Annotated in this window: 91 protein-coding genes (2 of these 91 cut by a window edge); 54 read left to right on the plus strand and 37 right to left on the minus strand. The window is 39.0% G+C overall.

The window, feature by feature from the left end; all coding sequences use genetic code 11:
• The 12 genes from EJL04_RS03505 to galE all read left to right on the plus strand — a co-directional run.
• Positions 1-1,314: the 3' portion of a glycoside hydrolase family 10-like protein gene (locus tag EJL04_RS03505; protein WP_125104071.1), read on the plus strand. 210 nt of this gene lie to the left of the window's left edge; the window shows 1,314 of its 1,524 coding nt (coding positions 211-1,524); the start codon falls outside the window, past its left edge; it ends in the stop codon at positions 1,312-1,314.
• Positions 1,315-1,319: 5 nt separating this feature from the next.
• Entirely contained in the window at positions 1,320-1,760 is a 441-nt protein-coding gene (locus EJL04_RS03510; RefSeq protein ID WP_125104072.1) for a hypothetical protein, read from the plus strand.
• 122 nt (positions 1,761-1,882) lie between these two features.
• Positions 1,883-2,335 (plus strand): SoxR reducing system RseC family protein, encoded by a 453-nt coding sequence (locus EJL04_RS03515; protein ID WP_125104073.1) that lies wholly within the window; start codon positions 1,883-1,885, stop codon positions 2,333-2,335.
• Positions 2,336-2,362: 27 nt separating this feature from the next.
• Positions 2,363-3,292, plus strand: a complete 930-nt coding sequence (locus EJL04_RS03520; protein WP_125104074.1) for a Fe-S cluster domain-containing protein — start codon at positions 2,363-2,365, stop codon at positions 3,290-3,292.
• Positions 3,289-4,641, plus strand: coding sequence for an electron transport complex subunit RsxC (gene rsxC / locus EJL04_RS03525; RefSeq protein WP_021855616.1), 1,353 nt, complete (start codon positions 3,289-3,291; stop codon positions 4,639-4,641). The genes EJL04_RS03520 and rsxC overlap by 4 nt, the downstream gene beginning before the upstream one ends.
• Positions 4,642-4,703: 62 nt before the next feature.
• Positions 4,704-5,711: an RnfABCDGE type electron transport complex subunit D gene (locus tag EJL04_RS03530; RefSeq protein WP_125104075.1), complete on the plus strand. Its 1,008-nt coding sequence runs from the start codon at positions 4,704-4,706 to the stop codon at positions 5,709-5,711.
• Entirely contained in the window at positions 5,708-6,331 is a 624-nt protein-coding gene (locus tag EJL04_RS03535; protein WP_021855618.1) for an RnfABCDGE type electron transport complex subunit G, read from the plus strand. Before EJL04_RS03530 ends, EJL04_RS03535 begins: the two co-directional genes overlap by 4 nt.
• Positions 6,332-6,353: 22 nt before the next feature.
• Positions 6,354-6,938 (plus strand): electron transport complex subunit RsxE, encoded by a 585-nt coding sequence (gene rsxE / locus EJL04_RS03540; RefSeq protein WP_021855619.1) that lies wholly within the window; start codon positions 6,354-6,356, stop codon positions 6,936-6,938.
• A 3-nt stretch (positions 6,939-6,941) separates the two neighbouring features.
• Entirely contained in the window at positions 6,942-7,544 is a 603-nt protein-coding gene (rsxA, locus tag EJL04_RS03545; RefSeq protein ID WP_021855620.1) for an electron transport complex subunit RsxA, read from the plus strand.
• A 245-nt stretch (positions 7,545-7,789) separates the two neighbouring features.
• Positions 7,790-9,583, plus strand: coding sequence for a helix-turn-helix domain-containing protein (locus EJL04_RS03550; protein ID WP_125104076.1), 1,794 nt, complete (start codon positions 7,790-7,792; stop codon positions 9,581-9,583).
• A gap of 464 nt (positions 9,584-10,047) precedes the next feature.
• Positions 10,048-12,459: a T9SS type A sorting domain-containing protein gene (locus EJL04_RS03555; RefSeq protein WP_164511720.1), complete on the plus strand. Its 2,412-nt coding sequence runs from the start codon at positions 10,048-10,050 to the stop codon at positions 12,457-12,459.
• 1,059 nt (positions 12,460-13,518) lie between these two features.
• On the plus strand, positions 13,519-14,559 hold the full coding sequence (gene galE / locus EJL04_RS03560) for a UDP-glucose 4-epimerase GalE (RefSeq protein ID WP_021855621.1): 1,041 nt from the start codon (positions 13,519-13,521) through the stop codon (positions 14,557-14,559).
• A gap of 282 nt (positions 14,560-14,841) precedes the next feature.
• On the opposite strand, the gene galK is transcribed toward galE, so the two are convergent.
• From galK to hisC, 14 genes are all read right to left on the minus strand, one after another.
• Positions 14,842-16,002: a galactokinase gene (gene galK, locus EJL04_RS03565; protein WP_125104078.1), complete on the minus strand. Its 1,161-nt coding sequence runs from the start codon at positions 16,000-16,002 to the stop codon at positions 14,842-14,844.
• Positions 16,003-16,030: 28 nt separating this feature from the next.
• Positions 16,031-17,122: an aldose epimerase family protein gene (locus tag EJL04_RS03570; RefSeq protein WP_125104079.1), complete on the minus strand. Its 1,092-nt coding sequence runs from the start codon at positions 17,120-17,122 to the stop codon at positions 16,031-16,033.
• Positions 17,123-17,221: 99 nt separating this feature from the next.
• Positions 17,222-18,508, minus strand: a complete 1,287-nt coding sequence (locus EJL04_RS03575) for a bifunctional folylpolyglutamate synthase/dihydrofolate synthase (RefSeq protein WP_125104080.1) — start codon at positions 18,506-18,508, stop codon at positions 17,222-17,224.
• A gap of 20 nt (positions 18,509-18,528) precedes the next feature.
• Positions 18,529-19,701: a molecular chaperone DnaJ gene (dnaJ, locus tag EJL04_RS03580; RefSeq protein WP_021855625.1), complete on the minus strand. Its 1,173-nt coding sequence runs from the start codon at positions 19,699-19,701 to the stop codon at positions 18,529-18,531.
• A gap of 57 nt (positions 19,702-19,758) precedes the next feature.
• Entirely contained in the window at positions 19,759-20,412 is a 654-nt protein-coding gene (locus EJL04_RS03585) for a nucleotide exchange factor GrpE (protein ID WP_125104081.1), read from the minus strand.
• Between the two features lie 60 nt (positions 20,413-20,472).
• Positions 20,473-22,086, minus strand: a complete 1,614-nt coding sequence (locus EJL04_RS03590; protein ID WP_021855627.1) for an ABC-F family ATP-binding cassette domain-containing protein — start codon at positions 22,084-22,086, stop codon at positions 20,473-20,475.
• Between the two features lie 627 nt (positions 22,087-22,713).
• Positions 22,714-22,905: a hypothetical protein gene (locus EJL04_RS03595; protein WP_125104082.1), complete on the minus strand. Its 192-nt coding sequence runs from the start codon at positions 22,903-22,905 to the stop codon at positions 22,714-22,716.
• Positions 22,906-23,009: 104 nt separating this feature from the next.
• A complete protein-coding gene (locus tag EJL04_RS03600) occupies positions 23,010-25,205 on the minus strand; it encodes a peptidase domain-containing ABC transporter (RefSeq protein ID WP_125104083.1) in 2,196 nt (731 codons plus the stop codon).
• A 24-nt stretch (positions 25,206-25,229) separates the two neighbouring features.
• A complete protein-coding gene (locus EJL04_RS03605; RefSeq protein WP_125104084.1) occupies positions 25,230-27,530 on the minus strand; it encodes an outer membrane beta-barrel protein in 2,301 nt (766 codons plus the stop codon).
• 50 nt (positions 27,531-27,580) lie between these two features.
• Positions 27,581-28,867 carry a radical SAM/SPASM domain-containing protein gene (locus tag EJL04_RS03610; protein ID WP_125104085.1) on the minus strand — a complete coding sequence of 429 codons (1,287 nt, stop codon included), beginning with the start codon at positions 28,865-28,867 and terminating at the stop codon, positions 27,581-27,583.
• Between the two features lie 91 nt (positions 28,868-28,958).
• Positions 28,959-29,141, minus strand: a complete 183-nt coding sequence (locus EJL04_RS03615; RefSeq protein ID WP_125104086.1) for a hypothetical protein — start codon at positions 29,139-29,141, stop codon at positions 28,959-28,961.
• Between the two features lie 360 nt (positions 29,142-29,501).
• Positions 29,502-29,888: a hypothetical protein gene (locus EJL04_RS03620; protein ID WP_125104087.1), complete on the minus strand. Its 387-nt coding sequence runs from the start codon at positions 29,886-29,888 to the stop codon at positions 29,502-29,504.
• A gap of 167 nt (positions 29,889-30,055) precedes the next feature.
• Positions 30,056-31,804 (minus strand): tetratricopeptide repeat protein, encoded by a 1,749-nt coding sequence (locus EJL04_RS03625; RefSeq protein ID WP_125104088.1) that lies wholly within the window; start codon positions 31,802-31,804, stop codon positions 30,056-30,058.
• 2,009 nt (positions 31,805-33,813) lie between these two features.
• Positions 33,814-34,848 (minus strand): histidinol-phosphate transaminase, encoded by a 1,035-nt coding sequence (gene hisC / locus EJL04_RS03630; RefSeq protein WP_021854980.1) that lies wholly within the window; start codon positions 34,846-34,848, stop codon positions 33,814-33,816.
• A gap of 271 nt (positions 34,849-35,119) precedes the next feature.
• On the opposite strand from hisC, the gene EJL04_RS03635 reads away from it, so the two are divergent.
• Positions 35,120-36,340 (plus strand): MltF family protein, encoded by a 1,221-nt coding sequence (locus tag EJL04_RS03635; protein WP_418874797.1) that lies wholly within the window; start codon positions 35,120-35,122, stop codon positions 36,338-36,340.
• A gap of 327 nt (positions 36,341-36,667) precedes the next feature.
• Here EJL04_RS03635 and EJL04_RS03640 read toward each other — a convergent pair whose 3' ends face one another.
• Genes EJL04_RS03640 through ileS form a run of 5 tightly spaced genes read right to left on the minus strand, consistent with a single transcriptional unit; the run spans position 36,668 to position 42,382 of the window.
• Positions 36,668-36,889, minus strand: coding sequence for a hypothetical protein (locus tag EJL04_RS03640; protein ID WP_125104089.1), 222 nt, complete (start codon positions 36,887-36,889; stop codon positions 36,668-36,670).
• 33 nt (positions 36,890-36,922) lie between these two features.
• Positions 36,923-37,909 carry a DUF4296 domain-containing protein gene (locus EJL04_RS03645; RefSeq protein WP_125104090.1) on the minus strand — a complete coding sequence of 329 codons (987 nt, stop codon included), beginning with the start codon at positions 37,907-37,909 and terminating at the stop codon, positions 36,923-36,925.
• Positions 37,906-38,538, minus strand: a complete 633-nt coding sequence (locus EJL04_RS03650) for a lipoprotein signal peptidase (RefSeq protein WP_021854976.1) — start codon at positions 38,536-38,538, stop codon at positions 37,906-37,908. Before EJL04_RS03650 ends, EJL04_RS03645 begins: the two co-directional genes overlap by 4 nt.
• The gene (locus EJL04_RS03655; protein ID WP_021854975.1) at positions 38,539-38,919 is read right to left on the minus strand and encodes a TraR/DksA family transcriptional regulator; all 381 of its coding nucleotides are present in this window, start codon (positions 38,917-38,919) and stop codon (positions 38,539-38,541) included.
• A gap of 31 nt (positions 38,920-38,950) precedes the next feature.
• Positions 38,951-42,382 carry an isoleucine--tRNA ligase gene (gene ileS, locus EJL04_RS03660; protein WP_125104091.1) on the minus strand — a complete coding sequence of 1,144 codons (3,432 nt, stop codon included), beginning with the start codon at positions 42,380-42,382 and terminating at the stop codon, positions 38,951-38,953.
• Between the two features lie 235 nt (positions 42,383-42,617).
• Between ileS and EJL04_RS03665 the strand changes: the two genes are divergently transcribed.
• Complete coding sequence (locus EJL04_RS03665) at positions 42,618-43,640, plus strand: esterase-like activity of phytase family protein (RefSeq protein WP_125104092.1); 1,023 nt, start codon at positions 42,618-42,620, stop codon at positions 43,638-43,640.
• A 689-nt stretch (positions 43,641-44,329) separates the two neighbouring features.
• Here the strand turns inward: EJL04_RS03665 and EJL04_RS03670 are convergent.
• Complete coding sequence (locus tag EJL04_RS03670; RefSeq protein WP_053398063.1) at positions 44,330-45,196, minus strand: glycoside hydrolase family 25 protein; 867 nt, start codon at positions 45,194-45,196, stop codon at positions 44,330-44,332.
• 94 nt (positions 45,197-45,290) lie between these two features.
• On the minus strand, positions 45,291-46,931 hold the full coding sequence (locus EJL04_RS03675; protein WP_125104093.1) for a diphosphate--fructose-6-phosphate 1-phosphotransferase: 1,641 nt from the start codon (positions 46,929-46,931) through the stop codon (positions 45,291-45,293).
• Positions 46,932-47,134: 203 nt separating this feature from the next.
• Here EJL04_RS03675 and EJL04_RS03680 point away from each other — a divergent pair, with 203 nt between their 5' ends.
• The 6 genes from EJL04_RS03680 to EJL04_RS03705 all read left to right on the plus strand — a co-directional run bounded on the left by EJL04_RS03680 (position 47,135) and on the right by EJL04_RS03705 (position 53,607).
• Positions 47,135-47,404 (plus strand): hypothetical protein, encoded by a 270-nt coding sequence (locus tag EJL04_RS03680; RefSeq protein ID WP_021854967.1) that lies wholly within the window; start codon positions 47,135-47,137, stop codon positions 47,402-47,404.
• Positions 47,405-47,420: 16 nt separating this feature from the next.
• Complete coding sequence (locus EJL04_RS03685) at positions 47,421-47,972, plus strand: 1-acyl-sn-glycerol-3-phosphate acyltransferase (RefSeq protein WP_021854966.1); 552 nt, start codon at positions 47,421-47,423, stop codon at positions 47,970-47,972.
• A 348-nt stretch (positions 47,973-48,320) separates the two neighbouring features.
• On the plus strand, positions 48,321-50,600 hold the full coding sequence (locus tag EJL04_RS03690; RefSeq protein WP_125104094.1) for a golvesin C-terminal-like domain-containing protein: 2,280 nt from the start codon (positions 48,321-48,323) through the stop codon (positions 50,598-50,600).
• Positions 50,601-50,608: 8 nt separating this feature from the next.
• The gene (locus EJL04_RS03695; protein WP_021854964.1) at positions 50,609-50,947 is read left to right on the plus strand and encodes a hypothetical protein; all 339 of its coding nucleotides are present in this window, start codon (positions 50,609-50,611) and stop codon (positions 50,945-50,947) included.
• Complete coding sequence (locus EJL04_RS03700; RefSeq protein ID WP_125104095.1) at positions 50,940-52,865, plus strand: YgiQ family radical SAM protein; 1,926 nt, start codon at positions 50,940-50,942, stop codon at positions 52,863-52,865. The genes EJL04_RS03695 and EJL04_RS03700 overlap by 8 nt, the downstream gene beginning before the upstream one ends.
• Complete coding sequence (locus EJL04_RS03705) at positions 52,795-53,607, plus strand: hypothetical protein (RefSeq protein WP_125104096.1); 813 nt, start codon at positions 52,795-52,797, stop codon at positions 53,605-53,607. The genes EJL04_RS03700 and EJL04_RS03705 overlap by 71 nt, the downstream gene beginning before the upstream one ends.
• Before the next feature lie 140 nt (positions 53,608-53,747).
• Here EJL04_RS03705 and prmA read toward each other — a convergent pair whose 3' ends face one another.
• Positions 53,748-54,638, minus strand: a complete 891-nt coding sequence (gene prmA, locus EJL04_RS03710; protein ID WP_125104097.1) for a 50S ribosomal protein L11 methyltransferase — start codon at positions 54,636-54,638, stop codon at positions 53,748-53,750.
• 192 nt (positions 54,639-54,830) lie between these two features.
• Here prmA and EJL04_RS03715 point away from each other — a divergent pair, with 192 nt between their 5' ends.
• On the plus strand, positions 54,831-55,703 hold the full coding sequence (locus EJL04_RS03715) for a hypothetical protein (protein WP_125104098.1): 873 nt from the start codon (positions 54,831-54,833) through the stop codon (positions 55,701-55,703).
• Between the two features lie 44 nt (positions 55,704-55,747).
• Positions 55,748-57,322: an OmpP1/FadL family transporter gene (locus EJL04_RS03720; protein ID WP_021854959.1), complete on the plus strand. Its 1,575-nt coding sequence runs from the start codon at positions 55,748-55,750 to the stop codon at positions 57,320-57,322.
• Positions 57,323-57,767: 445 nt separating this feature from the next.
• Here EJL04_RS03720 and EJL04_RS03725 read toward each other — a convergent pair whose 3' ends face one another.
• Positions 57,768-59,018, minus strand: coding sequence for a type IX secretion system plug protein (locus tag EJL04_RS03725; RefSeq protein WP_125104099.1), 1,251 nt, complete (start codon positions 59,016-59,018; stop codon positions 57,768-57,770).
• An 817-nt stretch (positions 59,019-59,835) separates the two neighbouring features.
• Here EJL04_RS03725 and EJL04_RS03730 point away from each other — a divergent pair.
• From EJL04_RS03730 to EJL04_RS03845, 24 genes are all read left to right on the plus strand, one after another.
• The gene (locus EJL04_RS03730) at positions 59,836-60,342 is read left to right on the plus strand and encodes a DMP19 family protein (RefSeq protein WP_021854956.1); all 507 of its coding nucleotides are present in this window, start codon (positions 59,836-59,838) and stop codon (positions 60,340-60,342) included.
• A gap of 13 nt (positions 60,343-60,355) precedes the next feature.
• Positions 60,356-60,835, plus strand: a complete 480-nt coding sequence (gene smpB / locus EJL04_RS03735; RefSeq protein WP_021854955.1) for an SsrA-binding protein SmpB — start codon at positions 60,356-60,358, stop codon at positions 60,833-60,835.
• A gap of 20 nt (positions 60,836-60,855) precedes the next feature.
• Positions 60,856-61,488 carry an HAD family hydrolase gene (locus tag EJL04_RS03740; RefSeq protein ID WP_125104100.1) on the plus strand — a complete coding sequence of 211 codons (633 nt, stop codon included), beginning with the start codon at positions 60,856-60,858 and terminating at the stop codon, positions 61,486-61,488.
• Between the two features lie 93 nt (positions 61,489-61,581).
• Entirely contained in the window at positions 61,582-62,445 is an 864-nt protein-coding gene (gene map, locus EJL04_RS03745) for a type I methionyl aminopeptidase (RefSeq protein WP_021854953.1), read from the plus strand.
• Positions 62,446-62,454: 9 nt separating this feature from the next.
• The gene (gene tsaD / locus EJL04_RS03750) at positions 62,455-63,480 is read left to right on the plus strand and encodes a tRNA (adenosine(37)-N6)-threonylcarbamoyltransferase complex transferase subunit TsaD (RefSeq protein ID WP_053398018.1); all 1,026 of its coding nucleotides are present in this window, start codon (positions 62,455-62,457) and stop codon (positions 63,478-63,480) included.
• 11 nt (positions 63,481-63,491) lie between these two features.
• Positions 63,492-64,016 (plus strand): CinA family protein, encoded by a 525-nt coding sequence (locus tag EJL04_RS03755; RefSeq protein WP_125104101.1) that lies wholly within the window; start codon positions 63,492-63,494, stop codon positions 64,014-64,016.
• A gap of 199 nt (positions 64,017-64,215) precedes the next feature.
• On the plus strand, positions 64,216-64,479 hold the full coding sequence (rpmB, locus tag EJL04_RS03760; protein WP_021854950.1) for a 50S ribosomal protein L28: 264 nt from the start codon (positions 64,216-64,218) through the stop codon (positions 64,477-64,479).
• 5 nt (positions 64,480-64,484) lie between these two features.
• Positions 64,485-64,673: a 50S ribosomal protein L33 gene (gene rpmG, locus EJL04_RS03765; RefSeq protein ID WP_021851691.1), complete on the plus strand. Its 189-nt coding sequence runs from the start codon at positions 64,485-64,487 to the stop codon at positions 64,671-64,673.
• Positions 64,674-64,697: 24 nt separating this feature from the next.
• The gene (locus EJL04_RS03770; RefSeq protein WP_006950479.1) at positions 64,698-64,856 is read left to right on the plus strand and encodes a DUF4295 domain-containing protein; all 159 of its coding nucleotides are present in this window, start codon (positions 64,698-64,700) and stop codon (positions 64,854-64,856) included.
• 102 nt (positions 64,857-64,958) lie between these two features.
• Positions 64,959-65,918, plus strand: coding sequence for a signal recognition particle-docking protein FtsY (gene ftsY, locus EJL04_RS03775; protein ID WP_021854949.1), 960 nt, complete (start codon positions 64,959-64,961; stop codon positions 65,916-65,918).
• Entirely contained in the window at positions 65,915-67,216 is a 1,302-nt protein-coding gene (rimO, locus tag EJL04_RS03780) for a 30S ribosomal protein S12 methylthiotransferase RimO (protein ID WP_053398020.1), read from the plus strand. Before ftsY ends, rimO begins: the two co-directional genes overlap by 4 nt.
• A 93-nt stretch (positions 67,217-67,309) precedes the next feature.
• Positions 67,310-67,597: an HU family DNA-binding protein gene (locus EJL04_RS03785; protein ID WP_021854947.1), complete on the plus strand. Its 288-nt coding sequence runs from the start codon at positions 67,310-67,312 to the stop codon at positions 67,595-67,597.
• On the plus strand, positions 67,597-69,060 hold the full coding sequence (locus EJL04_RS03790; protein WP_125104102.1) for an HU family DNA-binding protein: 1,464 nt from the start codon (positions 67,597-67,599) through the stop codon (positions 69,058-69,060). Before EJL04_RS03785 ends, EJL04_RS03790 begins: the two co-directional genes overlap by 1 nt.
• A gap of 413 nt (positions 69,061-69,473) precedes the next feature.
• Positions 69,474-70,469, plus strand: coding sequence for an AAA family ATPase (locus tag EJL04_RS03795; RefSeq protein ID WP_125104103.1), 996 nt, complete (start codon positions 69,474-69,476; stop codon positions 70,467-70,469).
• Positions 70,469-71,338, plus strand: coding sequence for a DUF58 domain-containing protein (locus EJL04_RS03800; protein ID WP_125104104.1), 870 nt, complete (start codon positions 70,469-70,471; stop codon positions 71,336-71,338). Before EJL04_RS03795 ends, EJL04_RS03800 begins: the two co-directional genes overlap by 1 nt.
• A 40-nt stretch (positions 71,339-71,378) precedes the next feature.
• Positions 71,379-72,446, plus strand: coding sequence for a BatD family protein (locus tag EJL04_RS03805; RefSeq protein ID WP_021854943.1), 1,068 nt, complete (start codon positions 71,379-71,381; stop codon positions 72,444-72,446).
• Between the two features lie 13 nt (positions 72,447-72,459).
• Positions 72,460-73,458, plus strand: coding sequence for a vWA domain-containing protein (locus EJL04_RS03810; RefSeq protein WP_053398023.1), 999 nt, complete (start codon positions 72,460-72,462; stop codon positions 73,456-73,458).
• Positions 73,459-73,476: 18 nt separating this feature from the next.
• Complete coding sequence (locus tag EJL04_RS03815) at positions 73,477-74,493, plus strand: vWA domain-containing protein (RefSeq protein ID WP_125104105.1); 1,017 nt, start codon at positions 73,477-73,479, stop codon at positions 74,491-74,493.
• A 29-nt stretch (positions 74,494-74,522) separates the two neighbouring features.
• Positions 74,523-75,209 (plus strand): tetratricopeptide repeat protein, encoded by a 687-nt coding sequence (locus EJL04_RS03820; RefSeq protein WP_021854940.1) that lies wholly within the window; start codon positions 74,523-74,525, stop codon positions 75,207-75,209.
• 26 nt (positions 75,210-75,235) lie between these two features.
• Positions 75,236-77,803 carry a BatD family protein gene (locus EJL04_RS03825; protein ID WP_125104106.1) on the plus strand — a complete coding sequence of 856 codons (2,568 nt, stop codon included), beginning with the start codon at positions 75,236-75,238 and terminating at the stop codon, positions 77,801-77,803.
• A gap of 26 nt (positions 77,804-77,829) precedes the next feature.
• Positions 77,830-78,516, plus strand: a complete 687-nt coding sequence (locus tag EJL04_RS03830) for a phosphatase PAP2 family protein (protein WP_021854938.1) — start codon at positions 77,830-77,832, stop codon at positions 78,514-78,516.
• Positions 78,517-78,530: 14 nt separating this feature from the next.
• Positions 78,531-79,745, plus strand: coding sequence for an S-adenosylmethionine:tRNA ribosyltransferase-isomerase (locus EJL04_RS03835; protein ID WP_125104107.1), 1,215 nt, complete (start codon positions 78,531-78,533; stop codon positions 79,743-79,745).
• Between the two features lie 20 nt (positions 79,746-79,765).
• The gene (locus EJL04_RS03840) at positions 79,766-80,830 is read left to right on the plus strand and encodes a DUF2027 domain-containing protein (protein ID WP_021854936.1); all 1,065 of its coding nucleotides are present in this window, start codon (positions 79,766-79,768) and stop codon (positions 80,828-80,830) included.
• Between the two features lie 20 nt (positions 80,831-80,850).
• Positions 80,851-82,791 carry an NAD(+) synthase gene (locus tag EJL04_RS03845; protein ID WP_125104108.1) on the plus strand — a complete coding sequence of 647 codons (1,941 nt, stop codon included), beginning with the start codon at positions 80,851-80,853 and terminating at the stop codon, positions 82,789-82,791.
• Positions 82,792-83,639: 848 nt separating this feature from the next.
• Here the strand turns inward: EJL04_RS03845 and thrC are convergent.
• The 3 genes from thrC to thrA are packed head-to-tail and all read right to left on the minus strand — an operon-like array spanning position 83,640 to position 88,672.
• Complete coding sequence (gene thrC, locus EJL04_RS03850) at positions 83,640-84,944, minus strand: threonine synthase (protein WP_125104109.1); 1,305 nt, start codon at positions 84,942-84,944, stop codon at positions 83,640-83,642.
• 24 nt (positions 84,945-84,968) lie between these two features.
• Positions 84,969-86,213, minus strand: a complete 1,245-nt coding sequence (locus tag EJL04_RS03855; RefSeq protein ID WP_125104110.1) for a cofactor-independent phosphoglycerate mutase — start codon at positions 86,211-86,213, stop codon at positions 84,969-84,971.
• Positions 86,214-86,233: 20 nt separating this feature from the next.
• Entirely contained in the window at positions 86,234-88,672 is a 2,439-nt protein-coding gene (thrA, locus tag EJL04_RS03860; RefSeq protein WP_125104111.1) for a bifunctional aspartate kinase/homoserine dehydrogenase I, read from the minus strand.
• A 141-nt stretch (positions 88,673-88,813) separates the two neighbouring features.
• Here thrA and EJL04_RS03865 point away from each other — a divergent pair, with 141 nt between their 5' ends.
• Positions 88,814-89,977, plus strand: a complete 1,164-nt coding sequence (locus EJL04_RS03865) for a dienelactone hydrolase family protein (protein WP_125104112.1) — start codon at positions 88,814-88,816, stop codon at positions 89,975-89,977.
• Positions 89,978-89,987: 10 nt separating this feature from the next.
• Positions 89,988-91,562: an NAD(P)/FAD-dependent oxidoreductase gene (locus tag EJL04_RS03870; protein ID WP_125104113.1), complete on the plus strand. Its 1,575-nt coding sequence runs from the start codon at positions 89,988-89,990 to the stop codon at positions 91,560-91,562.
• A 227-nt stretch (positions 91,563-91,789) separates the two neighbouring features.
• Here the strand turns inward: EJL04_RS03870 and secA are convergent, their stop codons facing one another.
• From secA to EJL04_RS03885, 3 genes are all read right to left on the minus strand, one after another.
• Positions 91,790-95,167 carry a preprotein translocase subunit SecA gene (secA, locus tag EJL04_RS03875; protein ID WP_125104114.1) on the minus strand — a complete coding sequence of 1,126 codons (3,378 nt, stop codon included), beginning with the start codon at positions 95,165-95,167 and terminating at the stop codon, positions 91,790-91,792.
• A 94-nt stretch (positions 95,168-95,261) separates the two neighbouring features.
• Positions 95,262-96,695: an alkaline phosphatase family protein gene (locus tag EJL04_RS03880; protein WP_206429365.1), complete on the minus strand. Its 1,434-nt coding sequence runs from the start codon at positions 96,693-96,695 to the stop codon at positions 95,262-95,264.
• Positions 96,685-97,914 (minus strand): Lnb N-terminal periplasmic domain-containing protein, encoded by a 1,230-nt coding sequence (locus EJL04_RS03885; RefSeq protein WP_241209933.1) that lies wholly within the window; start codon positions 97,912-97,914, stop codon positions 96,685-96,687. Before EJL04_RS03885 ends, EJL04_RS03880 begins: the two co-directional genes overlap by 11 nt.
• Before the next feature lie 61 nt (positions 97,915-97,975).
• Between EJL04_RS03885 and EJL04_RS03890 the strand changes: the two genes are divergently transcribed.
• The 4 genes from EJL04_RS03890 to EJL04_RS03905 all read left to right on the plus strand — a co-directional run bounded on the left by EJL04_RS03890 (position 97,976) and on the right by EJL04_RS03905 (position 103,028).
• Positions 97,976-98,713 carry a type III pantothenate kinase gene (locus tag EJL04_RS03890; RefSeq protein WP_125104115.1) on the plus strand — a complete coding sequence of 246 codons (738 nt, stop codon included), beginning with the start codon at positions 97,976-97,978 and terminating at the stop codon, positions 98,711-98,713.
• On the plus strand, positions 98,700-100,001 hold the full coding sequence (bamG, locus tag EJL04_RS03895) for a BamG family beta-barrel-assembly machinery protein (protein WP_420899290.1): 1,302 nt from the start codon (positions 98,700-98,702) through the stop codon (positions 99,999-100,001). The genes EJL04_RS03890 and bamG overlap by 14 nt, the downstream gene beginning before the upstream one ends.
• Positions 100,001-100,666, plus strand: coding sequence for an LPS export ABC transporter periplasmic protein LptC (gene lptC / locus EJL04_RS03900; protein ID WP_125104116.1), 666 nt, complete (start codon positions 100,001-100,003; stop codon positions 100,664-100,666). Before bamG ends, lptC begins: the two co-directional genes overlap by 1 nt.
• A gap of 220 nt (positions 100,667-100,886) precedes the next feature.
• The gene (locus tag EJL04_RS03905) at positions 100,887-103,028 is read left to right on the plus strand and encodes a peptidylprolyl isomerase (RefSeq protein ID WP_125104117.1); all 2,142 of its coding nucleotides are present in this window, start codon (positions 100,887-100,889) and stop codon (positions 103,026-103,028) included.
• A gap of 805 nt (positions 103,029-103,833) precedes the next feature.
• On the opposite strand, the gene EJL04_RS03910 is transcribed toward EJL04_RS03905, so the two are convergent.
• Positions 103,834-104,379: a beta-class carbonic anhydrase gene (locus EJL04_RS03910; protein WP_125104118.1), complete on the minus strand. Its 546-nt coding sequence runs from the start codon at positions 104,377-104,379 to the stop codon at positions 103,834-103,836.
• Between the two features lie 250 nt (positions 104,380-104,629).
• Here EJL04_RS03910 and EJL04_RS03915 point away from each other — a divergent pair, with 250 nt between their 5' ends.
• A complete protein-coding gene (locus EJL04_RS03915) occupies positions 104,630-106,624 on the plus strand; it encodes a helix-hairpin-helix domain-containing protein (RefSeq protein ID WP_125104119.1) in 1,995 nt (664 codons plus the stop codon).
• Positions 106,625-106,906: 282 nt separating this feature from the next.
• On the opposite strand, the gene nudC is transcribed toward EJL04_RS03915, so the two are convergent.
• The 7 genes from nudC to EJL04_RS03950 all read right to left on the minus strand — a co-directional run bounded on the left by nudC (position 106,907) and on the right by EJL04_RS03950 (position 114,988).
• The gene (gene nudC / locus EJL04_RS03920) at positions 106,907-107,683 is read right to left on the minus strand and encodes an NAD(+) diphosphatase (protein ID WP_021854917.1); all 777 of its coding nucleotides are present in this window, start codon (positions 107,681-107,683) and stop codon (positions 106,907-106,909) included.
• 32 nt (positions 107,684-107,715) lie between these two features.
• Positions 107,716-109,452: a bifunctional metallophosphatase/5'-nucleotidase gene (locus EJL04_RS03925; RefSeq protein ID WP_420899292.1), complete on the minus strand. Its 1,737-nt coding sequence runs from the start codon at positions 109,450-109,452 to the stop codon at positions 107,716-107,718.
• Between the two features lie 4 nt (positions 109,453-109,456).
• A complete protein-coding gene (locus EJL04_RS03930) occupies positions 109,457-110,680 on the minus strand; it encodes a zinc ribbon domain-containing protein (RefSeq protein WP_125104121.1) in 1,224 nt (407 codons plus the stop codon).
• 30 nt (positions 110,681-110,710) lie between these two features.
• Positions 110,711-111,415, minus strand: coding sequence for a glycoside hydrolase family 25 protein (locus EJL04_RS03935; RefSeq protein WP_021854913.1), 705 nt, complete (start codon positions 111,413-111,415; stop codon positions 110,711-110,713).
• Positions 111,416-111,486: 71 nt separating this feature from the next.
• Entirely contained in the window at positions 111,487-112,314 is an 828-nt protein-coding gene (locus tag EJL04_RS03940) for a hypothetical protein (RefSeq protein ID WP_125104122.1), read from the minus strand.
• A gap of 78 nt (positions 112,315-112,392) precedes the next feature.
• Positions 112,393-113,889, minus strand: coding sequence for a UxaA family hydrolase (locus tag EJL04_RS03945; protein WP_021854911.1), 1,497 nt, complete (start codon positions 113,887-113,889; stop codon positions 112,393-112,395).
• A gap of 34 nt (positions 113,890-113,923) precedes the next feature.
• Positions 113,924-114,988 carry a LacI family DNA-binding transcriptional regulator gene (locus tag EJL04_RS03950; RefSeq protein ID WP_021854910.1) on the minus strand — a complete coding sequence of 355 codons (1,065 nt, stop codon included), beginning with the start codon at positions 114,986-114,988 and terminating at the stop codon, positions 113,924-113,926.
• Between the two features lie 200 nt (positions 114,989-115,188).
• On the opposite strand from EJL04_RS03950, the gene EJL04_RS03955 reads away from it, so the two are divergent.
• Positions 115,189-115,343 carry the start of a sugar kinase gene (locus EJL04_RS03955; RefSeq protein ID WP_021854908.1) on the plus strand. Its footprint extends 871 nt past the window's final position, so only the first 155 of its 1,026 coding nucleotides appear in the window; the start codon lies at positions 115,189-115,191; the stop codon falls past the right edge of the window.

Raw genomic sequence — 115,343 nt, forward strand, 5'->3', positions numbered from 1 at the left:
GTTAATGCTATTATATTTCAGGTTAGGCCAGAATGCGATGCTTTGTATGTAAGTAAGTATGAGCCTTGGAGCCGTTTTCTTACTGGTGTGCAAGGTAAAGCACCGTATCCGTTTTGGGATCCTTTGAACTGGATGATAGATCAGTGCCATAAGCGTGGCATGGAACTTCATGCCTGGATTAATCCCTTTAGAGCAAAGACAAAAACAACGAATCAACTTGCCTCAACTCATATAGCCATAAAACATCCAGAACTTGCTTTTGCCTATGATGGCCAGATGATACTTAATCCGGGTATTCCTGAAGCAAGAGATTATATAGTGGATGTCGTTAAAGATATTGTAAGCAGATATGATGTTGACGGATTGCATATAGATGATTACTTTTACCCTTATCCTGCTCCTGGGCAAACTATACGGGATGATGCTGAGTTTGCAAAATACAATAACGGCATTAAAAATAAAAATGATTGGAGACGTGATAATGTTAATGTCTTTATTAAACAGCTTTATGAAGCTATTCATGAAACCAAACCTTGGGTAAAGTTTGGTATATCTCCGTTTGGTATATATAGAAATAAAAAGAGTGACCCGTTGATAGGAAGTAAAACATCCGGACTTCAGAATTATGATGATCTGTATGCTGATATATTAATGTGGGTTAATAACGGATGGGTAGATTATTGTGTGCCGCAGCTCTATTGGGAAATAGGACATAAAGCAGCTGATTATGAGACTTTAATCAAGTGGTGGAATAAATATGCAGGGAAAAGACATCTATATATTGGAGAGGATGTAATACGTACCGTAAAAAGTCCGGATTTGGTAAATAGAAGTATAAATCAAATGCCTGCCAAGCAAAAACTTCATAGGGAAATGAATAATGTGCAAGGTACGGTTCTGTGGTATGCCAAGGCGGTAACGGATAATGTAGGCAATTATGGCTCAATGTTGAAAAATGTATATTGGAAGTATCCTGCGCTCGTTCCGCAGATGAAATATATAGACGGAAAGGCACCTAAAAAAGTTAGAAAGATGAAGTTTCTGGCATTTGAGGACGGAATTGTACTGTTCTGGAAGGCTCCTAAAGGCAAAGATTGGTCAAACAAGGCTGTAAAGTATGTCGTATACAAATTTGTTAAAGGTGAAAAAATAAATATTGATGATCCTTCAAAAATAGTTGCAATAACTTCTGACGAGTTCTATAAAATACCGGCTAGTGCGATTAAGCCTGGTGAAAAGCACTATTATGTTGTGACTGCTTTAGATAGATTGAGTAATGAAAGTAAACCGCGTAAGAAATCAATAAGATATTAAATAAGATGAAAACAACAGAATCAACAATAGTTCAGTTAAAGAGGTTCTTTAATAAAGTTTCTCAAAAATTCCCAAGTACAGAAGAACCGGTTATAATGACGGATATTCATTTGAGTGTTTCGCAGGATACAGGTGAGCTTCTTGCTTTTGATGATAATGACAATGAAATCACCCGTTGTGTTGTCGATCAATGGATTAATTGTAAAGAACAAGATTTTTATATAAATATTGCAGGTGTATTGCGTGATGTTCTTAAAGAGATGAGTGATGTTGTTGATTGCTTGTCGATACTGAAGCCATATAGTTTTATTTTGGAAAATGATGACAGAGAACATTTTGCAGAGCTGTATCTTGTCGACAGTGATATAAGAATAATTGGAGGTGATTTGATGAATGGTCTTGATGACGATTTGAATAAATTTCTTGATAACCTGTTAAAAGAATAGGTTAGTCGACTTCTTTTACACTTTTCCCTTTTTGCAGAAAATCTTCATTTTTGTTTGCTGTTTGAAAATATAGTATTATTTTTGCATTTGCAAACTCGAGTTTGCAAATTATAGGTAAAAACATGAAAAATGAAATAAGGCATTTAGGGGTTGTCGATACTGTTGATGTCGGATTGATAAAAGTACGTATAACCCAGACATCAGCATGCTCGTCGTGTAAGATGTCCGGTAATTGCAACGCTTCTGAAAGCAAAGAGAAGGTGGTTGATGTATATTGTGATAATCACTATGGTTTGAAAACTGGTGACAATGTTATAGTTATTGCATCTCAGCGTACGGGCTTTTTAGCAGTTTTGTTGAGTTCTGTGATTCCTTTGATTATACTTGTTGTTGTTCTGGCCATTGCTTTTGTTATTACACAAAGTGAGGTTTCTGCGGCGTTGTTCAGTTTATGTTCGCTCATACCTTATTATCTTATACTATACTATATGAGAGAGAAAATACGAGTTAAATTGTCGTTTCATATTGATCCGTTGAGTGTAAATACATTCGGCGATAATGGGTTGAAATTATAATTACTAACTAAAACAAATACAAAACTTATGAATTTTATTTTAATTGCAGTAAATGTACTTGGCGGTATTGCGTTAATATCAGCTGTGATATTGTACGTGTGCTCTAAGAAGTTTGCTGTTCATGAAGATCCCCGCATAGGGCAGGTGTCTGCCATTTTGCCAGGAGCTAATTGCGGAGGATGTGGTTATCCGGGATGTTCCGGTATGGCTAGTGCATTAGTTAAGGGAGCAGATGCAGGCTCTATTGACGGACTATTCTGTCCTGTTGGCGGTTCCGATGTTATGGGGCAAGTTGCTGATTTATTAGGTCTGGCTGTTGCAAACACAGAGCCTAAGGTTGCAGTTGTCCGTTGTAACGGAACGTGCGAGTTGCGTCCTCGTATTGCAGTTTATGATGGCTTAAAAACATGTACGGCTGTAAATTCTTGCGGTGCAGGAGAGACTGGCTGCGGATATGGTTGCCTGGGCTGTGGCGATTGCGTCAATGCTTGCGCTTTTGGTGCAATTACAATGAACCAGGAAACAGGACTTCCTGAAGTTGATGAGGAAAAATGTACTTCATGTGGAGCCTGCGTAAAAGCTTGTCCTCGTAATATTATTGAGCTTCGTAAAAAGGGAATAAAGAATCGCCGCGTATATGTCCGTTGTGTAAACAAGGATAAGGGTGCCATTGCCATGAAGACATGTAAGGCTGCGTGTATCGGTTGTGGCAAATGCGAAAAGGAATGTAAGTTTGATGCAATAAAAATAGAAAATAATCTTTCTTATATTGACCCTGAAAAATGCCGCTTGTGCCGCAAGTGTGTTGAAGCATGTCCTACACATGCCATTGTTGCAGTGAATTTCCCTGCTCCTAAAGTACGTACAGAAGCATCTGGACAGAATGTGGAAAGTGTAGCTTCTTCAGAAAAAGTTAACCCTAGTGTAGAATCAAAACAGAAGGAGATAAAGGAATGAAATTGAGAACATTTAGAATAGGCGGTATACATCCGGAGGAAAATAAATTGTCATCAGAGGTCGTTACCACTGTAGCAAAATTGCCTCAGCAGGCCATATTCCCTTTGTCACAGCATATTGGTGCACCGGCAAAACCTGTCGTAAAGAAAGGTGATAAGGTTAAGGTGGGAACTTTAATTGCTGAAGCCGGAGGCTTCGTTTCAGCTCCGATTTTTTCTTCTGTATCAGGAACAGTGCTGAAGGTTGAAAGTGCCATAGATGCAACGGGTTACCGTAAACCTTCAATTATTATTAAGGTTGAAGGTGATGAATGGGAAGAAAGTATTGACCGTTCTGATAAGTTGGAACTTCTTTCAGCTCATCCGGAGCTTACGCCTGAAGAGATTGTTGAGCGTATTAAGAAAGCCGGAGTTACTGGTATGGGTGGAGCCGGTTTCCCTACATTTATAAAATTATGTCCTCCTCCTACAGCTAAAGCTGAATGTGTTATCCTGAACGGAGTGGAGTGTGAGCCTTATATAACATCTGACTACAGGCTTATGATGGAGCATGCAGATGAGATTCTTGTGGGGCTTGATTTGCTTATGAAAGCTGCAAAGGTTGATAAAGGCTATATCGGTATTGAGGAAAACAAGCCAAAAGCTATTGAATTGTTTGAACAAAAGACGGCTTCAAATCCGAACATAGAAATTGTTCCGTTGGCAAAGAAATATCCTCAAGGCGGAGAAAAGCAGCTTGTTGATGCAGTTATTCGTCGCCAGGTTCCTGCACCTCCTGCAATTCCTGTTAATGTAGGAGCAATTGTGCAGAATGTAGGTACGGCTTATGCTGTATATCAGGCAGTAATGAAAAACAAGCCATTATTTGAGAGATATACAACCGTTACGGGTAAGAAACTGGCTCATCCGGCTAACTTCCTTGTGCGTATGGGTACTCCAATGATTGATCTAATTAATGAGTGTGGAGGAATGCCTGAAGGCGACAATAAACTGTTGGCTGGAGGACCAATGATGGGAAAAGCCCTTACTTCAGTTGAAGTGCCTATCTGTAAAGGAACTAATAGTGTTACGATACTTAGTGGAAATGACGCTAAGCGCAAAGCTCCTCAGCCTTGTATCAGATGTGCAAAGTGTGTAAGTGCATGTCCCATGGGGCTTGAGCCGTATCTTCTTGCTACTGCTAGTGCTAAGCATGATTGGGAGAAAGTAGAGGCTGCCGGTGTAACGTCTTGTATTGAGTGCGGTTCATGTCAGTTTACATGTCCTGCTCACCGTCCTATGCTTGATAATATACGTTTGGGCAAGACTACAGTTATGGGCATAATCAGAGCCCGCAGCGCAAAAAAATAAATCCATTTTATCTGATTGTATTTTTCATTTAGATGAATAATGGCAAAAATTAATTTAAAACGATGAGCAAATTAATAGTATCATTATCGCCACATGCGCATGGAACAGATAGCGTTGAGCGCAATATGTATGGCGTGATAATAGCATTGTTACCCGCATTGCTGGTATCATTTTTGTATTTCGGAATAGGTTCGGTTGTTGTATGTGCATCTAGTGTGGCAGCCTGTATGTTCTTTGAGTGGGCCATCACTAAATATATAATGAAAAAAGAGCCTACGCTAATTGACGGATCGGCAATTCTAACAGGTCTGTTGTTGGGATTCAACCTTCCGTCTAACCTTCCGGTTTGGATAATTATTATTGGTGCCTTAGTGGCTATTGGTATAGGCAAGATGACATTTGGCGGATTAGGATGTAATCCTTTCAATCCGGCTTTGGTTGGCCGTTGTTTTTTGTTGGTGTCTTTCCCGGCACAGATGACATCGTGGCCTGTTGCCGGTCAGCTTACAAGTTATGTTGACGCTCAAACAGGAGCAACTCCTTTGAGTATAATGAAAGAAGCAATAAAATCAGGCGATCCGACAGTACTTGACAGACTTCCTGATTCAGTATCACTGCTTTTGGGTAATCCCGGTATAAATCATGGAGCCGGAACCATAGGCGAGATCTGTGCTTTGGCCCTAATCATAGGTCTGATTTATATGCTTTGGAAGAAAATCATAACATGGCATATACCTGTAAGCATCTTGGCTACGGTTTTTGTTTTCTGTGGCTTGTTGCATGTTGCCAATCCTATTTATGCTAACCCCATTGCAGAATTACTAACTGGAGGACTTATGCTTGGAGCAATATTTATGGCTACTGATTATGTGACGTCTCCAATGACTCATAAAGGACAGATTATCTATGGTATAGCCATCGGCGCTTTGACTGTTATAATCAGAAATTGGGGCTCATATCCGGAAGGAATGTCTTTCGCAATTCTGATTATGAATGCGTTCACTCCGCTAATAAATGCATATGTTAAACCAAAGCGTTTTGGAGAAATTGTAAAGGAGGATAAAAAATGAAAAAGTTAGAATCGTCAATAACAAATATGGTGCTTGTCCTTGTTGGTGTGGCACTTATTACAGGCGGAATTCTTGCGTATGTAAACCATATAACAGAGGCACCGATAAAACTTCAGGCAGAGAAAACTCTTGCTGATGGTATTAAAGCCGTTATGGGGGGCGTTCAGCTTTCAGTAGCAGAAAACGACACTATAAAGCAGACTATAAAAGGCAAGGAAGCTGTATTTGTAATTCATAAGACAGTTGATTCAAATAAACAAGATTTAGGAGTGGCAGTTGAAAGTACCACCGGTGGATTTGGCGGCGACCTGAAAGTATTGGTTGGCTTTGATAAAGACGGTAATATCTTAGGATATACTATACTTCAACATGCAGAAACCCCAGGACTGGGAGCTAAAGCAGACAAGTGGTTCCAAAAGGATGGTAAGGGAAGCATCATAGGCAAGAATCCAAATAAAGACAACCTTACTGTGAAAAAAGACGGAGGTGATATAGATGCTATTACCGCTTCAACCATTACCAGCCGTGCTTTCCTGCTTGCTGTTACCCAGGCTTACAACGCCTATAAGTCAGGCCATGTAGATGCTAATACATCGGCTACAGGGCATTATGAAAAATAATTGTATTTAAATGTAGATAATTATGAATTACTTAAAAATATTAACAAATGGTATAGTCAAGGAGAATCCTACTTTCGTACTTCTTCTTGGTATGTGTCCTACATTGGCAACCACAACATCTGCTATAAATGGTCTGTCAATGGGATTAGCCACAATGTTTGTGCTTATATGCTCAAACCTGGTAATATCTTTGATAAAGAATCTGACTCCAGATATGGTTCGCATTCCGGTGTTTATTGTTGTGATTGCATCGTTTGTAACTATACTTCAGATGATAATGCAAGCTTTTGTTCCGACGATTTACGCTACTCTGGGTCTTTATATACCTTTGATTGTTGTTAACTGTATCATACTTGGACGTGCTGAAGCTTTTGCTTGCAGCCATGGACCTGTAGAAAGTTTGTTCGATGGTTTAGGTATGGGTCTTGGATTCAGTATTGCGCTTACATTGCTTGGCGCTGTACGCGAAATTCTTGGAGCCGGTTCTATCTTTGGAATCGTGCTGCTGCCGGAGACAAGCAACATGCTTCTTTTCATTCTGCCTCCTGGAGCATTTATAACTTTGGGATATCTTATTGCAATTGTAAACAGATTTAAGAAAGCGTAAATTATGGAATATTTATTGATTTTTATATCAGCAATATTTGTGAACAACATCGTGTTGTCACAGTTCTTGGGAATATGTCCGTTCCTTGGCGTGTCTCAAAAGGTATCCACGTCACTTGGAATGGGAGCAGCTGTTGCTTTTGTGCTTACGCTTGCAACGATTGTAACTTATCTGGTGCAGATATATTTGCTTGACCCATTTGGCTTGCAATATCTACAGACAATAACCTTTATATTGGTTATCGCAGCCTTAGTACAGATGGTTGAGATTATCCTTAAGAAAGTTTCTCCTGCTCTTTATCAGGCGTTGGGTATCTTCTTGCCTCTTATCACCACTAACTGTGCTGTGTTGGGTGTGGCTATTCTTGTTATCCAGAAAGACTTTTCGTTGATACAGAGCGTTGTTTATGCATTTTCTACGGCGTTGGGATTTGCTTTGGCATTGGTCGTATTTGCTGGAATACGAGAGCAACTGTCAATGGTGAATATCCCTAAAGGTATGCGAGGCATGGCCATTGTACTTGTTACGGCAGGCCTTTTAAGCTTGGCTTTCTTGGGATTTTCAGGAGTAGATACAGGCTTAAGGACGTTATTTGGACTTGATTGAAGATAAAACTATGTATGTTTAGGAGGAGTAAAGATAAAATTGTTTTTATAAATAATTTATCTCTATTCCTCCTTGTTTTTTATAAAGTGATTGAATTAAAAACTTAGAAATAATGCATCTAGATAATAAAGTAGTTTGACGTGTATATTATTTATTGTTGTAGTATGTAAACAATTTGAACTATGGTCGTAATTGTCGGAATACTTTAAAAGTTTAATTAATTTCATTCCTAACTCACGTAAACAATGAAGAATTTTATGTGCATCAACTCGCGTCATGTATTATGTTTGCAGCTAGGCATCATTATATCTCTTTTCCTTTTTTTTGTGCCAATACAAATTAAGGCAATGACTTTTGGAAAAGATTATTTTAATTTGGTGAAGAATACATTGAAAGTCCCTACAGATGATGTAATGAAAAAGGCTGATGAATATTTTGAGAAAAATAGTCTAGACACAGCTTTTATTTATTATTTGGTGTTATGTAAGCGTGCAGATATAGATTTACCAAATGAAGAAAGACAGCAGTGTGCTATAGCTTTTCTGAAAAAAGGTAATATTTTATATATGAAGGGATCATATGCAGATGCACTTAATGCGTATTTTACAGGATTGAGGATATATAAGGAAGGTAATGGAAAACGCGAAATATCAAGATTCTATAATAATATTGGAACCATTTTTTGCTTGTATGGAGATTTTGGCAATGGACTTGGATATTACAAAAAGGCATACAACTTAAGCCGTAAGTATAAAGATGCCATAAATGAATATAAAGTACTTGCCAACATTACGATGATGACAGCAAGGTTAGGAAAAACCAAAGAAGCCCGTAAATACCACAAGCTATTGATTAAATTTAAGAAATCTAAAGATAAAGAGTGTGTATTTATGTGGAAGTTTTGTATGGGAATGATACTTTATTCGGAAAAAAATAGTATTCAGGCAATACAGGTATTAAAAGAAGCCGTTGACTATGCACAAAAAAACAATCTTACTCCACAATATATTTGTTCAAGCTATCAAATGTTGTATAAAAGTTATTCTGCTCTTAAAGATGACAGAATGATGTTAAAATACATACGTTTGTATAAAGAGGCAGCTGAAAAATATGGGATAATGCATTCTTGTCTTAGCGTGTATATGGATTATGCTGATTATTATGACTCCGTCAAAGATTATAAATTGGCTAATCATTATATGAAATTATACCTTGACACAAAAGATTCTATACTTAATTTTCAGGAGTTTGAAACCATAAAAAAACAACAGTTTGTTTATGAGATGGCAAAATATGATGAATATATTTCAAATTTACATGAACGTGAGAAAGAGCGCATGGCGACAATTTCAACACAAAGGAATTTTATCTTTGTCATAACAGTTGTGGTTTTGGTAGTTAGTGTATTGCTTATAATAGTTTACAGGCAAAAAAAGAGTATAGATAAAAGCTATAATAATTTGTTTGTTGTAAATCGTGATTTTATTAAAAATCAGAATGTGCTCAGAGTTCGAATGCATGAGTCTATGGCCAGGCAAAAAGAGTTAGAGGCGGAAGTTGAGCGTATGAGAAAAACAATTGACAATGGAGTATGCAGCAGAAATGAAGAAATAATTAAATGTGATTCAGATACATGTGATGACAATGTAGAAAAAGTAAGAAATGCTAGCATGAGGATGAGTGGAGATATGCGTAATAAACTTCTTGATGCAATTATAGATATAATGGAAAATACTACAGAATTTTGTAATTATGATTTTTCGCTTTTACGTTTGTCTACACTTGTTGGATCTAACAGTAAGTATGTCTCAATGGTAATTAATGATAATTTCCAAAAAAGTTTTAAAACATACGTCAATGAATATCGCATACATTTGGCTTGCCTAAGAATGTCTGATACTGAGAATTATGGTTCTTTTACGCTCAATGCCATTGCTGAAAGTGTTGGATTTAAGTCATACAGCGCATTTGTTGATGTCTTTAAGAAGACTGTTGGTATAACTCCCTCTTTGTATAAGGAAAAACTTAGAAAAGAATAGTATGTTGTTGGGTTTAAGTCATCTGTTTCATGAAAAAGAATTCTTGTTTTTATTGAAACGGATGACTTAATTCTTTTTCTTATTCTATTTCGCGAATCCGAATAAACTTGATTTGTTTTATTAAAAATTACGACATATTTTTGCTCAGGATTTTTAATAAGATCTGTTCTGAACAGAAACCATTATTGAAAGCAGAAAAGGGAAGCAGCCACCCTCACTGTTTAAATAATTATATTTTTAACATAAAGTTAATAGCGGCTGGAAAAGAAATATACAAATTAAATGCGTATGAATAACGTTTTGATATTATTATTTACATTTCAATCATAATTGTAATATAGTCTAGCCCATATCATATTATTTTTTGAGAATAATATATGGCTATTGGTGATTGAAAAAGTAGTTCTTATAAATTGATTTATTATTATGAATATGTTAAATCCTTTTTAACTTAAATGAGACGTATGAAACACAATTTTTTTTACGCTTTTATTGTGGCAATGATGCTTTCAATAGTATCGCCAGCACAGAACACCCCTACATATAGAAAACTTAACGGATATGCATTTTCTATTTTATCGGGAAATGGAAAATATGCAATACAGAATGAAGAATCTGGTAAGAAAACCATTATTTATAACACCACCGATGAAATAATGCAGGAATTTGACGGTGTTATTTGTAATAGCGCTACTCCTGAAGGTATATTTGTTGGGCAGTCAGAATTCACGTTTCCTGCAGTTGCTATAGATGGACATTGGGAAAAACTTCCTTATCCAGATGACCCTGATGTCATTTCTGGAACAGCATGGGATATTACTGATGACGGAACGATGATTTGCGGTGCTATTACATACAAGAATATTGACGATAATCCTTATGCAATAGGAACAATACGTAAGCCGTGTATCTGGGAAAGGCAAGAAGACGGAACATATAAAGTTTCTTTGCTGAAATTTCCTTTGCTTGATCCTACCCATTTACAAGTTCAGGCAGTAGATGCTATAGTATGCAGCAATAGCTATATAGGTGGACGTGTAATAGACTGGTCTGGATACAGAAACTATTGTATAGCTTGGAAAAAAGATAAAGATGGAATATGGCAGTATAATGAACTTGGACTGGACATAATTTATAAAGAAGGTGTGAAGATTCCAACGTCAAGGCCAGTTCAGCCAATTACAGTTGATGCGGCTAAATATTTTACGGCTGAAGATTCTGTTAAATATTTGGAGGATATAGAGAAATATGAGAATGGAGAAATAAGTAAAAATCCTATATACTATAAACAGTATTATATTACAGATATCGACTCGATGGCCGCTTATTCTGAGGCTGTACATGAATATCAGGAAATATTGGCTGATTATAATAAGAGATTGAAATTATATAGCGATTCTCTTGATTCGGCTTTAACAGGAGATGGATTTGATGTGTTCACGATAACCAAGGCACAAAATGGCATCCGTATGATGCTTACTTATCAGTGGAAGAAGGATGAACGTGATCGTGACTCATCTCCTGCGTATTTCAATCTTGAAAATGGTAGATTTACCTCGTACAAAGAGCTTTACGGATTGCCAACAGGGCTAACCATGAATGATGCCATGTTCTATGCTGCACCGGTAGAATCTCCTATGAGAACAACTAATGTTTATGATATAAGGAGTAATAAAGAAGAAACTTTCCATGAATGGATAAAAGAGCAAACTAATGGCATTATAGATATAGAACCAGAATATGATTCATGTGAGAAAGACACTACTTTAATGGGAAGCATAAGGTCCTCAGATAATGGAAACATTCTTCTTGGTTTTTATATAAATGCAGACCGTAAAAGATATAGTTATATTATTAATCTTGGAAAGGATAATGTAAAGACTGATGCTCCGAAAGACCTGACTTTGGAACATGGCTATTCTACTCTGAATTTGTTTTGGAAAGACCCGGCTGGTGTTCGCGAACTAGGATATAGTACAAAAGAAATTAAAGATGGCGAAGGTATTGGTGATGAAGGCAAACCTTTTATAGGAGCAATACAATTTACACCTAAAGACCTTTCGGAATGTGTTGGTGAATATCTCAACTCCTTGACTTTCTATTCGAACAGAAAGTATAATGGTGAAGACCGTGTAGAAACAAAATTGAGTCTTGTCGTTTTTGAAAATAATAAAATGGTTGTAAACCAACCCATAGAACATTTTACTGAAAATGCATGGAATACAGTTGCTCTTGACGAACCTTTGATTATTAAAGAAAATACATCGTTGCAGGTTGGCATTAAGGTTGTTCAGCATGATATCAATGAGCATCCTCTAGGAGTTTGCCTGTATAGTGAAGACAGCGGTAAGAGTGATTTGTTCACAGAAGACGATGGTAAGACGTGGGATAGACTTTTTACTAACGGATTTATGAGAAGATGGCATATTTTTGCAAACATTGCTGCTGATAAAACAGCTGAAAAAGATCTCGGTATAGAAGGATATAAATTGTATTTCAATGGTGAACTCTATGTAGATGATATGATAAAGACACAGAATGTGTCAATAGACATTCCTGAAGATGAATACGGCTCATTTGTTGTTACTGCAATGTATAAGAATGGCATTGAGTCTGAAAATTCTAATGATGCATATTGGGAATTATCAGGAATTGGTACTGTTGAATCAGAAACTGGAAGTTGGGGACGAGTAGATAATGGTATTTTGTATCTTAACAAACCTTTTAAAACAGTTGCGATCTATAGTGTATCAGGAACATTGGTAAGTAGTTGTTCTGGCAGAACGGAGGTAAATCTTTCAAACGTTCCAGAAGGCGTTTATGTAGTTGTACTTACTGGTGAAAATGGTAAAGAAGTATATAAAATAAAGATTTAAATTTGCTCGAATAATTGAATTGTTAAAAGCGATTGACGAAATATATTCTGTGGATTTGTGTTTCGTCAATCGTTTTTTTTGAATATTTTATGTACCCCAATCAGACATTAAAGTATAATGTTTAATTATAAGTAGATTGATGTTTCTATGGTCGTCTCGTGTCTGCTTATTTATTAGATAGCCAACTATATTTGCAAATATTCGAACGGCAGTCCGCTTAATATAAAACAGAAATTCTGTTGCATCCAAGTGTTCCTAAATTAAACAGATGTTTACGTCGATAATAATTGTGGAAATAGTAATTTCTTAATATAAGGATCATAATGTTGAAGTATTACATACGCAGATTGTTTATATTATAATATAAGCGAGTTTATTATGTGACAATTCTTATAAGGTGAACATCAACCTTTCAACTACTAAAAGACTATGTAAATATTGAAAGACAAAAAGTGAAAGTAAAAGGAGTGGATTATGTTTGTATTTTCTTTTTTGTATAATGGGTTTTGATGAAAATGTAATTGAAAAGGCATATGTATGTTTCGAATCATTAACCTATTGTTTTTGTATCGTAAATGGGTTGTTTTTAATACAAAAGTAACCCGATTATGATATGAAAATCAATGGTTTTTTATGGCTAATCTTGCAAATAAGATAGGCTGCAATTAGTATGCGTTCTTAAAGCATTGTTTATCTTTTACTATTTTCAGACAATCTTTTATGTTTTTATTCTGTTGCTGAAAATGAATATTTAAAGTTGAGCATTATTGTCTCATGGAGATATATGCCGTTTTCATATGTCTTTATATAGGCGTAAGCGGTGTTGTCTGAAAATGTGTGTGAATAGTCAAATTTCCAATATAAATTTTGAGTTGTCAAATAATGGATGTATGATATGGTGACGGATAAATTTATTTGAGTTAAAAATAATCAAATGTTATCAATACAGCGAAAAATAATATAACTTTGTCTTCAGTTATTTGTTTATATAAATCTAAAAAACATAAGCCCATACATAGGGTTTAATATAGGTAATTTGTTAATTCTTATTTTAAAAAGATGAAACATACAATTTTAGTAACAGGAGGTACTGGATTTATCGGTTCTCATACCACAGTAGAGTTGCAGCAGGCCGGATATAATGTGGTAATAGTTGATAATTTGTCTAATTCTAAGCCGGAGGTGGTTGACGGAATAGAAAAAATAACAGGTATTCGTCCGGCTTTTGAGCAAGTTGACTGTTGTGACTTAGCTGCAATGGATAAGGTCTTTTCTAAATATGGAGATATTAGCGGAATAATACATTTTGCTGCAAGTAAAGCCGTTGGTGAAAGTGTGCAGAAACCGCTGCTGTATTATAGAAATAATATAACAAGTTTGCTTAATTTGCTTGAATTAATGCCTGCACACAATGTAAAGGGACTTATCTTTTCTTCAAGTTGCACGGTATATGGTCAGCCTTCGCCGGAGAATCTGCCTGTAACAGAAGAAGCTCCTATACAGAAGGCCTTGAGTCCTTATGGCAACACAAAGCAGATTAATGAGGAAATAATTCAGGATTTCATTCATAGCGGAGCACCTGTTAAGTCTGTTATTTTGAGATACTTTAATCCTATAGGAGCACATCCGTCAGCTCTTATTGGCGAATTGCCAAATGGCGTTCCAATGAATCTTATTCCTTTTGTGACACAGACGGCTATTGGTATCAGAGGACAGTTAAAGATTTTTGGCAACGACTATAATACTCCTGACGGAACATGTATTCGTGATTACATATATGTAGTAGATCTTGCAAAGGCACATGTTAAGGCAATGGAGAGAGTGCTTGATAATCCTTCTACGGATGCCGTTGAGATATTTAATATAGGTACAGGTAAAGGTGTAAGTACTCTTGAAGTTGTTGAAGGATTTGAAAAGGCTACAGGTGTTAAGGTTAATTGGGAATATGCGCCTCGTCGTGAGGGTGATATAGAGAAAGTTTGGGCTGATCCGGCTAAAGCTAACAATGTTTTGGGATGGAAAGCTGAGACCGGCTTAGAGGAGACTTTGCGTTCTGCCTGGAAATGGCAGTTGAAGCTTAGGGAAGACGGAGTTCAATAATTGACATTAGCAATAAACGTTTTATTATATTTATATCTGCCTGTAAAAATCTATTTTATGGGCAGATAATTTTTTATTCTAAATTAGTTGTTTTTATTCTGTGGTATTTTTGAAAATTAAAATACAATAAAATTAGGAGCTTTTATTGTTGTTGTTCGCTGTATTCAAGTTTAGTTATAACATTTTATTTAATAATAAAAATGAACTTTCAGCCGTCTCTTTGCAATTTATGGCAAGGACTGAAAGTTCATTTTGAGTATAAAATTATCTGAAAAGATTATTTTAGCATACTTTGTGTGATCCGTCTTTAATTACAACGTCATAAACTTTTGGCTCTCTGCCATATTTCTCGTTGTATTTTTCTTTGGCATCATTTACGAAAGAATCATAAAGTTCTTCGTTTACCAGATTTATTGTGCATCCGCCAAAACCGCCGCCCATTATTCGGCAACCGGTAACACCATGTGCTTTTGCAATTTCAACCAAGAAGTCTATTTCTTCACAAGAAACTTCATAATCTTTGCTTAAGCCCTCGTGGGTCTCATACATTTTTTTGCCAACTGTTTCATAGTCGCCTTTTGTCAAGGCATCACAAACAGCGAGCACTCTGTCTTTCTCGCCAAGAACAAATGTTGCTCTTTTTATATCTTCGTCGCTGACTTCAGATTTAACAGAGTCGAGCATGTCCCAGTCTGCGTCGCGTAGTGTTTCAATCTTTCTATCAGGATATTTGTTCTTCAAAGCCGCAACAACGTTTTCGCAACTCTTGCGTCTGTCGTTGTAAGCTGAAGATGCCAGCTCATGCTTTACAACAGAGTCGAGCAGAACAAGCTTGTATCCTTTCGGATCAAATGGGAAGTATTCGAATTCGCGGCTTCTGCAGTCAAGACGCATGAGTTTGCCCTCTTTGCCGAATACGCTTGCAAACTGATCCATTATTCCGCAGTTTACACCACAGTAATTATGTTCTGTTGCCTGGCCGGCAAGAACCAGATCCCATTTTTCTACTTTATTGTCACCAAACAAATCATTGAGGGCAAATGCAAAGCAGCTTTCCATTGCTGCAGACGATGACATGCCTGCACCGAGAGGAACGTCACCGGCAAATGCTGTGTTGAAGCCTTTTACGTCAACCCCTCTTTTTTTCATTTCTTGTACAATGCCGTAAATATAGCGTGCCCAACTTGTTTTGGGGCCTTCAGGATCGTTTACATTAAATTCAACGCGGTCTTTCAAGTCAATGGCGTAAGCCATTACTGTATCTGTTCCGTTGGGGCGGATTTCGCACATTATGCCCTTGTCTATAGCTCCTGGGAAAACAAATCCGCCGTTATAGTCTGTATGTTCTCCTATAAGGTTGATTCTTCCGGGTGATGCATATACATTGCCAGTTTTTCCATCAAAATGCTTGATGAACCGGCTTCTTACAAATTCTATGTCCATGTCGTGTTCTTTTTATTATAGGTTAATATTATTTTTCTACACCAAATTTATATATTGTTTTTTGTTTATATTGATTTTCTGGTTTTAATATTACAGAAGGGAAATAAGGATGGTTTGGTGTGTCTGGGAAATGTTGAGCTTCAAAACATATTGCGCTTCTTCTTGGGAATGTGGCCCCGTGCTGTCCTTTGTATCCGTCAGCCCAATTGTCGGTATATACTTGCATTCCCGGTTCTGTGGTATACACTTCCATTGTTCTGCCGCTTATAGGTTCTTTGATGCGTGCTGCAAAACTGAGTTCGCCTTCTTCTTTTTTGTTCAGTACAAAGCAATGGTCATATCCTGCGCCATTCTTTATCTGTTCGTTGTCGGCATCAATGTCCTGTCCTACAGCTTTAGGTTTACGGAAATCGAAAGGAGTGTCTTTTACAAATCTTATTTCACCTGTAGGAATACACGTCTCGTCTATTGGCAAGTAGTAGTCTGCATTAATTTCGCAAATAAGATTGTCGATAGTCGGGGTAGGGTTTGCTATTCCTGCAAGACTGAAGAATCCGTGACTTGTCAGGTTTATTATTGTCTTTTTGTTTGTTGTAGCCATGTATTCAATGATAAGTTCATTGTCGTCATTGAATATGTATGCTACAGTTATTTTCATTTCTCCGGTGTAGCCCTCTTCACCGTATGATGAAACGTAGTTAATAATAAGAGTTTCATCGTTCATTCTAAGTGCATCCCACACTTTGGCATTGAATCCTTTCAGTCCTCCATGCAAAGAGTTTGGACCATTGTTTATAGCTAATTGATATTCTTTGCCGTTTAACTGAAACTTACCTTTGCATATTCTGTTGCCATATCTTCCGATTAATGTAGAAAGATAAGGTTCCGGACTGTTGATTACGTCTTGTATATTATCATGCCCTTGTATTACGTTTGCGTAATTACCATTTTTGTCGGGCATCATAATTGCAACTATAGCACCTCCGTAGTTAGTTATTGCAACTTCGTTTCCTGATTTGTTCTTTAGAATAAATAGATCTGTATTTTTTCCGTCAATTGTGGTTTGAAAATCTTCTCTTTTCAAACCACAGAGGTTTGGTGTTTCATTTGTGTCCATAATATTACTTTTTAGTTAATAAATTCTATGCAAAGTAAACTAAAAAAGTTGAGAAACACAAATGAAACACCTAAAAATATCTCATATTGTTATTAAAAACCGTTAAAGGCAATCATTAAGAAAGTCGGCTACAATATAGCTGCTTCCGCCAACGAAGATAAAGTCATCTTTATCTGCTTCTGCAAATGCTTTATTGTATGCAGTGGCCACGTCGGGATAGCATGTAGCCTCAAGATTAAGGCTTTCGCTTATTTCTTTAATTTTGTTTTCGTCAATTGCCCTTTTGGTATTTGCATGAGTAAAATAATATATTGCCTTTTGTGGAAGAAGACTCATCACAGTTTGAATGTCCTTGTCATCAACCATTCCGAAGACAATTCTCATTTTACGGCATTGCTGCATATTGAGCTGCTTGCTGATATATTTCCATCCTCCGACATTGTGCCCTGTGTCGCATACAACTTTTGGGGCGTCCATAATCTTTTGCCAGCGTCCTTGCAGGCCTGTCAGTTCAGAAACGTGTCCGATACCCTCCTTTATATTTGCCCCGCTTATATTAATGCCACTTTTGGCCAATACTTTAACAGCACAGAGTATGGTATTGGTGTTTTTCTCTTGATATATTCCTCCAAGTTCACCTTTTATATTGCCAAGGCTGATTGTTTCGTATTCTATGCCTCCGTCTGCCAATGCTTTAGAACTGATAATTTCTTTGTCCTTTTCAGCGAGGTATATTTTGCTGTGTTTTTGTTTGGCAGTGTCACAGAATACGGGTAGAGTTTCTTCTGTCGTTTCACCAACCACCACCGGTATACCTTCTTTTATTATTCCGGCTTTTTCTCTGGCAATGGCTTCGAGCGTATTGCCCAAGAATTGTGTATGGTCAAAGCTGATATTGGTTATTATAGAGAGTATTGGCGTTATAATGTTTGTGCAGTCAAGCCTTCCTCCCAGTCCCACTTCGATAACGGCTATGTCAACGCCTTGCTCTGCAAAGTATTTAAATGCCATAGCTGTTGTCAGTTCAAAGAAACTCGGGTGTAGAGGCTCAAAGAAATGTCTTTCGTTCTCTACAAAATCTATGACATATTCTTTGCTGACACATTCTCCGTTTACCCTTATACGCTCTCGAAAATCCTTGAGATGCGGCGATGTATACAAGCCGACCTTATATCCGGCAGACTGCAATATTGAGGCTATCGTGTGAGAGCATGAGCCTTTTCCGTTCGTTCCGGCTATATGGATTGTCTTGAAGTTTTGGTGGGGATGACCAAAATGTCTGTCAAGTTCGAGCGTATTATGCAACCCCTCTTTATAAGCAACAGCGCCCACTTTTTGAAACATAGGGACGCTGTTGTATAGATATTCAATTGTTTCTTCGTATGTCATTTTTCTGAAACTGTCAGTTGTTAACTGAAGTAATTTCTGAATTTCTGGAATATGGTGCGTTTTGTAGCTGAGTCACCTTTAAAGTTATCGCTCTCGCGCATCTCTTCCAGAGCCTTCTTTTCTTTCTGGCTAAGTGTCTTCGGTACGTAAACGCTGATGTTTACAACCATGTCGCCATTGCCTCTGCCATATCCTTGAACTGCCGGCAGACCTTTGTTTCTGAGTCGCAGAGCCTTTCCGGGTTGAGTTCCCGGCTCGATCTTTACTCTTACGCGGCTTCCGTCAATTGTCGGAATTTCAACGCTTCCACCAAGAGCTGCGGTAGGGAAGTCAAGAAGAAGGTTATATATAATGTCGTTGTCGTCACGGATAAACGTGTCGTTCGGCTCTTCTTCTATATATACCTGTATGTTTCCGGGTGTTCCGTTGTGTCTTCCTGCATTGCCTTTTCCAGGTACATTTACTATCATGCCTTCAGAGACACCGGCAGGAATGTTGATTTCAACAACTTCTTCACCCTTTACAACACCAGTTCCGCCGCAAGCGTGGCACTTGTTCTTTATAACTGTACCTTCACCGCCGCATGTAGGACATACGCTTTGAGTCTGCATCATGCCGAACAGGCTTTGAGTGGTGCGTGTCACCACACCGCTGCCATGACATGTCGGACAGGTCTCTCTTGCGCTTCCGTCTTCAGCACCTGTTCCGTGGCAGTGGTTACATGTAACGTCACGCTTTACTTTGAATTTCTTGGTAACGCCTGTTGATATTTCCTGCAATGTGAGTTTTACTTTTAGACGTAAATCCGAACCGCGTTGCTGAGCAGGACGATGCTGGCCTCCGCCGAATCCGCCCCCGCCAAAACCGCCGAATCCTCCACGTCCGCCGAACACATCGCCAAACATGCTGAAGATATCATCCATACTGAAACCGCCCGCACTGCTGAAACCGCCAAAGCCTCCGCCGCCGGCAGGACCGTTAAATCCAAACTGATCATATTGCTGTCTCTTCTGCGGGTCATGCAATACGTCATATGCCTCGGCTGCTTCTTTGAATTTTTCCTCAGCTTCCTTGTTTCCAGGATTACGGTCGGGATGATATTTTATGGCAATTTTTCTATATGCCTTTTTTATTTCGTCTTCAGAGGCGTCTTTGCTCACGCCAAGCACCTCATAATAATCTCTTTTTGCCATTGTTAAATGTTAGATGTTTATTGTCCAAAAACTTTTGTTACAAACATGCCCGTAAAGTTATTGCCCTACAGCAACTTTTGCATGTCTTATAACTTTGTCGTTGAGAGTATATCCCTTTTGGACACAGTCTAAGACTTTTCCTTTTTTATCATCGCCCATTCCGGGGACCATTGCCACAGCCTCATGATAGTCTGTGTCAAAGTCCGCATCTTCTGTCTTGATTTCTTTCACGCCAAGACTTTCCATCGTTTTGTTGGTCTTTTGGTGAATCAGTTTCATGCCTTCTCTTATGACTTCAATGTCATCAGTCTTCTCGGCATTTTCGATGGCGCGTTCCATATCGTCAATTATAGGCAGAAAAGCCTGAACAGCCTTTTCTGATCCGTTCAGTATCAGTTCGGTCTTTTCTTTCAGAGTCCTTTTCCTATAGTTGTCGAATTCAGCTACAGAGCGAAGATATTTATCCTTGAGAATCTCTATCTCTTTGAGAGCTTCTGCCAGAGGATCTTTTTCTTCCTCTTTTTCTTCATTTTCTTTATCTGTGTCGGCAGCGTTTTCTTCAGCCTCAGTGTCTTGTTTTTCTTCAGCCTCTTCAGTAGCAGTATTATCCTGGTTTTCTGCCTTTTCAGATTCTTTTTCTTTTTCTGCAGCGCTTTCTGATGATGTCTTTACTTGTTCATCATCTATATTAATTTTTTCTTTCTTGTCCATGATGTTAAAACTTTTTGTAGTACGTGCAGCAAAAATCTTGCCAAACCAAGTTGCTGACATTTATTCGTACATTTTGGCACGCTGTTCTTTCAGCTGTTCATCGTAAATATAGTCGTCATACTGCATGAGCTTGTCGATTGTTCCTTTAGGAGTAAGCTCTATTATGCGGTCTGCCACTGTCTGGATGAACTCATGGTCGTGGCTGCTGAACAGGATGTTGCCTTTGAATCCTACCAGGTTGTTGTTGAAAGCCTGGATGCTTTCAAGGTCAAGGTGGTTGGTTGGCGTGTCAAGGATAAGGCAGTTGGCGTTCTTGAGCTGCATGCGTGCTATCATACAGCGCATCTTCTCACCACCGCTCAACACGTTTACTTTCTTCATCACTTCCTCTCCGCTGAACAGCATTCGGCCAAGATATCCTTTCATCATCACTTCGTTGCCGGTGCCAAACTGTCCAAGCCATTCAACGAGGTTCATGTCGCTGTTGAAAAACTCGGTGTTGTCGAGTGGGAGATAGGCTGTTGTTATTGTTACACCCCATTTATATGTTCCGGCGTCAGCCTGTCTGTTGCCGTTTATTATTTCAAACAAGGCTGTCATGGCTTTCGGGTTGTGACTCAGGAACACAACCTTCTGACCCTTTTCTATGTTGAAGTTTACATTGTCGAAAAGCACAGTTCCGTCTGCGTCAACAGCCTTCAGACCTTCTACTTCAAGAATCTGGTTGCCCGGCTCACGCTCCATCTGGAATATAATTCCCGGATACTTACGTGATGAAGGACGGATTTCTGCGATGTTAAGTTTTGCAAGCATCTTCTTGCGGCTTGTTGTCTGCTTACTCTTTGCCACGTTGGCAGAGAAACGGCGGATGAACTCTTCAAGTTCTTTCTTCTTCTCTTCTGCTTTCTGGCGCTGGTTCTGAGCCTGACGCAGTGCCAGCTGTGAGCTTTCGTACCAGAACGAGTAGTTACCTGCGAACACTGTTACTTTGCCGAAGTCGATGTCTACGGTCTGTGTACTTACAGCATCAAGGAAGTGACGGTCGTGGCTTACCACCAATACAGTCTGTTCAACGTTGCTGAGATATTCCTCCAGCCACTGAACTGTGTCGAGGTCAAGGTCGTTGGTAGGCTCGTCGAGCAGCAGGTTGTCCGGATTACCGAACAGGGCCTTGGCCAACATTACGCGTACCTTCTCGTTGTTAGACAACTCGCTCATCTGCTTGCTGTGCAGATTCTCTTTGATTCCGAGGTTCGACAGCATTTGCGCTGCATCGCTTTCGGCATTCCATCCGCCCATCTCGGCAAACTTTTCTTCAAGCTCTGCCACCTTGTTGCCGTCTTCGTCGTTGAAGTCTTCTTTCATGTAGAGGGCTTCACGCTCTTTCATGTTCTGCCATAACGGCTGATGTCCCATAAGCACAGTGTCCATCACGCTGTACTCATCATATTTAAAGTGATCCTGATCCAATACGGAGAGACGCTCTCCAGGGCCAAGCTCAACGCTTCCTTTGTTTGGCTCAAGTTCTCCGCTTATGGCTTTAAGCAGAGTTGATTTGCCTGCACCGTTGGCGCCGATCACGCCATAGATGTTGCCGTTTGTGAACTTGATGTTTACATCCTTGTAAAGTACTCTCTTTCCAAACTGAATTGCAAGATTTGTGACTGTTATCATTCCTATTTTACCTTGTATTATATTTTGGCTGCAAAATTACAACTTTTTATCTGATATTCCAAATTTAAGATAAAAGGCTTTGTAAACATTTCGTGTAAACGGCAGAAAACTTGCTGTTTGGGCTTTAAATGGCTGACTATTAATAGCTTTAGTCATTTGTCGGTATCTGCTTGTCGTGCTGTTGTATGTTATGTTCTTTCACTTTTGTATGATAGTGTCTGCATGCTGAATTACAATGTTGTGGCAGATGCCACATTAAGTTTGTCGATGTCCATGTTACATCTTAAACCCCAATCTGTCATTAGACTGCACATAGTTTGTGCATTCCTGCTTTCAGCCCGTCTTTTTGTTTCTGTTGTCGTCTTTTTTCCGGCTTTTTCTTGATACTGTCCGTTATGTCTGTAAAAATCTAACGAAAATATGCTCAATATAAAGCAAAAATCCCGACCGGATAATAACACCAGATTGGAGTTAAACTCATGTAGCGCCTGCGGGAAACATTATCAAAGGCTTGTAACAAAAGTTTTGTTTATTTATATACTGCAGGAATCGTCTTCTTGCATATTCTTCTTGCATTTTTCTGATGCCCGTTTGTGCTGTCTGTACGGCTGTTCTTGTGTCCGTAGTTCACATCCTGCTGAAGAAAATCATGCGCCACACGGGCGTTCCGTCAATATTTATCAGCAATGCGGCAAGGGCGAGAGCCACGCATATTGTTATGATAACAACCGTTCCGGCTCTCACCAGTCGCGGCGGCACGCCGCCTATTATGTTGCGCACCTTCTCGCTTCTCAGTTCTATGTTGTCTTTTTCGTCCATGCTCCGTTTCCTTTCTTTCTTTTTTTAATATGTTGCCGTCTGTTGTGCCGGCATCGTGTGTCCGTGGTTATGTCTGCGCCTTGCCGGTTGCCGGCGGCTGAGGCTCAGTTGCCGAGTTCAAGCTGGTTCTTTACCAGTTGGTAGTACATCCCGCGCTTCTCGGTGAGTTGCTCGTGAGTGCCTGTCTCTGCCACGTGCCCGCCGTCTATCACCACTATGTTGTCGGCATGTCTTACCGTGCTCAGCCTGTGTGCCACTATCACCACCGTGCGCCCTTTGTAGAAGCGGCTCAGGTTTTCAACTATGGCACGTTCGTTGTTGGCGTCGAGCGAGTTGGTCGCCTCGTCCAGAAATATGTAGTGAGGATTCTTATACACCGCCCTTGCTATCAGTATGCGCTGCTTCTGTCCCTGGCTCAGTCCCATGCCGTCGCGTCCTATCTTTGTGTCAAACTTCAGCGGAACGCTCATCACGTAGTCTTTTATGCAGGCTATCTCTGCCGCCTTGACCATCCGTTCCTTGTCAATGTCGCCGTCGTCTACGGCTATGTTGCGCGCTATTGATTCTGAGAATATCACTCCGTCCTGCATCACCACTCCGCACTGCCGTCTCCACCAGTCGAGGTCTGTCTTTGTCAGGTCTGTGCCTCCTGCGGTTATCTGTCCCGCCTCCACGGGATAGTAGCCCAGCATCAGTTTCACGAGCGTTGTCTTTCCGCTGCCCGACGCACCTACTATTGCCGTAACCTTGCCTTCGGGTATGTACAGGCTCACCCCATCTATGGTCTTTGATGGCGAGTGAGGGTCGTATCTGAAGCTTATGCCGTCGAGCCTTATGTCGTGTGTCATGTCTGCGGGCCGCATTACGTGGCCTTTGGCGTTTTCGTCGTCAGCGCGGTGAATCTCGTTTATGCGCTCAAGGCTTATCTTCACGTCCTGCAGCGAGTAGAGAAATCCCATCAGCTGGTCTACGGGACTGTTAAGCTGACCTATTATATACTGCACCGCGAGCATCATACCGAGCGTAAGCTCCCCGTTGATCACCGCCGTTGCCGACACCACCGTTATTATTATGTTCTTCAGCTCGTTTATGAATATGCTTCCCGCCTCCTGTGTCTGCTGCAGCTTCAGGCTCTTCATCTGCACGCCGAAGAGGTCGGCCTGTGTGTCCTCCCATTCCCAGCGGCGCCGCTGCCGGCAGTCCTGCAGCTTTATTTCCTGCATTGACGTTATAAACTCGTAAGTCTTGTTGCTGTTTATTGCCTGCTGCTCAAACAGCTCATAGTCGAGCACCTTGCGCCTTTTCAGAAACATGGCTATCCATAGGGCATACAGTGCGCTGCCGGCGGCGAATATTATAAATATTACCACGTTGTATGTAAGCAGCACTATGCCGAACACCACGAGGCTCAGCATTGAGAACATTACGCTAAGCGTCTGTCCCGTCAGAAAGCTGTTTACGCGCGCGTGGTCGTTCATGCGCTGCAGCAGGTCGCCTGTAAGCTTTGTGTCAAAAAACGACATGGGCAGCCGCAGCAGCTTGATGAAGAAGTCGCTCACGAGCGATATGTTCACGCGCATGCTTATGTGCAGCAGCAGCCAGCGGCGTATAAAGTCGAGTGCCGTGCGGCTCAGCGTCAGCATGAGCTGTCCCAGGAGCACGAGCCACACGAATCCGATGTCGCGGCTCTTTATTCCCACGTCGACAATGGCCTGTGTGAGGAACGGAAGCACGAGCTGCAGCACGCAGCCTAAGAGCAGTCCGGCTATAATCTGTCCGAAATATTTTCTGTACTTCTTTATGTATCCGAACAGAAAGCGGAACGAGCGGCTTTCGCCGTGGCTATTGCCCCGCTTGTTGTCATAAAAGGCAGGAGTGGTTTCTATAAACATTGCCACGCCCTTGTCTTCTCCGCCCGAACGTGTGCTCACCCAGTGCTTATCCATGTCTTTCTTCCTGCATATTGCAAAGCCTTTGCCGGGGTCGGCAATATAAAACTTCTGTTTCTTTACGTCGACCTTATACAGCACCACAAAGTGGTTCTGGTTCCAGTGCAGTATGCACGGCAGCGGAGCTTCTGCCAGATTGTCGAGGCTTACCCGTCCGCATACCGTATGCAGTCCCAGCTTTTCGGCCGCCTCGCTTATGCCCAGCAGCGATACGCCTTCTGACGTGGCGAAGCACAGCTTCGACAGACTGTCGAAGCTGTAGTCTGCCCCGTAGTGGCTGCATATCATGCGCAGGCATGCTATGCCGCACTGCATCGCGTCGTGCTGAAGGTATATCTTAAAGTTTTTCATTTAATGATGTTGAAATCATACATTTTAGAACGTAGGAGTATCCATCTGCGTATTGCTGATTGTAGGCAGTTTCTGATTCTTTATCTTCTTTCCTGCCGTGAAGTTCCATGTAACAAACAGCACTACATGCGAATCCGGTGTAAGCAAAGTGCGTCTCTTCTCCCAGCCGTCACCGAACATAGTGAGTTTCTTTGTGTTGTAGAGTATGTTTTCGTACAGAAGGCTCACGTTCATCTTTCCTTTCATCAGCGACACATATCCGCTGACGTCCATTTTGAACCTCGCGTTATTCTCGTAGCTTTCGGTCCTGTTTTTGCTCGATGCTGTCATGTTAAGCGTAAGTCCTAAATACTTGTTTATCTTGAAGTCGTTGTTGCTTCTGAACGTAAAAGTTCCGTGGTTAATCTTGTTCTCGCCGCTGCGTGAATGTCTGTATAGATATGCAATGCTTGTATTGGTGTGCCAGAAGCTGAATATACGCCCTGTATAGTTCATCGTGAACGACTGCTGCATGCAGTAGGCTGAGTTTTCAGGCCTGGTGTAATACACGCCCGGGCGGTTTTCGTCCTTATGCATGATTACACTCACAATGTCGCTTCCGTAGCTCATGCTATATGAGAAAGATAAACGTCTGTTTAAAGAGAAATACAGCTCTACATCGTCATACACCTCCTTTTTAAGATCTGTGTTGCCTATGCTGTAGAGGTCGTCTCCCTGCCATGTCACGTTAGGAATACGGTAGCCGTAGTTGGGCAGATAGAACATGCGGCGGTAGCTGATGCTCAAATATCTCATCTTGTTTTCGTCGATGGTCCACTGTCCTGACAGCGAGGGGCATATTCCGTCCTGCCATCTCTCGAAGTTGTTTGAGCTGTCAAGATAATCCTTGTATTTCTCGTTCGTTCCGCTGTATCTCATCCCGAACTTCAAGAACAGCGACTTGCTTGGTATCAGGCTGTATTCAGCCCATGCAGAATAGTAATCCTGATTCAGGCGATACTTGGCGTCGTCTATATATGACATCGTCTTTGTGCCGCGGTTGTTGTTCGTGTTGGACATATAGTAATACTCAAGACCGGCTGTCAGGTTCATTTTATCGTTAAACTTGAAATAGGTGTATGGTGATACAGACACTACGTCAAAGTCATAATCCTGCCTGGCATTGTCAAGCATTCCGTTTTTGTTGTATTCCTGACCGTTGTCATATTTGCTTTTTGAATAGTCTATACGCATGTTCAAGAAGTTTTCACCTCCGTTGCCCAGTCCCTTGCGGTATTGTGTGCCTATGCTGTATGCATGACTGATGGGCTTAGTCTCTATATTGAGAGTGTCGTTTCCGCTTATGCTGTTCTTTGACGTTCTGTTCCAGCTTGCCGACACTCCGCCGTACAGGTCTATCCTGTCTGTCTTGTTGAAGGCGTATCTCAGCGACAGGTTGTCGCCAAAAATCCTGTATCTGGTTGTGTTGTGCTTATATGTGTAAGAGTCGTCGCTGCTGTTATATTCTTTTGTGAGAATGTCAGGATATTTTCCACATTCAAAGGCCGTCAGATAGTTGTTAATCGTAAATTTTCCCTTGGTGTAAAGCAGGTTCAGTCTCGGCGATTCGCCGTACAGATCCTCGGTGTTCATACCTCCGTATACGGTTGCCGAGCCTATGAGGCCTCCTTCTTGCCTAAGATGTATTTTCACCACTCCGCCCGTAGCCTTCTCGCCATACGATCCGTCGGCGAACGGAATTATCTCAATGTCTTCAATCATTGAAGGCGGTATCGACTTGAGCTGGTCGAAACTTATCTTTCTGTCTTCCAGATAGATAAGGGTATTCTGCTTTCCGTTCAGGCTCAGACTGCTTTCCGTAACATCTATGCCGCGCACATATTTAAGAAAATCTTGTGTGCTCTTTCCCTTTGTCAGCGGGTTTCCTTTCACTTTCACAATGGTTTCGCCCGTACGTTTCTGCCTGGTGTAGTTGGCCATCACGGTTATGCCTTCGAGCATCTCGGCCGAGTCGTCCATGCGTATATTCCCCAAGTCTGTATTGCCTTTCACAGTTATGTCGCTTATGTAGTCGGCAAGTCCGATATATGTTATCTTCAGCTCGTAATTGCCGTTGTCAAGGGCGCTGAACGAGAACACTCCATTGTCGTCAGCCACAGCCTGCCGTCTGAACGCACTGTCGCCGGCCATGGTTAAAGTTACACTTGCACGCATCACAGCCATGCCTTCTTTGTCTACAACACGGCCCGTCATGCCATACTTGTTTTCCTGAGCGCCCGAACCTACAGATATCAAGGCGAAAATTATGAAAAGCAGAAATCTCATACCTATATTTTTTGTATTAATACATATAGTTGTTAAACATAAAATATTTTTCAGATTGTATGCTGTTGCTGATGTATTTTATTCCTGATGGTATTTAGCATAAATGCCTTTGCCAAATCTTTATGACATTTGGGCGTATATCCTTCGATCTTTTTTTGTATACATGCGATTGAGAAAAAACAACTTGGCAATAGTTCACATTCCATACACTCTTTTCTTAAAAATGGCGATTGGGTAGTATAATACTTATAATACATATTATTAGGTAAAAATTTTCCGTCAGCGTTAATCTTACCAATACAGTATTTTCCGTTATAATCGCGTGCTGTACATTTGTAAACATCCAAATTATAATTTATAACAAATTGTTCCATATTTTCAACGTAACAAACAGAGCAGCGATACAGAAATGATTTCTTATCAATATTATTATTGTAGCCTTTTTCATGTGCCTTGTTCTTAAGCTCAAGCACTTTATTTGAAAGTGAATCAAGTTTTTTACTTTCTTGCCATACAATTTGTGGGGATACATGTATAAAGTTTCTTACATCTTCGTCAAAAGAGTCAAGTATTGATTTTGCGTTATCAATGTTGGCTTCAGTATAGTTTATCCGTAATTCGATATTTGGATTTTTGATTATTTTACAAAGCGTATGTATGTTTCTAACAATTATATCATAAGAATCTTTCATTGATGGCGAGAATCTTACTTTGTTATGGTGCTCTTTGTCACCATCCAGGGTTATCTGAAATTGACGTAAATTTATTTCATCCATTTTCATTGCCATGTCATCATTTATCAGACTTCCGTTTGTCGTGATAATATTTGAAAATATTATATTATTACGTTCACACCATTTTTTAAATATTTTAGACAACGGATAAATTATTTGCGAAAATCTCAAAAGAGGTTCTCCTCCAAACCAGTCAAGAACTACATTTTTTATATTGTTGTTTTGTATTTCTGATTTTATAAAACGAAGAATAGATTTAGCACTTTCCTTTGTCATCAATGATGCTTTATGGTCTTCGTAACAATACCAACATCTAAAATTGCAGCTAAGAGTTGGAATAATTGTTATTCGCAATAATTTGCTGTTGTAACGGCTTATCAGATTTCCATAACGTATACCACATGTTTCATCAATGTCGTCGTTAATGATAAAACCGTTATTTTCTAATGTCTTGCATATCTCTGCCGGCAATATTTGTAAGTTCTTATTCTCTAAAGCAGAGTATAATTCATTGTCAATCTTCAACAAAGCATTGGATATTTGATTAAAAATATAATGCTTTTCTTGATCTTTATAAAAAATGGTATATTTGCTCAACTTCATAGTATTACTTTTTAGATTAAATTTATTTGTTTAGATACGTCTGTTATTTTTTATAACAGACGTATCTTAATTTTGTTATTAAGAGTTCAATTTACTTACCATCACCTGACCCTGGATTGACGATAGGTTTGTCTGGTTTAGGCTCATTTTTATCGTCAATTTCACCTTCACAAGTGCATAAGAAACCATTTGAATTTCCGTCACCGGTGCATTTACATACTCCTCCATTGGTATTGTTTCCTTGTACACCCGTTCCACCTGCAATTTCTGCCAATTGTTCAACGTTTAACAATTCGCCTTCAGTTATAATTCGTTCGATTTTTATAATTTTAAGAATTAAAATGTTATGTTTTCCTTAACACTAATATAAACATTTTGTCGACTTAAACATTTATATGTGCTTTTTGTACAGAGGTTTCAGGTTTTTGCCTCTATATATTAACGGACTTTATGATCGGCCATTCCATTTAATCCAGTCGCTATATTATTATGTACCTTTTCTTTATCATCATTATTAATCAAATCTTTAGTTAATCAACTTATAGCATGTTAAACTTAATCTCAACTAAGATTCGTAATGTTATTTAAAAGTTGATTTAAATTTGATATTATGTCGTTTATATTTTTCTAAATTTTATTCTATCTCAATTTCACAATAATATATGTATTTGCCGTCATCTAACTGCAGTTCATAAATGCCTTGCATATCAGCTGGCAATTCCACTTCGTTGGCTCCTGCCGGTATATCCATTGAATAGATGGCGATGTCATTGTCAACCAACCTTAAAACGATATTATTAAACTGTCCAAATAAATATAATGTATTGCTACATAAGCCTATTGACGGACCTTTTATCGGAGTGTATAAAGGCGGATTTCCAATTGGGGCAGTTTCAAAATCATTATCAGCCTTTACCTGCAATTGTAAATAATCCCCATAAAAAGGAATATCGACGGATTGTGCCGATGTGTGTGCTGTAAATGCCATAACGGCAAACATTATTAATAATAACTTTTTCATAATATTTTGGTTTTAAATTCAATCGCAAAGTAACAGAATTTAGAAAAAGGATGCAAATATTTTAAGAATTGATTTTTCACAAGTTTTTCACAAACCTGTGAAAAACGCTGTCCGTTGTTGTGAAAAATTTTTCACAACAACGGACTATAGTGCGACTAAGTGCTTAATTATAAAGACTTTATATATTTGTCAAAATCTTTTGGCGAGCCTTCACGGCCGGTCATTTTTTCGAGAAGTCTTTTACGTATGTTGGATATGTTAGATGAAGACAAATCTGTAAGTATGCATATCTCTGCCGGCACAAAGTCGAGTCTTACAAGCAGACAAATCAGATATTCGTTATTGTTAAGTGTGTTTTCCCAGTTGCTCAAAGGTCTATAGTCCTTGAACAATTCTTTAAGCCTGCTTATCTCATCTTTGTCCATAGGCTTAGTGGTCTTCCTAGCCTTCCATCTTATCTGAATTACAATAGGCTCACATTCAAAGAGGTCTTTATCCTTTACATTATTAAAGTTTTTCTCATATTCGGTCTTCAGTATGTCAATTTTTTTTGTCTTTTCTTCAATCATCCTGTTTACTTCGACATTCAGACCGTTGTTAATACTTTCGAGCTCTGCTTTGCTCATTTCAAGCTCATTTATTTTGCGTTTATATTCTTTTATCTCGTTAACTCTTGCCCTGCGTTTCCTCATTATATATGTTCTCACGGCCAGTGCCCCGCCAATGGCTGCTGCCATGATAGCCATAATTATGATTATGCTGATATATTTTGTCCGCAATGCGTCTTTCTCAGCCTCTTCAGCAGTCTGCCTGTATCTGTTATAGTTATACATTGCCTGCATCTGCTGAAGATGTTCGGTTGACATACGGGCATAAATCGTATCTGACATCTGGCGTGTTAATTCAGAATATTTTGCTACAGAGTCAGGCCGATGAAGTTTTTTGTATAATTCAGTAAGCCCCTCGTAGCTGTATCCAAAATCATTAGGATAATTGGATGTTGTTTTCAGGCACTTGTCAAAGCACAGCCTTGCAGAGTCATAGTCGTTAATGCTAAGATAATAATATCCTTTAATTGCATAAAAAATTTCCAAGCCTTTTTTAATTTTGCCATATTTATCAAATCTTTCGCTCATTTTTTCGTATAGATCCAAGGCATGCTTGGCTTTTGATATGTTTCCTCTTTTTGCGTAAATGTCAATAAGTGGCCCTAAAGAGTAGGCTGTTTCTCTTTTATATCCGTATTTGGAGTAAAGTCCATACAGCTTTTCGCGTATGCTTATGACAGAGTCTATGTTGCCTTTAAGTTTATATATATTTGCTTTCTGCTCGTATGTAATAATAGCATTTAAAGTGTCTTTTGCCTTCATTGCGTATTTAAACGCCAGGCTATTTTCGTGGAATGCATCGCTGAAGGCAAACTGGCTTCTGAGAATCTCTGCCGACCATACGTGTATTCTGTGCAGTGTAAGGAAGTCGCAGCTGCTGTCAGTGGTGTCTGCCTTTGCTGCCGCTTCATGAAAATACTGCAATGCCATGGGGGCATCCTGGCTTCTTTGATATACGCACCCAATGATATAGTATGCGAGCATGCGTTCGTTAGAATCTCCGTGCTTGTCAAAATAATCGGCAATGTATTTCAACGAATCGGTGCTCATGGGCATTGCGAGCTTGTTTCTTACCTTAGCCTTTAGCAGCAACAGCTTCATGTGCCGGCTTTTGTTCATGGCGCTTTCTCCCTCCAGACTGTCAATAAGCATCATCGCCCTTTGCGGTGCCGCCTCGCTCAGACTGTCTGCCGTAGCAATATCTCTGTCTGCCGCCTGCTGTCCGCAAGACACAACAGATAATAGTGTTGGCACTATAGATACGGCCAATAACAGGCCGCCCGTTATGTTGGTTATAATTCTTTTCATCGTTTTAAATGGTATTCGAGATGCAAAGATAATATTTTTTTTGAGTAGTTAAAGGAGTTAGAGTAGTTAAAGGAGCTTGTTTAAGTGAAGAACGAAGAGTTAAGAGTGAAAAATTCGATACTCTTGTGGATTATTGTTATTTCACTTTTCATTTAACCGCTTGTGCAACCGATATGAATCAACAAAGCTAATGTGCCGGCTGATTTGTAATCTGCCGGAATTAAGTATAAGGATTTTAATCCGCTTGCTTCCTATTTTTATTAATAGGTATGAGTTGCGGATCAAAAATTAGCTTCGCTGACCGTTGGTTCTTATATTTTATGCTGTCGAATTTTTCGCTGCGCTCAACAACACGTGCATATCCGACAGAACAATAGTCCTGTTGCTTCTTTTCGTTCCAAGCCGCAAATTCTTTGGATTGCCTTATAGTTACAAGACTAATGCGCCACTTGTACAATAGATTTGAGCCAACAAAGCTAATGTGCCGGCTGATTTGTAATCTGCCGGAATTGAGTATAAGGATTTTAATCCGCTCACTTCCTATTTTTGATTAATAGGTATGAATTTCGGATCACAGATCCTAATACTTAATGCTGTCGGATAACATATCCGACAGAACAATAGCCTTGTTGTTTCTTGACGTTCCAAGCCGTAAATTCTTTGGATTTCCTTATAATTATAAGACTAATGCGCCACTTGTACAATCGATTAGAACCAACAAAGCTAATGTGCCGGCTGATTTGTAATCTGCCGGAATTGAGTATAAGGATTTTAATCCGCTTACTTCCTATTTTTATTTTAGATATGAATTTCTAATCAAAAAAATAGCTATTAAGGTATGAGTTTTGGATCACAGATCCTAATATTTAATGCTGTCGGATAACATATCCGACAGAACAATAGTCTTGTTGCTTCTTGACGTTCCAAGCCGCAATTCCTTTGGATTTGCTTTTATCAGCAGTTCTTGCTTTAAGTAAAAACTTAGGACAAAATATTTTTTCAATCTGGAAAACAAAAAGATAACGGATGTTAATTGCATGGTGCGAAAATGCTAAATGGTTAACATTCGTTTGCTTATCAGGATGGATAATGAGGCAACAAACATGGATTTTGAGCTGTAAAAGCATGGTTTTAGAGTGATTAAAGGGCGCTTTTGAGAGTATAAGTCGGCCACTTTTGGAGCGTAAACGGCAGAGTAATATTTTTTAACTATTGAAGTTTTGAGCTTGAAACGGCATAAGGTATTGAATGACAGAGACTTAACGGAAATGCCTGGTTTTTGCCGTTTTTCACGCCAAATCACAGACTTGCGATGAGCATCGCTATTCTGAGAGCGTCAAACGGACGGAAAATGTCAGAAATATTTACAAATAAAGAAACGTTATTAAGTGAAAAACGAAAAGGGGAAAAGTGAAAAATCCGATACTCTTGAGGATTTTTGTTTGGGATTAAAGTGGTTAAAGCCAAATCTGTCATTAGACAGCACATTGCTTTAGCAATTTAGTGCTTTTATGCTTTGAGCCGTATTTTTGTTTTCTATTGGCGCAAGGAGCTAAGAGAAATTAAAAATTAAAAGTTAAAAATTAAAGATGAAAAACGCCTGACGGAAGTGAAGAGAAGGCGCAAAAGCGCAACTAAAAATGAAAACTTAAAAATTAAAAGTTAAAAATTAAAAATGAAAGACGCCTGTCGGAAGTGAAGAGAAGGCGCAAAAGTGCAACTAAAAATGAAAACTTAAAAATTAAAAGTTCCGTAAGCATCCGTATTAAATTGGTAAATTGTTATTCGTCTTTAAGAATAAAAATAGCAGGATGATATAAGAGTTGGAAGCTGTAGGGCGTCTGAGGCCATGTATCTATTTGTGAAATAAAAGCGGACAGGCATCGGCTAAATGCAGCCTGACGCCTGTCCGTATTATCTGTAGTTGTTATACCTATTTAATAAAAATCATTGTTCATTTAAGCGATGTTGCATATTGATTGACGCGTACATCAGGCCTGAGTATCCGGTCAGTATTGTCTCAGGGCCGACAGCAGTTCGTTGTTTTCGCTCTTGCTGCCTATGGTTATGCGCAGGCAGTTGTTGCAAAGATGCACGTTGGCTCTGTTTCTTACAATCACGCCATTGCTTTTGAGATAGTCGTAAATGGCCTGCGCATCGTTCATCTTGGCAAGGAAGAAGTTGGCATCAGTAGGGTATATCCGTTCGCAGAAGGGCAGCAGTCTGAACGCCTCAATCATTCTGCCCCTTTCAAGCAGTATGGTCTTCACCCATTTGTCTACCTCGTAAGGCTCTTTGAGTGCTTCGATGGCCTGCCTCTGCGTCAGTGTGCTTATGTTGTAAGGATGTTTCACCTTGTTGAAGATGTCTATTATATCCTTTTGCGCAAAAGCCATGCCGAGCCTTATTGCCGCACATCCCCATGCGTTGCTGAAGGTGTTGAGCACAACAAGGTTAGGATACTTGGCAATATCGAGCCGCAGCGGCCGCTCTGAAGAGAAATCAGAGTAAGCCTCGTCGACCACTACAATGCCCTGAAACTCATTTATCACTTTGACAACCTCATCGCGCATGATGTTGTTGCCGGTAGGATTGTTGGGCGAGCATATCCATATAAGCTTAGTGGTGTCGCTGCATGCATGGAGCAGCCTGTCGGCTGTAGTCTGATAATTTTGGTCAAGTTCAACCGTGCGGTATTCAACATCGTTGATGTCAGCGCAGACTTTATACATGCCGTATGTAGGTTCTATGGCCACAACGTTGTCTCTGCCAGGGCATGTAAAGCAGCGATAGAGCAAGTCGATGGCCTCGTCGGAGCCGTTGCCGAGAAAAATTTGCTCGGGCCTTACGCCTTTTATTTTAGACAGTCGGGCTTTGACTTCGGACTGCTGCGGATCGGGATATCTGTTGTAAGGCGAGTTATATGGATTCTCGTTGGCATCGAGAAACACCTTTGCTGCTGTTGCGCCGCATTCGTTGTGTGCGCTGCTGTAAGGTTTCAGGTTCCATATATTTGGCCGAGTTAATTCTTTTAATGGCTTCATGGCTAATTTTGTCTTATGTTCTTTATTATTATTGTGATGGCATCATGTGTGCGTTTGTTTGAGCTTATCCTGATGTCTGATAGGCCAGGCAGATTTATAGTATCGTCAAACAGGCGGCTTTAGACAATGCTGCAACTCACAATATAATTTATAAATTAATTAAAAATACATGGCAAAATTACTTCTTTTTAAGCATATCTGCAAAAATCGTTGTACTTTTGTATCCGATTTGCTGCAGATTGAATTTTATCTGCGTTTTTATTATGAAAATATGTACCAACCGTTAAGATTATTACTGACAGCCTTGCTTGTGGCGGTGATGCTATCGTGCGCAGAAAAGAAGAAAGAACCCCTTGTTACGCCATGGGGTGAGGTGCAGACAGACACAATATTGCCTAATGACAACTTTACTGTAAGCGACATTGTCGGCAACGGTGAACTTATAGCACTGACGCTGACCGGTCCGGAGACATACTATGATTATCGTGGCAGAGGTATGGGCGCGCAATATCTTTTGTGTGAGAAGTTTGCACAAAAGCTTGGAGTGTCGCTGAGAGTTGAGGTGTGTAAGGATACGGCAGAGATGGTTAAGCGTCTGCTTGCTGGCGACGCAGACCTTATAGCTTTTCCGTTGCCTAAGAAGCTGGCACAGAAAAACAGGCTTATTGCTTGTGGCGCCGGTGTTGACTCTCTCGGTGTTCAGTGGGCGGTAGACACGGGAAACAAGGAACTGGCAGACAGTCTGAACAGCTGGTACAAGCCAAACATGCTTGCCGACATTAAGAAGGAAGAAAGCTATCTGCTGTCGTCAAAAAGCGTAAAGCGACATGTATATGCCCCCTTCCTTAACAGGGCCGGCGGCGTGATATCTCATTATGACCCGTTGTTCAAGAAATATGCTCCTGTTGCAAGATGGGACTGGCGTCTGATGGCAGCACAGTGTTATCAGGAGTCGTGCTTCGATCCTCAGGCCAGGTCGTGGGCCGGTGCCCGCGGACTGATGCAGATAATGCCCGGTACGGCTTCGCATCTCGGACTGGCAATGTCGGATATTCATGATCCGGAGAAAAACATAAGTGCGGCAGCGCGCTATATAAGCGAGCTAAACGGATATTTCAGAAATATCCCGAGCGCAGCAGAGCGGCAGCTGTTTGTACTGGCTTCATATAATGGCGGATATTTCCATGTTCAGGATGCTATGGCTCTTGCACGCAAGAACGGGAAGAGTCCTCACAGATGGCGCGACGTGGCGTATTATATTCTGGCCCTCGAGCAGCCACAGTATTATAACGACCCTGTGGTGAAGCATGGGTATATGCGAGGCTCGGAGACAGTTGATTATGTCGACCGCATCCGCCAGCGTTATGCACAATATAGAGGAGTGCCTTATGGAGGAGCTTCTGTCAAGGGGTGGAGTGGCGGATCTTCGGCTCCGTCATTCAGTCCGATGACTCCACGTAAGGCAAAGAAACGTCATCGGTTTCATATCTGATGCAGTAGAAGTGAAGCAATGCTAATCTGTAATTATACGGCAAGGGCTTGCCTTTGCCTGTTTTTTTGCCGAAAACAGTTATCTGGCAGTATGCGGACCAATGACTGATTGGGGTTAAATACAATGTGAGGATATCTATGGCTGAAAGTATGATTTACTGATATCTGCTGTTATCAGAATGGTTTCATGATATCTGTAAATCCTTGGGAATGAGAGATAATGGCTCTATAAGAATTTGTGTGGCAAATGACGCCAATGATTATTTGTCTGCAAGTGATAAAGCAAGTCAAATAATATAGCCTGCAATAAATATATTTCATCTACGCTTCAGTAGCTGTCTTGTGTCAGCAGTTTTCCGTCCTTGTACGCCCTTATACATCCTTCAGCGTCGTTAGACAATGTTATTGTGCCTCCGAGCCATTCGGTAAACGGCTGCTCTTCTGTGAGCGGGTAATAGTCTTTTACAATGCAGCCTTCAATCTCGATGGCATATTGTATAAATTCCTTGCTGCCGAATATAATTCTGTTTGCTGCTATTCGCCTTGGCATATATGTAAGGATGTAAATTGTTCTGTACAACAATTATTGTGCTTTAAGCTTTTGCGGTGTAGGTGCAATGCGTTTCATCTGCACTGGCTCGTTTGAAATTGAGCGTACAGGGATTGCCGGTTGGTTGGCCGGCTGTTTCGGCTTGCTTACAGAGTCAGCGCGTTTTACCGTATTAGTTCCATTTACTCTTTTTAGAGTGTCTCTGTCTGTTACGCTATTGTTGCTTGTGCTTTGCGGTTTAGTGCGTCCGTTGTTGCGCATGCGTATGAGTCTTATTCTGTCTATAGCCAATAGGTTAAGGGCATTTTTGTTCTGATCAGATAAAGATTTGTTCAGATACACAAATCCCCTTATGGCTTTAATTCCGTTATTCTCAGTATCAGCAATGCTGATGCTGTAATTGTTGTTTGATGACAGATGAATAACGCTGCTTGCTATGCTGTCGTTTTTGAACTGTACGGCAAGCATGGCAACTCCGTCTCTGACACCTTCTTTGAAGATAAAGTTGCTGTTGAAGCTGAAAATGAGCTTGTCTCCTTCATGATACGTGCTGTCTGCCGTAATCTCGAACGACATAGTGTTGTACGGAGCGTTAGGCATCAGAACGCACGACGACACACCTCTCCACATGTTAGATGTGTCTTTTACAGATGTCAGGTCTCCATATTTGCTGATGTCGTTAGCTGACGCTCCTAGTGCCAGGGCTTCATCGCTTAGGCGCTTTGACAGATTTTCGTATATTTTGTGCAGTCTGTCAGCATGCCGTACATAATAGACAAGCGAAGAATCGAACTCGGCCTGAGTTATTCCGTATTTCTTTAATACAGCCTGACGGTATAATGTCATTTCATACTTTTTCTCGTCTGAACCGTCATTGTTGACCATTGCATCCGCTAAATGGTAATCATACAATATATCCTCGAACTCGTCTGGCTGAAGGTATTTCCCAGGTACTTGAGGCTTGCATGAAAAAATTATCAGCAAGAGAGATATCAGCAGGAAACTTGTATTGATTTTCATTTTCGGCTAAATGATATTTGTGAGAGTTCTGTACGGCAAAACAGCAGAAGCAGAATTACGCCAACGCTGATGCAGGCGTCTGCAAAGTTAAAGACAGGACTGAAAAAGATAAATTCGTCTCCACCCCAAAATGGAACCCATTCGGGCCATGTCGTTACTATCAGGGGGAAATAGAACATATCAACCACCTTACCCATAAGGAATGGAGCATAGCCATGGCCAAACGGAACCATGTATGATACATAATAGGGTGACGAGGCGTTGAATATCAGCCCATAAAACATGCAGTCGATAAGATTGCCTATGGCACCGGCAAGCACCAATACCAAGCAGGCAAGATAAAATGTCCTGACATTCTTTTTTATCTGCCTGTAGATGTAGACGCCCAATACGCTAATTGCTACAATACGAAAAAGGCTGAGAACCAATTTGTTTATTATAGTCATCCCATAAGCCATACCGTTGTTTTCGATAAAGCTTATATAAAACCAATCAGTAATCCTGATGCTTTCATGCAGGCACATACTGGTTTTGACCTCAATTTTGATTATTTGGTCAATAACGAGAAGTATAATAACTGCAAATATGGCTATCAGCCCTTTTCTCTTATGTGTACTAATACTTTTCATTTAGTGATTTCTGGCATTCTTTGATGCAACGCTTAACGTCGCATGAGGAACGGCACGCAGGCGTTCTTTCGGTATAAGTTCGCCTGTTATACGGTCTATGCCATACGTTTTATTTTCTATTCTTATCAGTGCTGCTTCAAGTCCCTGGATGAACTTCTGCAGGCGACTGGCTTGCTGAATAAGCTCTTCCTTGGTCTGTGTGGCACTTCCTTCTTCCAATATCTTGTAAGTAGGAGATGTGTCCTCAACGTCATTACCGTCGGCATTCATCAGCGTTTTCATCATTTTGCTGTAGTCGCGGCGTGCCAATTTGAGCTTATCGTTAATTATGCTTCTGAACTCTTCGAGCTCTTCATCGCTATAACGTGTCTTTTCTGCCATAATATATAAATTTTAAAGTTAATATTTGAGGTTAAACTTTCTCAACCTTGATGTTTGCGTCAAAGTCATCGAAGTTAGTGTTCACACCGTCATTATCAGCCAATGTTATTGAATCGGCCAGTACTTGTCCCTTGATGTAGTCGGCAAAAGCCTTGACTGCTGTCTCGATTTGGGCGTTTGGAGCAATAGTGACGTTAATTCTGTCGGTTATCTCCAAACCGCAGTCTTTACGCAAGTTCTGAATGCGGTTGATCAGTTCGCGGGCCATACCCTCGTTCTTAAGCTCTTCGTTAAGTTCTATTTCAAGAGCTACAGTGAGGTTGCCTTCGTTTGCGACAAGCCATCCCGGAATGTCCTCACTTATAATCTCAACGTCAGTAGCTTCAACAACAACCTCCTGCTCGTCGACATTTAATGTGATTTTTCCTTCTTTCTCAAGAGATAAAATTTCTTCCTGGCTCAGATTTCCCATTTGGGCTGCAATGCCTTTCATGAGCTTACCGAACTTCTTTCCCATTGTACGGAAGTTGCACTTAACTTTCTTGACCAGAACATCTGAGCTTTCTACAAACTTGAGCTCTTTTACGTTTACCTCATTGATTACAAGGTCTTTAATTGCCTCGATGTGTCTTCTCTGACTTTCATCTGTTGCAGGTATCATTACAGACTGTAGCGGCTGGCGAACCTTTATGTTGACCTTACGACGGAGAGCCAAAACCATAGAGGTTATCTTTTGTGCCATCTCCATTCTAGCCTCGAGGTCTTTGTCAATAAGACTTTCGTCAGCAACAGGGAAGTCTGTAAGATGTACTGACTCGGCTTTATCGCGTCCAGTAGCATTCTCAAGATCTTTAAACAGCTGGTCTGAGTAGAAAGGTGAGAATGGTGCCAGAAGCTTGGCTATTGTTTCCAGACAGGTATATAATGTCTGGTAAGCAGACAGCTTGTCACTGTCCATCTCCTTGCCCCAGAAACGTTTGCGGTTAAGACGAACATACCAGTTGCTCAAATCATCATTTACGAACTCGTCAATCATACGGCCTGCCTTTGTAGGCTCGTAGTCTGCCAATGAGGCGTCAACGCCTTTTATGAGAGAGTTGAGTTCAGACAATATCCAACGGTCTATCTCCGGACGTTCTGCAACCGGAATTTCTGCCTGTGAATAGTCGAAGCCGTCAACGTTGGCATACAGGCTGAAGAATGAATATGTGTTATATAATGTTCCGAAGAACTTTCTGCGCACTTCGTCAACGCCATTAGGATCGAACTTAAGGTTGTCCCATGGAGCTGAATTAGTCAACATATAGAAACGTACTGCATCAGTGCCATATTTCTCGAGTGTTTCAAATGGGTCAACAGCATTACCGAGACGCTTACTCATCTTGTTGCCCTTAGCGTCGAGCACAAGACCGCTTGAAATGACGTTCTTAAATGCAACGTTGTCAAACACCATAGTAGCTATTGCATGCAGAGTGAAGAACCATCCACGTGTCTGGTCTACACCTTCATTGATAAAGTCGGCAGGGAATGCCTGATTCTTGTCTATCATGTCTGCGTTTTCAAACGGATAGTGAATCTGTGCATAAGGCATACTTCCTGAGTCAAACCAAACGTCTATAAGGTCGGTTTCGCGCTTCATAGGCTTGTTGGTCTTACTGCAAAGTATAATGTTGTCGACATAAGGCCTGTGCATGTCTATCTTGTCATAGTTGTCCTGTGAATAATCACCGGGCACAAAACCTTTGTCCTTTAACGGGTTGCTTGCCATGAATCCTGCTGCAACGCTCTTTTCTATTTCGTCATAAAGCTCCTGCAATGAGCCTATGCATATCTCGTTTCCGTCCTCATCGCGCCATATTGGGAGCGGAGTACCCCAGAAACGGCTGCGGCTCAGGTTCCAGTCGTTAAGGTTCTCAAGCCAGTTGCCGAAACGTCCTGTACCGGTGCTTTCAGGTTTCCAGTTGATAGTCTTGTTCTTTTCAACCATGCTCTCCTTGCATGCAGTTGAACGTATGAACCAGCTGTCAAGAGGATAATACAGCACGGGTTTGTCTGTACGCCAGCAATGCGGATAGCTGTGTACGTGCTTTTCTATCTTGAACGCCTTGTTTGCAGCCTTTAAGTCCATACAGATAGATATGTCGAGAGTCTCGTCTTTATCTGTAAGATTCTCGTCATAAGCATTCTTTACGTATCTTCCGGCGTATTTGCTCCATGCATCCTTGTTGACAAATTTCTCAACGAAGTCAGTGTCTAAGTCGTCAATAACGTAGTATTTGCCTTCGAGGTCTACGATAGGGCGATGTTCGCCTTTCTTTGTTATTAGCACTATTGGCGGCACACCGGCTTTTTTTGCCACATTAGCATCGTCGGCACCAAAGTTAGGAGCGATATGAACGATACCTGTACCGTCCTCAGTTGTTACGTAGTCACCAGGGATTACACGGAATGCACCATCAGTCATAGGCTTGATCATGGGCAGAAGCTGTTCGTATTTCATGCCGACGAGATCAGAACCTTTGTAATGGGCAACTATTTTATAAGGTATAACTTTGTCACCTTTTTTGTAGCTTGCCAAATCGTTGTTCTCGTTCTTTGTATTGAAGTATGAAGGAACAAGAACCTCTGCCAATACAACTGTTTCCGGTTCACCTGTGTATCCGTTGTATGTCTGTACGGCAACGTAGTCGATATTCGGGCCTACGCACAATGCAGAGTTTGCGGCAAGTGTCCATGGAGTAGTAGTCCATGCCAAGAAGTACGGCTTACCCCATTCTGTCATTTCAGGCTTCGGGTCAATGATAGCAAACTGAGCTGTTACTGTGGTGTCTTTAACATCGCGGTAGCATCCTGGCTGATTGAGCTCGTGACTTGACAGACCGGTGCCCGCAGCCGGTGAGTAAGGCTGGATGGTGTATCCCTTATATAGAAGGTCTTTGTCATAAAGCTGTTTCAGAAGCCACCAAAGAGTTTCTATATATTTGTTGTCGTATGTGATATAAGGATTGTCAAGGTCAACCCAATAACCCATCTTCTCTGTAAGTTCTCTCCATTCTGCCGTGAACTTCATGACGTTCTCACGGCATTTCTTGTTGTAATCTTCAACAGAGATGTATTTCTCAGATTCCTTGTTGTCGATGTCTGCTTTGGTTATGCCAAGTTCTTTTTCAACTCCAAGCTCTACTGGAAGTCCGTGGGTGTCCCATCCGGCCTTGCGGTGAACCTGAAATCCTTTCATGGTCTTATAGCGGTTGAAAGTGTCCTTTATCGTACGTGCAAGGACATGATGTATACCCGGATGTCCGTTTGCCGAAGGGGGACCTTCAAAGAATACAAATTGTGGACATCCCTCACGCTCTGTTATAGATTTTTGAAATACGTTATTCTTGTTCCAACTATCAAGCACAACCTTGTTTGTTTCTGTCAGATTCAGACCGTTGTGCTCGGCAAATTTTTTGGCCATATTGATTCTGTTATATAGTTTACTATTTGAGGCGCAAAGTTATATAAAAAAATTGTCATAACAAAGAATTATTTTAAAGTTTCATTTTATTTATAGTGCTTTTATACAAGATTTTAATATAGCATTTTGTCAACTTAAAGAATTTTTCTTGTTACATTTGCACTTGATTATAGTCTTCTTGAATTGATTGACTAATTGGCATTGTGCCGTGTGGTAAATATAATTAAGATTAAAGATGATTAGTAGAAGATTGATTTCAGTAATACTGATGACTTTGTGTCCGGCATTGTTTTGGGCTCAGACAGAGTTTGTTAAAGACTGTGGGCAGAAAGCTTTTCCGATGAAGGTTCCTGCCGGAAATTACAGCGGAATAACACCTGTGGGCGGCAATGAATATGCTGTCGTTTCGGATAAGTCTGCAACAGACGGATTCTTTGTATTTCGAATAGATGTTGATTCTGTGTCGGGAGAAATTAAGGATGTTACGAATTTGGGCTTCAAAGGCGACTCTTTACGTAATGCTGACTGTGAGGCTATTGCGTATGTTCCTTCAACGGGAACGTTTTTCATTAGCAGAGAGTCCGATAATGTTATTGGTGAATATACGGCTGACGGCAAGGCTACAGGCCGCAGTCTGAATATTCCGGATGATTATAAAAAATGCGTAGGCAACTATGGCTTTGAGTCATTGGCGTATGATGAGGAGGCACACTTGTTTTGGACCATAAATGAGAGCACAATGAATGGTGACGGGGAGTGTGCCACTTCGCTGAATAAGGTACGTAACGTGTTGAGACTTCAGGCGTTTGATGAAAAACTTCAGCCGGTGAAGCAGTACGCTTATCGCATGGATGAACCTATGGCAAATAAAAAATCGAGCAATTATGCAATGGGAGTAAGTGAATTGACAGCACTTGGTGACGGACGCCTGTTGGTCCTTGAGCGTGAATTTTTTGTTCCAATGCTAAAGATTGGGGCTTTTGCTCAATGTAAATTATATGAGATTGTTCCTGAAGATGCAGAACCATTGTCCTCGGGCGAAGCGATTGGGGCTGATACAAAGTTTCTGAACAAACGGTTGGTATATTCCTTCGTTACCCGCCTTTCTCTCTTAGACTGGTCAGTTGCTAATTATGAAGGAATGTGCTTAGGTCCTAAGTTGGCTGATGGCAGCAGGACGTTTATTCTCGTCAGTGATTCGCAGGACAATTATGGAGGTGTCCTGAAAGACTGGTTTAAGACAATAGTAATACGTTGACGGGTAGGGCGCTTTTATGAACGTTATTTAGAAAACTTTTTGATTTTGACGCATTCAGACTTGCCATGTTCCGAATTTTTTGTGTATTGCCTTCTGAAAAAGAATAAAATGACACGTAAAATGCAATGCATTGTCTGTCAGTGTCTTATGCTGTTATGTTGCAGTAAATGTATTCTCAGATAGACAGAATGTTATGATTTTTTTGAGCAAAACCTATGGTTTTAAACGTGAAAAGCATAGGTTTTGCTTATTAATTGCATAGATTTTGTCGCGTTAAAGTGCCTGTTTCGATGATATTTTCAGGCTTATTTGTCAATAAATGCATGGATTTAGGCAGGTTTGTGCTAAAATTTCTCTCATTTTTATAATGATTAAATTCTATTTTGGAGAAAACTTTGAACATAAATTAGTAATATTTATTGACATTATTTCTTTGTCGTCCTTTATTTAGACAGCTACGTTTTTTATCCAATATTATGGTTTGCAGGTGCGCATGATGACTTGTATATTTAAGTAAAATCATTTTCATTATAACGCATATTGTTCTAATTATACAAGTTTATTTATTCTTTTCAGGCCGTCTCGGTATAAACTTTTCTGACATAACCTGCTGAGCATATGAAAAATCAAATGCCAATATGTTCAAAATTAAACAGCAATTCAGCTAAATCTTAATATAAGATTTCTGTTTAATCTTGTTCGTATCCAATGGTCAGTTTGCGCAAGTCGTAGTAACTTCCGTTATAAATATTGAAATCAACATATCCTTTTATGCCCGGCAGACGTCCGGCGTCAGTATGCTGCCAAAATTTCCATTCGCCCGTATATTCAATTTTGTCGACATAATAATGCGCAATCCAGTAAGGGTAGTCGTTGAATACCGGTTCATTGAGATATGTCGTCTTAAATTTATAATATGTGTAAATAATCGGCTTGACATGGTATTTGTCTTCAACAATGTGAAGCCATGTAAGTACATCGCGCTGAAAATCCTCAAGGCTTACATCCTTTGGCTTGTGCTCAATGTCTAATACGGGAGGAAGGTCTCCGTCTTGCAGATATACATTGTTTAGAAAGAAATATGCCTGTGAGCGTGCTGAAGACTTGTTGCTCCAAAAATGATATGCTCCGCGTATGAAACCATATTCTTTGGCCTGCCTGAAGTTTTCTTTGAATTTCGGGTCGATGCGGTCTGTGCCTTCTGTTGCTTTTATCAATATAAATCGTATCGGGCACTTCTCAATCATTGCATTCTGCAAAAGTTCCCAGTCAATGTCTCCCTGATAATGGCTGATGTCAATACCTCTGATTTCGTACCCCTCGGGATATTTCGCATCACCGTATATGGCTCTCCATCTGAACCCGAATGGCCCGACGAAAAAGTAATAGAAAAAACATACGTATAATGCTACGACGCCAAGTCCGCCCAGCCACCATGCCCATCTGGGATATCTGTGAAAAAATGATGCCCTGGTATGAGAACGCCTTTTTTTGCCACATCTGTTAGTTGATGTAGTGTGCCGATTGTAGGTGTTTTTGTTTCTTGTACCAGTCATCATCTAAAAATAAAAAGAATGTGTAAAGGCCATGCCTTGTCAGCATTTATAGGCAAAACCGACCTTTACACATCTTTTTCGTATTATTGTAATATTATTCTTGTTCTAACTCAAGAGTCTTTGTTGTGCAGTCGCAAACTTCAGAAGGACCCCAATACTGGATAGGACCAGGGTATATGAAGCTTGTCTCGCGTGCCCATTTGTCACGTATCTTCTCGAATGCCTTGAACGGTTTGCCGTCAAGTTCAACGAGAGCTTTGCGGATTACAGGCTTCATCTCGCCATTTCTGCGCTCCATGTTCATCATCATGGTGATTGGCACACCTCCGGCTCTCCACTCGTTTGTGGGCTTTGTTGTGTTCTTGATTATAGCCATGTATCCTGTCTTTCCGTTTGCAATCAGCTGAGCAGCGCTTGTTCCGAGTGCATAGCAGTAATTTGTGTCATAGTTAGAAGGAGCTGCGCAACGTCCCTCGTATCCGAAGAAGTGGTGCAGACATGCGAATTTGCCCTTGTATTTACCTTCTTCTTTCCACTGCTCAAGTTTTGCGTCGCACATGTCAGAAAGAAGTCTTTCTGTTTCTATGAGAGAAACTTGAACGTTTCCGTGAGGATCACGGTCGAGTGAAAGCTGGCGGGCAACGTTAGCAGGCAGTGTGGCAAATGTCTGCTTGTTCTCTTCGCTCAGGTGAGCGAGTATGTATTCGCGCTGTGCTTCTTCGTCGAGTCCTTTGTAGTCATTGCCGTGAGCAGCCAAGAGGTCGTTCTGCTCTTCGATAAGTTTTCCGATTGAAGGAATAAATTCGATAAGACCTTCAGGTATGAGGATAACTCCGAAGTTGAGGCCTTGCTCTGCACGGTAGGCTATTACATTACAGATGTTCTCAACAATTTGGTTAAGAGTCATGTTCTTAGCCTTAACCTCTTCAGAGATGATACAGATGTTAGGCTGGCACTGCAGGGCGCATTCCAGTGCAATGTGGCTGGCAGAACGTCCCATCAGTTTAATGAAGTGCCAATATTTCTTAGACGAATTACAGTCGCGCTCGATATTTCCGATAAGTTCAGAGTAAGTCTTTGTTGCGGTGTCAAAACCGAATGATGTTTCAATCTGGTCATTCTTCAAGTCACCGTCAATGGTCTTGGGGCATCCTATAACCTGTACGCCATATTTCTTTGCTGCATAATATTCGGCAAGGACACATGCATTTGTGTTAGAGTCGTCACCGCCAATTATAACAAGAGCTTTAATGTTGAGTTCGCGTACAATTTCAAGACCTTTTTCAAATTGCTCAATCTTTTCAAGCTTGGTGCGGCCTGAACCAATCATATCGAAACCGCCAGTGTTGCGATAATCGTTGATATAGTCTTCTGTGATTTCAATATACTTGTGGTCAACCAATCCGCCAGGGCCGAGGATGAATCCGTACAGCTTGTTGTTGGGGTTGAGACGCTTGATAGTGTCAAACAGACCTGTTATGACGTTGTGTCCGCCGGGAGCCTGACCTCCACTAAGAATAACGCCCACATTCATTTCGCAAGTCTGTGTCTCGTTGCTGGGTTCAAATTCCACAACCGGCATACCATAAGTGTTGGGGAATAATTTTTTGATGTCTTCCTGATCGTCCACACTTTGTGTTGGAGCACCCTCTTTTACTTTTACAGAACCTTGAAGTGATGTCGGCAATTTTGGTGCGTAGTCAATTCTGGCTTTCTGTAATGCACTTTTTTCCATAATACCAAAATTAAATTAATATAGTTAGTTATAAATATAGCTTTTAGACCTGTGCAAATTTACGAATTTTTGTCAATATAGAAAAATAAATAAAATATTTTGAATAAAATAATGTTTTTTTTCATTAAACGGCTTGTGATTATTAATTTATTTATTACATTTGTTGTGTAAAGTTTTAGATAAACATAAAAAATAAGAATAATATGGCAAGCAAAAGAAATTTAAAAAAAATGATTAATTATATCTGTAGTGATGTTTTTTCTGAGTGTATGGCAGCATCATTATATAGTGGTAAGAAGGATACGGAAGACGTTAAGGCGATATTGTCGTCAATCTTAATAGTACACGACAATTCTATTAGAAGAGTTTCGCATCCGGAACCAGGAATGTCAAAAAAATCATATTATAAAGATCTAAAGGACAAATTTAATGCTCAGATTTGCGAAATTGTTGATCATATAGTTAACATCTAAATAATTTATTCACGTCATGCTGCAAACACTTTGCAAGTGGCTTTTGTATAAAAAAGGTGGTTGGAAGAAAGATGTTACCGTGTCTCATCCGGATAAGTATATTATCTGTCTGGCGCCTCATACTAGTAATTGGGACTTTGTAATAGGACAGCTATACATGAGAGCCGAAGGCCTGAGAATTAATTTCATGATGAAAAAGGAATGGTTCGTATGGCCTCTCGGGTTTTTCTTTAAGAAAATAGGAGGTATACCGGTCAGTAGGTCTAAGCATACAAAGATGACCGACCAGTTGGCTGACGCCGCAAAGTCTAGAGACACATTCTATCTTTGTATAACGCCGGAAGGAACGAGATCTCGCAATCCTAATTGGAAAAAAGGTTTTTATTATATTGCTTTGAAGGCAGGTATACCAATACTTTTATATGGATTGGACTACAAAAGACATCTCATTCAATGTAATAAAAGTCTTGTTCCGTCAGGGGATATTGATGTGGATATGAAAATAATAAAAGACTATTTCAAGGAATATTCAGGATTACATCCGGATTTGTTTACTACTGGAGACTGATTTATGCAAAAGAAATTTTTTTTGTTCTTATTTAGTATACTCCTTGTCTCATGCGGGACACATCGTAAAATAGTGTCTTTACAAGGCAAGAAGGACAAAAAGGAGACTTCAGAAAAGAAAAGAGAAATAAAGGAGGATATCGAGTACAAGGGAATACCATGGGTTTATAATGGTTCGAGACCGATAAGTATAACGAAGGGACTGCAAAATCGACATCTCTCTGTTTATGCCAGCCATGGCAGATATTATAATAAGAATAAAAATAGGTGGCAATGGCAGAGGCCAAACCTATTCTGCACGAATGAGGATCTGTACACACAAACAATAGTCGTGCCGTATTTAATTCCCATGCTTGAGAAGGCAGGGGCTGTGGTCTTTACACCACGCGAACGTGACTGGCAAAAGAACGAGATAATTATTGATAATGATAATAAGACGCTTTTGCCTTATTATACAGAGATAAATGTCGGCACAGAATGGAAAGATGCGGGAATAAAGGGCTTTGCCAATACAGAAAAGTATTATGATGATGGCGAAAATCCTTTTGAAAAAGGAACAACCAGGGCGGCTAAGGCTTCTGCCGTGAGGAATTGTGAGATATCATACCAGCCGAATTTCCCGGAAAGAGGTCAATATGCTGTTTATGTCAGTTATCCCACACATAAGAAAAGCATCCCGGATGCTCAGTATATAGTGTATCATCAAGGACGTAAGACTGTCTTTTATGTTAATCAGCAGATGGGAGGAGGCACATGGGTTTATCTTGGCACATTCGATTTTGATTCAGGATGTAATTCCGGTAATCGTGTTGTTCTGACGAATGAGAGTGCGTATAATGGATTTGTAACAGCCGACGCGGTTAGGTTTGGCGGAGGTATGGGTAATGTTAAGCGAAATAACATTATAAGCGGTTTGCCCAGATGCCTTGAAGGGGCTCGTTACTATGCTCAGTGGGCTGGTGCTCCAGACAGTGTATACCGGTCGAAAAATGGTGAAGACGACTATAAGGAAGATATATACACCAGGCCGTTCATGGCAAATTGGCTTGCGGGAGGTTCTTGTTTCGCTCCAACAATGAATGGATTGAATGTCCCTATAGAATTGTCTTTGGCAATACATAGTGATGCAGGAGTTGCTAATGATTATTCGTCTATAATAGGTACGTTGGCTATTAGTACGACATTCCCTAATGACGGTATTTTTTATTCAGGACTTTCACGCTCAAATTCTAAAAAGTTTGCAGGAATGTTGCTTGATGGTGTGAATAAAGATATTAAGTCTCAATATAAAAAATGGACGAAACGTGAAGTATATGATAAAAATTATGCTGAGACTCGGTGTCCGCAGGTCACATCAGCTATATTGGAAACACTGTCGCATCAGAATTTCCCAGATATGATTTATGGCCAGGACCCCAATTTTAGATTTACGTTAGCCCGTAGTATATATAAGTCTATATTACGCTTTTCTTCTGAAATGCATAAAAAGCCTTATGTTGTTACGCCTTTGACTCCTGTTGACTTTAGGGCTGAATTTTATGCAAACGATACGATCCTGTTGAAATGGGATGCTCAGATTGATAAGACAGAACCAACGGCTGTGCCAAGTTCATATATACTTTATACGTCCGCAGGCAACGCCGGGTTTGATAATGGCATTAAGATAACAGGTACAGCATGTAAAATAAAGTTGCAGCCTGGTTTGTTGTATAATTTCAAAGTTTCTGCAGCGAATGATGGCGGTGAAAGTTTTACTTCTGAAGTTATATCTGCTGTATATCATTCTAATGCCGCGAAAGACGTTCTTATTGTTAATGGATTTCAGCGTCTTTCTGCACCGGCTGTAATTGATGATGAATCTCAGCAGGGTTTTGACTTGAATAAAGATTTAGGGGTAACTGAAGGTAAAACTTTAGGCCTTTGCGGTAGCCAGATATGTTTTGACAAGACAAAGCTGGGAATAGAGGGGCCGGGTGGACTCGGTTACAGCGGAAGTGAACTTGAAGGATTTATAATAAAAGGTAATGAGTTTAACTACATACCAGAACATGCTAAGGCTATTATGGCATCAAATAAGTATAATATTGTAAGTTGCTCAAAATCTTCAATTGAAAATGGTAAGGTTGTGCTTGGCAATTATGACTGTGTTGATGTCATTTTAGGATTGGAAAAGGATGATGGCTATTCTTTAAATTATTATAAGACGTTTTCTTCTTCTTTCCAAAAGAAACTTACGGAATACAATGGAAATCTTATAGTCAGTGGAGCTTATATAGGAAGCGACATGAAAAGTAATAAAGAACAGAAATTTTTAAATGATGTTTTGCACGTTACACATAACGGAATAATTGATATGCGGACGAATAATAAGGTAGAAGGAATGAATACCTCATTTGAAATTTTTAGTATGTACAATGATGTACATTATGCTTCTCCTTATATTGATGTGTTGAGCCCTGTTAGTCCGGCTTTTTGTGCATTAACAGATGGAACAGGAAATTCTATATGTGTAGCTTATGACGGTAAGGAGCGTCGTTCTTTTACAATGGGTTTCCCCTTCGAATGTATAACGTCAGAAAAGAAACGTGCGGTAGTAATGACAGGAATTCTTAATTTTATTTTTAAATAGATTATAATATGGAAACTTACAAAATTCAAGCAAACGCATCTGGAACAAGAAATATAGCAGTGACGGAAGAGCATCTGAATACAATAAAGAAGTATTCTCTTTTGAAGAATCTTATTGACAGTAACGGCATTATTGATGAACCGGTGCTTGATAAACTTAAACTTAATGTCAGGTCTATGTTGGAGTCTTCTGCCGAGGTTGATAAGGAACTTCTTGATTTGTGCCTTGATGTGATTTATAATAATAACATGAAGGCTTTTGGCTTGTATCAGCTCGTGTTGTTGTTTATCAAATGGGAAAATGAAAACAAGTCATCTGACGATAACGAAAATAAAGTAAATGACTGATTATAGGCTTTCAGACTGGATACCTACAACTAAAAAGGAGGTTGAACTTAGAGGCTGGGATGAACTTGATGTTATCTTGTTCTCTGGAGACGCTTATGTAGATCATCCTTCTTTTGGCTGTGCTGTTATTGCGAGAACTTTGGAGGCACAGGGCTTACGTGTCGCAATTGTTCCGCAACCTGACTGGCATGGTGATTTCCGTGACTTTAAAAAACTGGGACGTCCGAGGCTGTTCTTTGGTATAGCGCCAGGATGTATGGACTCTATGGTTAATAAATATACGGCCAATCGCCGTCTTCGTTCTGAAGATGCATATAGTCCGGATGGCAGGCATGATTGCAGACCTGAGTACCCGACAGTTGTTTACAGTCATATCCTACGTAAATTATATCCTGATGTTCCAATTATATTAGGTGGTATTGAAGCTTCTTTGCGCAGGCTTACTCATTATGATTATTGGAAAGATGAACTGAAGAAATGTATTCTGTGTGATTCTGGAGCGGACATGATTATTTATGGAATGGGGGAGAAACCGATTACTGCGCTTTGTAAAGAGTTGCAGGAGGGACGCAACATTCATGAAATACATGATATACCGCAAACAGTGTATCTCATAAAGAAGAAAGATTTTGCCAATGACATTAAATCCGATGATCTTATCTTGCATTCTCATGAGGAATGTCTTGTAAATAAGAAGTTTCAGGCAGAGAATTTCAGGCATATAGAGGAAGAGTCAAACATGCTACATGCGCACAGACTTCTGCAAGAAGTTGACGGGTATTATGCTGTCGTAAATCCTCCTTATCCCCCCATGACAACAGAGGAACTTGACAGTTGTTATGATTTGCCGTATACCAGACTTCCTCATCCGAAATATAAAAATAAGCGTATTCCTGCTTATGAGATGATAAAACATTCTGTAAATATTCATCGTGGATGTTTTGGCGGGTGTGCTTTTTGTACGATAAGTGCCCATCAAGGTAAGTTTATCGTTTCAAGAAGTAAGCAAAGCATACTTAAAGAGGTTAAGAAGGTTATCGAAATGCCTGACTTTAAAGGATACATAAGTGATTTGGGAGGCCCGTCAGCTAATATGTATGCCATGTCGGGAAAGAATAAATCTATTTGTGAAAAATGCAAACGGCCGTCATGTATAAATCCTAATATATGTAAGAATCTTAATACAGACCATCGCCCATTGCTGGATGTATATAAGGCCGTAGACTCACTGCCAGGCATAAAGAAGAGTTTTATCGGAAGCGGTGTCCGTTACGATTTGTTGCTTCATAGAAGTGATGATGAGAATATTAATAAAGCTGCAAAAGAGTATACACGCGAACTGATTTGCAGGCATGTTAGCGGCAGACTGAAAGTTGCGCCTGAACATACATCTGATAGGGTGTTAAAGTTAATGCGTAAGCCTCCGTTCTCTCAGTTTGAGTCTTTTAAAAAGATATTTGACGATATAAACACAAAGGAGAATTTAAGGCAGCAGATTATACCTTATTTTATAAGCAGCCATCCCGGATGTAAGGAAGAAGATATGGCAGAACTTGCTGTAAAGACAAAAAACTTAAATTTTCATCTGGAACAGGTGCAGGATTTTACACCAACTCCAATGACCGTAAGTACAGAGGCTTGGTACACCGGCTTTGACCCTTATACTTTAGAACCTGTATTTTCGGCTAAAACTCAACGTGAGAAACTTGCCCAAAAGCAATTCTTCTTTTGGTATAAGCCGGAGGAGAGAAGAAATATCGAACATGAGTTGATGAGGCTTGGACGACCGGATTTGATCAGGCAACTATATCCAAGACCATTGCAGAATTACGCAAACAAGTCGAAGAATGAAAATAATAGAACAACTGGTAGTAGGAAAGAAAAGCCAAGAGGAGTGCGAAGACGGAATAATCGTTAATGAGAATTTCGCTGCTGTTATAGATGGAAGTACAAGCAAGACACCTATCCGTATGAACGGCTTGTGTTCTAACGGCAGATATTGCATGGAACTCATAAAGAATTGTATAAATTCTATTTCTAGTGACATTGATGTATATGGATTTTGTCAATATATGACAAAATCCATATATTCGAAATACATAGATTTAAAAATAGATGTCGAAAGATTGAAGTTGCATCCCGAAGAGCGTCTTACAGCTAGTGCGATTGTTTATTCTTCCAAGTTGAGGCAACTATGGATGATTGGAGATTGTCAGTGTCTTGTTGGTGGTTGCTTTTATGATAATCCTAAGCCTTATGAACAGGAATTAGCCGAACAAAGAGCTTTATTTTTACGTGAAGCAATTAATAATGGTATAACACCGGAAAGTGTAAGTATAAAAGATTGTGGAAGAGAAAGTATACTTCCGGAATTGGTAAAATGCTGCAGATATCAGAATGTTTCTTATGCTGTTATTGACGGTTTTGATATACCTATGGATAAAGTTCGTGTGATAAATGTTGACGAAGGGATAAATGAGCTTGTTTTGGCGAGTGACGGTTATCCGTTTTTGAAACCGACTTTAGACGAAAGTGAAGCTATGCTGTCAAGCCAGTTGGAGAACGATCCGCTTTGTATTAATACATTTAAAGCAACAAAAGGACTTATGGCAGGAAATAAGTCTTTTGACGACAGAAGCTATTTGCGTGTCGGTATATAGTTAATATGTAAAACAAAATATTTCAACCGGCCAACAGTTATAAATTTAAATCTAAGACTGTTATTTGTCGATGGATATACTTGTTGGCCGATTGAAATAAATATAAAGACTAAGTAAGATGCTCTTCTTTTAATTCATTATTAATCCAGATTTTTAAATTTGAGCATGCACCAATCGTTTTTGCTGTTATTGTCAATAAGGGTCAGTTTTAGCGATTTAGCCTTTTCTACTAATATTTCAGTGTCACTTGTATAGAATCCGCTTAATATCAGCACAGCTCCCGCAGACATTTTCTGTTTGAACATATGCATGTCGGCAAGTAGAATATTTCTGTTTATGTTGGCTGTTATTACATCGTATTTGTCTTTTATATCTTTCAATACATTTGAATCGCCCAATAGTACAGACACATTCTCAACGTTGTTAAGAGTGCAGTTGTGCGTAGTGTTTCTTACGCTCCATTCGTCTATGTCATAAGCAGTTACGGCTTTGGCGCCAAGTTTAGATGCAACTATCGACAGAATGCCTGTTCCACATCCGCAATCTAAAAATAATTTATCTTTCAGTTCTGTGTTAAAAAGCTCGTTGATTATCATGTATGTCGTTTCATGATTGCCTGTGCCAAATGCCTGTTCTGTGTCAATTGTTATATTGAGCAGGTTTTCGTCTTTAACAAGTTGCGGTACATTGTTCTTATCGTGTATTATACATTTATTTTCAATGAGTATAGGTTTAAAACCTTGCTCCTCCCATGCGGCATTCCAGTTTTTGTCCTCAGCATCTTCAACGTTATAGGTTATCTGGATATCGTCTATAGGAAAGTTGTTAAGACATTCATCTAAAACTTCTTTGTTGAAGTTTTGTGTCTGAACGTAACCGGTTACAGTCGACATGACATCCTCGAATGACTCAAAGCCGGCATTGCCTGCAAAGTCACATAGAATGTCTTTTGCTGCTTGCAGAAGCATTTCGTCATCGATATTTCGTCCTTGATTGTCTGTAATGCAGAATTTTACTTCAAGATATTTCATACTACGTGTTAAATTTTTATGCAAATGTATAAAAAATAGGGGAAAACCTATTATGGTTTAGGGTTTTTCCCTAATTTTGCATTACAAGAAATTTTATTTTTGCATACAAGAAAATCTGCTTATTAAATTAAGAAGTGTAGAGAATATGAAGACAAAGGTATTATTTTATAATAATATTAGGAGGTGGGGTTTATGAAAAGAAATATTTTAGCATTATTTTTATTTGGTCTGATATCGTCAGGAGCATATGCTCAGGATGATATGTATTTTACGCCCAAGAAGACAGAAAAAGTTGTGAAGGAAGTAGCTCCTGTTGCGTCATATCATGAAAATCATATGGATGTAGACGAATACAACAGGCGTGGCTTTTGGGGTAATGAGGGATACGTCCAGGCCTCAGACACAACAGCTAGTGATGTTATTGACTTCAGCCCATCTGATTCGTTGCAGACAACTGCATCTGCAGGGGCGGACGGTGAGTATGATGAAAGTTATAATCCCGAGGATGACTATGTGTATAGCCGCCGTATGAGCCGGTTTGATGATTTTTATTGGTACGATCCTTGGTATTATGGGTGGTATGGACCTTATTGGTATGGCAGTCCATATTGGTATGCTTATTCAGGTTGGTATGGTCCTTGGTATGATCCATGGTATTATGGATGGTACAGGCCTTGGGGCTATGGATGGTATCATTCGTGGTATTGGCCAGTTTCATATTACAGACCCTATAGGGGCATAACCGGAACGAGCAATCACGGGCGTGTGAACTACGGCCACTCAGGAGGAGTAAACAAGAATTTCAGAGGTTATCGTGGCACAAATAACCGTGCTAACGCCAACCGTGGTTCTTATAACGACCGAAATAATAACTCGAATACAAATTATAACCGATTTAACGGTAACCGCAGAAATAATTACAATAATCAAAACACGATGCCTCGTCCGTCGTACAACAATGGCAGCTCATTCGGCGGTAGCCGTGGCGGCGGATCTTTCGGTGGCGGTTCGTTTGGCGGTAGCCGCGGAGGAGGTGGCGGTGGACACTTCGGCGGTCGTAGATAGTTTGTTGGGTGAGATAAATTTTGTTACATAAAAATATTTTGACTATGAGACGTTTACTAATTATATTCGCGTCAACTCTTTTTGCATCATATATGTCGGCGCAAGAGACTTATGAAAATGCCAATATTGCAGGCGAAGACCTCAACGGCACAGCCCGTTATGTAGGTATGGGAGGTGCGCTTGATGCTTTAGGTGCAGATATTTCGACTATTGGTACAAACCCTGCCGGTATAGGTCTGTTCCGCCATTCGATGGCAAATGTTTCGTTTGGCTTCGTGTCACAGCAGGACGGTAAAAGTTTTGCAAACGGTAATACAACGAACATGAGCTTTGATCAGGCCGGTTTTGTGTATTCAAAGCGTACGGGACGAAACTCTTTTCTGAACCTTGCGTTCAATTATCACAAGAGCCGTAATTTCAATTACATACTTTCTGCTGCCGGTGCTCTTAAGGGCGCGTCACAGAATAAACTGTCTTACATGAAGGGAGCTGAGGGTGTGTTTAATATTTATAACGATAACGGTACATTCCTTGCAGATGATAATTCATTTAGCCAAGTTGACTATCTGTACTACAATGCCTTGCTTTCTGATGCAGACGGTGCATTCTATTATAACAATGCAACCAATTATATGTTCAACCGCGCCAATACCGGTTATATAGGCGAGTATGACTTTAACATCAGCGGTAATATAAACGATCGTGTATACCTTGGTCTTACCGTAGGAATAAGCGATGTAAACTATAAGGGCTATAGTGAATATACCGAGGCTCTTGTAGATGCTGACGGCGGGTCTGTGGGAAATGTTACTCTTGCAGATGAACGTCGTATAAGTGGAAGTGGAGTTAATGTTAAGGCCGGTGTCATTATACGTCCTATAGAGACATCACCTTTCCGTATAGGTCTTTCTGTTGCAACGCCTACATGGTATGATTTGACAACGTCAAACTATACAACCTTGGCAAACAACTCAAGTGTAGGCATGTATGATTCTGGCGAAATAGGCGAGAGCTATGACTTTAAACTTTATACACCTTGGAAGTTTGGCGTGAGCCTTGGTACCACAGTGGGCAATTATCTGGCCATCGGTGCAGGATATGAGTATGCCGATTATGGATGTATTGATTCAAGAGTAAACACTGGCGGAGGATATGACTGGTATTATGATGAATATTGGGAGAGCAGTGCAAGCGATAACGCAATGAACAATCATACAGAAAACACTCTGAAAGGTGTCAGTACGCTGAAACTTGGTGTTGAGTTTAAGCCGGATGCAAAATTGTCTTTACGACTTGGATATAATTATGTTTCGCCGATGTATGAGAAATATGGATATAAAGACGGAACAATAAACTCTCCCGGTTCGTATTACAGTTCTTCGACAGATTATACAAACTGGAAGGCAACTAACCGTATAACATGTGGTCTGGGATATAACATAGGTAAGATGTCTTTAGACCTTGCATACCAGTATACTGTTCAGGACGGTGATTTCAGCCCGTTCACTAATTATTATGCAGGACCTCAGGATACGCCTGAAAATAATAACATTTGTGATGCTGTGAACGTTTCAAACAAGCGCCATCAGCTTTTGCTCACGTTAGGTTATCACTTCTAGGCAATTATGGCTGCAACACCTACATGAAGTATGTAGGAAAAACAATTATACAGCCAGATAATCAGTCTCGATTTGCTTAGGTATAAATATAATTATGGCAGATATTTACACTCATAAGGTGAAAATATCTGCCATGTTATTTTTCTTGACATGCAGGCTGTCTCCTTTTGTCTTTAGCGTTTCCCGCGTCTTGTTCTGATGTTTCCTTTTGTGTGGCGGTTGCCATTTCTTTAATCTTTTATTATGACAAATGGGTATATTTGCGTGGTATTGTTTGTTTGGGCTAACTTATGATTCTGCGAAATAATCTTATGGTTAATTGCAAGTTGATGTGTGAGACGATGTCAGACATTTCAATATACATGCGCGGAATGTTGGTTTGGCATAAAAAATAGGGCGGTTTAAAATAAAGCCGCCCTGTTTTTATAAAAGTATTCTCGTGTTACTATTTTATCTGAACCTCCTGATATGCCACAAGTCTGTCAGTACGTTCTCCCTGACCTCTGTAGTAGACTAAGGCCTGATATTTATTTTCTGTCTGATAGAAACTTCCCTCAGTAGGCATGATCTGCACAGTACCGGAGTTGTCGAGCATCACGATTTGATATGAGTAGTAACCCTGTTTCTGCATTATTGTTGCTTCATAGCACAGAGTGGCATCGTTGTATGTCATTTGGTAGTCCGGCGTAAACCAGTCGTTGGTCCATGTGGCATTCAGATATACTGTGCCGTTGACTTTCTGAGGGCATTTCAGCCTGTAGTGCACGAATACGTATTCTGATGAAATGTCGTTCTCAATATTGTCACTGTTGCGTATGTAGAATGCTCCGTTGGCATCTTCATCATAGACATAATTCAGCCGCGGCTCGCACATGAACGGATATACATTATAGTTCTTGCCGTCCCAGTCAATGCGGTCGATGCCCATTGTCGGATGGCTGACGTCAAGAACTTCAAATTTGTGATATTCGTTTCCGGCAGGAAATATCAGGTCTCTGTTGTGGTCCCATTTAAGGCCATTGGGCATGATGTATTGCGGTTTTGCATTCAGTTTGGCGTTATACCATCTTCCGTTTTGCATTACGGCAGTTTTAATCTGTGATGTCGGGTCGGTTACGTTGATGTTGCCATAGCTCAGCTGCATCGACACCTGCTGATGAGCCTTGTTAAAGTCGAGGTCTGTGTTTGTCGTAACGCTTAGCTGCAATCCCATTTGAGGCTCGAGCACCATGAAGCACGCCGTAAACACACGCCGGTTGTTGTCGTTTTCGTCATAAACAGTAAGTTTGTAGTTGCCGCTCATCTTCAGTTGGCAGTCTTCGTTCGGTATGCGCAGCTTGTAGTGTGTGTAAAGTACGTTTGTGTTTATCGACTCTTCATTATCGTCGATGGTGCTTCCGTCGGCAAATCCTTCGATGTAGTCGCTGGTAAAAAGTTGGTCTGACACCGTCCAGTCTGCATTGCAGTGCTCAATTTTGTATACATATCTGTGATAAGAATGCGTGAGATCATCGAACCCGATGTTTATAATGTCGTTAGGACTGTTTCCTCTTAGTTTTATCACAGGCAGCGACATCCAGTTTTGTCCGGCCACCACTTGCAGCGACTTTATGTTTGGGTCATAAATTTCATGCCTTTGTGCATTGGCGCACGTGATGAGTGATGTCAGCAATGTTAAAAGTATAGTTTTCTTCATAAGGTCTTTTTTTATAATATATAACGCAAAGAATTTCTGTTTATTGCTTTTTGTAATCCCTGCAGGCGGTCTGCCTATTTTGTGTAGTTTCAGCATTCTTTTTTATTTTAAATAATGCTTTTGTCATTATTTTGTTGCCCTAATAAATGATTTGGGCTTCTATTTATAGCTTTTGTCGCATGTATAATTGTTTTATTTCGGAACAAGCCGTTTGTTGCTGTTGTGACATTTAACGCTTCTGAAATGCCTGTCGCGTTTTGGAATTTGTAGTTTGATGGGAAAATGCGCTAAAATACTCATTTACTGCAAGTGCCTGATTATAAGCGTGTTACTTCCTTTTGACTAAAAACTGTAGCACTCCGCATATGTAAAATACGGCTTTTTGCAGTCTGATATGCCATGTTTTGTGGTCTAACTCATTGCTTTTTGCTTCGGATTTAAGTGCTTTTTGTATTTGAAATCACTTAAAATGATTATAAATACACGTCTAATAGTGAACACGTGTTAACAGTCGGCCGGTATGATATTCATATTTTTAATCTTGATTAACGTTGCATTTTCTAAAACAAAAAATAATAATGTCCTGATTTTTTACTTATGAAGCGTTCGCGTTTTGTCCTTTTTGAGAACAATAACCGTTTTTGTCTTAATGTCATTGTGGCATGTTCCGGCTATGGTGTCGTTGCGTTGTGTCATATAATTTTTTGATTTTGACATGCTCCGATAGTCTACAATGTCAATAAAATCAGATATTTATTTTGTGTTGTTTTTATTTTGCGTTATCTTTGCATGATAATTACCGGTAAACGAAAGATATATGAATATAGCCAAAGTTAAAGATTCTGATTTGCGCAATGCTGCTTCTGCAGGTATGGATGAGTTCTTGAAAGTGTTTACAGACGCAATAATGGCGAGCGTGGGCGGAGAGCTTACAGCCGACACAATGGCAGAACTCAATTCGGATCAGATAACGCTTCTTGCATATGACATACTGCATAATGAGGTGATGGATGGAGGTTTTGTTCAGCTGATTTATAACGGATATGGAAGTTTCCTGTTCCGCAACCCTTTTGCAAAAGCGATAAAAGGGTGGGGCATAGACGAGCTGGCAAGTCTTGTAAAAAAGGCCGGAAAGCTTTATTTCAAATATAAGAATGAAATAGAGCGCGAGTGCACCGACGATGAGTTTATGGCTATGTTTGAGCAATATCCCGAATTTGACGACCTCGATGACTTGTTCGTTGAGAACGAAGAGACCTGGACAGGGATGGTGGCCTGTTACGTGGATGAGCATATCGAACGTTTTGTAACGGTTGAGGAATAAAACAGATTGAAAAATGAACAAAGAAGAAGAACTGCTTAGAAAGAAAAGTCCGGTAAGCATCCGTAACAAGAAAGCCTCTTTCGAGTATTTTTTTGTTGATACATACACAGCCGGTATTGTGCTTACCGGTACAGAGATAAAGTCGATTCGGCTTGGCAAGGCTTCGCTTGTTGACAGCTTCTGCTATATACACAATGGCGAGATATGGGTCAAGGGAATGAACATTTCGCCTTATTTCTTTGGCTCATATAACAACCATGAGGCAAAGCGCGACCGTAAGCTGCTTCTGAATAAACGCGAGATTCATAAACTTCAGGAAGCCACCAAGCAAGTTGGTTTCACCATAGTGCCCATATTGGTGTTTATTGACGATCATGGACGGGCAAAGATGGATATAGCCTTGGCTAAAGGTAAGAAGGAATTTGACAAGCGTCAGACGATGAAGGAGAAAGAAGACCGGCGCGAGATGGACAGGGCTATGAAGCATTATTAAGTTAAAACGTTGGCTTTATTATGGAACGTGTCATAAAGAATATAGTTTTTGATTTGGGCGGCGTCATTATGACCCTTGACCCTGCAGAGGCTTTGCGCCGTTTCAAGGCTCTCGGTCTGTCTGATGCCGAGCGCTATCTTGATTCTTACACGCAGTCAGGCATCTTCGGAAATCTCGAGGAAGGAAAGATTACTGCGGAGGATTTTCGCAGCAAACTCAGCAGCCTGACAGGGCACGAACTTACGTTCGATGAGTGTAAGCATGCATGGCTTGGCTATCGTAAAGATGTTCCGCAGCGCAATCTTGACTTGCTGAAAGAGCTTCGTGCCAAGGGCTATCGTCTTATTCTGCTGTCTAACACCAATCCGTTTATGATGGATTGGGCGTTGAGCTGTGAATTCGACGGAAAAGGCTCATCTCTCAACGACTATTTCGATGCTTTATATTTGAGCTATCGTCTTGGCATAATGAAACCTGCGCCTGATTTTTTCAGACAAGTGCTTGACAACGAAAATATCCTGCCGGAAGAGACACTCTTTGTCGATGACGGCCCGCGCAATGTTGAGGCTGCAGGCAAATTGGGGTTCATGACAATGTGCCCGGATAACGGTTCTGACTGGACCGGTGAGCTTCGCTCACTTCTTCATTTATGAAATCATTCGGCATATTTGTGCGGAATTTCAGACATATACAGATAAGATGTTGTAATAAATTGCTACTTTTGTAGGCGTTTAAAATAATATAAAATGGTTTTCAAGAAAAAAAGGAGATGGCATTGTCTCTCTGGTCAGCCGATTACTGACATGGATAAACAGGTTATGTATTGGGAAAACAAGGGAAAACTTGTGCCTACGCGTGACCTGATAAAAACTCCCGAGCAGATTGAAGGTATAAGACGAAGCGGAGTTATCAACACAGAAGTGTTAGACGAAGTGGCCAAGAATATTCATGAAGGAATGAATACTCTTGAGATAGACAAAATCTGTTATGACTATTGTGTAAGCCATGGCGGCACACCGGCTTGCCTTAATTATGAGGGATATCCTAAGAGTGTATGTACAAGCATAAACGAAGTCGTATGTCATGGCATACCAAAGGAAGAAGATGTGCTTAAGGAAGGAGATATTATTAACGTCGACTTTACTACAATACTTGACGGATATTATGCCGACGCTTCCAGAATGTTCATTATTGGCAAGACCACACCTGAGAAGGAGCAGCTGGTCCGTGTTGCCAAGGAATGTCTTGAGATTGGAGCAGAGGCCGCTAAGCCATATTGCTTTGTAGGCGATATCGGACATGCGATACAAAAGCATGCCGAGAAATATCATTATGGTGTCGTGCGTGATCTTTGTGGTCACGGAGTGGGACTTAAGTTCCATGAAGAGCCTGAGGTCCTGCATTTTGGCCACCGCGGCACGGGCATGCTTATTGTGCCGGGCATGGTGTTTACTATTGAGCCGATGATAAATATGGGAACATGGCAGGTGTTCATTGATGCCGATGACAAGTATGGCTGGGAAGTGATAACCGGTGATGAGAAACCGAGTGCACAATGGGAACACACTTTCCTTATGACTGAACATGGTGTGGAAATTCTTTCAGAATGATTTTAGATTATGAATGACGTATATATATTAGGTATAGAAAGCAGCTGCGACGACACTTCTGCTGCTGTTCTTCGCAACGGCGTGCTGTTGAGCAATGTGACGGCTTCTCAGGAAGTGCATAAGGCTTATGGTGGTGTTGTGCCAGAGCTGGCTTCGCGTGCGCATCAGCAAAATGTCGTTCCGGTTGTTGATCAGGCTTTGAAGCGTGCCGGTATTGAGAAAGAACAGCTGTCTGCCATTGCCTTCACGCGCGGTCCGGGACTTATGGGCTCGTTGCTCGTAGGAGTCAGCTTTGCAAAGGGCATGGCCCGTTCGTTAGGCATTCCCCTTATTGATGTCAATCATCTGCAGGGCCATGTCATGGCTCACTTTATTAAAGAGAGCGACGACGACCATTCTGCTCCTCCCTTGCCGTTTATCTGCCTGCTCGTTAGTGGCGGCAATTCGCAGATAGTGAAGGTTAATGCCTATAATGACATGCAGGTGCTCGGACAGACTATTGATGATGCTGCAGGTGAGGCTATCGATAAGTGTTCAAAGGTAATGGGTCTGGGTTATCCCGGTGGCCCGATTATAGACAGACTGGCCCGTCAGGGCAATCCTCATGCATATAAGTTTGCCGAGCCGCATATACCTGGATTGAATTATAGCTTCAGCGGACTAAAGACGTCTTTCCTTTATAGTTTGCGTGAGTGGATAAAGGACGATCCTGATTTTATAGAGCATCATAAGGAAGACTTGGCTGCCAGCCTTGAGTATACAATTGTTGATATATTGATGAAGAAACTCCGTCTTGCCGTAAAGCAGACAAATATCAAGCATGTGGCTGTTGCCGGAGGTGTCAGCGCAAATAACGGATTGCGCAATGCCTTCCATGAGCATGCAGAGAAGTATGGCTGGACAATTTATATACCGAAGTTCAGCTATACCACCGATAATGCGGCTATGATTGGCATAACGGGCTATTATAAATATCTTGACAATGACTATTGCTCAATAGATAAGCCGGCATTTTCAAAAGTAACTTTTCAATAAATAAATTAAATATGGATTTCGAAAACAAAATACTCAGCAGAGAGATAAGTCAGTTTATTTGGGAAAAAGGCAAGACATTAGGTACGGCGGAGAGCTGCACGGGTGGCCGTATAGCTGAAGCAATAGTCCTTATGCCCGGAGCGTCAAACTATTTTAAGGGCAGCATAGTCTCATATACTAATGAAGTTAAGGAAAAGGTGTTGGGAGTAAGTCATGAGGTTCTTGAAGAAAAGACAGCTGTATGTGAGGAAGTTGCCATTGAGATGGTTAAAGGAGCAATAAAATTGCTTAATGTTGACTATGCAATCTCTGCAACAGGAATAGCTGGACCGTCAGGAGGTACACACGAGAACCCCGTTGGAACTATTTGGATAGCATGCGGAAGTGCTGATGACATCGTGACTTTAAAACTTGAGGAAGATAAAGGCCGCGACCTGAACTTGGCTAATGCCACAAGCAAGGCTTTGCAGTTGTTCTTGCAGTATCTGACAGACAGACTTGCAGAGGAAACGCCTACAGATGCTGAAAAGCATTGATGGATGCCTTGAGCCGTTTGATTGTCTTCTTGTGCGATTAAGAACTCTCAAGTATCAGTCTTGACTTTCTTTAATAGTGCTAAAAAAAGATAAATATTTGATTATTAGCGAAAATGTTTTGCTTATTCAGAAAAAGTTAGTAATTTTGCACTCTGTTTGGAATAAGTATCAAAAGATTAAACAAAAAACGTAGATTGCAATGTCGAAGATTTGTCAAATAACAGGGAAAAAAGCTCAGATTGGAAATAACGTTTCACACTCAAAGCATCGTACAAAACGCAGCTTTGACGTGAATCTTTTCAGCAAGAAATTCTATTACGTAGAAGAGCAGTGCTGGATAAGCTTGAAGATAAGTGCGGCTGGCTTGCGCTTGATTAATAAGGTTGGCTTGGACGCAGCTCTTAAGCAGGCTGTTTCTAAAGGCTACTGCGATTGGAAGGATATTAAAGTTATAGGAGAATAAGCACAATGGCAAAGAAAGCTAAGGGTAATAGAGTTCAGGTTGTATTGGAGTGCACCGAAATGAAAAATAGCGGTCTTCCTGGTACAAGCCGTTATGTTACAACAAAGAACCGCAAGAACACTCCTGAGAGAATGGAGTTGATGAAGTATAATCCTATCTTGAAGAAGATGACTCTTCACAAGGAGATTAAGTAATAACAATTAAAACAGTTTTAGAAAATGGCAAAGAAAACCGTCGCTACCCTCCACGAAGGTTCAAAGGATGGTCGCGCTTATACTAAGGTTATTAAGATGGTGAAAAGTCCTAAGACAGGTGCCTATATCTTTGACGAGCAGATGGTACCTAATGAGGCTGTTAAAGACTTTTTTAAGAACTAATCTTTGAATATGAGATATTTTAAAAAGGCTGCAAATAATTTTGCAGCCTTTTTTGTTGTGGATGTGAGTTCATTTTACTAATTTTGTAGCAAAATATTTATTATGGGGTTATTTGGTATTTTTAATAAGAACAAAAAAGAAACCTTAGATAAGGGCTTGGAGAAAACAAAGCAGAGTGTTTTTTCAAAAATAGCCCGTGCCGTTGCAGGAAAGTCTAAAGTTGATGATGATGTGCTCGACAATTTGGAAGAAGTCTTGATCACGTCTGATGTCGGTGTTGATACAACATTAAAAATAATTCGCAGAATTGAGGAAAGAGTTGCACGTGACAAATATGTCTCAGTGTCAGAACTTAACGGCATACTTCGTGATGAGATTGCTGCCTTGTTGGCTGAAAATAACTCCGAGGACAATGATGATTGGGGACTGCCGCAAGACCATTCTCCTTATGTGATACTTGTTGTAGGTGTTAACGGCGTTGGAAAGACGACAACAATAGGCAAGCTCGCTTACCAATTTAAAAAAGCCGGCAAGAAAGTTTACCTTGGCGCAGCAGATACGTTCCGTGCAGCTGCTGTAGAGCAATTGTCTATATGGGGAGAACGTGTCGGAGTTCCGGTGGTCAAACAGCAGATGGGTGCTGATCCCGCAAGTGTTGCATTTGATACGCTAAGTTCAGCAAAGGCTAACGGAGCTGATGTAGTGTTGATTGACACAGCAGGGCGTTTGCATAACAAGGTCGGTCTTATGAATGAGCTTAAGAAGATAAAGGATGTGATGAAAAAGGTCATTCCTCAGGCTCCGGATGAGGTTATGCTCGTGCTTGATGGTTCAACCGGACAAAATGCTTTTGAACAGGCTAAGCAGTTCTCTGCTGTAACTCAAATAACAAGTCTTGCCATAACGAAGCTTGACGGAACAGCCAAGGGAGGTGTCGTGATTGGAATATCAGACCAGTTGAAAGTTCCTGTTAAATATATTGGATTGGGTGAGGGAATGGAAGACCTTCAGCTGTTTAATAAGAAACAATTTGTAGATTCACTCTTTAAGGTAGAAAAGTGAGAAAGAACCAGATAGATTTTATAACCATGGGATGCTCTAAGAATCTTGTTGACAGTGAGATTCTTATGCGCCAGTTTGAACTAAATGGATATAAATGTGTACATGACAGCAAAAATCCACAAGGAGAAATTGCTGTCATTAATACATGTGGCTTTATCGGTGATGCAAAGGAAGAAAGTATAAATACTATTCTTGAATTTGCACAGGCAAAGGAAGAGGGACGTATAAACAAACTTTATGTCATGGGATGCCTGTCCCAAAGATATAAAGCAGAATTGGAAAAGGAAATACCTCAGGTAGATAAATATTACGGGAAATTTGACTTCAAACAGTTGCTTACCGATTTAGGTAAGGCCGAAGTGTTGGATTGCAGAAATAAGAGATTCCTTACAACTCCGCATCATTACGCATACATAAAGATTAGTGAAGGATGCGACCGTCATTGCGCTTATTGTGCCATACCGCTGATTACCGGACGGCACGTCAGCAGGCCAAAGGAAGAGATTCTGGAGGAAGTAAAGGCTTTTGTGGCATCTGGCGTAAAGGAATTTCAGATTATTGCTCAGGAATTAACATATTATGGCATTGATATAGACGGTAAACGTCATATCGCTGATTTAATATCTGCAATTGCAGACGTTCCCGGTGTAGAGTGGGTACGTTTGCATTATGCCTATCCAACACATTTTCCTTATGAACTTTTAGATGTCATAAGGGAAAAACCAAATGTATGTAAGTATTTGGATATTGCATTACAGCATATTTCTGACAATATGCTTCAGGCAATGAAACGAAATATAACTAAGGAAGAAACTTATGCGTTGATAGAACGTATAAGGAAAGAGGTTCCAGGCATTCATTTGCGTACAACGCTTATGGTTGGCTTTCCTGGTGAAACCGACGAGGATTTTGAAGAACTGATGGAGTTCACCAAATGGGCGCGGTTTGAGCGTATGGGAGCTTTTGCCTATTCAGAGGAAGAAGGTACTTATAGTGAAATTCATTATAATGATGATATTGCTGATGATATTAAACAAAAACGTTTGGACCGTTTAATGGATTTACAGCAGAATATAAGTGGTGAGATTGCTTCTGAGAAAATAGGAAAGGTGTTTAAGGTCATTATCGATAGAAAAGAAGGTGATTATTATATTGGTAGAACTGAATTTAGTTCTCCTGAAGTAGATCCGGAGGTTCTCATACCTGTAAGTGAAAAACGTCTTCGTACAGGTTGTTTCTATAATGTGAAAATAACTGATGCAGAAGAGTTTGATCTGTATGGTACAGTAAACTATTGATTGCCTTATAGTATAAAATACCATAATTAGGCTGTTGGTAATGTTTGGCATCGTGTTTTTACGCTATGCTTGATTTAATATGAATGTTTTTGTATGAACAATAAAAGTTTTATTTCTGAGTTGTCTCAGAGAATGGGATATACGCAGGATGATACCCAAAAAATGGTGAATACAATAATAGACTCCATGAATGATTGTTTTCAGAAAGGGGATGTTGTGTCTATTCCTAAATTTGGTACTTTTGAAGTAAAAAAACGTCTTGAGAGAATAGTCGTAAATCCGGGAACTAAACAACGCATGCTTGTTCCTCCAAAACTTGTTCTCGGTTTTAAGCCAATAGCATCTCTTAAAGAAAAGGTTAAAAATGGAGGGCAGGGATAATGGCAAAGAATTCGGTACAGGAAATAGCCGCTGTGATAGCAGGCAAGCATGGGTTGTCGCAGCAGGATGCTGAGGCTTTTGTCTCTTCGTTTTTTGATTTGATAAATGAAGGTCTGCACAGCGAAAAAGCAGTTAAAGTAAAAGGATTAGGCACATTTAAAGTTATTGATGTTCGTGAGAGAGAAAGTGTAAATGTAAATACAGGAGAGCGTGTATTGATAGAGAGTCACGCCAAAATAACTTTTACTGCAGATCCTGTTATGCGTGATTTGGTGAATAAGCCTTTTGCGCAGTTTGAAACTGTTGTGTTGAATGACGGGGTTGAACTTGAGGATATGGCAAAGGTACAGACTCCTGACGATTCTGATTTGAAAGATGACGGCATTGATGATGTTGATTCTGAAAATATAAGTGATGAGGTTGATGAGACTAATTCTCAGGAAAGTAATACGGAATCTTTTAATATCATTAATAGCAACTACGATTTGCCTCAATTTGAGCAAGGTCGGTCGGATAACCAGGATTGTATTAGTGGCAAAGATTTAGAAGAAGAGACTGCATCTGGAAATACAGAAAATTCTGCTAGACCTATAAGTGGGCAAAATGACGACAAGGATTATTCAGAGCAGAATGCAGGTGGCTTGAATGATGATGATATTGCTACTGATTCAAAGCATGTAGATTTAGCTGTTGAGGATAAAAATGAAGAGGAGGCAGGGACGTCAATTATTTGTGATAATGAAGATGAAGTAGGTTCGCAAAATTGTGTACAAGATTCTGAAAATGTACCTGAAGGAGAAATTCAAACAGGACAGACAGAAAATGTTGAACCTGAAAGGTTTGCTAATAAAACCATAGAACAATTTGTCGCAACCGGTCGTATAGACGAAGTTCACGATGATTCTGACGTACAAAAAATACACAGCAAATCAGGCATGGCCTGGTATTATTGGGTCTTTTTAATGTTGGTTGTTGCAGCCTTGGCTTTTTGGGGCGGTATCTATTGGAATGAAAGTAATACTAAGCCTGTGATAAAATATGTTACAATAAAGCAACCTCTTGCGTCTGCCAATATAGGTGTTGCCGATACGATGGCGAATAATGATTCTGTTAAATCTGCTGATAATAAGTTGAAGCAGAATTTACATGATTCGATAAACGTAAATAAAAATACGATAGAGAAGTCTGAAAGAGAAGGGAATGTGCCAACAAGACCATCTTCAGCTACTGTTGAAAGAGCGGATTTGAAAAATGCAGCAACTGCAGTCAGAACCGGCGCTTATCGTATTGTGGGCACAGACAGAGTGGTTACGGTAAAGAAAGGCGAGACTTTGAGCAAAATTTCAAGGTTCTATCTTGGTGAAGGTATGGAATGCTATATAATGGTTCATAATGGAACTTCTGATATAAGGGAAGGTATGCGACTGAAAATACCAAAATTGGTGAGCAAAAAGAAGGAATAGTCACGATAACTTGTCTTAGTATTTTTATTCAAAAATAACGATATTGGCAGTTTGGGAGCTGATATGAGTTTTTATAAGATAATAAGCATTTCTCAATCTGTGTAAATAGTTTTACATTTGTATGAATAGTTAATATTGATTTCTGTCTTGAATCAGTTTTATCCGTATGGGATATTCTGGGAAAGACAGAAATCAATCTGTTTTGTTGTAATGATATGGTTTAATATTGTCATTCTGAATAATATTGAAGTAGTCTCGTTTGTGCTATTGATATGGATAAAGCGCTTTATATTATAGACATAATAAAGTAATAAGAAACTTTTTTAATATTATTTAGTCCCAAATTTTCGCACATCAATTCATAATGTAGTATTTTTGCGGGTAAAATAAGTGTAACAATAAAATTTGGAATTATGGCAGAATCTATAGATATCCGCGAGTTGAATATCTTGATAGAACAAAAAAGCTCTTTTGTAGCTAACATCACAGCGGGTATGAACCGTGTTATTGTAGGACAAAAACATTTGGTTGATACACTTTTAATAGGACTACTTAGCGATGGACATATATTGTTAGAAGGTGTACCTGGATTGGCTAAAACACTGGCTATTAAAACATTGTCTCAACTTATCGATTCAGAATACAGCCGTATACAGTTTACCCCCGATCTTTTGCCGGCCGATGTAATCGGTACAATGATTTATTCTCAGAAAGATGAGAAATTTCAGGTAAAGAAAGGTCCAGTATTTGCGAACTTTGTATTGGCGGATGAAATAAACCGAGCTCCAGCAAAGGTACAGAGTGCTTTACTTGAAGCAATGCAGGAGCATCAGGTAACAATTGGAAGTACGACTTTCAGTTTGCCGAATCCTTTTTTGGTAATGGCAACACAGAACCCGATAGAACAGGAAGGTACTTATCCTCTGCCAGAGGCTCAGGTTGACCGCTTTATGCTTAAAGTAATAATAGATTATCCTACACTTGAAGAGGAAAAACTCATTATACGAGAAAATCTTGCAGGTTCGCTTCCGAAGGTAACTCCGGTTATTACTGCCGATGATATTGTTGAGGCACGTAAGGTCGTTGAAAAGGTGTATATTGATGAAAAGATAGAACAATATATTGCTGATATCGTATTTGCCTCAAGATATCCTGACAGATACGGACTATCACAATTGAAGGATTTGATTACTTTCGGTGGCAGTCCACGTGCAAGTATTAATTTGGCTAGAGCATCACGTGCATATGCTTTTATCAAGAGACGCGGATATGTTATTCCTGAAGACGTACGAGCAATAGCCCATGATGTTTTACGTCATAGAATCGGTTTGTCTTACGAAGCAGAGGCTACTAATGTTACAAGTGAAGAAATTATAAGTGATATAATTAATAAGGTGGAGGTTCCTTGATGGATACCCAGAACATTCTCAAAAAAGTTAGAAAAATCGAGATAAAGGCTCGCGGACTCAGCAATAATATATTTGCCGGGCAATATCATTCTGCCTTTAAAGGGCGTGGTATGGCCTTTAGTGAGGTGCGTGATTATCAGTATGGTGATGATATACGTGATATAGACTGGAATGTTTCTGCGCGTTTTCATAAACCTTATGTCAAAGTATATGAGGAAGAGCGTGAACTTACGGTAATGCTTTTGATAGATGTCAGTGGCTCCTTAGATTTCGGAACACAGAAAACAACGAAAAAGGAGATGGTGGCAGAAATCGCAGCAACACTTGCTTTCAGTGCCATACAGAACAACGATAAAATAGGAGTTGTATTCTTTTCTGATAAAATAGAAAAATATATCCCTCCGAAAAAGGGTCGTAAGCATATACTTTTTATAATTCGTGAGATGCTGGATTTTCATCCTGAAAGTAAAAAGACGGATTTGAAAAAGGCTGTTGAGTTTCTCACAAGTGTGTTAAAACGTAGATGTACAGCATTTATTATGAGTGACTTCTACACGCACACCGATTTTGAAAACGCATTAACAATATGCAACCGTAAGCATGATGTAGTTGCTTTGCAAGTATATGACCCACGTGCCAAGTCTCTTCCTGATGTAGGTCTGATAAAAGTTTGTGATGCAGAGACCGGACATGAGATGTATATAGATACGAGCGACAAGCGATTGCGTGATGCTCATTATTCGTATTGGCTCAATAGACAAAAGGAACTAAGTTCTATATTTAATAAAAGCAATGTAGATAATATATCTATTGCGACTGACCAGGATTATGTAAAATCATTGATGCAACTGTTTGCCATGCGTAGTTAATAAAACATGTGCTGCGGTTAAATTGATTATTCATGATTAAATGAAACGTATTATTTGTATTATATCATTAGTGGCTTGTGTCTTAGGCCTATATGCTCAGGTGTCTGTCGAGTCAAAAATAGATTCGATAGAGATTCTTATTGGTGAACAGACAGATGTTGTGTTGACTGTAACAGCCAAGGAAGGAGCTGTTATTAAAATGCCTGTGTTTAAGCCTTCACAGTATATAACGCCAGGCGTTGAAGTGTTGTCTGATTCAAAGGCTGATACTTCACAATTGGATAATAATATTATTAAAGTAACAAAGCGTTATACTTTGACTTCTTTTGACGAGAATCTGTATTATATTCCGCCAATGAAGGTGACCGTTGATGGTAAAAAATATCAGAGCAAAAGTCTTGCCCTTAAGGTGTTGACTGTTCCTGTTGATACATTGCATCCTGAAAAGTTCTTTCCGCCAAAGGATGTACAGAATAATCCGTTTCAGTGGGAAGATTGGGCTTCTCCTTTTTGGTTTAGTGTGTTGTTTGTTCTTATGGGAGTGCTCGCATATTATTTGTGGACACGTCTTAAGGAAAATAAACCGGTTATTGCACGTGTGCGAATAGTGAAAAAAGTATTGCCTCACCAAAAGGCTTTAAGTGAAATAGAGCATATTAAGTCTGATCGTCGATTGATGTCTGAAGATCAAAAAGCTTACTACACACTTCTTACGGATGTGTTGCGTAAGTACATCAAAGAGCGTTTCGGATTTAATGCAATGGAGATGACAAGTTCTGAGATTATAACAAGACTGCAAAACGAGAACGACAAGAAAATGGTAGACGAATTGAAGGAACTTTTCGTTACGGCAGACCTTGTTAAATTTGCCAAATATTCGACACTTATTAATGAGAATGACGCCAACTTGGTAAATGCAATAGAATTTATTAATACAACTAAGGTAGAAAATCAGCCTGTTGTTGAGCGAATAGAACCTAAACTTACAGAAACAGATAAACGTAATATGCGTTCAAGGACTATCTTGAAGGTTTCAATAATAGCTCTTGTGGTAGTAAGTATTTCGCTTTTGGCTCTTGCAATATATCAAGTTAGTTTGTTGATATAGGAGACTATAAATTATGGAATTTGTCAATAAAGAATATTTCTTGTTGTTGCTGTTGCTCATACCTTATTTAATTTGGTATTTGCTTCATAGAAAGACGAGTGAGCCTACGATGCGCATGAGTGATACACATGCATATCAGTATGCCCCGAAAAGTCTGCGTGTGCGCTTGATGTGGCTACCTATGTTATTGCGCATTATTGTTTTTGTGCTTGTTGTTGTAATTTTAGCTCGTCCTCAAACTCATAGTAATTGGGGTAGTCGTACAGTAGAAGGTATTGATATAATGTTGGCGATGGACGTCTCCACAAGTATGCTTGCTGAAGATCTGAAGCCAAATCGTATTGAAGCGGCTAAGAGTGTCGCATCAGAGTTTATCTCTGGGCGTCCTGATGATAATATAGGTCTTACCATTTTTGCCGGTGAAGCATTTACACAATGCCCAATGACAACAGATCATACGTCATTGATAAATTTATTGCAGAATGTGCGTACAGATATAGCTGCAAGGGGATTGATAGAGGATGGTACCGCAATAGGCATGGGATTGGCAAATGCTGTAAGTCGCTTAAAAGACAGTAAAACAAAAAGTAAGGTTGTTATTTTGTTGACAGACGGAAGTAATAATCGTGGAGATATTTCTCCGTTGACAGCTGCTAATATTGCTAAGAGTTTAGGGATACGTGTATATACAATAGCAATTGGAAGCAAGACAATGGCTCCATACCCTATGCAGGTTGCCGGTACGATTCAGTATGTCAATATGAGGGCAGATGTTGATGTGAAAACCTTAAGCGAGATAGCCTCTACTGCAGACGGACAATTTTATCGTGCAACAAATACAGCTGAATTGAAAAAGATATATAAGGATATTGATAAGTTGGAAAAGACAAAGATGGACGTAAAAAAGTTTTCCAAGAGGTATGATGTATATCAGCCATTTGCATTGGCTGCTTTAATCGTATTTTTATTGGAAATACTGTTGAGATTGACTGTCTTTCGTCGTATTCCATAATAAATTAAATATAAGGTTATGTTCAGATTTGAAAATCCTGCCTTTCTATATTTGCTTATAATTATTCCGGTTATTATCGTAATACGATTGCTGGAGATGCGTAAACGTAAGCTTAAGCTGAAAAAGTTTGGTGATTTGTCCTTACTAAAGCAGCTCATGCCTGACGTTTCGTCATCCCGTAAGTCGTTGAAATTCTGGCTGATGATAGCGGCTTTGGCGTTGTTGATAGTTATGTTGGCACGTCCGCAGATGGGAACAAAGATAAGTCAAGAAAAACGTAAAGGTATAGAAGTTATAATTTCATTGGATATTAGTAACTCAATGAGAGCTGAAGATGTTGTTCCGTCAAGATTGGATAAGAGTAAGATGCTTGTAGAAAACATGGTTGACAATTTTACAAATGATAAAGTTGGGCTTGTTGTTTTTGCAGGTGACGCTTTTATTCAATTGCCTATTACAAGTGATTATGTGTCTGCAAAGATGTTTTTACAGAATACAGATCCTTCATTGATAGCAACTCAGGGTACTGATCTGGCTGGAGCTATAGAGTTGAGCTCAAAAAGTTTTACCCAGCAAGATAAGGTCGGACGTGCAATATTGATTATAACTGATGGTGAAGATCACGAAGGAGGAGCTATTGAGGCAGCAGAAAAGGCACGTAAGAATGGCATTAGGGTTTTTGTCCTTGGAGTTGGTTCAACAAAAGGTTCACCAGTGCCAGACGGTAATGGCGGTTATATGAAAGATAATTCAGGTCAGGAGGTGATATCTGCTCTTAATGAAGAAATGTGTAAGCAGGTTGCTCAAGCTGGTGGAGGCGCATACATACATGTTGATAATACAAGTCTTGCACAGCGCCAGCTTAATGATGAATTAACGAAACTTCAGAAGGGTGATATTTCTAGTGTCGTTTATAGTGAATATGATGAACAGTTTCAGGCCGTAGGAATATTGGTGCTTATTCTTCTGATTATTGAAATGTTGATTCTTGAGCGCAAGAACCCATTCTTCAAGAAAATAAAGCTGTTTAAATAAAAAATAGATAAAATCTGCAATAAGTTAATATGATAAAACATCTTTTATTAATTATATTACTGGGGATATCCATAGATTCAATAGCACAGACAGATCGTCAGTTTGTGCGTGATGGAAATCGCTTGTATCACAAAAAGGCTTATGACAAGGCGGAAGTAATGTATAGAAAAGCTATTTCTAAAAATCCAGCCAATTCACAGGCTATTTATAATTTGGGATGTGCTCTTATGATGCAGAGTAAAGACTCTGCTGCTGTAGTGCAATATCTTAATGCGGCAAAAATAGAAAAAAATAAGCAAAGATTGGCTCTTGTATATCATAATATAGGAGTAATCTGTCAAAATCATAGAATGTATGGTGAGGCAATCAAAGCTTACGAACAGTCTTTGCGAAATAATCCGAAAGACAATGAAACACGCTATAATTTAGCTCTTTGTAAAAGATTGCAGAAGAAACAGGGCAATAAGAACAATCAGAACAAGAAGCAAGAAAAGGATAATAAAAATAAGCAGGACGGCAAGGATAAGCAGAACGATAAAGAAAAAGATAAAAATAAAGGTCAGGACAATCAGGCAAAGCCTAAAGAGGAGCAGATGAGCAAGGATAATGCAGAGCAGCTGCTTAATGCTGCAATGCAGAGTGAGAAGGCAACACAGCAGCGAATGAAGAAGGCTTTACAGAAGCCAAGTTCTCGTCGCTTGCAGAAAAACTGGTAATAATGATAAATTAGAAGTTTGTATTTATGAAAAGATATTTATTGATATTACAGCTATGTTTATTCTGTGTAATTGTATCAAATGCACAGAAACTTATAGTTAATGCACCTTCACGTGTTTCTGCAGGCGAAAATTTTAGGTTGACATATACAGTTAGTACCCAGAATGTTAGTGATTTTCGTTTGGGAAGTGTGCCTGAGGCTTTGGAAGTTATAACTGGTCCATACACATCTTCTCAATCAAGTTTTCAGATGATAAACGGTCATACAAGCAGTACTTCATCTGTTACTTATACTTTTATATTGTGCGCTTCAAAGAATGGTACTTTCACAATATCTCCTGCACATGTCGTTGCTAACGGAAGACGGTTAGCATCTAAAGCAGTGAAGATCACTGTTTCAGGGGCAAGTCAAAGTGGTAATGGCTCGCCACGTATGCATGATGATTCTGATAATCAACCTCGTTTGAGAGAAGCCGGCACGCCTATTCAAGGTGGAGATTTGTTTATAAAAGTAAGTGCAAACAAGCGACGTGTACATGAGCAAGAACCAGTCCTGCTTACATATAAGGTTTATACATTAGTTGATTTGACTGAACTTGAGGGCAAAATGCCTGACCTTACAGGTTTTCACACGCAAGAAATACCGCTTCCACAACAAAAGTCGTATCATATAGAACGCGTAAATGGAAGAGCTTATAGGTGTGTGACTTGGAGTCAATATGTTATGTATCCGCAAATGACGGGTAAGTTTGAAATTCCGAGCATTACATTTACTGGTACCGTTATTCAGCAAAATCGTAATGTTGATCCTTTTGAAGCATTTCTGAATGGAGGTTCTGGATATATAGAGGTCAAGAAAAAAATTAAAGCACCAGGTGTGACCATACAGGTGGATCCTTTACCAAAACGTCCGGCTAATTTTTCCGGTGGTGTAGGTAAGTTTAACATTAGTGCACAGATAAGTAAGAAAGAGATAAAGGCTAATGAGCCTGTGACTATTCGTGTTGTTGTCGGCGGTATTGGAAACTTGAAGCTGATAAAGCAACCTGTTGTCAATTTCCCAAAGGATTTTGATAAATATGATGCAAAGATAACAGATAAGACAAAGTTGACTTCAAATGGAGTAGAAGGCAACATGATATATGATTTCTTGGCGGTTCCTCGTAATCAAGGTAAATATGAGATTCCGGCTGTAGAATTTACTTATTATGATGTGTCTACCAACTCATATAAGACGATTAAAACACAGTCATTTAAACTTGATGTTGCTAAAGGTGACGGCAGCGCAGGACTTTCTGCGGATTACAGTGACCTCAAAAACCAGGACATACATCCAATCAAGGAAGGTGATGTGGAAATTCAAGATTTGACAGATATATTTTATGGGTCAACATCTTATTGGGTGATATTGTCAGTGTTGTTTGCCATGTTTGCCGGAGTATTGATTCTTTTCCGCAAGCGTGCTATAAACAATGCAAATATTACAGATTTAAAGAAGAAAAAAGCAAACCGTATCGCGACAAAACGCTTAAAGTATGCAAGCCAGTTGATGGCTGCAAATGAACATGAGAAATTCTATGATGAAGTATTGAGAACTTTGTGGGGATATGTAAGTGCAAAATTGAATATTCCTGTAGAAAGGCTTTCAAAAGACAATATTTCAGAGAATCTTATGTCTAAAGACATCGATGAGAATACAATTTCGATGTTTATCCATGCTATTGACGAATGTGAATATAATCGTTATGCGCCAGGAGATATAAAAGGTAATATGAATCAGACTTTTGAAACAGCAATGTCAGCAATAATAAAAATAGAAAATACATTGAGTGGCTCAAAGAAAAATAGTTCAAAAAGGTTTCTAGTATTTCTTGTGCTATTTTGTATCTGTACATCAGTTGGTGCTGTAACAAAGAAGAATGCTGATGATGAGTATAAAAAAGGCCATTATCAGCAGGCAATTAAAGATTATGAGGAACTTCTGAAGAAAGGGCCTAGCGTTGAGTTGTATTATAATTTGGGCAATTCGTATTATCGTACAGACAATATAACTCGAGCAGTCTTGAATTATGAACGCGCTTTGCTGTTGGCTCCTGGAGATGCTGATATACGTTTCAATCTTCAGATGGCACGTTCAAAGACGATTGATAAGATTACGCCGAAGTCGGAGATGTTTTTTGTGACATGGTACAAGTCGTTGGTTAATCTTGCAAGCGTTGACCAATGGGCAAGTATTGCTATCGTTTGCATTGTTGTTGCATTAATTTCTGTTTTGATTTATTTGTTTGCTCCTAAACTTGTGTTGCGTAAAGCTGGTTTTTATAGTGCTGTTGTATTTGTTTTGGTTTTTGTTTTCAGTAATATTTTTGCTTATGAGCAAAAGCAGATATTGACAAATAGAACCGGAGCAATCGTGATATCGCCATCAGCTGGCTTGCGTAAGACCCCTGTGGCAAACAGTGAGGCAACGGTCATAGTCCATGAAGGCAGTCGTGTTGAGATAATAGATGACACCATGAAGGACTGGAAGCAGGTTGAACTTGAAGATGGACGTGAAGGGTGGATTTTGAATTCACAAATAGAACGAATATAAGACAAATAAAGTTATTAATTGATTAAATGCAGACATTAATAGAGATAGACCGCGAAATTCTTTCCTTTTTTAATGGAAGCGAATCATTGTTTCTTGACAATCTGGCTGTAATCCTTACGTCAGGATTGACATGGATACCGCTTTATCTCTCTTTATTATATGTTGTGATAAAGAATAATGAGACGATGAAGCAGATAATGCTTATTGTCGGGAGCGTTATTTTGTGTATAATATTGTCGGACGGTCTTACGGATTTTATTGTTAAGCCTTTCGTTGCACGTTACAGGCCATCATGGGATCCTTTCGTAAAATATACAATTGACATAGTTAATGGGATGCGTGATACTCAGTATGGTTTCTTCTCGGCCCATGCTTCAAATACATTCTGTATAGCAATGTTTTTCTCATTGCTTATACGTAATAGAACATTTACTGTGGCAATTATATTGTGGTCTTTGGTAAATTGTTGGACGAGAATGTACTTGGGACTTCATTATCCTGGAGATATAATTGTAGGTCTTACATGGGGAGCAATCGTTGGAATGATTGTTTATTTCTTATATATTAAAGCATATCTACGTATGCATCCCGGGTTTAATTATATTTCCACACAATATTCTTCAACTGGATACAACTATGTTGATATCAACATTGTTGTGTTAGTTTTAGTTTTAACATTGGTTTATTCCATAATAAGAGCATTGATATTTTAGATTTTCACAAAAAGATGGATACAAAACATATTAGGATTAAGGATTTTAATTATGATTTGCCAGAATCACGTATAGCAAAATTTCCTGTTGCCATGCGTGACCATAGCAAACTTTTAATATACGACAAAGGTAAAGTTTCTGAAGATGTCTTTTATAATATAACAGATTATTTGCCTAAAGGCTCGCTGATGATATTTAATAACACACGAGTTATCAAGGCGCGAATACATTTCAGAAAGGAAACAGGAGCCATTATTGAAGTTTTTTTACTAGAACCGGCTGAACCTGCTGACTATGAGCAGATGTTTCAGACAAATGGCTCATGTTCTTGGCTTTGTCTTGTCGGTAATCTTAAGAAATGGAAAGAAGGGGCGCTTAAGCGTGTCTTTGATATAAAAGGAATACAAGTAACGCTTACTGCAACTTATCGTCAGGAACATGGGACAAGTCATTGGATCGACTTTGCGTGGGATAATAAGGATATAACATTTGCGGATATTCTTGAGAATGTGGGTGAACTGCCAATACCGCCATATCTTAAACGTGATACTCAAGAGAGCGACAAGGTTACTTATCAGACAGTGTATTCAAAGATAAAGGGCAGTGTTGCAGCCCCAACCGCCGGTCTGCATTTTACTGAAGATGTACTTAAGGCAATTGATGATAAAGGTATTGAGCGTGAAGAACTTACTCTTCATGTTGGAGCCGGAACGTTTAAACCTGTAAAGAGTGAAGAGATAGCCGGACATAACATGCATACCGAATATATCTGCGTGCTTAAATCAACATTAAAGAAGCTAATAGAGCACAATGCATGTGCTGTGGCTGTTGGTACGACAAGCGTAAGAACTCTTGAAAGTCTTTATTATGTAGGTGTGCGTTTGAGCAAAAATCCGGATTTGAAAGAAGAACAGTTACATATAGATCAGTGGGAGCCTTATGAAACACAGACAGACTTGTCGCCTGTAGAGGCTTTGCAAAATATAGTAGACTATCTTGACCGTAACGGACAGAATTCTTTCCATGGAAGCACACAGATAATTATTGCTCCGGGTTATGAGTATAAGATTGTAAAAATGTTGGTCACCAATTTCCATCAGCCTCAAAGTACTTTACTTTTGCTTGTCAGTGCTTTTGTTCATGGCGACTGGAAAACTATATATAATTATGCCTTGAGCCATGATTTCAGGTTCTTGAGTTATGGTGACAGTTCTTTGTTGATTCCTTAACATAATAAAAACGATTAACGATGAAAATAGGAGATAAAGTAAGGTTCTTGAGTGAAGTTGGAGGCGGTGTCGTTGCCGGCTTTCAGGGTAAGAATATTGTTCTTGTAGAGGACGAAGACGGTTTCCAGATACCAACAAGTATAACTGACGTTGTTGTGATAGACAATGACGACTATAATATAAAGCATGATGTTCAGAATGTCAGTACGGTTAAGGATGAAGACGAAGATTATGATCCCGCCGACAGACCTGTAACTTTCACTGCACAGCCTGAAGAGCGAAAAGGTGGAGATGCGTTGTCTGTTTATCTTGGCTTTGTGCCGGTTGACATAAAAGAGATAACTAACACAAAGTTTGAGGTTTATTTGATTAACGACAGCAATTATTATATTGATTTTACTTACCTTACTGTTGAAGGTACAAGTTGGAATTTACGTTCTAAAGGAACTGTTGAACCTAACACAAAGTTGTTTATAGAGGAATTCGGACGTGAAGTGTTGAATGAACTTGAGCGTGTTGCCGTACAGTTTGTAGCATATAAGAAAGATAAAGGATTCCTGCTTAAACCTGCTGTTGATGCTCAGCTTCGTATAGATACTGTAAAATTCTATAAATTGCATACATTCCAGGAGAATGACTTCTTTGAGCAGTCTGCATTAATTTATACTTTGATTGAGAACGACAAGCCCGTACGTCCACTTGTAGTTGACGCAAAAAAACTTAAAATGGAGATGGCTCGAAAGGCATCAGATGATAACAAACCGAGAGCTGTTGTTCAGAATGCGCGCAAGAAGTCAAAAGACGAACCTGTTGTTGTTGACTTGCATGCTAACGAGCTTCTTGATACAACTGCAGGAATGTCTGCTGCAGATATACTTAACTATCAGCTTGATGTATTCAGAAAGACCATGGACAGCTATATGGGCAAACATGGTGTCAAGATAGTTTTTATACACGGAAAGGGTGAAGGAGTGTTGCGTCATGCGGTGATTCACGAACTCAACTACCGCTACAAGAATTGCTCTTATCAAGATGCTTCGTTTCAAGAGTATGGCTATGGAGCTACTCAGGTCACTATAAAGTAATAATACAAAAAAGGATTTACATGCAAAACGGATTTATTAAAGTGGCGGCAGCCATACCTTCGGTTAAAGTAGCCGACTGCTCATATAACGTGCAGCAGATTGAGAGTCTTATAGCCATGGCAGAAGGAAAGGGTGTTGAGGTGATTGTTTTTCCGGAACTTTGTATTACCGGTTACACTTGCCAGGATCTGTTTAAACAGACACTTCTTTTAGAGCAGGCAGAAACTTCTGTTCTCATGTTGCTCGATTTCACCCGTAAGCTGGATATAATCAGTATTGTAGGTGTGCCTGTAGTTGTTGGCGATTTGCTGTTGAATTGTGCTGCAGTGATACAAAAAGGCGATTTGCTTGGGCTTGTTCCGAAGACATATCTTCCTAATTATAGTGAGTTTTATGAAAAGCGTTGGTTTGCTTCGTCACAAGATTTGCAGCCTTCTGAAATTCGTTTTGCAGGCAATAAGATTGTGGTTACGCCTCAGCCGACACTGTTCCGGACATGCGACGGAGCCATGTTTGGCGTGGAGATATGTGAAGATGTGTGGGCTCCGGTGCCTCCTAGCTGTAATCTTGCGCTCTCTGGTGCAGACATCATATTCAATCTTTCAGCCAGTGATGAGCTTATCGGTAAGCACGACTATCTTAAGGGACTGTTGGCTCAGCAGAGTGCACGTATGATTTCTGGCTATGTTTACAGTGGTTGTGGATTTGGCGAAAGCACTCAGGATGTGGTCTACGGAGGAAATGCCATTGCTTATGAAAATGGTCAGCTTCTTGCTGAAAGTGAACGTTTTGCTCTTGATTCTCAGCTGATAATTACCCAGATAGATGTAGAGAAAATTCGTAACGAACGTCGCACCAACAGCACTTATATAAATGCCCAGCGTGGACATGATTCGCGTATCGTAAATGCTCATACTGTGATGCCGCGTGACTTTGAACTTATACGTGATGTTGATCCTCATCCATTTATTCCGAAGACTAACGACATGGAAAAAAGCTGTGATGAGATATTCTCAATACAAGTGGCCGGATTAGCCAAACGTCTTGTTCATACAGGATGCAAGACTGTTGTTGTTGGTATTAGCGGAGGTCTCGACAGTACATTGGCTTTGCTTGTATGTGTAAGAACATTTGACAAGCTGCAATTGTCGCGCAAGGGTATTGTAGGCGTAACTATGCCTGGCTTTGGAACAACAGACCGCACATATAACAATGCAGTAAATCTGATGAAAAGTCTTGGCATCACATTGCGTGAAATCAGTATTGCCGATGCAGTAAAACAACATTTCAATGACATTGGTCATGACATTAACGTGCATGATGTTACTTATGAGAACAGTCAGGCGCGTGAGCGCACTCAGATTCTTATGGATCTCAGCAATCAGCTAGGTGCTTTGGTTATAGGTACAGGCGACCTTTCTGAGCTTGCCTTAGGCTGGGCTACATATAACGGTGACCATATGAGTATGTATGGAGTGAATGCCGGTGTTCCTAAAACGTTGATAAAATATCTTGTCAAGTTTGTTGCTATGAGTGAAGACCGCGATGAAACACGAAGCATACTTCTGGATATAATTGACACTCCTATAAGTCCAGAACTTATACCGGCCGATGAGGCTGGCAACATAACACAGAAGACGGAGGATCTTGTAGGGCCTTATGAACTTCATGATTTCTTCTTATATCATATAATACGTTTTGGTTATCGTCCGTCAAAGATTTTTATGCTTGCACGTAAAGCTTTCGACGGAAGTAATCCTGAAGCTCCTTTCTATGATGATGAAACGATAAAGAAATGGCTTACAATATTTTTGCGCCGTTTCTTCAATCAGCAGTTTAAGCGTTCTTGTCTGCCTGACGGACCTAAAGTCGGGAGCGTAAGTCTTAGTCCGCGCGGCGACTGGCGTATGCCGAGTGATGCTTCGTCTGCATTATGGCTTAAAGAATGTGAGCAGATTTAGGAATTGGCCGACATATTAAAGCTGGCAAATTTGTTGTTGAATATGTCAGTTATGTGAAATAAGGCGTGCAGTTTGTCTATATGCAACTGTTCGCCTTATTTTTTTCTCGGTACTTTTCATACATTGATTATTGTTTGTTTTGAGTGGGTTTTTAGTTCTTTATGTTGGTAGAAATATTATTTTGACACCATTTCAAAATTGTTTTTTTTGTAAATATTTTCTACCATTCAAATAGAAAACTATTTGTTTTTGACGCATTGAGAGCAGGTGCTTTATTTTCATTCTTATGTTTTGCTGCAAATTTTGCTCAAATATTATAATTTGTGTATGTGCTTGATTTATAGACGATTAGGGTAACAGCGCATATGGGCTTATCATATTGTTTTTGCAAAATGTGGCTTTTTAGAATGTAAAACCATAGATTTTTAAAGATAAACACATTGCTTTTAAGCAGCAAAACCAATGGTTTTACAATATAGAATAGTGTTTTTGGGCGTATTAAAGGCTCTGAAATGTGAATTTGTGTTATTATTTGTGGCTGAATATACTTATATTATTAACGTAAATTTAGAACTGATTCCTAGATTAAAGAAAACTCTGGTCTTGATTTTTTATAGATTTTTCAAATTTAAGATTGTTAAAATGTAAAGTAGATTGTATACGTGTAAGATGGCTTTCACTTTTAATTTAAGTGCCTGTTTTGATTATGATGTTGTCGTTATGCGTTGAATATATAAACTTTTTTATCTTAAATAAAGGCCTAAGCCAAAAGTTAAACAGACTTAGACCTTTATTTATGATGCATATTTTTATCCATTATGTGTTTATGAGCGCTACAGATTATTGCTCTATTGCTGTTCCAGCAAGAACGTTTTAAATCTATTGAAGTCATTAGACATATTTACGGTCTGTTTTTTACCTTTCATGAAGTCTGCCAGCCGTTGCGGTATCTTAATTTCTGTTCCGATGATTTTTTCTATTGTGTCCTTAAATTTTGCAGGATGAGCCGTTTCACAGAAAATTCCTGTTTCATTAGTGTTAAGTAAATCTTTTAGCGCCTGATAGCCACAGGTTCCGTGCGGATCAAGTATATAGCCGTTTTCATTGTAACACTGTTTGACTGCGTTGCTTATTTTTTCGTCTGTGTATGTAGCTCCGCTTATCATTGATGCAATTCTTTCATGCGAGCCTTCATATAAGTCATATATACGCGCAAAGTTACTAGGATTGCCTACATCCATTGCGTTTGCAATGGTCTGTATGCTAGGTTTCGGCTCATAAACGCCAGTCTTCAGATAGTTAAAGAATATATCGTTGGCATTGTTTGCTGCTATAAAACGGCATATTGGCAGACCCATTTCTTTGGCAAAAAGTCCGGCTGTTATGTTTCCGAAGTTTCCGCTAGGTACACATACAACAAGATTGTCAGTCAGTCCGTTGGCTTTCATTCTGGCGTAGGCATTAAAGTAGTAGAATGCCTGCGGAAGGAATCTCGCCACATTTATAGAGTTGGCAGATGTCAGTTTCATGCTATTGTTCAGCTCTTTGTCCATAAAGGCGTTCTTTACAAGGTTTTGACAATCATCAAACGCTCCGTCAATCTCAATGGCTGTTATGTTGTTTCCGAGAGTTGTAAATTGGCTCTCCTGTATTTTGCTTACCTTGCCTTTGGGATACAGCACATAAACATGAATGCCGTCAACCCCCAGGAAACCGTTTGCCACGGCCGAACCAGTGTCGCCGCTTGTGGCAACCAGTACATTTACTGTCTGTTGAGATTCTTGTCTGATGAAATATTCAAGCAGGCGTGCCATGAATCGTGCCCCAACATCCTTAAATGCAAGGGTAGGGCCATGAAAAAGTTCCAGGGTCCATATATTGTTGCATATATTTTTTACAGGACAATCGAACGACAGGGTGTCATAGACAATCTTTTTCAATGCGTCAGTCTCTACATCATCGCCAAAGAATGCTTTGGCCACTTCATACGATATTTCCTGAAACGACATTTTGTCGATGTCCTTGAAAAACTCTTCAGGCAACTTGTTGATTTTTTCCGGCATGTATAGTCCACGGTCTTCAGCCAATCCGTTTACCACCGCATCGCGTAGTGAAACACATTCCGATTTTTTGTTTGTACTATAATATCTCATATCGCAGCTTCCTTTGGTTTGTTTTCAGTCTTTCATGAATGTTTTCATAAACTCGTTGAGTCTTAGCAGTCCGTATCCTCCATCTGCACAGCTCATTTCGTCGTAAGTCTTTACGTTGTCGGGTGTTATTCCGTCATGCCAGATTATGAACGGAACGGGCTCTTTTACGTGAGTGCGCACTTCTACCGGAGTGGGGTGGTCTGGCAATATAGCCATGCGCACAGGAGCATCTTTCCATGTCTTTATTTCTTCATAAATAGGTTTGATGATTTTGCTGTCGAGATTCTCTATGGTTTTAAGTTTCAGTTCGAGGTCCCCGTCGTGTCCTGCCTCGTCGCTTGCTTCAAGATGCAGAAAGACAAAGTCATCCGTCTTTAGCGCCTTTATCGCAGCTTCAGCCTTACCTTCATAGTTTGTATCCGCAAGTCCTGTGGCTCCTTCTACTTTTATTATTTTCAATCCCGCATAAAATCCTATGCCACGAATCAGGTCAACGGCCGATATAACCGAGCCATTCTTGATTTTAGGGTACATATAGCATAATTTTTCCATGTCTGGGCGGTAGCCTCCTCCCCATGGCCATATGCTGTTGGCTGCGTCTTTTCCGCTTATGCGTCTTTCTTTATTGATAGGATGTTTCTCTAAAAGTTCTTGAGATTTTACAATCAGGCTGTTTATGAGCTTGGCAGTTTCATTACCTGTCATTCTGTTGCCGTCACGCTTTTCTTCCCATCCGGGTTCTGCCTTTACCAAAAGCCCTTTCCATTGTCCGTTCGGATAGTCGTGTGGTGGAGCACAAATTATATGTTTGTTGCCTCCGCGTATTATGAGCAGGTGGCGATATTGTATTCCGGTAATGAATTCGATTTGCTCATTGCCGAGATGTTCGTTCAGATACTTTATAAGTATTTCTCCTTCTGCAGTATTCAGATGCCCTCCGTTATGATTTTTGATAACACCATTTTCAAGCGTTATTATGTTGCACCTCATGGCAAAATCATCAGGTCTCATGTCGTATCCGATGCTTGCTGCTTCTAGTGGTCCTCTGCCTTCATAGACTCGATTAAGGTCATAGCCTAGGATGGCAGTGTTGGCAACTTCGCTGCCCGGAAGAAATCCGTCAGGAATAGTTATTAGTCTACCTGTACGCCCTTTGCATGCGAGCATATCCATATAAGGCTTGTCGGCATATTGAAGAAGGGTTTTGCCTCCAAGTCTGGCGACGGGATGATCTGCCATTCCGTCGCCTAAAATGATGATATGTTTCATGTAGCCCCTCCTTTTACGGACTAAATGTTTGCTATGCTCATTATGTTAGCAAACACACCGGCAGCCGTTACACTTGCTCCTGCGCCGTAGCCCTGTATTAACATCGGGTATTCTTTATAGCGTTCAGTGGTTAGCATCACAATGTTGTTAGACCCTTCAAGATTATAGAAAGGATGTCCTTTTTCTACTGTTGTGAGTTCTACGCTGGTATTCCCCATTTCCATTTTTGCAACAAAGCGCCATCTTTTGTTCTGGGCTTCAAGCTGTTTGCGTTTCTGTTCAAACTCATCATCAAGCATAGGCAGATGTTTCCAAAAATCGTCCAATGAACCATTAAAGAATGATTCTGGAATGAAGAGTTTTTTCTCAACATTATCTTGCTCGGCTTTATATCCGGCTTCTCGTGTCAGGATGATGAGTTTGCGTATGACATCTATTCCGCTTAAGTCTATTCTGGGGTCTGGTTCGCTATAGCCTTGTTCTTTTGCACGTCTGACAGCTTCTGAGAACGGAACATTTTCAGACAGTTCGTTGAATATGAAGTTTAGCGTTCCGCTTAATACGGCTTCTATTTTCAGAATTTTGTCACCAGAGTTGCGCAGGTCGTTTATTGTTCCGATGATAGGAAGCCCTGCTCCCACATTTGTCTCAAATCTGAATTTAACACCTTTGGCAAGGGCTGTCTGTTTAAGTCTTATATAACTTTCATAATCAGATGAGGCTGCTATCTTGTTTGCTGCAATAACAGAGATGTTGTGCTCAAGAAAATCCTGATATAAAGCCGACACATCTTTGCTGGCAGTACAGTCTACGAATACGCTGTTAAATATATTCATGCCAATAACCTCTCTGCGTAGTGTCTCGGTGTCGGTAATCTCTGATTGTACAAGCTGTTCTTTATATGTGTCGAGGTCAATGCCTTCGCGGTCGAATATTGCATTGTGGCTGCTTGCGATGCCGACAACATTTAATTGCAGGCGCCTGTTTTGTTTCAGTTCATCATGTTGTGAGCGTATTTGTTCTATAAGTTTGCTGCCAACTGTGCCAACACCGCATATAAAAAGGTTAAGTACGTTGTATTCAGAAAGGAAGAACGAATCATGGAGAACATTGAGTGATTTGCGTAGATACATGCCGTTGATAACGAACGAAATGTTTGTCTCAGATGCGCCCTGGGCACATGCGATGACGCTTATACCGCTTCGTCCAAGTGTTCCAAACAGCTTGCCTGCTATGCCGGGAACATGTTTCATGTTTTCACCGACAACGGCAATTGTTGCAAGTCCTTTCTCTGCACGCATCGGGAACATGGCTCCTGTTTCAATCTCTTTGGCAAATTCTTCGTTAAGTACGTTTACCGCAGCTTCAGAGTCAGACTCTTTCATACCGATAGAGGTTGAATTTTCAGATGAAGCCTGGCTTACCATAAATACAGATATGCCATTATTTGCCAATGCAGTGAATATTCTTCGGTTTACACCGATTACGCCGACCATAGATAAACCGGTGACGGTAATTAATGCCGTACCACTGATGCTTGAAATACCTTTTATGGCTTTAGTATCATTGTTTATTTCTTTTTTTATTATGGTGCCAGGATTTTTCGGATTGAAAGTGTTCTTTACCCTTATTGGTATGTTCTTTATGCATACCGGATAAATCGTCGGAGGATAAATTACTTTCGCTCCGAAGTTGCATAACTCCATTGCTTCAATATAGCTGAGCTCATTTATGGTATATGCAGTTTGTATTATGCGAGGGTCTGCTGTCATGAAACCATCAACATCAGTCCAAATCTCAAGTACCTCAGCATCTAATGCCGCAGCAATGATTGCCGCGGTGTAGTCACTTCCGCCTCTTCCTAGGTTGGTCGTTTCGTCGGTATTCTTGTCTTTACTTATGAAGCCTGGTACAACAGATATTCGTGGCAATTCCTTGAATGTTTCGCATACTAAAGAGTTTGTCAGCTCACTGTCAAGAACGTGTTTACCATTCTTCTTATGTTCAGTTTTGATAAAGTCGCGTGCATCAAACCAGCATGCGTTTTTTATCAGTGTTGCTACAATGTTTGAACTAAGCCGTTCACCGTAACTTACAATTGCGTTTTGTGTCTTTTCACTGAGGTCGTGTATCAGATATACGCCATAATAGATACTCTTTAATTGTTCAAAAAGAGCATCTACGGTATTAAAAAGATTCTCACGCTTGGTTGTGTCTGTTATTATAGTGTCAATCATCTGATGATGGCGGTTCACCATGGCATCAAATTCTCTCTTATATGATTCATCTCCATTCAGTGCCATTTGAGCAGTAGACAAAAGCTTGTCCGTGATGCCTCCCAATGCGCTGACAACAATTATTACTGATTGTTTTTTTGCTTCTTTTTCAACAATCCTCTTTAAGCACATAATGCTTTTAACGGAACCTACGGACGTTCCTCCAAACTTTAATACTTTCATTTTATCTCTTTTATTTAGTTGAGCCCCTCTGACAAATAGGGTTTACGCTCTGTTAAATTGGTCACAAATTTAGCAAGATTTCTTGTTTGTGGCAATTATTTTACATAATAAATTGCTATTTTTGCACAAAATTGGAATATTATGTTACAGGTTATATATAAACGGACGTTGCTGCTTGTCCTCGTTTTGGCTGTATCTTTTGTATATGTAAACGGTCAGAAGAGAAAGTCTTATGAATTTTATAAGGATTTTCCAGTATACGCTGATAAATTGCTTGCAGACTTGAAGTATCCACTGGCATGGGGCAATTGTAATGAAACAGATTTTGGTAAATGGAAAGATACAGCACGTAAAAAGGTGTTTGAATGTATGATGACACCGCCAACGGCAGCAAAAAGTTATGATATAAAGATACTTTCAGAAGAGCATAGAGACGGATATGTTGCCCGTAAGATTGAATTCAATCTTTCTGATTATTATCGTGTGAAAGCTTATTTGTTGATTCCTGATGGTAAAGGGCCGTTTCCTGCTATAAATCTTTTGCATGATCATGGGGCGCATTTGTTTATTGGCAAAGAAAAGATGATAATGCCGTTTGATGAAGATTCTACTGTTATTGCAGATGCACGTCAGTGGTGTGATAAGTTATACGGCGGACAATTCTTTGGCGATTATCTGGCAAAAAATGGCTATGTCGTGTTTTCTACTGATGCCCCTTTATGGGGAGAACGCGGTAGAGCGGAAGGTGTTGACCGAAAAAAATATGATATTATTGCAGGTAACATGATGATGTACGGAAGAAATCTATGCGCATTTATGACATATGATGATATCGCATCAACAGATTTTCTTGCAAGTCTCAATGTGGTTGATTCAGACAGAATCGGGTGTATTGGATTTTCTATGGGAGCTTACAGAGCGTGGATGCTTGCGGCTTTGTCTGAAAAAATTGCCGCATGTGCATCTGTTTGTTGGATGGTGACAACCGATGTGCAGATGACATGGAAGTACGGACGTAAGGAAAATGGAGGGTTTGCTAACTGTATTCCTTCATTACGGCAGTATCTTGATTATCCTCATATTGCTAGTATAGCTTGTCCTAAACCTATGTTTTTTATTAACGGATTGAACGATAAGCTATTTCCTGTACCTGGAGTCAAAAAGGCTTATGCAATTATGCATGATGTGTGGAATAGTCAGAAGGCCGGAGACAGACTGGTGACAGAGTTAAGGGATATAACCCACTCATGTGGCATAGAAGAACAGAAGAGTGTTCTTGACTTTATGAATAAATTTTTGAAATAATATTTTGAATATGATAAGTGAATATCAATTACGTGTGCTGCCTCAACAGGCTTTCAATGAAGCAACAATAAAAGAATATATATCACGTGAAAAAGCTATTGATGCGAGAACAATAAAGCATGTCAGAGTGCTTAAACGTAGTATTGATGCCCGTCAGCGTACTATCTTTATTAATTTGAAAGTAAGAGTTTATATTAACGAAGAGCCTGAGGATGATGTTTTTGAGCATGTAGAGTATAAAGATGTTTCTTCAGCTCCTTCGGTTGTTGTTGTTGGAGAAGGTCCTGGTGGGCTTTTCGCTTCTTTGCGTCTTATAGAACATGGATTGCGTCCTATTGTTATAGAACGTGGTAAAGATGTTCATGAACGTAAAAAAGACCTTGCTGCCATTTCACGAACTCATAAGGTTGATAATGAAAGCAATTATTGTTTTGGTGAAGGGGGTGCCGGTGCTTATTCTGATGGAAAACTATATACAAGAAGTAAGAAGAGGGGTAATATAAGTAAAATATTAAATGTCTTTTGTCAGCATGGAGCTCCTCTTGCAATTTTAGCCGATGCTCATCCGCATATAGGAACAGACAAACTTCCGCGTGTTATAGAAAATATGCGAAATACAATATTAAAGTATGGTGGAGAAGTTCATTTTCAAACAAAGGCAACAGGAATTATTGTTGAAAATGATAAGGCATTGGGTGTCGAGGCTGTAGATCTTAAAAGTGGTAATGAATTAGTCTTTAAAGGACCCGTGATTTTGGCTACAGGACATTCATCAAGGGACATTTATGAGTATCTATATAAGTCTGGAATAGAAATTGAAGCCAAGGGACTTGCTGTTGGTGTGAGGCTTGAGCATCCGGCCGAACTTATTGATCAAATCCAATATCATAACAAGAACGGACGTGGAAAATATCTGCCTGCAGCGGAATATAATTTTGTCACTCAGGTTGATGGGCGTGGCGTTTATTCATTCTGTATGTGTCCTGGTGGCTTTGTAATTCCTGCTGCGACAGGAAAGGAACAGATTGTTGTAAATGGCATGAGCCCGAGTAATCGTTCTTCTAAATGGTCAAATAGCGGAATGGTTGTTGAAATTCATCCTGAAGATATTGAAGGAGAGCGTGATGCCTTGTGCATGATGCGCTTTCAAGAGAATTTAGAGAAGATGTGTTGGCAGCAAGGCAATATGAGGCAGACAGCCCCGGCTCAGCGAATGGTTGATTTTACATGCTCTAAACTCAGTTATGATTTGCCTAAGAGTTCTTATGCACCTGGACTAATCTCTAGTCCTTTACATTTTTGGATGCCAAAGATAATTGCGGGAAGACTAAAACAAGGATTTGAAACCTTTGGAAGGATAAGTCATGGTTTCCTTACCAATGAAGCTGTGCTTATTGCCACAGAAACACGAACTTCTTCACCAGTGAGAATCATGCGTAACCCGGAAACATTGCAACATGTGCGTATTCAAGGCTTTTTCCCATGTGGTGAAGGTGCCGGATATGCAGGAGGAATAGTTTCTGCTGGAATCGACGGCGAACGTTGTGCTGATGCAGTTAAGCAATATCTTAATATGCAGAACTAATAAAATGTTCGAATGGATTCATGTTAATCCGTATGTCATATTGACAGCATTATTTATTGGGACTGTTTTTATGCAGATTTGCTTTTTGTATGAATAACGATTTGAATTGGCTAAGAAGATAGATTTATAGGATATTTTATAAAAATAATTCACCCAAGATTACGTTTTTGAACGTCTTCTTGGGTGAATTGCTTTTATTTGGTTATAATAATCAACCTTATAGATATTTATACAAGTCCTTTGCCGTGGCAGTTCTTGAATTTTTTACCGCTTCCGCATGGACATGGATCATTTCGTCCCGGCAGTTTATCTTTATGAATAGGCATCTGTCTTCTAGGCTCTGCACTTTCTCTTGTATCTTGTTGTGCTGCTGCCTGTTGTGCCGGATCTGTCATGTCGTCTTTTTGTTCAGTATAGCGTTGACTTCTTTGCTCCGGAGCTGCTTCGTGTACCTCTTCTTGTTGCATTTCTGGTATTTGTCCTCTCATAAGAATTCCGACGATTCGGTTATTCATTTGGTCTACCATATCATCGAACAGTTTAACACTCTCTAATTTGAAGATAACCAGCGGATCTTTTTGTTCATATGAAGCATTTTGTACGCTATGCTTCAATTCGTCCAATGCGCGTAGGTTCTCTTTCCAGCAATCATCAATAATATGTAACAGGATAGTTTTCTCGAATTGTTTTACGACACTCTTGCATTCAGTATCGTATGCTTCCTTTAAGTTACATGGAATATTGAAAATTCGTTTACCGTCAGTAATAGGAACCATTATACGTTCATATCTGTCACCTTGGTTTTCGTAAACATCCTTAATGACAGGCCATCCTACGCTTTGAATGCGCTCAGTTTTACGTTTGAAGTCTGCCATTGCCATTTGGAATGCTCTTTCTGCCAAATTGTCATGGCTATCGTTGGTGAATTCCTCCACAGTAAACGGACATTCCATTGATAGTATTTTGAGGAACTCATCTTTGCAGCCTTCATAATCGTTCTTTTCAATGATGTTTACAACGCGATCCCAGATGATGTTCGTAATATCCATTCCGATTCTTTCACCCATGAGTGCATGGCGACGCTTCTCATATACGACAGTTCTTTGTTTGTTCATGACATCGTCGTATTCAAGCAGACGTTTACGAATACCGAAGTTGTTCTCTTCAACTTTCTTTTGTGCTCTTTCGATATTTTTGGTAATCATCGGACTTTCAATACGCTCTCCATCTTTAAAGCCGAGGCGGTCCATAACTCGTGCGATTCTTTCACTTGCAAATAATCGCATAAGCTTATCCTCAAGGCTTACGTAGAATACTGAGCTACCCGGGTCTCCCTGACGACCTGCACGTCCACGAAGCTGTCGGTCAACGCGTCGGCTTTCGTGACGTTCTGTACCAATGATAGCCAAACCTCCAGCAGCCTTTACTTCTGGAGACAACTTAATATCGGTACCACGTCCAGCCATATTCGTTGCGATAGTAACGGCTCCAAGTAATCTTTCTTCAACATGTTGATTTCCGTCAGAATCTGTAACAGTGACCTTTCCTAATGTACTACGTCCTGCTTCTGCTACGATATTAGCTTCTCGTTGATGAAGCTTTGCGTTCAACACATTGTGAGGAATGTGGCGCATCTGCAACATCTTGCTTAACAGTTCTGATATTTCTACAGATGTTGTACCAACCAAGCATGGGCGACCAGAATTTCGCATTGCTTCAATTTCCTCTATAACGGCGTTATATTTTTCTCTGGCTGTTTTATAAACTCGGTCGTCCATGTCGTTTCTTATGACTGGCTTGTTTGTTGGAATCTCAACAACATCGAGTTTATAAATATCCCAAAGTTCTCCTGCTTCTGTACTTGCCGTACCCGTCATACCAGAGAGCTTATGATACATACGGAAGTAGTTCTGAAGAGTTATTGTTGCAAATGTTTGTGTCGCTTCTTTTACTTTTACGTGCTCCTTTGCCTCTATAGCTTGGTGTAGACCATCGCTCCATTGTCTTCCTTCCATGATACGACCAGTTTGCTCATCGACGATTTTAACTTCACCGTCCATGACAACATATTCGTCATCTTTATTGAACATGGTATAGGCCTTCAGAAGTTGCTGTAACGTATGCACACGCTCACTTTGAACGGCATAATGATTCAGAAGTTGGTCTTTCTTATCAAGTTTCTGTTGATCATCAAGTTCTTTTTCATTTTCCAATGCAGAAAGCTGTGCTGTAATATCCGGCAACACAAACAACTCTTTGTCATTTACCTGTTTTGCCAGCCATTCTGTTCCTTTGTCTGTCAAATCAACAGAATTTAATTTTTCCTCAACAACAAAATATAAAGGTTCAACGGCTTCAGGCATGCGACGGTTGTTATTTTCCATGTAATACTCTTCCGTTTTGAGCATACCAGCCTTTATACCTTCTTCTGAAAGGTATTTGATTAATGGCTTGTTCTTCGGTAATGCTTTGTGAGAGCGGTACAGACTCAAGAAACCTTCTTCTTGAAGTTTTTGGTCGTTTTTCTCACGGCCTTCGTTTATTTTTTGTTTAGCCTCAGCCAAGAATTGTGTGGCCAATTTCCTTTGAACATCAACAAGACGTTCAACCAATGGCTGATATTCTTCAAACATCTGGTCATCACCATTTGGCACAGGACCTGATATAATAAGAGGTGTACGTGCATCGTCAATTAACACAGAGTCAACCTCATCGACAATTGCATAGTTGTGAGCTCGTTGAACAAGATCTGAGGGCGATATTGCCATATTGTCACGAAGATAGTCGAAACCAAACTCGTTATTTGTACCAAATGTAATGTCTGCTTGGTATGCTTTTCTTCTTTCAGGTGTATTGGGTCTGTGTTTGTCAATACAGTCAACAGATAATCCGTTGAACTCATAGAGCGGTCCCATCCACTCAGAGTCACGTTTTGCAAGGTAATCATTTACTGTAACGACATGTACACCGTTTCCGGTAAGAGCATTCAAGAATACAGGCAATGTTGCAACGAGTGTTTTTCCTTCACCTGTTGCCATTTCCGCAATCTTTCCCTGATGCAATACGACACCACCAAAAAGTTGGACGTCATAATGAACCATATCCCATTTCATATCGTTACCGCCGGCCATCCAGTGATTACTGTAGATAGCTTTGTCTCCTTCAATCCTAACGAAATCTTTTCTAATGGCAAGTTCTCTATCGAAGTCATTTGCTGTAACAACTACTTCCTCGTTTTCTGCAAATCTGCGGGCTGTATCTTTTATGATGCTAAACGCTACCGGCATAACTTCATTGAGGGCTTTTTCATAAATTTCAAGCACCTCTTTTTCAAGCTTATCGATTTGAGCGAATATATCTTCACGCTCATCAATAGGTGTTTCTTCGATTTTTGCCTTCAGTTCAGCAATCTGTTTCTTTTGATCTTGAGCAGATTCTTGAACATACTTTTGAATTTCCTTTGTGCGGGCACGCAAAGAGTCATTATCAAGTGCTTTAATTTCAGGATATGCCGCCTTGACTTTCTCAACTAATGGCTGTATCAGTTTCATGTCTCTTGACGATTTATCACCGAACAATGACTTTAAAAAATTATTAAAACCCATATCTATAATATTTTATTTTCTTTTATGAATTGTGAGTATTTGTGTACAAAAGTACAAATTTATTGTAAAAAAACTATATTATTTTTAGCTTTATTTAATATAAAGGCAATGCTGAACATGCATTTGGGGCTCTAATCCTAATTATTTTTGCTATTGTAGGAGCTATTCTGTCTATTGTTACAGGTGTAATTAACTCCTCATGCTTTATTCCTGTCCCGTAAAAAATTACAGGAAAAGGAATTGCATTCCCTTTAGAAACATATTGCTGTTTTGTATCTTCATTTAGGAGTTTCCAGCCTGGTGAAACTTCAATTATTAAATCTCCACAATTGTCAGGGTTGTACCAGTTACGTAGTTTTGAATCATTCTTGTCGCCATATAGCATCAAGTCATTACTGGTAAACACATTCTTTATTCCTGAATTTTGTATCAAGAAAGATTGAGCACGGCTTAACAGATCACTTATATTTATACGCTTCAGCTCAATTTGTCTTAAATTTAAGAATATCTGATTGTAGAAACAGCTTTCAATATATTTGTCCTGTCCGTATATTGCGCCAAGATACATATTAAGTAAGTTGGCTGTTCTGTTTATATAGAAAGTACCACTAGGTATTCTGTATTTTTCGTAATTAATTTCTTTTTCATCGCAATATCCTGTACCTGTTACGACAAATAAAAGATTATTAATACCTATTTTGCTTTCGAGTTTTGATATTAACTTTTCAAGTTCTTTATCAAGTTGTATATATGTGTTTTGTAATTGTTGCTTGTTTATTTTTTTTACTGGAATCTTCACGCTGTATGTTAATGACAGCATATCTGTGATGTCATCAGTTCCCATTCCACAGGAATTCACGCATTCTAATGCAACATTTGTAATATTTGCATTTACATTGTCTTCAGTGAAATTATTCGCGTAAAGTAAATTATAAGATTCTAACCAGCTTGGAGCTTTTTTGAAATAATATTTAGATGAACACCAGCATTTGTTGTCTTTATTGAACCATAATGCTCCATCTGCAGCATGACCACCTCCGATAACTGCAGCATCACGCTCTAGAGCTATACTATATACAATGGCGTCACCTTCAGTTGCGATTTTAAGTTCGTCATTTATGGTCGTGGTAATGATATTTTTTGGAGATGCTCCTTCTTTTGTGAAGATACCTTCATAACTATTGTCATCAACACAATTTACGGGAATCAAAGTGTTTTTGTTTAACCATCTGAATCCTGTTATTCCATTGGATGATGGAGATGTGCCAGTGGAAATTGAAGCAATTGATGATGCACGGTCCACTGGAGAAAACATATATTGTGCATTGCTGTATACAGCACCATTTCTTAGGAGTTTCTTTATTCCTCCTTCGCTATAGTACGGAATAAAAGCTTCAATGTAATCTGTCCTTAATTGGTCTATGGCTATATTTACAACCAATTTAGGAACAGGTCTTACATTTTGTGAGCTTATGTTTCCTATTGATGCAACTGCTAAGAATGTTGCTGTAATGTATTTATTTATCATTGTTCTTTTTACGAATAATGTTATATATGCATCTTATCAGCAAAGATAATGCCAAAATGTACGTGCCCTCAGCGTAGTCCTGAAACAGCCCTCCGATAAAGAAGCATGCGATTGATCCTGAGAGATAGTACCAAAGAAGATTTGTCCTATTACGTTTTACAATATTGTATATATAAAATAGCGACAGAGGATTAAATAAAAATATTTGCAGATTTGTACTTGTTGTAGGATGCTTTGAGAAAAACATCATTAATAGTATCAAACCTATACAACCATATATAAAAATTAAAAGTGCGTCAAAAAACCAAAAATTCTTTTTAAAGCATATTTCAATGATCGTAGTTATTATTATGCATCCAAGGAATATCCATGCACAAGTGCTGGGTCGTAGTGGAAATCCTTTTTCATTATTTATGCTTGTCTGACACTTTACTACATCATGCTGGGATAGAATTAAAGGGCGAGTAATGCCATTTTTGTCTTTTATAGTGGCTTTCTCGAAGTCATACATTAAATTATACGGTAAGAATTGGTATTCATTTAGATTGGTCTTTCTGTCTGCTTTTGCGCCAAGTAAAATGTCATTGCCAAATCTTGCCCATGGGTCATTATCATTAAATGAATGTATTAAATCTCTGAATGACGGATATGACTCCTTTTTATTAGGATAACATACTTCTCCGTCAATGTTGTCAAGCAAGATGTTGCGGGCGCGTGTGGTACAATTATCATAAAAGTAGTTATATCTGTATACTCTGTTCTCAGGTAAATAATTTTTTTCGATAGCTTTAATTATCTCCTTTTTTTCTTTAGCTGTGAGATTGAGAACTTGTTGTGTGACACTTCTGTTCTCATATCTGTATTCTTCACAAAAGGCATCAAATGGAATAATACCCATTTCATAATCAGTCAATCCGAAGATGAATCTTAGAATAAAAAAGGGGGCTTTGAATGAAAACATGCCATAATTGATGGCAATATCAATTCCCTTCTTTTTGTCGTTGTATCTGATGGCTGTATGCCCGTAAAGGCTATAGACCTCTTGCCCTGGTGCACAGGTCAACAAACTTATCTCTATCGAATCTTCGTCTGTTGTTAGAGACTGCACGCTATTACTGGCACTTATTTCGTTTGTATTTAGCGAAATAAGGCATATTATGGTCAGAATTATAAATGTTTTGAAACGTTTCACGATGCAAAAATAATTCATATTTCTCATTTAACATACTATTATTCCAATTTTTTTAATAATTTTGCACGCTGTAATTTAAAACAGTCAAGTGAATCTGATTATAGATATAGGAAACACGTGTGTGAAATTCGCATGCTTCAATGATGGACATATCATTGAATGTGTTCGTGTTGATAAAAGCGATGCAATATATAGACTGACTGATTTTTGTAATAAATACCATTTTAATAAAGGTATATATTCTACAGTAGCGAGTCTTGATGACGATTTGGTGTCGGCATTTGAAAATTTGCCGTTTCCTGTAATCAAATTAATAAGCGGTAAAACTCCTGTTCCAATTGTTAATCGCTATGCTACTCCTTCAACGTTAGGTGCGGATCGTTTGGCCGCAGTTGTCGGTGCTAATTATTTACGACCAGATTGCAATGTCCTCGTCATAGATGTCGGCACGTGTATAACATTTGATTTTGTTACGGCTGAAGGCGTTTATGAGGGCGGTAATATTTCCTTGGGACCTACAATGCGTTTTTATGCACTTCATGAACATACGGCAAAATTGCCGTTAATTGAGCGAAAAGGTTGCGTGAAGATGCTGGGTGACACTACGGAATATGCGATAAGAAGTGGTGTCGTTCAAGGTATTAAATATGAAATAGAAGGTTACGTAAGAGCCTTTTTAGAAAAATATCCGGATCTTTTTGTTTATTTAACTGGTGGCGTTCATTTGAATTTGCATTTTTCAGAAAAAATGCCCATCTTTGCAAATGATTTTATTGTCCCCATTGGACTTAACAGAATATTAGAATATAACAATGAAATTGTATAGAACGGCGTTAAGCGCAACATTATTGTCGCTTTGTGTAATTCCGACATTCGCTCAAAGTGGAACTAATTCTCCTTATAGCCAGTATGGATTAGGACAGTTAAGTGAGCAGACTAGCGGTTTTAATCGAGGTATGAACGGATTGGGTTTGGGATTTAGAGAGCATAATCAAGTTAATTATATAAATCCGGCGTCATATTCTTCAATGGATTCGCTGACATTTATTTTTGATGCAGGCATGTCTGGTCAGATAACAAATTTCAGTGAGAATGGAACTAAAGTCAATGCTAATAATGCTGATTTTGAGTATGCTGTTGCCGGATTTAGGGCATTTAAGCATGTTGGTGTGAGTTTTGGATTAATACCGTTCACTAATATAGGATATAATTATTCTGTTACTGATTATCTTGATGGTGACAGAAGTACCACTTATACAAATACTTATTCAGGCAGTGGCGGTATCCATCAAGTGTATTTTGGAGCTGGTTGGGAATTCCTAAAAGGATTGTCAATTGGTGCTAATGTCTCATATATTTGGGGTGACTTAAAACGCTCTGTTGTTAACAGCTATAGTGACAGTTGGGTGAATACTTTGTCAAAATATTATACGGCAACTGTAAATAGTTATAAGTTGGACTTTGGACTCCAATATTCAGTTAATTTGAATAAGAATAATTCATTGACGTTGGGTTTGACTTATGGACTTGGCCATAAGTTGAATTCAGATCCGGAATGTCTGATTATTTCAACAAACTCATCGACTTCTGTCGCAGATACTACATCGTTTAGAGTGGATAATGGTTTGGAAATTCCGATGTCATTCGGTGCCGGTTTTATGTGGAATTATAAGAATAAGTTGAAACTTGGTTCTGATTTCACTCTTCAAAAGTGGGGTGGAGTAAAGTATCCGGTATACAATGTCGTTAATGATGTTCCGTCTTATGAATTAGTTGACAATTATTATAAAGACAGATATAAAGTTACTGTAGGAGGAGAATTCTGTAATAATGAAATGAGTCGTGATTTTATTGATAGAGTTCGTTTTAGAGCAGGCGTCTCATATTCAACACCTTATTATAAAGTGAACGGTCAGGATGGACCTAGGGAAATAAGCGTAAGTGCAGGATTCGGTATTCCAATTATCAATAGCTATAATAACAGGTCTATTCTTAATGTTTCCGGACAATGGGTTCATTCATCAGCAGATGGCCTGTTGACAGAGAATACTTTTCGTATTAATATAGGAATAACGTTTAATGAACGTTGGTTCATGAAGTGGAAAGTTGATTAATGTTTTTATTTAAGCAGACATTGAAATCCTATATATTCATAGTGTTTGTGTTTCTTTTCCTTTCTTGCCAGGAGGGAAAAGAACACATTGCGCCAGCAATAAATCCTCGTGATTCTGTTGCCGTAATGATTTCTTATGGTGTTAATACATTGGTTTCAGATTCAGGCTTAATTAAATACCGTATTGTTGCTGAACGTTGGGAGGTAAATCAAGAGAAAAAACCATCTAGATGGATTTTTGATAAAGGTCTTTTCTTGGAGCAGTTTGATGAGAAGTTCCATGTTGAAGCCTATATTCAAAGCGATACCGCATATTATTATGATCAGTCAAAGATTTGGGAGCTGAGGGGGCGTGTTCGCGTAAGAACAGTTGAAGGCATGCGCTTTTCAAGTGAGGAATTGTTTTGGGATCAGAACAGCCATGAGCTGTATAGTCATAAATTTTCTCATCTTATTACTCCAGACCGAGAGATGCAGGGCACTTATTTCTTGAGTGATGAGCATTTAAGACATTATACAATATCTAATACAAAGGGATCTTTCGTCAAAGGTAAATTTGGCGAAAATACAGATAATGATACTATTTTAACAGCGCCGGATACTGTTAAGGCAAAGAAACGATTGCCTACAACTCCTTCGGCCAAAACAGTGCATAAAGAAATTTAATGTTAAATAAAACTAATTTTAAACGTTTCGTAAATTTGATACGATTGTAGGTTGTACCGAATAAATGAGCTAATACCGCATGAATTACAGTATGAAAAGCCTTAACAATGAACTTTTTAAGAGAAAAATAATTGTTTTTATTTTCTTTTTTGTAATTTTGTGCGCTAAAATGTTCAAATACTAATTTGAGGGAATAATAAAAAAATAAATATTTATAATAATGGCAGCATTAGGAAAAATCAGAAGCAAAGGCGTTATCCTCATCAGTATATTAGGATTCGCCCTTTTTGCATTTATTGCTGAAGAGTTGTTCCGCTCTTGTGAGTCATCACGAAACGAGAGCCGTCAACAAGTAGGCGAAGTTTTAGGTGACAAAGTCAATGTGCAAGATTTTCAGAAGCTAGTTGACGAGTACACTAACGTTATTAAAATGACTCAAGGTCGCGACAATCTTACTGATGACGATCTTAATCAAGTAAAGGATGTGGTTTGGAATACTTTTGTTCAAACTGAAATCATCAGCAAGGAAGCATCTAAGTTGGGATTGCAGGTTACAGATCAGGAACTGCAGAACATACTTAACGCAGGAACAAACCCGATGCTTCTTCAGACACCTTTCGTAAACCAGCAGACTGGACGTTTTGATGCTAATTTGTTGAAGAAGTTCTTGGCTGAATACAAGCAGGCTCAAACAACAAATCCGCAGATGGCGGAGCAGTATCAGGGTATATATAATTTTTGGACATTTATAGAGAAATCTTTGCGTCAGCAGGTATTGGCTCAGAAATATCAGTCATTGTTGGCCGGATGTTTGATTTCTAATCCTGTATCAGCTAAAATGGCGTACACAGATGAAAATCAAGAAAGCAATATCCAGTTGGCATCATTCGCCTATTCTTCTATAAATGACAACAAGGTAAAGATTTCTGATGCAGACTTGAAGGCTAAGTATGAAGAACTTAAGCCTCGTTTCAAACAATACGAAGAAACACGTTCAATCAAATATGTTGATTATCAGGTTTTGCCTTCTGCATCAGACCGTGCAGCTTTGAATAAGACTGTTGCCGGATATGTGCAGTCATTGAAGGAAACAGCTGATCCGGTTGAAATAGTAAGAAATAGCGGTTCTTTGGTTACATATTTAGGTATTCCTCAGACAAAAGCTGCATTCCCGACAGATATAGCAGCACGTCTTGATTCTATGGCTGTAGGTTCAACTTCTGCACCTGTAGAAAATAAGTTGGATAATACTATAAATGTAGTTAAACTTATATCAAAAGTTCAATTGCCTGATTCAGTTCAGTTCCGTGCAATTCAGGTTGGTGGCGCAACACCTGCTGATGCTGCAAAAACTGCAGACAGTATCTTTACTGCACTCAAGAGTGGAGCTGAGTTTGAAGCAATTGCAAAGAAATATGGTCAGACAGGCGAGAAGAATTGGATAACATCTAATCAGTATCAGAATGCAACTTCAATGGACGCTGATACAAAGTCTTATATTGAGTCTTTGAATACATTGCCTGTTAATGAAATAAAGAACTTAAAACTTACACAAGGTAATTTGATTCTGCAGATTACAGACCGTAAGGCTATGACAGATAAGTATGTAGCTGCTGTGATTAAGAAACCGATAGAGTTCTCAAAGAACACATATTCTGCTGCATTTAATAAGTTTAGCCAGTTCGTCAGTGAAAGTCAGACTTTGGAGGCTATGCAGAAGAATGCTTCTAAGTATGGTTACAAAGTTCAGGAACGCATGGATATACGCAATTCAGAGCATTACGTAGCTGGTATACATGGAACTCGTGAAGCTCTTAAGTGGATATTCGAGACAGACGAGAACAAGGTATCACAGCTTTATGAGTGTGGTGATAATGACCATCTGCTTGTTTTGGTTATGACCAAGATTAACAAGAAGGGATACCGTTCACTTGATGATGAAAATGTAAAGAATTATGTAAAGCAGGAAGTATTGCGTGATAAGAAGGCTGAAATGCTTATGGCTAAAGTTAAGGGTGTGAACAGCATCTCTGCTGCTAAGGCAAAAGGTGCTCAGGTTTCTGCAGTTAATCAGGTAACATTTGCTGCACCTGTCTTTGTTCAGTCTACAGGTATGAGCGAGCCCGCACTTAGTGGTGCAGTAGCTGCAACAGCGAAGGGTAAGTTCAGTTCTGCTGCAGTTAAGGGTAACGGTGGAGTATATCTGTTCCAGGTTTTGGAAAAGAAGATGCGTCCTGTTAAGTTTAATGCAAAAGAATATGAGCAGCGTCAGCGTCAGAAGATGATGCAGTATGCGGGTAACTTTATGCAAGAACTTTACATAAATGCAAATGTTAAGGATAACCGTTACTTGTTCTTCTAATTGGATTTGAATATAAAGACGGTTTATTAAATAATTTGGCAGTCCCGACTGAAGATAATTCAGTCGGGATTGTTCTTTTTTATAATTTGGCTATTTTGCAAGCTTCCAACCTGTTTATTAAAAAAAGCATATCTAGTGCAATCTAGACTTTTTATCCTTAAATGTGTTTGTTCTAATGAAATTTAAGGTTATAATTCAGCTCGTGTGTTGTATATATCTGAGAGTGAATATAAATTCTGTATTTATTGTTTTATTCTGAAGGTTATAATTTTGTCTTATTTTTGATAGTATTTTACAGATGGGCAATGCATAAATCATGTCAAGTCGTGTTTTTACTGTTTTTTAGAGATGCTAAACGTTAAAGTCTAGTAACTTCATAATTGTTGTTCTTAATAGGTCATAAATGGTGCCTTGACATTTTTGATGTATGGTTATTTTATTCTATTGTGTCAGATAAATTTATTTTATAATGATGTATGTTTATTGATTTAATTTTTATTAATCAATGTTTATTGGTTGAAAGTTATAAAGTAATTGATTTTGATGAACTAATTCAGTTATTTTTACCATAAAAATCATTGAGTTTTAGGGTAAAAACAACTGAATTATATGACCGTTGTATAACGTATTGATATTCAGTTAGTTGCTTGTTTGTATGCTTTTATGCTGCAATATGACATATATTGAAGCGTAAAAGATGTCCTTTTGTGCTTTGAAAGGATGTATCTTATGCTCTGCTAATAATTCTTTTGATTGATCCGAGTAAATAGTAGTTGCTCTTAATTATTTTGTTTGAGGTTTCTGTTTAGCATATAACCTCAGAAAGTTTGCCTGTATATGAATCTATAATAAATCCACGTACAACAATGTCTTTGGGCATAAGAGGATGTTTGGCAACAATTTCTACTGACTTTCTGACAGCTTCTTCTGAATTGTTAAATCCATTAAGCCATGATCTGAAGTCAATTCCGCAATATTTCATCATGTCTATGTGTTCTTGTGAAACACCTCTTTCCAGCATTAGTCTGATCATTTCGTCTGGATCTAGATGCTGTGCTCCGCAGTCAGTGTGTCCTATAATCATAATCTCTTTGACTCCCAGTTCATACACTCCTACGAGCAAGCTGCGTATGGTGCTGTCGAATGGTGACTGAATGATGCCTCCTGCATTTTTTATCATCTTTACGTCCCCGTTCTTTATTCCTAAGGATGCCATAAGTAATTGTGTAAGTCTTGTATCCATACACGATACAATTGCAACTTTCTTATCTGGATATTTGGTGGTTACATATGGTTCATAAGCCTTTTCTGTAACGAATTGTTTGTTATAAGCTAGAAATTCGTCTATCATATTTATTTGTTTATTTTGAATATAATCTTTAGGTTATTTCTTGTTTTAATTTATGGGCAAATAATGCAGAATCTTTTGCAAAATTAGTAAAAATAATAATATACGTGGAAACAGTTTAGATAAATTATTCATATTAAATTAGCATGATTCGTTTCGTTTTCGTAAAAAATGTGTAACTTTGTAAATATCATATACTGCTTTTACAGAACACATAGATTTAACTTTCAGACTAATTACTTTAAATCTTCTGATGAAAAAACTAATTATATTTATATTTTTGTTTTGCATATCATTGCATATCGACGCTGAGCAGACACATGAATGGGAACAGTTTTTGTACCAGTTAAGTGAACTTGAGGATATAGAGTCTTCATCGTGGGAGTCTTCATTTGAACTTTTGTGTGATCTGGAAGAAAATCCAATAAATATTAATACAGCATCTAGAGAGGATCTGGAGCAGTTTCCTTTTTTGACTGCAAAGGATGTAGAGAATATCAGTGAGTATATTTATCGTTATGGACCAATGAAGTCTTTGGGTGAACTCGTAATGATAAAAGATTTGTCATATTATAAGCGTAGGCTTCTTTTTTATTTTACTTATGCAGGAGATACGCATAAAAAGGGCTTTCCGTCTTTTAAAAACATCGTAAAATATGGTAAACATGAGGTTGTCGGGACTATAAAAATACCTTTTTATGACAGAAAAGGTGACATAAATGGATATCAGGGCTATAAATATAAACATAGTGTAAGGTATGACTTCGATTATGGAGATTATCTACGATTAGGCTTCCTTGGATCTCAAGATGCCGGAGAGCCGTTTTTTGCAGGCCGAAATAGTATGGGATATGATTTTTATTCATTTTATCTTGTCTTGAAGAAAATGGGGCGTATAAAAACTTTGGCGTTAGGCAGGTACAGGCTGCGTTTCGGAATGGGGCTTGTTATGAATAATAACTTTAGTTTTGGCAAGTTGTCAACGCTATCATCCATGGGAAGAGGTGGCAGCAATATAAGGGCTCACTCTTCAACTTCTGACGGAAACTATCTTCAAGGGGCTGCAGGTACATTCACTTTAGCCAAAGGGTTAGATTTAAGTTTATTTGTCTCTTATCGCAAGTTTGATGCTACTTTGAATAAAGGTGACAGTACAATTTCTACAATACTAAATTCTGGTTACCATCGAACCAAGACGGAATTGGATAAGAAAAATAATTCTTCACATTTGCTTTTTGGCGGTAATGTAGATTATCGTTTTGGAGGATTTTATGTAGGGGCAACTGCTGCATACACATCTTTAGATAAAGAGCTTGTGCCTAAAACTACTTCGGTTTATCGCAGATATTATGCTCATGGTAAAAATTTTTATAATGTGGGTGTAAATTATGGTTATACTGGTAGCAGCCTGTCATTCAGTGGAGAGACTGCAACTGGTGGCTGTAAAGCTGTTGCTACGATTAATTCTTTAAGCTATAGCATAACAGATCGTTTGACCATGTTGGCTCTTCAGCGTTTTTATTCATACAAATATTATTCGTTGTTTGCTGAAAGTTTTAATGAGGGTGGGGCTGTGCAGAATGAAAGTGGTATATATTTGGGAATGACATGGCGGCCGTCACAGGCGTTAAACATAATTGCATATATCGATTATGCTTATTTTGCATGGCCTAAGTATCAGGCTTCAAAAAGTTCATGTTCTTTAGATAATACGTTGCAACTGACATATGTTATGCCTAGATGGATATTTTCAGCACGTTATCGGCTTAAAATACGTGAGAAAGACAATAAAGATAAAACGGATTTAATCAATAAAATTGATCATAGAGCACGTTTTTCTGCTGCGTATAGTTTTGGAGCCTGGAAAGCTAAGACGCAGGCTGATCTTGCTTTTTCTTCATACAAAGAAAATAGTTTTGGATGGATGATAACGCAGAATGCCAATTACATATTAAAAAAACGGTTAAACATAAATGTTTCTTTTTCTTATTTTAATACAGACAGTTATGACAGCCGTGTGTATTCTTATGAAAAGGGTATGCTCTATTCATACTATTTCCCGTCATTTTATGGGCATGGTATTCGAGGTTCCTTATTTGCCAGTTATGATATTTTGAAACAGGTCACATTGTTTGCTAAAGTAGGAACGACAAAATATTTTGACAGAGAAATAATTGGCAGCAGTTATCAGCAGATTAATCATTCTTCTGCCACTGACCTGGAATTACAATTAAGGATAAAATTATGAACTAAATGCAGAGCTGATAAGGCAATTTTCGTGTGTTATTAGGTATCAAAATACCTTGTTGATAAAAGATGAGAACAATGTTAGGGCATTTTAATTCTGATTGTATCAGGTACTCATATTTCATTCTATAAGAGATGGATGCTTTCTGATCCTGATAGTAGATAGGGTGGTACATCTTTGTTGCTCTATATCTTGCCCTATACATATAATCTAAATTTGCTGATTTGGCACGACTGATATTTTTATATATCAGGATATAAATTGAAAATTATTTTGTCTGCGTTAAATTTTATCATGATTTTCAATCCAATTATCAATAAGTTTTCTTGCAATAGACAATTTTTCCGGTATTGGTGGAAGATTGTCCATGGTGAACCAGCCACCGGCACCAAGTTCAGAACGTTGTAATTTTATTTCACCACTTTCGTATTCTGCATAAAAGCCAATCATTAGGCCACAAGGGTATGGCCATGGCTGAGATCCGAAATATTTAAGGTTTTTGATTTTTAAACTCGTTTCTTCCGTTACTTCCCTTACGACAGCTTGCTCAAGTGTTTCGCCTGTTTCAACGAATCCGGCAACTAGACCATAATAATTACCTTTAAAGTTGTTTGCATGAACAAGTAATACCTGATCATTTTTGTGTATTAATACGATTATCGCTGTTGCAAGTTGTGGCCATATTTCTTTTCCGCATTTCTCACATTTCTTAGAAATATCAGTATTGAGTTTCATGTGTCCGCCACATACGCCACAGAATTTTGTATTTGAATCCCAATAAAGTATTTCTTCACATTTGCCTGCTTTGAGATATAGTGGTTGGGGCAGTTTATGATATGATGCCCTTAAATTACACATTTCAAACTTATCGTTGTTAATAGGGCCGTCTATTCGATAAGTTTTTACTTCGTAAGATTCCAGTGGAGTTATATTATGGATGGTTGTATCTTTTCCAATTTCAGTAGGAGGATACTCCTGAAAAGGAATCGTATAACTACCGTCTGAATTCTTTTCAAGTAATAAATCTGTGTTATTAAAAACAAACCAATACTTCTTCATAGTTTATAAATTATAATATGGCAATTAATTGATTATCTATTGCCAAAAAGCAGGTCTTTATCGCGTCTTATTGCCGGTATTGCTAGTGATGATGGTACGAATTTCCAGTTGCCGTTTGGTTTAGGATTAACAATTTTAGCATCTTCTATTTCTTTCATGATGTAGTACCTTTGATCATGTTCGCTTTCATATATAATTCTGCCTTTGATGGAATCTTTTGGTATCCCGGCACCACGTGTTAAAAGTTCACCTCCGCCATTGCCTCTATAGCTGTTCATTGCTACGTTATACCATTTGTCCATTATAAAAGGTTCGCCATTTGACATCTGCAATATATGTATCTTATTTCCATAAGGTTTTGTTACATCTACTTCATAGTCAATTCCTGCTGCACTGTCAAAATTGAAGGCAAGATTTTTAAATGTATATTTTTTTATTCCGTTGACGCTATCAATATTCAGCAGCATTATATGGTCATCTTTTGATACCATTGTATTTGTCCATAGGCCATAACTCATTTCAAGGTAATTCTTTATTTCCTTGCCTGTCATTTTTATCGTATATATCTGGTTCTCATATTTGTAGAGGTTAAATAAATCTCCGACAAATACGTCACCAGCTTTTATACAGGCATCAAATGACAATGGAGCATTGAATGATACATCGGCATTTGTTACTTTAAGCTGAACGTTTTGGATAAAATCACAAAATGCGCTGCTTCCGAAATATGAGTCACGTGTGTATATTGAATTTTTGAAAGTGCCTATTTTCTTATTGACATAGTTGTTTATGCTGTCTATTTCGTCCTTGAAATACTCCATGAATGCAGTATCAACAGGCAGATTTCTTACATCTTTCAGACTTCCTTTTATCTGTTTATTTATTATTTGCCCGTTGTTTATTGTTACGTCTATTTCAGCATCGCATATGAAGTATGCATTAGATGAAGGATCCATGCAAAGAACATCATGTCCGTCTTTATTTTTGATTGTTTCAATGTGTTTCTTATGATCATGCCCATATAAAATCAAATCGAAACCAGGTACTTCTTTGGCAATTCTTAAGGAGGCGTCTTCTTCATATTCATCTGTAATTATTCCTCCTTCGGCTCCAGAATGGAAAAGGCCGATTATTATATCAGGGTTTTCCTGCTTCTTCAAATAGGTAGTCCAATATAAAGCACATTCTTTCATCTCTTGAAAAGACATACCTTCCCAAAGTTTTTCGTTAAGCCAGTTGGGAATTGCAGGAGTTATCATGCCAATAATAGCAATCTTTATGCCGTCACGATTTATTATATAGTAAGGCTTAAGATATGGCTTTTCCGTATCTTTTGATATTATATTTGCAGCAAGCATTGGACACTTTACCTCTTTTATCCATTTGTCATATACATTATGACCGGTTTCAATGTCATGATTTCCGATAGTTTGGACATCATAGCCCATATAATTTATGACCGATGCAGCTACATTGGGAAGTTCAGGCTTTACATAATTACAGTAATAGCATGTAGGTTGACCTTGTAAAATGTCACCATTGTCCATCAATATAAGATTAGCACCATAAGTTTTTCTGAGGTCCTTTATGTATGTTGAAACACGTGCTAAAGAACCTTTTGCTGGTTTACGCTCAATGAAGTCATAGGGAAAGAAACATCCATGAACATCACTAGTCTGTATAATTCGGAGTTTTATAGTCTTTTCCTGGCCCATCAATAGTGTATTAAGGCATATAGTAAAGAAACTTATGGCGACTAATCTTAACATATTATTATTCATTTATCCTTGTCATAGACATTTCTGTCATTTTACCGTCAGGATTAATTCTTGCATTAATTTTATACTTATAGTTTGCGCTTGACTCATCAACTTTCTCAACTTTCTGATTTGCCATGAAATTTACAATATATTCATATTGTTCGTCACCAATCTCTTTCTTCTGTATGTTGTAGTCACCGGAGATACTCCAAACCATATTCTGAACATCTTGTTTATACAATCTGTTCATGAAATAAATGATATCCTGTTTTGTAGCATTTTGCTTACCTAAAAAGTTAATGTTATCATTTATGTTTGAAACGAGATTAACTTCATCGCGCTCGTTAATGCTCACGAAAAAGTTATGGAAGAGATTACTTATTGCCTGTCTTTCTTCCATGCTTACAGTATTTGCTTTTATTTTTTTCAAAGCAATTTGTGCCTCTTCATAATGGTTGCCATCAGAATGGTCTGCCATGTACATCTGATATGCCTCAGAGGTATTTAATTTTAGGCATTGTGCCCAATCAATAGAATCAATTTTGTCCATTGCTTCTTGTTTGTGTGGACTATCAGGATGTTTGCTTAAGTAATCCATCAGCGCTGATTTACTGCCGCTTACAATGGCATTTGTCCAATCCTGATCTAATTGCTCAAGTCTTTGCAAATGTGCTTTAATTGAATCAATATGCTCTTGTGGAGCATCTTTAAAGTTATTTAAATATTCTTGTAAAATTGTTGGATCCTCACTGCTTAAGGCAAAATTATATTCTTCCATTTCCTTTTCATTTTGCGCCCTGTTGTAGAAATAGAAGCATACACCTAATGCCAACACTGCTATTATTAACGAAACAATCAGTGTTGTCCTGTTATTTTTTCTTGCTTTAGGAGTGTTGTCGTTGGGAGTCGTATATTGTTCTTGAGGCGTTGTATTCAAACTATTGCTTGACTCGTCTTTTGTAGGAACGATTATACCATTGTCTGACGTCAGATAGCTATTCCTTTCTACATTTGTTGAGTTTTGCTCAACAAGGCTTTGATTGTCATTCTCAATAGGATTATTGCCATTGGAAGGTGATTTGTGACAATGTGGGCAGACAATCTCACTTATTAAATAAATTTCTCCACAATAAGGACATTTTATTATTTTTCCTGCGATTTCTACTCCACAATTGGGGCATACAGGAGCCTTGTCACTAGTTTGATGACCACATTCAGGACATTTAATAATTGCCATTTTTATATTTTTATTTTATATGTTATTTTATTAGAAATGTCTAAACCGTATTTCTCTCATGCTATGACGTCCCATAAATCTGCTCTTGTCAACATATGTGTTGATACCATTTATGCGTCCTTTTGCAGTATATTGCCAAAGAGTATAATCTCTTCCGTCGGCAAGTTTGGGTTCCTCATCAGAATATTGGGCAATCATAAGACAATAATTGTCAATTTTGCCTTGGAGATGTTTGTTGTAGAAATTTGTATATGTATACAATAAAGGCTTTTGGCGATAGGCCTTCTCAACTAAATCGATGAATTTAAATAATGAATCACAAAATTCGTCAGTCTTAAGCCCCCCTGTTGTCTCTATGTCTATCATAGGTATCAGGTCCTGGTCTCCAGGACGGCATTGTGATTTAAAATTTTCGAGTTGCTTAACTAAATCAGTTTTAGGCCGAAAAAAATGGTATGAGCCAACTTTTAAACCATATCTGTGTGCTAATTCAATATTTCTTTCGTATGTTTTGTCTATATGTGTACCGCCTTCTGTCGCTTTTAAATAAACATAGGCCATTTTACTATTTTCACCAATTGTTTCCCAGAAAACGTCTCCTTGATAATGGCTGAGATCTATTCCGTGAATATGTCTGCATGTGTCTTCACATTGAACGTAGGTGTTGTAATCTTGTGCAGATATATATTGTGTTAGAGTAAATAGGCTGATAATAATAAAAATGTATTGTTTCATTGTATGATTCCTTATTTTTGGCAAAGATACACTTAATCGTTGGTACAACAAAGAAAATTATAAAATTTTAGTTATTCCTCAATATTTGAAAGACTGTTAAAAATATTAGAGAAAAAGATGCTTGTTGTCTCAAGTGGAAAGAAAGAAAAATACTTGAACATACCGGTATTAGGCTTTGGGATATTACAAATCAAGTTATTAATTTCTTTTTGAGTCTCATTCATCTTGTCCTCCGATTTTGCTTTAAGGTTTAGCGGTAATTTTACTTCTCCCGTTTTGATTTTATTTTGGTTATTATAGAATGGGATTTCGCTTGTATCGAAGTTAAAGAACTTAATGAGGTATATACCAACTAAGTTCATTATTTTATTCATCTTTAATGTATTTATCCAATTGTCTATTTTAACGAAATCTATTTTATTACCATATTTTCTTAAATAAATGCCATATTCTACAAGGTCTCTGATGTATGAATTTGCGGATAAAAGATTTTTAATGTTATCAATACTTCTGTTTAAGAATGTTATAGAGTCTACAGATGTATCGATACTATGGATCTCATTATAAATAATTCGATCTAATTTCTTGTTTAAATATGGATTAGAGAATTTATTTATTGTTTTTGTCGACTGTCTGTATTGGGCGTCTTTTGGCGTGATTCTTGTTGTATTGGAATAAATAGTTTCGTTTATAGAGTTTGTGATTTTTGTTGGTATAATATTATTTGATGAGTTATCTGAATAAATTATTCCAGATATGATAAAATCTTCAACATCATTTATTTTAGCAATGTATAATAGTTGATTCCATTTATATTCAGACATTTCTTCAAGTGTACAATATGACTGAAATGCCCCAGTAGATAATAATTTAATGAAATTTCTTATTACAACTTGCATATCTTTTGTGGTTATAACTGCTTTTGCAGTGTTTTTTATTTTTCAGGATGATGCGTTTACATCATCCTGAAAATATGTTTAAAGTGTTACACCATTTTTGAAGATGGATATTTCTCTGTACCCGTTTTTCTCATTGCATGTTTTTTCACCATTGGCAACAGATATTATCTTTTTGATGAACTTGTCTAATAGGGATTTCATATCTGTTCCTTCAACCAATTCCCCTGCATTGAAATCAATCCAATTTGGCTTGTTGTTAAATAGTGTACTATTTGTCGATATTTTCATAGTCGGAATAAATGTACCAAATGGAGTGCCGCGTCCTGTTGTAAATAAAACAATCTGACAGCCTGCAGCAGCTAATGCTGTTGAAGCAACAAGGTCGTTTCCTGGTGCAGACAACAGATTAAGACCGGTAGTTTTTAGTCTGTCGCCATAGCCTAATACACCACTAACAGGGGCTCTTCCACATTTTTGAGTACATCCAAGTGCTTTGTCCTCTAATGTAGATATTCCACCGGCTTTGTTTCCAGGTGAAGGATTCTCACCAACAGGTTCGCCATGGCTCAAGAAATACTCTTTAAAGTCATTAACGAGTTTTACAGTCTGATTAAAGAGGTCTTCATTTTGACATCTGTTCATGAGAATTGTTTCTGCACCAAACATTTCTGGCACTTCTGTAAGTATAGATGTTCCGCCTTGTGCAACAATAAAGTCAGAAAATTCTCCAACAAGCGGATTGGCTGTTATACCACTTAATCCATCGCTTCCGCCACATTTTAATCCTATACGCAACTTGCTTAACGGACACTCTGTCCTTACATCTTTACTTGCTATGTCGTATAATGAGTGCAGAATTTTCATTCCTTCCTCAACTTCATCTCCTTGAACCTTTTGTACTACAAGGAATTTTATACGACTTTTATCGTAATCGCCTAAAAGTTTTTCAAACTGGTCCGGCTGGTTGTTCTCACATCCCAAGCTTAATATCAGAACAGCTCCGGCATTAGGATGAAGGACAATGTCGCGTAACACTTTTCTGGTGTTTTCATGGTCCTCACTTAATTGTGAACATCCATAATTGTGGTGCCAGGCATGAACGGCGTCAATACCGGCTAATTTTGTTTCTTCAGCCAGCTTTGTCGCTAATTTTTCTGCTATTCCATTTACACATCCTACAGTTGGTACAATCCATACTTCATTTCTTATTCCAACCTCACCATTGGCTCTGACATATCCATTGAATGTTAGATTTTGGTTTTCGATGGGAAGAATTTCATTTACAGGATTATATTCATAAGCAAGTTTACCTGATAAATTCGTTTTTAGATTGTTCTCATTAATCCATTCACCGGCCTTTAAATCTTTTTGGGCATGTCCTATAGGATAGCCGTATTTGATGATGTTCTCACCAGCCTTTGTGTCTTGTAAAAGGATTTTATGGCCGACAGGAGTGTCCTGCAAGACGGTTATAGTTTTGCCATTGATGCTTATTTCTTCTCCCTGCTTATAGTCCCTTAGACAAACTACAACAGAATCGGCCGGATTAATTTTAATGAATGAAACTTTTTCCATAAAATGATTTGTTTTATAGTTGTGTAAATTAAGTTTATAATTGTGTACGTCTATAGAAATCCACGTTCTCTTTAGACAATAATTCTATTGGCATATAGTTTACCGGATCAACCTTCTTTTTTAACACTATTGCCTTAAATAATGTATCGACACAATTGTAGCCCTGCATGAAGGCATGTTGGGCGATGAGGAATGATATTGTTCCTAATCGTAAGCATTTCGCATTTTTTTCAACCATATCATATCCCATTATTTGAACGTCACGTCTATTGGTCTTTAATAAAAATTCACCGACAATATGACCTTTTGAGCATAGAGTGATGCAATGATGTATATGTGGGTTTGATGTAAAGAAATTTTCTAAGATAGAGTCATAATTGTTTTCATCTTCATCCAACGGTAAATCTAGCTCAATAATCTTCGTTTGTGGAAAATGGTCCTGCATATAATGCCTGAAACCAACTTCTCTGTTATCTTGTTGCTTACTTTCGACTTTTCCGTTCTTAGTCTGTTTCATAAGCATTATTTCTTTTTCGCCTGATGCTATTAACATGAGCATTTTTGCGGCAAAATATCCACTACAAAAAGAATCCTGACCATAGAATGAAAGTGGCTTTAAATCTGGCATATATGAGTCTAATAATATAAAAGGTATGCCGCGTTCGTGCAATTTTTCCGTAAAACCTTTCGTTGTTTCTAAATCGCTAGGCACTACAATTACCCCATTTGGGTTTGCATTTAGACATTTGGTGTATTCTCTAATAAAAGTAGACGGGTCAAATCTTTTATAGTACATCATTTTCACATCAATGTGAAAATCACGTCTTGCTTCACATGCTTTTGCTGCTCCCTCTTCAATTTCTTCCCAATAAGCTTCTGATTTATGTTGAGGAATTATACAATAAAAAGTGTATGACTTGTTGTATGCAAGAGCACTTGCATACATATTCGGTTGGTAATTTATGTTTTTTAAAACAGCTTCAACCTTTTCCCTTGCTGATTTGGATACATTCGGACGGTTATGTAAAACTCTGTCAACGGTTCCAACTGATACACCTGATTTCTCGGCAATGTCTTTAATTCTTATCTTTTCGCTCATATATAAATCCACTTTCAAAGATAAAGTGAAATATTTTCTGCAAAAATAGCAATAAAAACTGAATCGTGCGAAAACACAAAGGCGATTTTTGTGAAAAACACATTTTTTTGTTGTTTTATTTGTTTGGTTTTAATTTAAATATTAATTTTGTGAACTGAAAAAACAAATTATAAATCTATAAACATTCAAAAATTAAAGAAATGGCTAAAGTTGTAACCTTGGGCGAGATAATGCTTCGCCTTTCATCTCCCGGTCAGAAGAGATTTGTTCAATGTGATAATTTTGATGTTGTGTATGGTGGTGGCGAGGCAAACGTTGCTGTTAGTGCTGCGAATTATGGTCATGAGGCTTATTT

Origin of the sequence: Prevotella marseillensis (assembly GCF_900625065.1) — a bacterium.
Lineage (GTDB): Bacteria > Bacteroidota > Bacteroidia > Bacteroidales > Bacteroidaceae > Prevotella > Prevotella rara.

Bases quoted from the DNA above. Each gene is read 5' to 3' on its own strand.
- EJL04_RS03510 (WP_125104072.1), top strand. From the start codon at position 1,320: ATGAAAACAACAGAATCAACAATAGTTCAGTTAAAGAGGTTCTTTAAT.
- EJL04_RS03515 (WP_125104073.1), top strand. From the start codon at position 1,883: ATGAAAAATGAAATAAGGCATTTAGGGGTTGTCGATACTGTTGATGTC.
- EJL04_RS03520 (WP_125104074.1), top strand. From the start codon at position 2,363: ATGAATTTTATTTTAATTGCAGTAAATGTACTTGGCGGTATTGCGTTA.
- rsxC (WP_021855616.1), top strand. From the start codon at position 3,289: ATGAAATTGAGAACATTTAGAATAGGCGGTATACATCCGGAGGAAAAT.
- EJL04_RS03530 (WP_125104075.1), top strand. From the start codon at position 4,704: ATGAGCAAATTAATAGTATCATTATCGCCACATGCGCATGGAACAGAT.
- EJL04_RS03535 (WP_021855618.1), top strand. From the start codon at position 5,708: ATGAAAAAGTTAGAATCGTCAATAACAAATATGGTGCTTGTCCTTGTT.
- rsxE (WP_021855619.1), top strand. From the start codon at position 6,354: ATGAATTACTTAAAAATATTAACAAATGGTATAGTCAAGGAGAATCCT.
- rsxA (WP_021855620.1), top strand. From the start codon at position 6,942: ATGGAATATTTATTGATTTTTATATCAGCAATATTTGTGAACAACATC.
- EJL04_RS03550 (WP_125104076.1), top strand. From the start codon at position 7,790: ATGAAGAATTTTATGTGCATCAACTCGCGTCATGTATTATGTTTGCAG.
- EJL04_RS03555 (WP_164511720.1), top strand. From the start codon at position 10,048: ATGAAACACAATTTTTTTTACGCTTTTATTGTGGCAATGATGCTTTCA.
- galE (WP_021855621.1), top strand. From the start codon at position 13,519: ATGAAACATACAATTTTAGTAACAGGAGGTACTGGATTTATCGGTTCT.
- galK (WP_125104078.1), bottom strand. From the start codon at position 16,002: ATGGACATAGAATTTGTAAGAAGCCGGTTCATCAAGCATTTTGATGGA.
- EJL04_RS03575 (WP_125104080.1), bottom strand. From the start codon at position 18,508: ATGACATACGAAGAAACAATTGAATATCTATACAACAGCGTCCCTATG.
- dnaJ (WP_021855625.1), bottom strand. From the start codon at position 19,701: ATGGCAAAAAGAGATTATTATGAGGTGCTTGGCGTGAGCAAAGACGCC.
- EJL04_RS03585 (WP_125104081.1), bottom strand. From the start codon at position 20,412: ATGGACAAGAAAGAAAAAATTAATATAGATGATGAACAAGTAAAGACA.
- EJL04_RS03590 (WP_021855627.1), bottom strand. From the start codon at position 22,086: ATGATAACAGTCACAAATCTTGCAATTCAGTTTGGAAAGAGAGTACTT.
- EJL04_RS03595 (WP_125104082.1), bottom strand. From the start codon at position 22,905: ATGGACGAAAAAGACAACATAGAACTGAGAAGCGAGAAGGTGCGCAAC.
- EJL04_RS03600 (WP_125104083.1), bottom strand. From the start codon at position 25,205: ATGAAAAACTTTAAGATATACCTTCAGCACGACGCGATGCAGTGCGGC.
- EJL04_RS03605 (WP_125104084.1), bottom strand. From the start codon at position 27,530: ATGAGATTTCTGCTTTTCATAATTTTCGCCTTGATATCTGTAGGTTCG.
- EJL04_RS03610 (WP_125104085.1), bottom strand. From the start codon at position 28,867: ATGAAGTTGAGCAAATATACCATTTTTTATAAAGATCAAGAAAAGCAT.
- EJL04_RS03620 (WP_125104087.1), bottom strand. From the start codon at position 29,888: ATGAAAAAGTTATTATTAATAATGTTTGCCGTTATGGCATTTACAGCA.
- EJL04_RS03625 (WP_125104088.1), bottom strand. From the start codon at position 31,804: ATGAAAAGAATTATAACCAACATAACGGGCGGCCTGTTATTGGCCGTA.
- hisC (WP_021854980.1), bottom strand. From the start codon at position 34,848: ATGAAGCCATTAAAAGAATTAACTCGGCCAAATATATGGAACCTGAAA.
- EJL04_RS03635 (WP_418874797.1), top strand. From the start codon at position 35,120: ATGTACCAACCGTTAAGATTATTACTGACAGCCTTGCTTGTGGCGGTG.
- EJL04_RS03640 (WP_125104089.1), bottom strand. From the start codon at position 36,889: ATGCCAAGGCGAATAGCAGCAAACAGAATTATATTCGGCAGCAAGGAA.
- EJL04_RS03645 (WP_125104090.1), bottom strand. From the start codon at position 37,909: ATGAAAATCAATACAAGTTTCCTGCTGATATCTCTCTTGCTGATAATT.
- EJL04_RS03650 (WP_021854976.1), bottom strand. From the start codon at position 38,538: ATGAAAAGTATTAGTACACATAAGAGAAAAGGGCTGATAGCCATATTT.
- EJL04_RS03655 (WP_021854975.1), bottom strand. From the start codon at position 38,919: ATGGCAGAAAAGACACGTTATAGCGATGAAGAGCTCGAAGAGTTCAGA.
- ileS (WP_125104091.1), bottom strand. From the start codon at position 42,382: ATGGCCAAAAAATTTGCCGAGCACAACGGTCTGAATCTGACAGAAACA.
- EJL04_RS03665 (WP_125104092.1), top strand. From the start codon at position 42,618: ATGATTAGTAGAAGATTGATTTCAGTAATACTGATGACTTTGTGTCCG.
- EJL04_RS03670 (WP_053398063.1), bottom strand. From the start codon at position 45,196: ATGACTGGTACAAGAAACAAAAACACCTACAATCGGCACACTACATCA.
- EJL04_RS03675 (WP_125104093.1), bottom strand. From the start codon at position 46,931: ATGGAAAAAAGTGCATTACAGAAAGCCAGAATTGACTACGCACCAAAA.
- EJL04_RS03680 (WP_021854967.1), top strand. From the start codon at position 47,135: ATGGCAAGCAAAAGAAATTTAAAAAAAATGATTAATTATATCTGTAGT.
- EJL04_RS03685 (WP_021854966.1), top strand. From the start codon at position 47,421: ATGCTGCAAACACTTTGCAAGTGGCTTTTGTATAAAAAAGGTGGTTGG.
- EJL04_RS03690 (WP_125104094.1), top strand. From the start codon at position 48,321: ATGCTTGAGAAGGCAGGGGCTGTGGTCTTTACACCACGCGAACGTGAC.
- EJL04_RS03695 (WP_021854964.1), top strand. From the start codon at position 50,609: ATGGAAACTTACAAAATTCAAGCAAACGCATCTGGAACAAGAAATATA.
- EJL04_RS03700 (WP_125104095.1), top strand. From the start codon at position 50,940: ATGACTGATTATAGGCTTTCAGACTGGATACCTACAACTAAAAAGGAG.
- EJL04_RS03705 (WP_125104096.1), top strand. From the start codon at position 52,795: ATGAAAATAATAGAACAACTGGTAGTAGGAAAGAAAAGCCAAGAGGAG.
- prmA (WP_125104097.1), bottom strand. From the start codon at position 54,638: ATGAAATATCTTGAAGTAAAATTCTGCATTACAGACAATCAAGGACGA.
- EJL04_RS03715 (WP_125104098.1), top strand. From the start codon at position 54,831: ATGAAAAGAAATATTTTAGCATTATTTTTATTTGGTCTGATATCGTCA.
- EJL04_RS03720 (WP_021854959.1), top strand. From the start codon at position 55,748: ATGAGACGTTTACTAATTATATTCGCGTCAACTCTTTTTGCATCATAT.
- EJL04_RS03725 (WP_125104099.1), bottom strand. From the start codon at position 59,018: ATGAAGAAAACTATACTTTTAACATTGCTGACATCACTCATCACGTGC.
- EJL04_RS03730 (WP_021854956.1), top strand. From the start codon at position 59,836: ATGAATATAGCCAAAGTTAAAGATTCTGATTTGCGCAATGCTGCTTCT.
- smpB (WP_021854955.1), top strand. From the start codon at position 60,356: ATGAACAAAGAAGAAGAACTGCTTAGAAAGAAAAGTCCGGTAAGCATC.
- EJL04_RS03740 (WP_125104100.1), top strand. From the start codon at position 60,856: ATGGAACGTGTCATAAAGAATATAGTTTTTGATTTGGGCGGCGTCATT.
- map (WP_021854953.1), top strand. From the start codon at position 61,582: ATGGTTTTCAAGAAAAAAAGGAGATGGCATTGTCTCTCTGGTCAGCCG.
- tsaD (WP_053398018.1), top strand. From the start codon at position 62,455: ATGAATGACGTATATATATTAGGTATAGAAAGCAGCTGCGACGACACT.
- EJL04_RS03755 (WP_125104101.1), top strand. From the start codon at position 63,492: ATGGATTTCGAAAACAAAATACTCAGCAGAGAGATAAGTCAGTTTATT.
- rpmB (WP_021854950.1), top strand. From the start codon at position 64,216: ATGTCGAAGATTTGTCAAATAACAGGGAAAAAAGCTCAGATTGGAAAT.
- rpmG (WP_021851691.1), top strand. From the start codon at position 64,485: ATGGCAAAGAAAGCTAAGGGTAATAGAGTTCAGGTTGTATTGGAGTGC.
- EJL04_RS03770 (WP_006950479.1), top strand. From the start codon at position 64,698: ATGGCAAAGAAAACCGTCGCTACCCTCCACGAAGGTTCAAAGGATGGT.
- ftsY (WP_021854949.1), top strand. From the start codon at position 64,959: ATGGGGTTATTTGGTATTTTTAATAAGAACAAAAAAGAAACCTTAGAT.
- EJL04_RS03785 (WP_021854947.1), top strand. From the start codon at position 67,310: ATGAACAATAAAAGTTTTATTTCTGAGTTGTCTCAGAGAATGGGATAT.
- EJL04_RS03790 (WP_125104102.1), top strand. From the start codon at position 67,597: ATGGCAAAGAATTCGGTACAGGAAATAGCCGCTGTGATAGCAGGCAAG.
- EJL04_RS03795 (WP_125104103.1), top strand. From the start codon at position 69,474: ATGGCAGAATCTATAGATATCCGCGAGTTGAATATCTTGATAGAACAA.
- EJL04_RS03800 (WP_125104104.1), top strand. From the start codon at position 70,469: ATGGATACCCAGAACATTCTCAAAAAAGTTAGAAAAATCGAGATAAAG.
- EJL04_RS03805 (WP_021854943.1), top strand. From the start codon at position 71,379: ATGAAACGTATTATTTGTATTATATCATTAGTGGCTTGTGTCTTAGGC.
- EJL04_RS03810 (WP_053398023.1), top strand. From the start codon at position 72,460: ATGGAATTTGTCAATAAAGAATATTTCTTGTTGTTGCTGTTGCTCATA.
- EJL04_RS03815 (WP_125104105.1), top strand. From the start codon at position 73,477: ATGTTCAGATTTGAAAATCCTGCCTTTCTATATTTGCTTATAATTATT.
- EJL04_RS03820 (WP_021854940.1), top strand. From the start codon at position 74,523: ATGATAAAACATCTTTTATTAATTATATTACTGGGGATATCCATAGAT.
- EJL04_RS03825 (WP_125104106.1), top strand. From the start codon at position 75,236: ATGAAAAGATATTTATTGATATTACAGCTATGTTTATTCTGTGTAATT.
- EJL04_RS03830 (WP_021854938.1), top strand. From the start codon at position 77,830: ATGCAGACATTAATAGAGATAGACCGCGAAATTCTTTCCTTTTTTAAT.
- EJL04_RS03835 (WP_125104107.1), top strand. From the start codon at position 78,531: ATGGATACAAAACATATTAGGATTAAGGATTTTAATTATGATTTGCCA.
- EJL04_RS03840 (WP_021854936.1), top strand. From the start codon at position 79,766: ATGAAAATAGGAGATAAAGTAAGGTTCTTGAGTGAAGTTGGAGGCGGT.
- EJL04_RS03845 (WP_125104108.1), top strand. From the start codon at position 80,851: ATGCAAAACGGATTTATTAAAGTGGCGGCAGCCATACCTTCGGTTAAA.
- thrC (WP_125104109.1), bottom strand. From the start codon at position 84,944: ATGAGATATTATAGTACAAACAAAAAATCGGAATGTGTTTCACTACGC.
- EJL04_RS03855 (WP_125104110.1), bottom strand. From the start codon at position 86,213: ATGAAACATATCATCATTTTAGGCGACGGAATGGCAGATCATCCCGTC.
- thrA (WP_125104111.1), bottom strand. From the start codon at position 88,672: ATGAAAGTATTAAAGTTTGGAGGAACGTCCGTAGGTTCCGTTAAAAGC.
- EJL04_RS03865 (WP_125104112.1), top strand. From the start codon at position 88,814: ATGTTACAGGTTATATATAAACGGACGTTGCTGCTTGTCCTCGTTTTG.
- EJL04_RS03870 (WP_125104113.1), top strand. From the start codon at position 89,988: ATGATAAGTGAATATCAATTACGTGTGCTGCCTCAACAGGCTTTCAAT.
- secA (WP_125104114.1), bottom strand. From the start codon at position 95,167: ATGGGTTTTAATAATTTTTTAAAGTCATTGTTCGGTGATAAATCGTCA.
- EJL04_RS03880 (WP_206429365.1), bottom strand. From the start codon at position 96,695: ATGATAAATAAATACATTACAGCAACATTCTTAGCAGTTGCATCAATA.
- EJL04_RS03885 (WP_241209933.1), bottom strand. From the start codon at position 97,914: ATGAGAAATATGAATTATTTTTGCATCGTGAAACGTTTCAAAACATTT.
- bamG (WP_420899290.1), top strand. From the start codon at position 98,700: ATGAAATTGTATAGAACGGCGTTAAGCGCAACATTATTGTCGCTTTGT.
- lptC (WP_125104116.1), top strand. From the start codon at position 100,001: ATGTTTTTATTTAAGCAGACATTGAAATCCTATATATTCATAGTGTTT.
- EJL04_RS03905 (WP_125104117.1), top strand. From the start codon at position 100,887: ATGGCAGCATTAGGAAAAATCAGAAGCAAAGGCGTTATCCTCATCAGT.
- EJL04_RS03910 (WP_125104118.1), bottom strand. From the start codon at position 104,379: ATGATAGACGAATTTCTAGCTTATAACAAACAATTCGTTACAGAAAAG.
- EJL04_RS03915 (WP_125104119.1), top strand. From the start codon at position 104,630: ATGAAAAAACTAATTATATTTATATTTTTGTTTTGCATATCATTGCAT.
- nudC (WP_021854917.1), bottom strand. From the start codon at position 107,683: ATGAAGAAGTATTGGTTTGTTTTTAATAACACAGATTTATTACTTGAA.
- EJL04_RS03925 (WP_420899292.1), bottom strand. From the start codon at position 109,452: ATGTTAAGATTAGTCGCCATAAGTTTCTTTACTATATGCCTTAATACA.
- EJL04_RS03930 (WP_125104121.1), bottom strand. From the start codon at position 110,680: ATGGCAATTATTAAATGTCCTGAATGTGGTCATCAAACTAGTGACAAG.
- EJL04_RS03935 (WP_021854913.1), bottom strand. From the start codon at position 111,415: ATGAAACAATACATTTTTATTATTATCAGCCTATTTACTCTAACACAA.
- EJL04_RS03940 (WP_125104122.1), bottom strand. From the start codon at position 112,314: ATGCAAGTTGTAATAAGAAATTTCATTAAATTATTATCTACTGGGGCA.
- EJL04_RS03945 (WP_021854911.1), bottom strand. From the start codon at position 113,889: ATGGAAAAAGTTTCATTCATTAAAATTAATCCGGCCGATTCTGTTGTA.
- EJL04_RS03950 (WP_021854910.1), bottom strand. From the start codon at position 114,988: ATGAGCGAAAAGATAAGAATTAAAGACATTGCCGAGAAATCAGGTGTA.